Origin of the sequence: Motilimonas pumila (assembly GCF_003596335.1) — a bacterium.
GTDB classification, from domain to species: domain Bacteria; phylum Pseudomonadota; class Gammaproteobacteria; order Enterobacterales; family CBDFNC01; genus Motilimonas; species Motilimonas pumila.
Map to the genome: position 1 here is coordinate 1 of NZ_QZCH01000004.1, position 115,343 is coordinate 115,343.

Annotated in this window: 91 protein-coding genes, 6 tRNA genes and 1 riboswitch (1 of these 98 running past the window's edge); of the genes, 42 read left to right on the forward strand and 55 right to left on the reverse strand. The window is 45.5% G+C overall.

Going from position 1 to position 115,343, the window contains the following annotated elements; genetic code table 11:
• From D1Z90_RS05315 to murB, 7 genes are all read right to left on the reverse strand, one after another.
• A partial coding sequence (locus D1Z90_RS05315; RefSeq protein ID WP_232525202.1) for a GTP-binding protein occupies positions 1-224 on the reverse strand: 224 nt, incomplete at its 3' end.
• Positions 225-304: 80 nt separating this feature from the next.
• Positions 305-380 (reverse strand) — tRNA-Thr (locus tag D1Z90_RS05320).
• Between the two features lie 8 nt (positions 381-388).
• Positions 389-463: transfer RNA gene (locus tag D1Z90_RS05325), tRNA-Gly, on the reverse strand.
• A 46-nt stretch (positions 464-509) separates the two neighbouring features.
• A tRNA-Tyr gene (locus D1Z90_RS05330) sits at positions 510-593 on the reverse strand.
• An 8-nt stretch (positions 594-601) separates the two neighbouring features.
• A tRNA-Thr gene (locus D1Z90_RS05335) sits at positions 602-677 on the reverse strand.
• A gap of 102 nt (positions 678-779) precedes the next feature.
• Complete coding sequence (birA, locus tag D1Z90_RS05340; RefSeq protein ID WP_119909719.1) at positions 780-1,745, reverse strand: bifunctional biotin--[acetyl-CoA-carboxylase] ligase/biotin operon repressor BirA; 966 nt, start codon at positions 1,743-1,745, stop codon at positions 780-782.
• Positions 1,738-2,775: a UDP-N-acetylmuramate dehydrogenase gene (murB, locus tag D1Z90_RS05345; RefSeq protein ID WP_119909720.1), complete on the reverse strand. Its 1,038-nt coding sequence runs from the start codon at positions 2,773-2,775 to the stop codon at positions 1,738-1,740. The genes birA and murB overlap by 8 nt, the downstream gene beginning before the upstream one ends.
• 88 nt (positions 2,776-2,863) lie before the next feature.
• Between murB and D1Z90_RS05350 the strand changes: the two genes are divergently transcribed.
• The 3 genes from D1Z90_RS05350 (at position 2,864) to D1Z90_RS21255 (ending at position 5,203) form a co-directional block, all read left to right on the forward strand.
• Positions 2,864-3,340 carry a GNAT family N-acetyltransferase gene (locus tag D1Z90_RS05350; RefSeq protein WP_119909721.1) on the forward strand — a complete coding sequence of 159 codons (477 nt, stop codon included), beginning with the start codon at positions 2,864-2,866 and terminating at the stop codon, positions 3,338-3,340.
• Between the two features lie 268 nt (positions 3,341-3,608).
• On the forward strand, positions 3,609-4,820 hold the full coding sequence (locus D1Z90_RS05355) for an ammonium transporter (RefSeq protein WP_119909722.1): 1,212 nt from the start codon (positions 3,609-3,611) through the stop codon (positions 4,818-4,820).
• A 230-nt stretch (positions 4,821-5,050) separates the two neighbouring features.
• On the forward strand, positions 5,051-5,203 hold the full coding sequence (locus D1Z90_RS21255) for a hypothetical protein (protein ID WP_158587058.1): 153 nt from the start codon (positions 5,051-5,053) through the stop codon (positions 5,201-5,203).
• A 37-nt stretch (positions 5,204-5,240) separates the two neighbouring features.
• Here the strand turns inward: D1Z90_RS21255 and D1Z90_RS05360 are convergent, their stop codons facing one another.
• Positions 5,241-7,241 (reverse strand): hypothetical protein, encoded by a 2,001-nt coding sequence (locus D1Z90_RS05360; protein ID WP_119909723.1) that lies wholly within the window; start codon positions 7,239-7,241, stop codon positions 5,241-5,243.
• 214 nt (positions 7,242-7,455) lie between these two features.
• Between D1Z90_RS05360 and D1Z90_RS05365 the strand changes: the two genes are divergently transcribed.
• Positions 7,456-8,736: a nucleotide sugar dehydrogenase gene (locus D1Z90_RS05365; RefSeq protein WP_119909724.1), complete on the forward strand. Its 1,281-nt coding sequence runs from the start codon at positions 7,456-7,458 to the stop codon at positions 8,734-8,736.
• Between the two features lie 13 nt (positions 8,737-8,749).
• On the opposite strand, the gene D1Z90_RS05370 is transcribed toward D1Z90_RS05365, so the two are convergent.
• Positions 8,750-10,087, reverse strand: coding sequence for a GH1 family beta-glucosidase (locus D1Z90_RS05370; protein WP_119909725.1), 1,338 nt, complete (start codon positions 10,085-10,087; stop codon positions 8,750-8,752).
• A 104-nt stretch (positions 10,088-10,191) separates the two neighbouring features.
• Between D1Z90_RS05370 and D1Z90_RS05375 the strand changes: the two genes are divergently transcribed.
• Together D1Z90_RS05375 and D1Z90_RS05380 are read left to right on the forward strand one after the other, a co-directional pair.
• Positions 10,192-10,791: an acyl carrier protein phosphodiesterase gene (locus D1Z90_RS05375; protein ID WP_119909726.1), complete on the forward strand. Its 600-nt coding sequence runs from the start codon at positions 10,192-10,194 to the stop codon at positions 10,789-10,791.
• Between the two features lie 97 nt (positions 10,792-10,888).
• Positions 10,889-11,281 carry a hypothetical protein gene (locus tag D1Z90_RS05380; protein WP_119909727.1) on the forward strand — a complete coding sequence of 131 codons (393 nt, stop codon included), beginning with the start codon at positions 10,889-10,891 and terminating at the stop codon, positions 11,279-11,281.
• 64 nt (positions 11,282-11,345) lie between these two features.
• On the opposite strand, the gene D1Z90_RS05385 is transcribed toward D1Z90_RS05380, so the two are convergent.
• Positions 11,346-13,448: a hypothetical protein gene (locus D1Z90_RS05385; protein ID WP_119909728.1), complete on the reverse strand. Its 2,103-nt coding sequence runs from the start codon at positions 13,446-13,448 to the stop codon at positions 11,346-11,348.
• A gap of 239 nt (positions 13,449-13,687) precedes the next feature.
• On the opposite strand from D1Z90_RS05385, the gene gmk reads away from it, so the two are divergent.
• The 4 genes from gmk (at position 13,688) to trmH (ending at position 17,828) form a co-directional block, all read left to right on the forward strand.
• Positions 13,688-14,311 carry a guanylate kinase gene (gene gmk, locus D1Z90_RS05390; protein WP_119909729.1) on the forward strand — a complete coding sequence of 208 codons (624 nt, stop codon included), beginning with the start codon at positions 13,688-13,690 and terminating at the stop codon, positions 14,309-14,311.
• Between the two features lie 244 nt (positions 14,312-14,555).
• Complete coding sequence (rpoZ, locus tag D1Z90_RS05395; protein ID WP_119909730.1) at positions 14,556-14,831, forward strand: DNA-directed RNA polymerase subunit omega; 276 nt, start codon at positions 14,556-14,558, stop codon at positions 14,829-14,831.
• Between the two features lie 115 nt (positions 14,832-14,946).
• Positions 14,947-17,076, forward strand: a complete 2,130-nt coding sequence (spoT, locus tag D1Z90_RS05400) for a bifunctional GTP diphosphokinase/guanosine-3',5'-bis pyrophosphate 3'-pyrophosphohydrolase (RefSeq protein ID WP_119909731.1) — start codon at positions 14,947-14,949, stop codon at positions 17,074-17,076.
• Positions 17,077-17,111: 35 nt separating this feature from the next.
• A complete protein-coding gene (trmH, locus tag D1Z90_RS05405) occupies positions 17,112-17,828 on the forward strand; it encodes a tRNA (guanosine(18)-2'-O)-methyltransferase TrmH (protein ID WP_119909732.1) in 717 nt (238 codons plus the stop codon).
• Between the two features lie 61 nt (positions 17,829-17,889).
• On the opposite strand, the gene D1Z90_RS05410 is transcribed toward trmH, so the two are convergent.
• The 6 genes from D1Z90_RS05410 to D1Z90_RS05435 all read right to left on the reverse strand — a co-directional run bounded on the left by D1Z90_RS05410 (position 17,890) and on the right by D1Z90_RS05435 (position 23,798).
• A complete protein-coding gene (locus D1Z90_RS05410) occupies positions 17,890-18,405 on the reverse strand; it encodes an aminoacyl-tRNA deacylase (RefSeq protein ID WP_119909733.1) in 516 nt (171 codons plus the stop codon).
• 55 nt (positions 18,406-18,460) lie between these two features.
• Positions 18,461-19,306 (reverse strand): RNA polymerase sigma factor RpoH, encoded by an 846-nt coding sequence (gene rpoH / locus D1Z90_RS05415; protein ID WP_119909734.1) that lies wholly within the window; start codon positions 19,304-19,306, stop codon positions 18,461-18,463.
• 44 nt (positions 19,307-19,350) lie between these two features.
• On the reverse strand, positions 19,351-19,758 hold the full coding sequence (locus D1Z90_RS05420) for a MarR family winged helix-turn-helix transcriptional regulator (RefSeq protein WP_119909735.1): 408 nt from the start codon (positions 19,756-19,758) through the stop codon (positions 19,351-19,353).
• Between the two features lie 209 nt (positions 19,759-19,967).
• Complete coding sequence (locus tag D1Z90_RS05425) at positions 19,968-20,903, reverse strand: phospholipase A (protein WP_232525203.1); 936 nt, start codon at positions 20,901-20,903, stop codon at positions 19,968-19,970.
• Between the two features lie 93 nt (positions 20,904-20,996).
• On the reverse strand, positions 20,997-23,033 hold the full coding sequence (locus D1Z90_RS21260; RefSeq protein WP_158587059.1) for a methyl-accepting chemotaxis protein: 2,037 nt from the start codon (positions 23,031-23,033) through the stop codon (positions 20,997-20,999).
• Between the two features lie 45 nt (positions 23,034-23,078).
• Positions 23,079-23,798 carry a DUF4272 domain-containing protein gene (locus D1Z90_RS05435; RefSeq protein WP_158587060.1) on the reverse strand — a complete coding sequence of 240 codons (720 nt, stop codon included), beginning with the start codon at positions 23,796-23,798 and terminating at the stop codon, positions 23,079-23,081.
• 155 nt (positions 23,799-23,953) lie between these two features.
• On the opposite strand from D1Z90_RS05435, the gene D1Z90_RS05440 reads away from it, so the two are divergent.
• The 3 genes from D1Z90_RS05440 (at position 23,954) to D1Z90_RS05450 (ending at position 28,932) form a co-directional block, all read left to right on the forward strand.
• Positions 23,954-24,307 (forward strand): energy transducer TonB family protein, encoded by a 354-nt coding sequence (locus tag D1Z90_RS05440; RefSeq protein ID WP_119909738.1) that lies wholly within the window; start codon positions 23,954-23,956, stop codon positions 24,305-24,307.
• Positions 24,308-24,850: 543 nt separating this feature from the next.
• Positions 24,851-26,923: an ATP-dependent DNA helicase RecG gene (gene recG, locus D1Z90_RS05445; protein WP_119909739.1), complete on the forward strand. Its 2,073-nt coding sequence runs from the start codon at positions 24,851-24,853 to the stop codon at positions 26,921-26,923.
• 242 nt (positions 26,924-27,165) lie between these two features.
• On the forward strand, positions 27,166-28,932 hold the full coding sequence (locus tag D1Z90_RS05450) for an AsmA family protein (RefSeq protein ID WP_119909740.1): 1,767 nt from the start codon (positions 27,166-27,168) through the stop codon (positions 28,930-28,932).
• 89 nt (positions 28,933-29,021) lie between these two features.
• Here D1Z90_RS05450 and D1Z90_RS05455 read toward each other — a convergent pair whose 3' ends face one another.
• Entirely contained in the window at positions 29,022-29,918 is an 897-nt protein-coding gene (locus tag D1Z90_RS05455; RefSeq protein ID WP_119909741.1) for a bifunctional GNAT family N-acetyltransferase/hotdog fold thioesterase, read from the reverse strand.
• A gap of 246 nt (positions 29,919-30,164) precedes the next feature.
• Here D1Z90_RS05455 and D1Z90_RS05460 point away from each other — a divergent pair, with 246 nt between their 5' ends.
• Both D1Z90_RS05460 and D1Z90_RS05465 read left to right on the forward strand, forming a co-directional pair.
• The gene (locus tag D1Z90_RS05460) at positions 30,165-30,815 is read left to right on the forward strand and encodes a spermidine synthase (protein WP_119909742.1); all 651 of its coding nucleotides are present in this window, start codon (positions 30,165-30,167) and stop codon (positions 30,813-30,815) included.
• Positions 30,812-31,450 (forward strand): hypothetical protein, encoded by a 639-nt coding sequence (locus D1Z90_RS05465; RefSeq protein ID WP_119909743.1) that lies wholly within the window; start codon positions 30,812-30,814, stop codon positions 31,448-31,450. The genes D1Z90_RS05460 and D1Z90_RS05465 overlap by 4 nt, the downstream gene beginning before the upstream one ends.
• Positions 31,451-31,539: 89 nt before the next feature.
• On the opposite strand, the gene aqpZ is transcribed toward D1Z90_RS05465, so the two are convergent.
• Positions 31,540-32,238: an aquaporin Z gene (gene aqpZ, locus D1Z90_RS05470; RefSeq protein WP_119909744.1), complete on the reverse strand. Its 699-nt coding sequence runs from the start codon at positions 32,236-32,238 to the stop codon at positions 31,540-31,542.
• Positions 32,239-32,683: 445 nt separating this feature from the next.
• Between aqpZ and pgi the strand changes: the two genes are divergently transcribed.
• On the forward strand, positions 32,684-34,336 hold the full coding sequence (pgi, locus tag D1Z90_RS05475; protein ID WP_119909745.1) for a glucose-6-phosphate isomerase: 1,653 nt from the start codon (positions 32,684-32,686) through the stop codon (positions 34,334-34,336).
• 113 nt (positions 34,337-34,449) lie between these two features.
• Here pgi and D1Z90_RS05480 read toward each other — a convergent pair whose 3' ends face one another.
• Positions 34,450-35,067 (reverse strand): single-stranded DNA-binding protein, encoded by a 618-nt coding sequence (locus tag D1Z90_RS05480; protein ID WP_119909746.1) that lies wholly within the window; start codon positions 35,065-35,067, stop codon positions 34,450-34,452.
• A 22-nt stretch (positions 35,068-35,089) separates the two neighbouring features.
• Positions 35,090-36,451 carry an MFS transporter gene (locus tag D1Z90_RS05485; RefSeq protein WP_119909747.1) on the reverse strand — a complete coding sequence of 454 codons (1,362 nt, stop codon included), beginning with the start codon at positions 36,449-36,451 and terminating at the stop codon, positions 35,090-35,092.
• Positions 36,452-36,752: 301 nt separating this feature from the next.
• On the opposite strand from D1Z90_RS05485, the gene D1Z90_RS05490 reads away from it, so the two are divergent.
• The 4 genes from D1Z90_RS05490 to dapD all read left to right on the forward strand — a co-directional run bounded on the left by D1Z90_RS05490 (position 36,753) and on the right by dapD (position 42,355).
• The gene (locus tag D1Z90_RS05490; RefSeq protein WP_119909748.1) at positions 36,753-37,391 is read left to right on the forward strand and encodes a LuxR C-terminal-related transcriptional regulator; all 639 of its coding nucleotides are present in this window, start codon (positions 36,753-36,755) and stop codon (positions 37,389-37,391) included.
• A gap of 118 nt (positions 37,392-37,509) precedes the next feature.
• Complete coding sequence (gene uvrA / locus D1Z90_RS05495) at positions 37,510-40,350, forward strand: excinuclease ABC subunit UvrA (protein ID WP_119909749.1); 2,841 nt, start codon at positions 37,510-37,512, stop codon at positions 40,348-40,350.
• 215 nt (positions 40,351-40,565) lie between these two features.
• A complete protein-coding gene (locus D1Z90_RS05500) occupies positions 40,566-41,204 on the forward strand; it encodes a transglycosylase SLT domain-containing protein (RefSeq protein ID WP_119909750.1) in 639 nt (212 codons plus the stop codon).
• Between the two features lie 119 nt (positions 41,205-41,323).
• Positions 41,324-42,355: a 2,3,4,5-tetrahydropyridine-2,6-dicarboxylate N-succinyltransferase gene (gene dapD / locus D1Z90_RS05505; RefSeq protein ID WP_119909751.1), complete on the forward strand. Its 1,032-nt coding sequence runs from the start codon at positions 41,324-41,326 to the stop codon at positions 42,353-42,355.
• A 124-nt stretch (positions 42,356-42,479) separates the two neighbouring features.
• Here the strand turns inward: dapD and D1Z90_RS05510 are convergent, their stop codons facing one another.
• The 9 genes from D1Z90_RS05510 to thiC all read right to left on the reverse strand — a co-directional run bounded on the left by D1Z90_RS05510 (position 42,480) and on the right by thiC (position 55,125).
• A complete protein-coding gene (locus D1Z90_RS05510) occupies positions 42,480-43,397 on the reverse strand; it encodes a DUF4434 domain-containing protein (RefSeq protein WP_119909752.1) in 918 nt (305 codons plus the stop codon).
• On the reverse strand, positions 43,391-46,411 hold the full coding sequence (locus D1Z90_RS05515; protein WP_119909753.1) for an NfrA family protein: 3,021 nt from the start codon (positions 46,409-46,411) through the stop codon (positions 43,391-43,393). Before D1Z90_RS05515 ends, D1Z90_RS05510 begins: the two co-directional genes overlap by 7 nt.
• Positions 46,404-48,590, reverse strand: a complete 2,187-nt coding sequence (locus D1Z90_RS05520; RefSeq protein ID WP_119909754.1) for a glycosyl transferase family protein — start codon at positions 48,588-48,590, stop codon at positions 46,404-46,406. Before D1Z90_RS05520 ends, D1Z90_RS05515 begins: the two co-directional genes overlap by 8 nt.
• Positions 48,591-48,780: 190 nt before the next feature.
• Positions 48,781-49,896, reverse strand: coding sequence for a 2-iminoacetate synthase ThiH (gene thiH, locus D1Z90_RS05525; protein WP_119909755.1), 1,116 nt, complete (start codon positions 49,894-49,896; stop codon positions 48,781-48,783).
• Positions 49,893-50,660 carry a thiazole synthase gene (locus D1Z90_RS05530; RefSeq protein WP_119909756.1) on the reverse strand — a complete coding sequence of 256 codons (768 nt, stop codon included), beginning with the start codon at positions 50,658-50,660 and terminating at the stop codon, positions 49,893-49,895. Before D1Z90_RS05530 ends, thiH begins: the two co-directional genes overlap by 4 nt.
• Before the next feature lie 3 nt (positions 50,661-50,663).
• Positions 50,664-50,873, reverse strand: coding sequence for a sulfur carrier protein ThiS (gene thiS, locus D1Z90_RS05535; RefSeq protein WP_119909757.1), 210 nt, complete (start codon positions 50,871-50,873; stop codon positions 50,664-50,666).
• Positions 50,860-51,618, reverse strand: coding sequence for a HesA/MoeB/ThiF family protein (locus D1Z90_RS05540; RefSeq protein ID WP_119909758.1), 759 nt, complete (start codon positions 51,616-51,618; stop codon positions 50,860-50,862). Before D1Z90_RS05540 ends, thiS begins: the two co-directional genes overlap by 14 nt.
• Before the next feature lie 2 nt (positions 51,619-51,620).
• Positions 51,621-53,135 (reverse strand): thiamine phosphate synthase, encoded by a 1,515-nt coding sequence (gene thiE / locus D1Z90_RS05545; RefSeq protein WP_119909759.1) that lies wholly within the window; start codon positions 53,133-53,135, stop codon positions 51,621-51,623.
• Between the two features lie 61 nt (positions 53,136-53,196).
• Positions 53,197-55,125: a phosphomethylpyrimidine synthase ThiC gene (thiC, locus tag D1Z90_RS05550; RefSeq protein WP_119909760.1), complete on the reverse strand. Its 1,929-nt coding sequence runs from the start codon at positions 55,123-55,125 to the stop codon at positions 53,197-53,199.
• An 86-nt stretch (positions 55,126-55,211) separates the two neighbouring features.
• A riboswitch (TPP riboswitch) is annotated at positions 55,212-55,328 on the reverse strand.
• 259 nt (positions 55,329-55,587) lie between these two features.
• Between thiC and D1Z90_RS05555 the strand changes: the two genes are divergently transcribed.
• Positions 55,588-55,737 carry a DUF1289 domain-containing protein gene (locus D1Z90_RS05555; protein ID WP_438941737.1) on the forward strand — a complete coding sequence of 50 codons (150 nt, stop codon included), beginning with the start codon at positions 55,588-55,590 and terminating at the stop codon, positions 55,735-55,737.
• Here the strand turns inward: D1Z90_RS05555 and menA are convergent.
• The gene (gene menA, locus D1Z90_RS05560) at positions 55,695-56,609 is read right to left on the reverse strand and encodes a 1,4-dihydroxy-2-naphthoate octaprenyltransferase (RefSeq protein ID WP_119909902.1); all 915 of its coding nucleotides are present in this window, start codon (positions 56,607-56,609) and stop codon (positions 55,695-55,697) included. The genes D1Z90_RS05555 and menA overlap by 43 nt on opposite strands.
• 164 nt (positions 56,610-56,773) lie before the next feature.
• On the opposite strand from menA, the gene D1Z90_RS05565 reads away from it, so the two are divergent.
• From D1Z90_RS05565 to D1Z90_RS05595, 7 genes are all read left to right on the forward strand, one after another.
• On the forward strand, positions 56,774-58,060 hold the full coding sequence (locus D1Z90_RS05565) for an isochorismate synthase (protein ID WP_119909762.1): 1,287 nt from the start codon (positions 56,774-56,776) through the stop codon (positions 58,058-58,060).
• Positions 58,051-59,832 (forward strand): 2-succinyl-5-enolpyruvyl-6-hydroxy-3-cyclohexene-1-carboxylic-acid synthase, encoded by a 1,782-nt coding sequence (gene menD, locus D1Z90_RS05570; RefSeq protein ID WP_119909763.1) that lies wholly within the window; start codon positions 58,051-58,053, stop codon positions 59,830-59,832. Before D1Z90_RS05565 ends, menD begins: the two co-directional genes overlap by 10 nt.
• Positions 59,813-60,670 carry a 2-succinyl-6-hydroxy-2,4-cyclohexadiene-1-carboxylate synthase gene (gene menH, locus D1Z90_RS05575; RefSeq protein WP_198419057.1) on the forward strand — a complete coding sequence of 286 codons (858 nt, stop codon included), beginning with the start codon at positions 59,813-59,815 and terminating at the stop codon, positions 60,668-60,670. The genes menD and menH overlap by 20 nt, the downstream gene beginning before the upstream one ends.
• 96 nt (positions 60,671-60,766) lie before the next feature.
• Complete coding sequence (menB, locus tag D1Z90_RS05580; RefSeq protein WP_119909903.1) at positions 60,767-61,606, forward strand: 1,4-dihydroxy-2-naphthoyl-CoA synthase; 840 nt, start codon at positions 60,767-60,769, stop codon at positions 61,604-61,606.
• A 229-nt stretch (positions 61,607-61,835) separates the two neighbouring features.
• Positions 61,836-62,807 carry an o-succinylbenzoate synthase gene (gene menC / locus D1Z90_RS05585; RefSeq protein WP_269777030.1) on the forward strand — a complete coding sequence of 324 codons (972 nt, stop codon included), beginning with the start codon at positions 61,836-61,838 and terminating at the stop codon, positions 62,805-62,807.
• A gap of 137 nt (positions 62,808-62,944) precedes the next feature.
• Positions 62,945-64,438, forward strand: a complete 1,494-nt coding sequence (menE, locus tag D1Z90_RS05590) for an o-succinylbenzoate--CoA ligase (RefSeq protein WP_119909766.1) — start codon at positions 62,945-62,947, stop codon at positions 64,436-64,438.
• A gap of 290 nt (positions 64,439-64,728) precedes the next feature.
• Positions 64,729-65,088 (forward strand): hypothetical protein, encoded by a 360-nt coding sequence (locus D1Z90_RS05595; RefSeq protein WP_119909767.1) that lies wholly within the window; start codon positions 64,729-64,731, stop codon positions 65,086-65,088.
• Positions 65,089-66,465: 1,377 nt separating this feature from the next.
• Here the strand turns inward: D1Z90_RS05595 and D1Z90_RS05600 are convergent.
• Positions 66,466-67,389 carry a metallophosphoesterase gene (locus tag D1Z90_RS05600; protein WP_158587061.1) on the reverse strand — a complete coding sequence of 308 codons (924 nt, stop codon included), beginning with the start codon at positions 67,387-67,389 and terminating at the stop codon, positions 66,466-66,468.
• Between the two features lie 276 nt (positions 67,390-67,665).
• Here D1Z90_RS05600 and D1Z90_RS05605 point away from each other — a divergent pair, with 276 nt between their 5' ends.
• The gene (locus D1Z90_RS05605; RefSeq protein ID WP_119909769.1) at positions 67,666-68,490 is read left to right on the forward strand and encodes an HDOD domain-containing protein; all 825 of its coding nucleotides are present in this window, start codon (positions 67,666-67,668) and stop codon (positions 68,488-68,490) included.
• A 27-nt stretch (positions 68,491-68,517) separates the two neighbouring features.
• Positions 68,518-69,342 carry an HDOD domain-containing protein gene (locus D1Z90_RS05610; protein WP_119909770.1) on the forward strand — a complete coding sequence of 275 codons (825 nt, stop codon included), beginning with the start codon at positions 68,518-68,520 and terminating at the stop codon, positions 69,340-69,342.
• A 95-nt stretch (positions 69,343-69,437) separates the two neighbouring features.
• Here D1Z90_RS05610 and D1Z90_RS05615 read toward each other — a convergent pair whose 3' ends face one another.
• Positions 69,438-71,813 carry a sensor domain-containing protein gene (locus D1Z90_RS05615; RefSeq protein ID WP_119909771.1) on the reverse strand — a complete coding sequence of 792 codons (2,376 nt, stop codon included), beginning with the start codon at positions 71,811-71,813 and terminating at the stop codon, positions 69,438-69,440.
• Positions 71,814-72,099: 286 nt separating this feature from the next.
• Between D1Z90_RS05615 and D1Z90_RS05620 the strand changes: the two genes are divergently transcribed.
• Positions 72,100-73,560: an ATP-binding protein gene (locus tag D1Z90_RS05620; RefSeq protein WP_119909772.1), complete on the forward strand. Its 1,461-nt coding sequence runs from the start codon at positions 72,100-72,102 to the stop codon at positions 73,558-73,560.
• 6 nt (positions 73,561-73,566) lie between these two features.
• Here the strand turns inward: D1Z90_RS05620 and D1Z90_RS05625 are convergent, their stop codons facing one another.
• The 6 genes from D1Z90_RS05625 to D1Z90_RS05650 all read right to left on the reverse strand — a co-directional run bounded on the left by D1Z90_RS05625 (position 73,567) and on the right by D1Z90_RS05650 (position 80,584).
• Entirely contained in the window at positions 73,567-76,707 is a 3,141-nt protein-coding gene (locus D1Z90_RS05625; RefSeq protein ID WP_119909773.1) for an efflux RND transporter permease subunit, read from the reverse strand.
• The gene (locus D1Z90_RS05630) at positions 76,707-77,903 is read right to left on the reverse strand and encodes an efflux RND transporter periplasmic adaptor subunit (protein WP_119909774.1); all 1,197 of its coding nucleotides are present in this window, start codon (positions 77,901-77,903) and stop codon (positions 76,707-76,709) included. The genes D1Z90_RS05625 and D1Z90_RS05630 overlap by 1 nt, the downstream gene beginning before the upstream one ends.
• On the reverse strand, positions 77,900-79,234 hold the full coding sequence (locus tag D1Z90_RS05635) for an efflux transporter outer membrane subunit (RefSeq protein WP_158587062.1): 1,335 nt from the start codon (positions 79,232-79,234) through the stop codon (positions 77,900-77,902). Before D1Z90_RS05635 ends, D1Z90_RS05630 begins: the two co-directional genes overlap by 4 nt.
• 243 nt (positions 79,235-79,477) lie before the next feature.
• Positions 79,478-79,553: transfer RNA gene (locus D1Z90_RS05640), tRNA-His, on the reverse strand.
• A 26-nt stretch (positions 79,554-79,579) separates the two neighbouring features.
• A tRNA-Arg gene (locus D1Z90_RS05645) sits at positions 79,580-79,656 on the reverse strand.
• A 91-nt stretch (positions 79,657-79,747) separates the two neighbouring features.
• Positions 79,748-80,584, reverse strand: a complete 837-nt coding sequence (locus tag D1Z90_RS05650) for a DNA ligase (RefSeq protein WP_119909776.1) — start codon at positions 80,582-80,584, stop codon at positions 79,748-79,750.
• A 191-nt stretch (positions 80,585-80,775) separates the two neighbouring features.
• Between D1Z90_RS05650 and D1Z90_RS05655 the strand changes: the two genes are divergently transcribed.
• Positions 80,776-83,187, forward strand: a complete 2,412-nt coding sequence (locus tag D1Z90_RS05655) for a putative bifunctional diguanylate cyclase/phosphodiesterase (RefSeq protein WP_119909777.1) — start codon at positions 80,776-80,778, stop codon at positions 83,185-83,187.
• Positions 83,188-83,193: 6 nt separating this feature from the next.
• Here D1Z90_RS05655 and lexA read toward each other — a convergent pair whose 3' ends face one another.
• The 3 genes from lexA to D1Z90_RS05670 form a co-directional block, all read right to left on the reverse strand.
• Positions 83,194-83,817 (reverse strand): transcriptional repressor LexA, encoded by a 624-nt coding sequence (lexA, locus tag D1Z90_RS05660; RefSeq protein WP_119909778.1) that lies wholly within the window; start codon positions 83,815-83,817, stop codon positions 83,194-83,196.
• 85 nt (positions 83,818-83,902) lie between these two features.
• Positions 83,903-84,346, reverse strand: a complete 444-nt coding sequence (locus tag D1Z90_RS05665) for a c-type cytochrome (RefSeq protein WP_438941736.1) — start codon at positions 84,344-84,346, stop codon at positions 83,903-83,905.
• 141 nt (positions 84,347-84,487) lie between these two features.
• On the reverse strand, positions 84,488-85,492 hold the full coding sequence (locus D1Z90_RS05670) for a D-alanine--D-alanine ligase (RefSeq protein WP_119909779.1): 1,005 nt from the start codon (positions 85,490-85,492) through the stop codon (positions 84,488-84,490).
• Positions 85,493-85,703: 211 nt separating this feature from the next.
• Between D1Z90_RS05670 and D1Z90_RS05675 the strand changes: the two genes are divergently transcribed.
• The 6 genes from D1Z90_RS05675 to D1Z90_RS05700 all read left to right on the forward strand — a co-directional run bounded on the left by D1Z90_RS05675 (position 85,704) and on the right by D1Z90_RS05700 (position 90,184).
• Positions 85,704-86,060 carry a hypothetical protein gene (locus D1Z90_RS05675; RefSeq protein ID WP_119909780.1) on the forward strand — a complete coding sequence of 119 codons (357 nt, stop codon included), beginning with the start codon at positions 85,704-85,706 and terminating at the stop codon, positions 86,058-86,060.
• Between the two features lie 178 nt (positions 86,061-86,238).
• Positions 86,239-86,502, forward strand: a complete 264-nt coding sequence (locus tag D1Z90_RS05680) for a YihD family protein (protein WP_119909781.1) — start codon at positions 86,239-86,241, stop codon at positions 86,500-86,502.
• A gap of 85 nt (positions 86,503-86,587) precedes the next feature.
• Complete coding sequence (gene ccoG, locus D1Z90_RS05685; protein ID WP_198419059.1) at positions 86,588-87,994, forward strand: cytochrome c oxidase accessory protein CcoG; 1,407 nt, start codon at positions 86,588-86,590, stop codon at positions 87,992-87,994.
• Complete coding sequence (locus D1Z90_RS05690) at positions 87,994-88,980, forward strand: serine/threonine protein kinase (RefSeq protein ID WP_119909783.1); 987 nt, start codon at positions 87,994-87,996, stop codon at positions 88,978-88,980. The genes ccoG and D1Z90_RS05690 overlap by 1 nt, the downstream gene beginning before the upstream one ends.
• A 46-nt stretch (positions 88,981-89,026) precedes the next feature.
• Positions 89,027-89,635, forward strand: coding sequence for a thiol:disulfide interchange protein DsbA/DsbL (locus D1Z90_RS05695; RefSeq protein ID WP_119909784.1), 609 nt, complete (start codon positions 89,027-89,029; stop codon positions 89,633-89,635).
• A gap of 84 nt (positions 89,636-89,719) precedes the next feature.
• Entirely contained in the window at positions 89,720-90,184 is a 465-nt protein-coding gene (locus D1Z90_RS05700; protein ID WP_119909785.1) for a 2-thiouracil desulfurase family protein, read from the forward strand.
• A 75-nt stretch (positions 90,185-90,259) separates the two neighbouring features.
• On the opposite strand, the gene D1Z90_RS05705 is transcribed toward D1Z90_RS05700, so the two are convergent.
• The 3 genes from D1Z90_RS05705 to D1Z90_RS05715 form a co-directional block, all read right to left on the reverse strand.
• Positions 90,260-91,630 carry a glycoside hydrolase family 18 protein gene (locus D1Z90_RS05705; RefSeq protein ID WP_119909905.1) on the reverse strand — a complete coding sequence of 457 codons (1,371 nt, stop codon included), beginning with the start codon at positions 91,628-91,630 and terminating at the stop codon, positions 90,260-90,262.
• Between the two features lie 496 nt (positions 91,631-92,126).
• Positions 92,127-93,515 (reverse strand): glycosyl hydrolase family 18 protein, encoded by a 1,389-nt coding sequence (locus D1Z90_RS05710; RefSeq protein ID WP_119909786.1) that lies wholly within the window; start codon positions 93,513-93,515, stop codon positions 92,127-92,129.
• Between the two features lie 168 nt (positions 93,516-93,683).
• Positions 93,684-96,479: a glycosyl hydrolase family 18 protein gene (locus D1Z90_RS05715; protein ID WP_119909787.1), complete on the reverse strand. Its 2,796-nt coding sequence runs from the start codon at positions 96,477-96,479 to the stop codon at positions 93,684-93,686.
• Positions 96,480-96,853: 374 nt separating this feature from the next.
• Here D1Z90_RS05715 and D1Z90_RS05720 point away from each other — a divergent pair, with 374 nt between their 5' ends.
• Positions 96,854-98,500, forward strand: a complete 1,647-nt coding sequence (locus tag D1Z90_RS05720; RefSeq protein ID WP_232525204.1) for an AMP-binding protein — start codon at positions 96,854-96,856, stop codon at positions 98,498-98,500.
• A 188-nt stretch (positions 98,501-98,688) separates the two neighbouring features.
• Entirely contained in the window at positions 98,689-99,657 is a 969-nt protein-coding gene (gene cysK / locus D1Z90_RS05725; RefSeq protein WP_119909789.1) for a cysteine synthase A, read from the forward strand.
• Positions 99,658-99,785: 128 nt separating this feature from the next.
• Here the strand turns inward: cysK and D1Z90_RS05730 are convergent, their stop codons facing one another.
• The 11 genes from D1Z90_RS05730 to D1Z90_RS05780 all read right to left on the reverse strand — a co-directional run bounded on the left by D1Z90_RS05730 (position 99,786) and on the right by D1Z90_RS05780 (position 113,292).
• Entirely contained in the window at positions 99,786-100,526 is a 741-nt protein-coding gene (locus D1Z90_RS05730) for a LysM peptidoglycan-binding domain-containing protein (RefSeq protein ID WP_119909790.1), read from the reverse strand.
• Positions 100,527-100,829: 303 nt separating this feature from the next.
• Positions 100,830-101,633 (reverse strand): sulfotransferase family protein, encoded by an 804-nt coding sequence (locus tag D1Z90_RS05735; protein WP_119909791.1) that lies wholly within the window; start codon positions 101,631-101,633, stop codon positions 100,830-100,832.
• Entirely contained in the window at positions 101,621-102,847 is a 1,227-nt protein-coding gene (locus D1Z90_RS05740; RefSeq protein WP_119909792.1) for a glycosyltransferase, read from the reverse strand. Before D1Z90_RS05740 ends, D1Z90_RS05735 begins: the two co-directional genes overlap by 13 nt.
• A complete protein-coding gene (locus D1Z90_RS05745) occupies positions 102,834-104,063 on the reverse strand; it encodes a TIGR04063 family PEP-CTERM/XrtA system glycosyltransferase (protein WP_119909793.1) in 1,230 nt (409 codons plus the stop codon). Before D1Z90_RS05745 ends, D1Z90_RS05740 begins: the two co-directional genes overlap by 14 nt.
• A gap of 9 nt (positions 104,064-104,072) precedes the next feature.
• Positions 104,073-105,989, reverse strand: coding sequence for an XrtA/PEP-CTERM system amidotransferase (locus D1Z90_RS05750; protein ID WP_119909794.1), 1,917 nt, complete (start codon positions 105,987-105,989; stop codon positions 104,073-104,075).
• An 11-nt stretch (positions 105,990-106,000) separates the two neighbouring features.
• The gene (locus D1Z90_RS05755) at positions 106,001-107,215 is read right to left on the reverse strand and encodes a TIGR03088 family PEP-CTERM/XrtA system glycosyltransferase (protein ID WP_119909795.1); all 1,215 of its coding nucleotides are present in this window, start codon (positions 107,213-107,215) and stop codon (positions 106,001-106,003) included.
• Entirely contained in the window at positions 107,215-108,771 is a 1,557-nt protein-coding gene (xrtA, locus tag D1Z90_RS05760) for an exosortase A (protein ID WP_119909796.1), read from the reverse strand. The genes D1Z90_RS05755 and xrtA overlap by 1 nt, the downstream gene beginning before the upstream one ends.
• A gap of 4 nt (positions 108,772-108,775) precedes the next feature.
• Positions 108,776-109,969 (reverse strand): TIGR03087 family PEP-CTERM/XrtA system glycosyltransferase, encoded by a 1,194-nt coding sequence (locus tag D1Z90_RS05765; RefSeq protein WP_119909797.1) that lies wholly within the window; start codon positions 109,967-109,969, stop codon positions 108,776-108,778.
• Positions 109,969-110,991 carry a FemAB family XrtA/PEP-CTERM system-associated protein gene (locus D1Z90_RS05770; protein WP_119909798.1) on the reverse strand — a complete coding sequence of 341 codons (1,023 nt, stop codon included), beginning with the start codon at positions 110,989-110,991 and terminating at the stop codon, positions 109,969-109,971. Before D1Z90_RS05770 ends, D1Z90_RS05765 begins: the two co-directional genes overlap by 1 nt.
• A gap of 19 nt (positions 110,992-111,010) precedes the next feature.
• Positions 111,011-111,895, reverse strand: coding sequence for an XrtA system polysaccharide deacetylase (locus D1Z90_RS05775; protein WP_119909799.1), 885 nt, complete (start codon positions 111,893-111,895; stop codon positions 111,011-111,013).
• Between the two features lie 5 nt (positions 111,896-111,900).
• Positions 111,901-113,292 carry a TIGR03013 family XrtA/PEP-CTERM system glycosyltransferase gene (locus D1Z90_RS05780; RefSeq protein WP_119909800.1) on the reverse strand — a complete coding sequence of 464 codons (1,392 nt, stop codon included), beginning with the start codon at positions 113,290-113,292 and terminating at the stop codon, positions 111,901-111,903.
• A 307-nt stretch (positions 113,293-113,599) separates the two neighbouring features.
• Here D1Z90_RS05780 and D1Z90_RS05785 point away from each other — a divergent pair, with 307 nt between their 5' ends.
• The gene (locus D1Z90_RS05785) at positions 113,600-114,238 is read left to right on the forward strand and encodes an XrtA/PEP-CTERM system exopolysaccharide export protein (RefSeq protein WP_119909801.1); all 639 of its coding nucleotides are present in this window, start codon (positions 113,600-113,602) and stop codon (positions 114,236-114,238) included.
• 35 nt (positions 114,239-114,273) lie between these two features.
• Positions 114,274-115,343, forward strand: the 5' portion of a protein-coding gene (locus D1Z90_RS05790; protein ID WP_119909802.1) for an XrtA system polysaccharide chain length determinant. The gene runs 541 nt beyond the window's last position; only the first 1,070 of its 1,611 coding nucleotides appear in the window; its start codon is at positions 114,274-114,276; the stop codon falls past the right edge of the window.

A 115,343-nucleotide genomic window follows, 5' to 3' on the forward strand; every position in this document is an offset into this window, starting at 1 on the left:
CGAGTAGGCGTATCGTATTCAACGTGAGAAGTGTTGATTGTGATACCGCGCTCGCGCTCTTCTGGAGCGTTATCGATAGCTGCGAAATCGCGTGCTTCACCGCCGTAAGCTTTAGCAAGTACGTTAGTGATTGCTGCAGTCAGAGTAGTTTTACCGTGGTCAACGTGGCCGATAGTACCTACGTTAAGATGCGGTTTTGAACGTTCAAATTTTTCTTTAGACATGATCGTCCCTCAGAGACAATTAACGGTGAATAATTTCACGCAGTTTAGTTTAAACAAGGTAAGAAGTATAGATAAGAGACTGGTGCTGATAGGCAGATTTGAACTGCCGACCTCACCCTTACCAAGGGTGCGCTCTACCAACTGAGCTATATCAGCAATTAGATTGGAGCGGGCAGCGGGAATCGAACCCGCATCATCAGCTTGGAAGGCTGAGGTAATAGCCATTATACGATGCCCGCTTCATGTTTCTAGTTGCCTCTCAAGGCTACTTCAAACCATAGAAAGTGGTGGGGGGGGACGGATTCGAACCATCGAAGCTTTCGCGGCAGATTTACAATCTGCTCCCTTTGGCCACTCGGGAACCCCCCCGAATTAAATGGTGCCGACTACCGGAATCGAACTGGTGACCTACTGATTACAAGTCAGTTGCTCTACCTACTGAGCTAAGTCGGCTTCATTTAAGTGAGGCGCATTCTAAGTAATAGTTTTGCTGGTTGCAACACTCTTTCGCAAAAAAAAGCCTAACTTTCGCTATTTGCTGAAAGTTCCAGCAATTTATACCCCTCTTAAGGAAATTTCACCACCAATGAAGGGTTTTACGACACCGTTTGCTTCTAGCAGCAAAGCGCCATTTTTATCAATGCCACGAGCGATGCCTCGAACCTCTTTTTCGGCAATCAAAAGCTTTACCGGTTTATTCGCAAAGGCGTCCATTTTTTGCCAACTTGCCAAAAATGGCGATAATCCTTCACGTTCATAAAGCCGTAATGTTTCGCGCAACGCCAAAATGACGTTGTGGGCAAGTTCATTGCGATCAATCTCCTTGCCTGCGACCTGCTTTATATCGGTCCATGGTTGGTCAATGGCCGCGCTTGCTTGTATCGGCATGTTCACATTTAAACCTAACCCTATCACTAACTGACACGGCCCAGACGCTTGCGCCGACATTTCAACCAAAATACCGGCCAGCTTTTTGCCTTCAACATAAATATCATTCGGCCACTTGAGTTTAACGCCCGAAATATTCATTGCCGTTAACGCATTTACCACTGCGATGCCCGTGACTAAACTCAAACCCATTGCCGCGGCCATGCCTTCATCTAGCTGCCAATACATCGACAAATATAGGTGTGAAGCAAAGGGGGACACCCAGGTGCGACCACGTCGCCCCCGACCCGCTTGTTGGCACTCTGCGATACAAGTATGGCCTTTTTCAAGCTGACCAATACGATTAAGTAAATGCTGGTTGGTGGAGTCTATCAGGGTAAAGATTTCAACCTCAGGTGCATCTATTTGCGCGTTAATGGCTTGCGCGTTTAATAATGAAATGGGTTGAGCCAGCCTGTAACCCTTCCCTTTTACAGAGTAAATGTCTAAACCCAACTGCTCCAACTGTTTGATATATTTAGCTATGGCGGCGCGCGAGACGCTTAGCTGCTCTCCTAGCGCCTCACCAGAAGCAAACTGACCACTGGCGAGCGTATTTAATAGGCTAATAATATTTGGGTTTAGATCACTCACGCGCTTTTATCCTCAATAAATCCGTTTCACCTTGCGCGCCAATGAAACGCACTTCATGCTCTAACGCAATGCCAAACTTCTGCCACACTGTTTGCCTGACTAACCAAGCCAAATCAACAATGTCACTGGCCACTGCTTGCCTCTTGTTGACCAATACTAAAGCTTGGTTTTGGTGTACCGCGGCGCCACCCACTTGCTTGCCTTTTAAACCGGCTTGATCAATTAACCAACCTGCGGCAACTTTTCGTAATTTCGGATCAGCTACTGGATATTGTGGCATAGCGGGATATTGCAATAAGAGTTGCTCGACCTGCTTGGCACAAATGGTGGGGTTCTTAAAAAAGCTGCCGGCATTACCCAGTGCATTAGGATCAGGCAGTTTCGCGCTGCGTACCTGGCACACTAGATCGTAGATTTGCTTGGCGCTAGCATCTGCTGGTAACGATTTTAAATCGCCGTAGTTGAGCTTGCCTTGCCACGCTTTCGGCAGTCGAAACGTCACGTTGACAATAATATGAGTGGCCTTGTACTGGTGTTTAAAAATACTGTCACGGTAGGCAAATTGGCATTCACTGCCAGAAAGGATGGCAAACTCGCCTTGCTGGCGGTCAAACACGGTCACGCTGTGGCAAACATCTTTTATCTCTACCCCATATGCACCAATGTTTTGCACTGGAGTGGCCCCGACACAGCCTGGGATTAATGCTAAATTCTCTAAGCCGTCATAACCTTGCTCAACGCAATAGGTAACAAAGTCATGCCAGTTTTCACCCGCTGCCGCAGTGATCAACCATGCATCATCTTGTTCTGCTACTTGAATGCCTTTAAAGTCTGGCTTGATAAGCGTGCCTTCAAAATCCTCACAAAACAGTAAGTTACTACCCCCTCCCAAAATCAATGTCGGAGTAGGTAAACCCTCTGGCAGAGCAGTCAGCTCATCCGGCTGTTCCAAAATAAGTAGACGACGACTCAAAGCAGAAATAGCGAAGCTGTTAAGGCTGGTTAAATCAGCCAAAGATTTATCTAACATACATTAATCTCATCACAAAACGCGACTCAGCGAAATTGGCAGGTATAATGGCCTGAGTATACCTAAAACCTTGGTTAAAATCAGAGTCATGTCTTGTGGGCTTTCGCAAAGTTTCTTTTTTAGTTCTCAGCAAGTGCAACTTCTGCCGCCACTGGAATACCCGCTGGTAAACCGCTTATATAAAAGTCATTACAAGCCAGGTAAGCTCAGTGGCAGCAATAGTGCCTACGTGCTGCGACACCCCGAAAAAGGCAATATAGTCGCCTGCGTCAAGCTCAATCTTTACCCTGAGTACTGGTTTTTGTCGTCTTTACTGGTGCTGCCACCTTACCGTCGTTTAGGTTTAGCAGGTTTGCTGCTAAAGGGGGCATTGTCTCAGCTGCCTTCTCATCATCCTGTTTATTGCTTTGCGCAGCCACAGCTGGCCCCGATATACCTGGCTCAAGGGTTTACACTTGTCGCAGATGATTTTTTACCTGCTGACCTGCGCGCGCGCATTGGTAAGTACCGCCGTAAACAATCACTGCATGCTTTTGTAAGGCCAGTTGACAATAAAAGTCATTAATAACTCTCCTTCGCGCATTATAAGTGAGCATTTCTTTATTTTATTGCACCACACCACAACAGCAACGCACCACTAAAGTGCAAAACACCTAACCAGAATGATGCAAGGGTAACGTTCTTGTTATGCACCCGCACCAATCAAAGCCGCCAAATCAGTGCTTTCGCACCAAGCTGCAACATTTTTTTAATACTTGGTTCGATCTTTGCTTAATGGTATCTAACAAAATTGAATTTGTATTAAACAGCTTGGATGTTGAGGAGACAAAGCAGTGGAAAACATAACGAGCGCAGTTGAGACGTTAACACAAAGCGCAAACACCCTATTTATTCTTTTAGGTGCCATTATGGTACTGGCGATGCATGCCGGCTTTGCTTTTCTTGAAGTTGGTACAGTACGCCAGAAGAACCAAGTAAATGCTTTAGTAAAAATCATCGCGGATTTCGGTTTCTCTGCCTTGGCCTATTTCTTCATCGGCTACTGGGTTGCTTATGATGTGACTTTCTTTGGCAGCGCTGAAGAGCTTAGCGCAAATAGTGGCTACGACTTGGTGAAGTTCTTTTTCTTGTTAACTTTTGCCGCGGCTATCCCCGCCATTATCTCTGGTGGTATTGCTGAGCGCGCGAAGTTTTACCCTATGCTTATCGCCTCAGCCATTATTGTTGCTACGGTTTACCCTTTCTTTGAAGGCGTTATTTGGAATGGCAACTACGGCTTCCAAACATGGTTAGAGACGACTTATGGTGCAGGATTCCATGACTTCGCTGGCTCTGTAGTTGTGCACGGTGTAGGTGGTTGGCTAGCATTTGCGGCGATCATCTTCCTCGGTATTCGTAATGGCCGTTACCGTAACGGTAAACTGGTCGCATTTGCACCTTCAAATATTCCTTTCCTAGCACTGGGGGCTTGGATCCTTACTGTTGGTTGGTTTGGCTTTAACGTCATGTCAGCGCAAACCCTTGACGGCATCTCTGGCTTAGTTGCAGTGAACTCGCTAATGGCGATGGTTGGCGGCATTGTGGTTGCGCTAATTGTTGGCCGTAATGACCCTGGCTTTATTCACAACGGTCCGTTAGCTGGATTAGTGGCTGTGTGTGCAGGCTCTGATTTAATGCACCCAATTGGCGCATTAATCACAGGCGGTGTTGCTGGCGGTTTATTTGTCGTGCTATTTACCGTGCTACAAAACAAATTCAAATTTGATGACGTATTAGGTGTGTGGCCACTTCACGGTATCTGTGGTGCTTGGGGTGGTATCGCTGCCGGTATCTTTGGCCTTGAGTCTTTTGGTGGCCTAGGTGGCGTGAGCTTTATGTCACAGCTAGTTGGAACGCTAGCAGGTATTGCAGTAGCACTGATTGGTGGCTTCGTGGTATATGGGGTCATTCACAAGTTGGTTGGCCTGCGTTTAGACCAAGAAGATGAGTACCAAGGCGCTGACCTTGCTATCCACAAAATTGGCTCTGTGAGCGAAGATAAATAGAGTTGTCCCATTTTGATGTGACACAAGGCAGCTTAGGCTGCCTTTTTTGATGCCCAAAAGTAATTGCTTAGACCTTAGCAAGAAACCTAACTAGTTGGCATTATAAGCATTTTCTTGTTTACCGTTTAAAGCCCATAACAATAGTCTGGTTTTACTAGCCTAAAGTCGTATATACCCCTAACGGACCGCAGTCTAAAGTTTGCTCATCAACACAAGTAACCGGAGGACGTATGCAAGCATATTTAGCTGCCATAGATGTATTAATGTGCCATTGCGGTGTAACGTTTGAACAAGCTTGCGATCAGTTAGGCATAAATTTAAATGAAGTGACTGAAACCGATGACCGTGAAAAGCTGTTATCTGTGAGCCTAGATCAAAAATAAATGCAACGTAGGAGCCCGCAAAGGCTCCTAGCTACTGTTACAGTTTTATCTCACCAACAACAAATCCGTAATTAGCTTCAATATCACTGATGCTTCCTTCAATCGTATACTTTTTACCTTGTTCTAAGTTTCGAAGTAAATCAAAAGGCATGTCTACAGGTAATTCATTCGTTGATATCTTTAAGGCCTGATTGAGTTCGCCACTAAAAGTGTCCACCACCGCATTGTTCACATCTAACACTTCAAAGTAGTAGGAAATCGGATAGTTTTGCTCGATATCTGAAAAGCTCATATTTAGCGTTCCATTATCGAGTACAATCAAGCCCATCGGACCTTGATTCTCTACTTTAGCTGGCGCTAAGACGACCTGACGAGCATCATCACTAAGCTCATCATCCCCAACCACACCGTCAACATTAAATGTTGTAGCCTGATAAGTTGCAGCCGAGTCTTGATCAGTCAAGTTTACCAATACGTTGTAGTATGTATTACATGCAACGGGCGAGTTAAAAGAGCCATCCTCTTTAATGCTTTGATGAAGTGTAAGTTCGGTCATTCCTGCAGCAACCAAACTAACTGAAGACCAAAGTGGAGGAAAGTTATCACTTCTAGGCTGTTCTATTACGCCTGAAACAGAACAAGACAAACCAGGTTCCAACTCCACGATTTGTACATCGCCGCACCCGCTATTACTGTCAAATAGTTCAACTTCTTGTTGCAAACCAGAATAAGCTCCCCAGTAATTTAGTTGACCAAAAAAAGGGGGAGACACTAAAGCTGATTGAGGTAAGGATAACTGAACCACACCCGAAGAATCTGTAAGGCCGTAATCCAATTTAGGCGTGTAGTCAAATGACCGCAAGAAAACATTTCGGCCTGACTGTGGCACACCACTCGAATCGACCACTTCTATATTCGCACAAACTTGAAGTGGCGCTTCAGCTTCAGGGCCTAAACCTAGGCTCCACCAGTTGTTTGCGAAATGTGCCAAGTCAGCACTGATTTTTACAACCAGATCGTCGTGACAACCTAATTGATAACTGGTATCAGAAACCATTGCGCCATCACTTCTTTGGTGAAGATCACCAGTCGCACTCTGCTCCCAAAAGCCTTGCTTATCATTGTAAGTGTATACTGGAACTTGTAAGCCTTCTTTTTCCGGAGCTACGTCTTCTAAGATCGTATCGTAAGAACAATCGTTCGGCACATGTTGAGTAATGTGGGCCAATGTAGACAGGCCCACACTGTCCAACGCTTCATTTTCAGCTGTAACAATACTCATATAGGAAAAAAATAGTGGTGAGAATGCCTGTCCACTTCGAGTTACGTTTTGACTAGGAACAGAGGTATTTTGTTTTCCTTCAGAATGTAAATTCAGCGTTTTCAAACCAACATTGAGAGGCGATGTCGCAGCAAGCGCATCTGCGGCAAGAAAATCCACTCGAATAAACTCAAATTCTAAACCTGACGTTAAACTAGCATGATTATCCGTTATTTCTTTGCCTAAGGGGTTAACCGAATTACTTTCTGTCAGAGAAAAACTAAATGTCTCGCTTTCGTCTGCATCAAAAAGTCCTTTATGGACTGTTGCTGTAAGAGCTTTATCAAGATGAGAGGTTACGTTCATCTCAAAATTTTCAGGATCAGTGTAAGAATATGCTTTACTGTCTTTTAAGACACCAAGAGCACTAATATTGATGATGACTTTACCACCAGACAGAGCAAGCTTAGTTGGCACTTCAAACATGATAAGAGCAGTATTGTCTTGCGCGACATTTTTTTCATTTCGCTTTACGTGCTCAACGATATTGCCCATGTGATCTAAGGATATCACTTCGATATCAATTGCACTCGCTACCCCATCCGGGATTACAACTTGACCTGTTAAATTACGAGTGATGCGTTTTTCGCCGTTATCGGTTTCGATGACTTCCTGATCTAGATCAGCTTGATTTGACGAGTTTTCTCCTCCACAACCGGCCAAAACTAGTGGTAAGGCAGCTAAAACTGCCAGCTTCAAAGTACTTTTTCTAAACATTTCAATCCCTAACCTGATATGAATAACGAGCCATATTTTAAGAGAAAAAGCTGAAACAGCAATAAGTCAATCGTTTGTAATTAATAAAATTAATACTAATTGTACTTTTTGTCTCCCTCACCAAGCACACACTTTTCGTATAACTATTTATCTTAAAGGGATTTTTTAGCTGTTTGTACTAAGCTGATGATAGGCTGACAAAGAAGGAAAACACATGCAAGAAGCAATACTATCAAGGAAAGTAGCAATTATTGGTTTAGGCTATGTTGGCTTACCTCTCGCGGTTGAGTTTGCAAAACATTATGATGTCGTAGGCTTTGATGTCAGCCAAAAAAGGGTTGAAGAGTTAACACAAGGTATCGACCGCACTTTAGAGGTTGACTCAACAGAGCTACTTGCTTCTACTGCTCTTTTTTCTTCAGACATGGATGATATTGCGCAATGCGACTTTTACATTGTTTCAGTGCCCACGCCAATAAATAATCACCATCAGCCAGATTTACTTCCCCTCACCTCAGCATCAGAAACCGTCGCAGCCGTTTTACAGCAAGGCAATATTGTTGTATTTGAAAGCACCGTGTATCCGGGTGCCACTGAAGAAGTTTGTGTTCCATTACTGGAAACAGGTTCGGAACTTGTGTTCAATCGTGATTTTTTCGTCGGTTATAGCCCAGAAAGAATCAATCCAGGTGATAAAGAGCATACCTTGACCAGTATCACCAAGGTCACATCTGGCAGCACGACAGAAGCGGCTGTTATTGTGGATAGAACATACGCTAAAGTCATTACCGCCGGAACCTTTCTTGCCAGCTCAATTAAAGTCGCTGAAGCGGCAAAGGTAATCGAAAACACACAAAGAGACGTCAATATTGCATTAATCAATGAGTTGGCCTTAATCTTTGAAAGAATTGGCATTGATACACTAGAGGTATTAACTGCTGCTGCTACTAAATGGAACTTTCTCCCTTTCAGACCGGGCCTTGTTGGCGGTCATTGTATTGGTGTGGACCCATATTATTTAACTTACAAAGCCGAAGAGCTTGGATATCACCCCGAAATGATTTTAGCAGGTCGTCGCTTAAACGATGACATGGGGATATACCTTGCGGACAGGGTCATTAAGTTGATGTTAAAGAAAAAAATTCAAGTCTGTAATTCAGATGTACTCATTATGGGCTTAACATTCAAAGAAAATTGCCCTGATTTACGTAATACCAAAGTCATTGATGTGATAAAAGAGTTTGAATCTATGGACGTAAACGTCGACGTTTACGAACCTTGGGCCGATGCAGCAGAAGCAAAGCAATTTTATAACCTCAACATTTACCAACAACTACCGGAAAAACAATACGATGCTATCGTATTAACCGTTGCTCACCAGCAATTTTCGAAATTGACTGATGAGCAAATATTAAAGCTCTGCAAAACAGAAAAACACGTAATTTTCGATATAAAAGGTGTATTATCAGACCAAATCACCTCAGGGCGCTTGTAATTAAAACGCTCATCTAGCGCTCGCGAGTCGCCAAAAAATGTTTGAAAGCTAATGCACTATTCTTTAGCGTACGCTTTTGTGTTTGGTAGTCAACGTACACTAGGCCAAAGCGTTTATCGTAGCCTTCTGCCCACTCAAAATTGTCCATTAAACTCCAAGCAAAATAACCGGCAACGTTAACCCCTTGGCGAATCGCCTTATCCACTGCCAATAAATGACGCTGGTAATAGGCCATACGCTGCTGGTCATCGACCACGCCATCCACTAATTCATCTGCGGTAGCAGCGCCGTTCTCGGTGATATAAATGGGTGGCAATATATAACGCTGCTGAAAGCCTACCAGTAAGTCTGTCAGTGCTTGTGGGTAGACTTCCCAGCCCATATCAGTGAGCTCGACATGTTCAGCATTGGCGGCAACCACTTGATAGCCATGTTCAGCATCCGCTTTCACTCGATTACAGGTATAAAAATTGATACCTAAAAAATCGATAGGAGCATGAATGATGGCCATATCGCCTGCTAATACCAACGGCATATCTTGGGGAAATAAAGCTTGAATGCTTTGTGGGTAACTGCCTTCAAAAATAGGCTGCATAAACCAATGGCTGTTATCATCTTCCGCAAACTGTTGCGCGCCATTGTCAGCCTCCGAAATGGCGTAGTTAGGGGTGAAATTCAGTACAATACCGTGCTGAGATTGCGGCGCATTACGACGTAAAATAGGCATGGCCAAGCCATGCGCTAACAGTAAGTGATGGGCGGCTTGGTACCCTGATTTTTGATTTTTAATTCCCGGCGCGTGTATGCCAAAGCGATAACCTAAATAAGCGCTGCACCAAGGTTCATTAAACGTGGCATAGCTGTCAATCCGGTTGCCAAAATGCTGGCTGACCACATCAGCGTAATGAGCAAATTGATAAGCCGTTTCACGGTTAAGCCAGCCGCCTTTGTCTTCAAGGTACTGAGGTAGATCCCAGTGATATAAAGTGACAGACACTTTAATACCCTTATCTGATAGCGCTTGAATGATTTGGTCATAAAAGGCCAAGCCGGCCTGATTAGTTGAGCCATCGGCGCGAATAATGCGCGGCCAAGCAATAGATAAACGGTAAGCGTCGACGCCCAGTGATGCAATCAAGTCCACGTCTTGCTGCCACAAATGATAATGGTCGCATGCTATAGCACCGTTATCTTGGCCCTTTACCGCCCCTGGTTGCTGACAAAAGGTGTCCCATATTGAAGGCTCACGCTGGTCCTTATCGATGCCACCTTCGATTTGATAAGAAGATGTAGCGACGCCAAAGGTAAAGTGTTTTGTAAGCAGTTTAGAGTCTGCGGGTAGTTGGTACATTGGGTTCTCCCCCAATAAAGTAAATGCCTCATTGCCATCAATAAACCGTCCTTGTGCTTCTATTCACTGTATACTAAAGATGAATAAAATGAAGCCGTTATATTATGAACTTTGTCGCTCACGCACACTTAGCCGGCACCGAACCTGAAATCATTGCAGGCTCCGTGGTTGGTGAATACATTAAAGGTAGCCAGCTTGATCATTTACCCAACACTTTTGTCGCGGGAGTAAGGCTGCATCGAGCCACGGATGTGCATACCGACCAACACCCCTGGGTAAAGCAATGCATTACCAGTGTACCCGCTCAACATCGGCGCTTTGCTGGCATCGTATTGGATATTTGGTTTGATCATTTGCTCATTAAGCATTGGTCCGTTTTTTCTAACCAAGACTTTATTACCTTCACCGAGCAAACCTATCGTCACATTACGCCGTACATCCATCTAACAAAAGACAAACACCAAGTCATATTGCAGCGTATGAAACAATACAACTGGTTTAATGCTTACCGCCGCCCCCAAGGGGTGCAAGGCGCCTGCGAACGACTTCAACAAAGGCTTAAGGGGCGCGCGGATTTGGTGGGTATTTTTCAATTAGTGGCCAATGATGACAATATACGCCAAGGTTTTGAGGCCTTTTACCGTGATCAATTGGCATTTTGTCACCAATGGCGTGAGCAAAACATCACACCAGGCGAAGCTTAGGTTATGTATGAATCAAACTTAATCGCTTGATGACTTGCCAAGTGGCACTGAAACAGTAAAGTAATAAGCAAATTTTAAATTGATTAATGGACTAACAATGAACAAATTCAAAGCCCTTACCGCTAGCCTTTCTCTGTTGTGCTGCGCGGCCTTACCTTTGCAAGCAATGGCAAATGAGCAAGCGTCTACTTCAGAAGCAAAGACAACAGCGGCCAATGCCAGCCAACCGTGGAAGGGTCACTTTTTTCCCGACTTAAGTGGCCAGCCAAACGCTGAGCAGTTAAAAAAGATGATGCCTACCATCATCTTTACCGAGCAAGAAGTGATTGTAATGGCCAATGAAAAAGAAGCCGCGCGCGGCATCATCAGCGTGGAACAAGATAAAGCCTTAATTACCATTGGCGGTGCGACTAAACACGGTCAATTCAGTGATAACTTTGGCCGCTTTAAGTTTGATGACTCTGAAAGCGAATATGTAAGGATCAAATAAGGCTAACCAAAGGCTAGCCTTAAATTCTAATGTCCACTTGGCGCTCAGCGCCAAGTACATAGCTCTACTCGGTTACACCGATAATGCCACTGGCAGAGCCTTGATTACCCGTCGCATCTGTCAAGATTCCCGATACAGAGTAGCTGCCAAGGGGCAAATCAGTTGGCAGTGTAAATGGCGCAGCTCCCATATCTTCCGAATCATAATCAATCTCATTTGCTGCTGTGCCTTCGACACTGGCAACCACTGCACCATTCATATCTGTAAACTCTAACCGGTAGCTAACAGGGTAATCGAAGTCAAAGTCCATCAACAAAAAGCTCATACTTTGCCCCTGCGGCATAATATGACCCGTTAATATCGCCAATGGCGCCAAGTTCTGAATTTCTGCATCCTGCAAAATGGCCTTGTCGCCATCATCACTGGTTTCAAAGCCGGAAACGGTACCATTCACGTTAAAGGTTTTAGCCTGCGCTTCTTGCTCTGCGTTTATGCCTTGGTAGAAGTCCGAGAAAGTGTAAAATTGATAATCGATGTCACACTCAACATCCATGCTGTATTGACCATTTGCTTGGGCTTGGGTGAAGCCAAAGTTCATGTACCCTTCTGTGTTGGTAGGGAAAGCATAGAGCCAGCCCGAGTTCTCATCGGTACTACCGCCTGCAGCACGCGTCACCGTACCTGACACGCTACACATATCCGGTTTTTGCACCGTTATCACTTGCACTTCACCACAACTTTCTTGTTCAGAAAGTTGAATATCACTGGCTAGATAAGTGCCTGATTGATAACCCCAATGACGTAACGATGCGGTACGCTGAGTATTGTCTGGGTTGAGTAAGGTAGTGCTCAAAGCAACACTACCTTGACCATCTGTCACGGCATAAGTATCAGAAAAGCTGCGATTGCCACTAGGATCAGATAAGAAAACATAGCTGCCAGCAACCGGGTTACCACTTGGATTCAGTAACTTAACATTTGCACATAACTCTACTGGCGTATCAAAGAGTAAGGGGTAATCTAAATTCCACCAATCTCGTAAGAAATCGTCATTACTTACCACAACTTCTAAGTAATAATTATCCGCTGGACAGTCAAATACCTGTTGATTATCAGGCACAATAGAGTCATCCGCGGCATTAAACACATCACCATAACCAAGCAGGTCCCAGTCACCGGCATTAGGGTTATAAGTGTAAACGGGAATTTGAAAGCCCGCTTTATCGCTATTGGCATCTTGCAACTGCTCCAAAGATGCACAACTGCCAGCAGGGATTGTACGTGTAATCATGGTTGGCGCGGCATTGCGAGCAACTAACTCACCTTGCTCTGCAGCTCTTGCGATGGCCCCGCTTAGGGTTTGACCGTCTTGATCTCGGATCTCTGCAAAAGAAAAAGCAACCGATACTAAGGTATTGCCATCGCTGTCGCGGTAAGCGCCTGGGAAAGCTTCAGATTCTTCCGCGTCTGTCGGATCATAGTTAGCAATGCGACCAGATAATGCTGAAGTAGAGGCCGGTAAACTGTCCGCTGGAATATCAATTCTGATTTCTTCCATTAGGGAGTTACGTGGTACTGGACCATTACCATCTACCACAATGCTTCGGCCACTTGGCATTTTATGCACAGCAAAGCTAAACGTATCTTGACGTAAACCAGAGCGAGCAATGGTATTGCCTTTTTGCACTACAACTTGGTTCACCTGCTGTAAATTGACTTGCAGCTCAGAGTTAAAGTCACTTGCAGCATCAAAGTCAAAGGTTTTACTGTAACTGGCGTAGCCATCACTCGAAGCAGTCACCACTAAACTGCCGCCATCTGATGCCAGCTGAATAGCACTATCAAACAGAACTTGCCCCATGGTTTGTTGTAATTGTTCTTCAAATTGCTGCACAAGTTCACCTGCCGCATTTAAAGACACAAGACTTATCTTAAAGACACTACTGTCAGTCAGGCCAGGAGCATTTATCACCCCTTTAACACTGCGTGGTTCCGTTGCCGTTGTCACTGGCGCCGGTGAAGGAGTAACAACAGGCGCTAGCGTTGGCTCAACTGAAGTGGAACCTCCATCAGAATCATCACTTGAGCTACCTGAGCCACCACAACCTACTAAAGCGATGGCAGCTGACAACGCGAGGTATAGAGGTGCTTTTTTGAACATCAACATGCAAGTATCGTCCTTGTTATATATGAATAAGAATAAATATCAGTAATAAAAACGATAAAATCATAAACAAAAAGTCAATTAAGACCAATAATCAAACAACTCTCGCATGCGTTTTTGTTACCCTAGTCATTAAATAGCAGCATCTATTACCACCGTATTCCTTCGCTTAGTGCTTTTTAGTTGCGTCCTTTTTTGCTACATTAAGCCGCTTTTATTACCCCCGCATTCGAGAATAAAGCATGTCAGTTACAGGTACCTTATACATAGTGTCAGCCCCAAGTGGTGCTGGTAAGTCTAGCCTTATCAAAGCACTGCTTGAGCAAACCCAAGGAAATGCTCTGCAAGTATCTGTTTCTCACACCACTCGCGACCCTCGCCCCGGTGAGGTTAACGGTCAACATTATCACTTTGTAGGCAAAGCTGAATTTCAGCAAATGATCGCGCAAGATGATTTTTTTGAATGGGCAGAAGTGTTTGGTAATTTCTATGGCACGTCCAAAAAAGCGATAGAAGCCAGCTTAGCCCAAGGCATAGACGTATTTCTTGATATTGACTGGCAAGGCGCGCGCCAAGTGAAGCAGCTCATGCCAGCTTCAAAAGGAATTTTCATTTTACCGCCAAGCCGCGAAGCCTTAGAGCAGCGCCTCCAAAATCGTGGCCAAGACAGTGATGACGTAATAGCCAAGCGAATGGCAGAAGCGCAATCAGAAATGTCTCACTATAATGAATACGACTTTTTAATCATTAATGATGACTTTGAACAAGCCGTGGCCGAATTTGGCGCAATTATTCAGGGTCAACGCTTAAATACTGAGCGCCAAAGCGCTTTACACCATGTAAGCTTGGCTCAGTTACTGGCATAAAGCAGTATCTGGTGGTACTGTCTATACTCTTCATACTTGAAGCTGCAGCTTTGTTAACTGCGCCAATTTACCCTAATCACATAGAACACCTATGCTCATAGGGCTAAATTGGTATGTTGCCGCACTGCAACTCCAATTATCTTGAGTATAACTTAGGAAGTACAAATTAAGTCGAAATGGATCTAGATCTCCCCTGACTTAGCTTGTATAATTTTGCGTCGTTTTTTAATTTCGGAGTCCTTAGATGGCACGCGTAACTGTAGAAGATGCTGTAGAGAAGGTTGGCAACCGTTTTGATTTGATCCTAGTAGCGGCACGTCGCGCCCGTCAAATTGCGGTACAAGGTAAAGAGCCTTTAGTAGATGAAGAAAATGATAAGCCTACAGTCATTGCTTTACGTGAAATCGAAGAAGGTTTAGTGACTTCACAAACAATGGATGTACAAGATCGCCAAGAGCAGCAAGAACAAGACGCTGCCGAGCTAGCTGCAGTAGCAGCGATTGCTGAAGGTCGCGGTTAATCCCATCTTTCTTAAAAAAGCACCCTTTATGGGTGCTTTTTTGATCAAAAAACTCACCATTCGGTGCAGAGTTTAGTATCTTCAATGTAATAGCCTAGAAGAGTCGGGGACGAGTTTGTACATCTTTGAAAGCCTACAAACACTGGCAGCCAGTTATTTGCCTGTGGAACAACAACAGCAGCTGAAACAAGTTTATATCGTGGCACGTGATGCTCATGAGGGACAGTTTCGTTCTAGTGGTGAACCGTATATTACTCACCCTGTTGCCGTTTCTTATATCCTGGCAGAAATGCGGTTGGATTATGAAACCCTCGCCGCAGCACTCTTGCATGACGTTATCGAAGATACCGACACCACCCAAGAAGACTTGGCCGAAATGTTTGGCGAAACCATTGCTGAACTCGTAGAGGGCGTCAGCAAGCTCGACAAACTTAAGTTTCGCGATCGCAAAGAAGCACAAGCAGAAAACTTTCGTAAAATGGTCATGGCCATGGTGCAAGACATTCGTGTGGTATTGATCAAGTTAGCTGACCGTACCCACAATATGCGTACCCTTGGCGCTCTTCGCCCTGATAAACGTCGCCGTATTGCCAACGAAACCTTGGAAGTGTTCTCGCCCATCGCCAATCGTTTGGGTATTCACAACATTAAAAACGAATTGGAAGAACTCGGCTTTCAAGCCTTGTATCCAATGCGTTACCGAGTCCTCAAAGAGTCGGTTCGCCGCGCGCGCGGTAACCGTCGTGAAGTGATGGATAATATCCACGCAGAGGTCGCAGGCCGGTTAGAAGACGTTGGCATTGATGCGCAAGTATTAGGCCGCGAGAAAAACTTATTTAGCATTTACAATAAAATGCGTAGCAAAGAGCTGCAGTTCCATGAAGTCATGGACATTTATGCATTTCGTATTTTGGTTAACAATCTTGATACTTGCTACCGAGTATTAGGGCAAATGCACAGCTTGTTTAAGCCTCGTCCCGGTCGCTTTAAAGATTATATCGCCATTCCTAAAGCCAACGGTTATCAGTCACTGCATACCTCTTTAGTTGGCCCGCATGGGGTACCGGTCGAGATCCAGATCCGTACTGAAGACATGGATCAAATGGCAGACAAAGGTGTCGCGGCGCATTGGTCTTATAAACAAAATGGTGACGGCTCTGGCACAACGGCTCAAGTAAGGGCGCGCCGTTGGATGCAAAGCTTGTTTGAGCTGCAGCAAAGCGCGGGCAGTTCGTTTGAATTTGTTGAAAGCGTAAAAACTGAGCTCTTCCCTGATGAAATCTACGTATTTACCCCTGAAGGTCGTATCATTGAGTTACCTTTAGGCGCGACAGCGGTAGATTTTGCTTACGCGGTGCATACCGATGTAGGGAATGCCTGCGTAGGGGCCCGTGTTGACCGCCAACCGTACCCGCTGAGCCGTAAACTCAAAAATGGCCAAGCCGTTGAGATTATTACCGCACCAGGTGCACGGCCTAACGCAGCTTGGCTCAACTATGTGGTGACGGGTAAAGCCCGTAATACCATTCGCCAAATGTTGAAAAACCTGCAACTGGAAGAGTCCATTAATTTAGGCCGCCGCTTATTAAATCATGCCCTAGGCAGTAAAACGTTAGCCGATATTGCACCAGAGAACATCCAAAAGGTACTGTCAGATACTAAGCAAGAATGCTTGGAAGACTTACTGGCAGACATTGGCTTGGGAAATGCGATGAGCATCGTTATAGCCCGTCGCTTCTTGGGCAATGCCGATGAGTTGACGCCTACCGATAATGAGCAAGGCAAAATGCCCATTAAAGGTGCCGAAGGCATGTTGGTGACATACGCTAACTGTTGCCGCCCTATTCCTGGTGACCCGATTATTGCCCATATCAGCCCAGGTAAAGGCTTAGTCATCCACGTGGATACCTGTCGTAACATTCAACCTCACCTAGATGAAGCTGATAAGTACATGCAAGTAGAATGGGATATGTCGTTGGAAGCCGAGCACGAATATCGCACTGAAATCCGCGTCGAGCTCATTAACCATCAAGGTGTACTTGCCGATTTAACCAATGCGGTGTCGGCAACCGGCTCCAACATTCATAATATTGCCACCGAAGAAAAAGATGGTCGAGTGTACGTTGTCGATTTATTAATCACCACCAAAAACCGTATTCACTTGGCTAACATCATGAGAAAGATCCGTGTGCTGCAAGACGTGACCAAGGTGTCACGCAATCGCAACCGCTCTCTCAAGAAATAAAGCTAGTACTAAGAACCCGTATTTAGAGAAATAGTATGACTCCAGAGCGCTTCGCCAGAATTGACCAAATGCTTAAACGCCGCCAACCAGACCTAACGGTTTGCATGGAAAAAGTGCACAAGCCCCACAACCTCGCAGCCATTGTAAGAACGTGCGACGCCGTTGGCATCAGCGATATTCACGCCGTATGGGATGAGCCTAAAATGAAGCTATCGGGCCATACTGCGACGGGTAGCCAAAACTGGGTGAAAGTACATGCTCACGATGATGTGACAAATGCCATAGGCGCGCTCAAGCAACAAGGCATGCAAATTATCGCCACTAATTTGTCAGCCACTGCGGTAGACTTTAGACAAATCGATTACACTAAACCCACGGCCATTTTAATGGGCCAAGAAAAAGACGGCATCACCCCTGAGGCGCTAGCGTTAGCCGATCAAGACGTCATTATACCTATGGTAGGCATGGTGCAATCTTTAAATGTTTCTGTGGCAACAGCATTAATGCTATACGAAGCGCAGCGCCAACGTGAAGCTGCGGGCTTGTATCAACCCGCCGACAAAATTACCAAACAAGAGCGCGACCGCATCATGTTTGAGGGTGGTCACCCAATCTTTGCTAAAGTCTGTCGTCAAAAAGGATTACCCTACCCTGAAATTGATGATGAAGGCCAAATTCTTGCCCCGGACTCTTGGTGGAAGAAAGTGCAAATGAGTCAAAGTGCTTGGCAGCACATTGATGATGACGAGTAATCGTCGGCAATAAAAAGGCAGCGTTTAAGCTGCCTTTTTTAATTCCGTAATCAAGCTACTATCAATGGCTAAAATGGGCATGATGCACATGAATATGGCGCGCAGGGTTACGTCGCACATAACCTTGGCTAATGGTCGTTGGCATAACTAAATCATGATAATCCAAGTAGTCCATTTTCATGACTTGGTGGTGATTTCCAGCATTAAAATAGATGTGCTCTCTGAGGGTTAGTTCTCGGGCAATCATTACAGGCAAGCCATACAAAACCCCAAACGGTGGCGCAGCACCCACTTCACAATCGGGGAATTTTTCAGCCATTTTTTGTTCCAACCAAAAGCGCACTTTTTTTACACCTTGCGCTTTGCTCAAAGCCGCAATGTCAACTTCATAACAAGCAGGTAAGATAAGCATGACGTCGTCACCATCCAAGCTCAATAGCAGGGTTTTGGCAAAGTCGATACTGCTGACATGGGCATTCGCGGCAATTTCTTCGGCTTTGAACGCAGCGGCATGCTCCATCACTTGCACCGCAACGTGTGCGTGCTGTAAGTAGCTCTCTAGTCTTAATAGTGTCATCTCAGCCCCCAGTGATGTCGCTTACTATCATAGTGTTAGTCTGGTAATTAGCAGATTAGTTCGCCAACTGACGCTTTAATTTTTCTAACGCCTGTTTTTCTAACTGGCGCACCCTTTCATGAGAAATACTGAGTATTTCTGCTAACTCATGCAAAGTGGCTTTCTCTTCATCTAACCACCGGCGCTGAATAATAAGTTGGCTGCGATCGTCGAGTTGTGTGAACTTCTGCAACAGCTGCTGTTGAGCTTGAGCCTGCCAATCCAGCTCGATTAACGCCATTTCGGGAGAGGCTGTTTCGGCTTCAAGGCTGGACTCAAATACCCCCTGCCCAGAAGATTCATAGTCAGCGTCTTCCCCTTGCAGTAGGCTAACGTCTTGGCCAACCATGCGCGACTCCATTTCTCGCACATCTTGCTCGGATACTTGTAACTCAGTCGCCACCTCTTTGACTTCTTCACTGTTAAACCAGTGCAAGGATTTTTTGTATTTGCGCAGGTTAAAAAATAGCTTTCGTTGCGCCTTGGTGGTAACCGTTTTAAGCATGCGCCAATTGCGGAAAACGTATTCGTGAATTTCGGCTTTTATCCAATAGACAGCAAATGTCATCAAGCGCACACCTTGTTCAGGCTCAAACCGCTTCACCGCTTTCATTAACCCCACATTACCCTCTTGAATTAAATCGGCTTGAGGTAAGCCATAACCTTGGTAACCACGGGCAATCATAATGACAAAACGTAAGTTAGACATGATTAAGGTTTTGGCCGCTTCAAGGTCACCATGCTCTGCTAACTGGCAAGCCAGCTGATGTTCATGCTCTGCAGACAATATTGGAAACTGATTAGCCTGTTGAATATATGACTGTATATCAGCCATAGGGCTTAACGTTAATGCGGTTGTCATGTGTCCTCCATGTCAACTACAGTTGACATATTTACTAAAGTTTTTCACCACTGTTGCTGTAATATCTGTTTCAATATAGCAACTTGTTCCGGCCCTAAACGTTGTAATAACTGAGCTTCAATATCACGCCGAACCTGCTGATATTTCAGCCGCATTAATTGCCCCCTCGCGGTGACAATCAAAACCTTTGCAGCGCCGTTTTCAGGGCAGGTTCGCAACTGTATCAGCTCGAGTTCAACCAAACTGGCCACGGTTTTTTGCACTGCTTGGCGACTCACTCGCATTTGCTGAGCCAATTGCGACAAAGTGGTCACTTGCTCAAATGCCAAATTAAACACCGTTTGCTGAGCTGGAGTCAGGCTACAGCCTTGCTGCTGCAGCTTGCTATTTAACTGTTCATTTAGCCAATCAGACTTAGCTTGTAGCAATTGAGCTAAAATATCGTTATTCATATTCACCTAGCACAACGACAACCTAGGTTGTCATATATTTAGTTTGAATATAGTTGAATATATTGTGCTCAGCAAGGGGTTTTTCAAGCTTATAAGGGTAAATGAATATGTAACATTAACCGGGAAAGGCAGTAAAACAACAGAACAGGGGGCAATAAAAAGCCCCTCATTGAAGGGGGCTTGGGACAGATAAGCGCTAATCGGTAGGCTTATAATACGTCATTAATAGCAATACCTATGCCCACTGTATTAGTGTAGTGATTGTATTCGGCTAAGCTATTGCCGTAACCAGAAAATACTTGTACGTAACCCTTGATTCGCTGTCCCATAGGAAAGCTCCAAGTACCTTGTACTGCACCTTCAGAGAAGCCACTTTCAATATTATTACGGCTCATGGCTGTAAAAGTGTGTTGACCCCATTTGTAGGCGACGCCGAGCTCAGTATGGCCCATGTAATCGGTCAAATCAGGGTTGTTATCGTCTTCAAAGTCTTCTTTAATACGATACCAAGATGATAAGCCAAGGGCCCAATTGCCTTTTTCAAATGCAAAACGTCCTTCAATTCGGTTCCAGCTGCGAGAAAGTGGCTCACCACGCCCATTCGACTGGTGCACAAAAGATAAGTCGATTAGGCGCAAATGCCAATCTGAAATAAAGTTGTAATCGGTATACCAAGTGGCAAAAAGCTCAGGTTCATAGTTGGTTTCACGAAACGGTGAAGACTCATCCCCGTTATAGGCTTGCCATAATGACACTTGACTATATGCAAAAGAAACCGCCCAAGGTACATCACCTTTGGATACCCAAATTGGCATCTTCAAGCTGATTTGGAATTTCACTTCAATATCTTGTAAATCTGTATCACCATAGATATCTGGGTAACCATGACTGGTATAATTCACCGGTAGAATATAGGTCGGTTTAAATGGTGTGATCACAAAAGGGTTTGCATAACTGTTCACTTCATCAATTAAGCGCTTATCTAAGGCTGAAAGATCCTCCTCCGGAGTATTGCGCAATTTGTCCGCTAATTCTGATGATGACGCCTCTACCGCTGAGTCTGCAGTATGTGGTTCACCTGTATCGTGAGCACATACCATGGTCGGCAACAGCAAAGCGCTGACCGCTAAAAAGTGTTTAAACATAACATTCCCTGTGAAAATTCCGCTTGGTATAGCGGTTATATAGGTATTAAAGCAGGCGGCACTTCCGAATGCAAATGCCTGCATAATAAAAGATTATAACTTGAAACGGCTCACTAACTGGTCTTGCTGAGCCGCTAATGTTTCTAACTCAGTACTGCTGTTAGCCAGTTTTTCAATATCCTGGTAATTGCCGTCACTTAAATCTGAAATACGAATGATATTACTGGCGATTTCACTGCTGGTAGCTTGCTGCTGTGACGCAGCGCTGGCTATTTGACTACTCATATCAGAAATCTCAGTTACTAGGGTTTGGATTTCAGTAATGGCGTTATTGGCAGCTTGGCTGTGTTCACTTGAACTTTCCATTTCATGTTGGCATTCGTTGACGGCAGTCACCGCTTGACCTGTACTTTTTTGCAAACCTTCAATCATGCTATTTATCTCGCCAATTGAGTTGCTGGTTTTTTGTGCCAGCACCCTTACTTCATCAGCCACCACAGCAAAACCTCGGCCTTGCTCACCGGCACGGGCTGCTTCAATGGCCGCGTTTAAGGCTAATAAATTAGTTTGCTCGGCAATAGAGCGAATGACATCTAAAATTCCGCCAATGTTGCTGCTCATTTTCTCAACGTCGCCAATCACCCCGACTGTATCTTCAAGCTTCCCAGCAAGCTGCTGAACCGTGGTGATGTTCGTGGCCATCACGTCTTGGCCAGAGTTAGTGCAGGACTCTACCTCTAATACCTTCTCTAAGGTATTTTGCGCCGCAGAGGTCACTTCTCTCACCGACTGCTCCATCTGCGTCATGGCTGCCGCCACGCTTGACGTTTCATGGCGTTGCTCGGCAACGTCTTCTTTTGCTGCTTGTGCTGTTGTTTGGTTACTATTAGCCACGCTAGAAAGCTGTTTCGAAGCATCTGCCATTTCTTCAAGCATGTCATGCATTTGCGCAACGAGATCATTCACCTGAAGCGACAAGCGACCAAACTCATTACGGCTTTTGTAATCCACTTTCGTGGTCATATCACCATTAGTGACGGCAGTCAGTGCCTGCAACAAGGCGTTCAACGGTGTTTTAATTGCACGGCTAATGGCAAAGGAAACGCACAAGGCTAACCCCAAAGAAATGCCTAATAGTAGCCAGGTACGACGCTCTAGTTGCGCGATTAGATTATTAGTATCAGTGACCGAAGCTGCTACTAGCCCCTCAGATGCGAGGTTTATCTTCTCAATCAGAGCTAAACTGATATCCACATCTTTGGCTACATGCTCTGACGCTTTCTCAATGTTAATTCGTAACTTCATCAAATTGTAATGTTGGTCTAACAGGCCGCCTTTTTTCGAGGAGTCTTCGATAAATTGATTAAACATGAAATCAATGGCTGCTTTAGCATCAGGAAACACCGCATAAAATTGCTTCAAGTCTTTATTTAAACTTCGAACTTGAATGCCGTTACGGCGCATCAACTTTTTAATTTCGCTGGGGTTCTGCCGATTCATGCCGTCTAAGGTGTTGAGATCCATGCCACCCAAAGTGGTTAGCATACCAGCGACCATTTGCTTCACCGACGAACTGTAATGGTCGCCGCCGCGATCAGAGATATTAGTGCGTAATAAAGGAGCATTAACTTGAAATTTCCCTAATAATCCGCGTAAAACTTGTGACTCTTTAAGGTAGTCAGCATGCTGAGAAACCAGCTTGTCAGCTTGCAAAAAGTAGTCGTTTTGCACCTTTTCAAGCTCTCTCAGCAATGGTCCAAATTCGCCCAGCCCCGCAGCTTGCTGCTGCAAACTGCGAAACTCAGCCAAATATTGTTTTTTACTGTTTTGGTACTGGCTTAGCACTTCAGCCAATGCTTGCGGATCATTAGTGGTGACATAATCCTTTAACCATTTCCCCGTAATCAGTAAGGCAACCGAGGTTTTATTGGCTTGTAGTACAATAGGAGTGGCCGTTTCAGAAATCTCTGAAAGGTTATTGTTAAGCTCTTTACCCGCATTAATGCTTGATAGGCTCATGACCAAAAGCAAAAGTACGATAATACAAAACCCAATCGTGACGCGTAACACGATCGACAGGTTATTCCAAAATTGCAACATGGTGGTGCTCTCTACTCTGAGGTTTTCCATAACACGTCGGCACATACCATCCTAGTATGTACTTTCTCACTGTCGTTAAGGCGCAACTTGTAGCCGTTCCTGCTTGCTTAGCTGTTGTAGCGCTGATGGAAAGGCATCGTCCCATTCAATCAACCCCATCAACCACATAAAGCAGTGGAAGCGCTGTTGTACAACTTGCTCATTAATATCAGCCAAGTAAATACTGCCCGTTTTACTCGTCATCGATTGGCTGTAGCGGTAATAAAGATCGGCTTGATCCAAGCATTGAGCCGGCGTCCTGATCTTAGTCCGAGCAGTTAATTCCTCGGCGCTACTATTTAACACTAGACGAGAGATACCTAAAATGTCACAAACTTGGTTCGGCTTGCTTAACCGCACGTGCAACTTCAGCGTCCATAGCAAGGTATTAATGGCTTCATACCGCCACACGCAGCTTTCTTTATCGGCGAGGGTCCAATTATCTTGAGCCAGCAATTTTTGTTCGTTGTGGGTAAACTGTAATGGACTGAGGCAGCGCTTTTGCAACATGCTCAAAGCTGCGGGATCTTGGTCTTCTGCTTTTGCACTGAGGTAAAACAATGCATAGATTCGTTGCCATATAGCGTGTGCACTCTGCAGGGTACACTGATGTACGCCAGGCAGACATGGCAAGGTTTTATTCACAGTTACGCCAGCGTCATCAAGCCATTGCTCAGACTGCACCTTTCTGGTTACCGCGTCAGCCTTAGAATCTAAGCCGGGGCGCTTTCGCCAGCGTTTAATAGTGTTTAACATTAAGCCTCCTTGCAAATGGCACAACAGCATCTCTGAACACAACAAAATGATGCCAAATCAGCCATATCGTTCACTCAAAAAACAGTATTTGAAGCACTTTATTCGCAGTGAACATTAATTTGTGGCGATAATTTAAACTAAAAGCAGGCTTGATAATGTTAAAAATATATCTAATCACATCATTTTTATTGGTTAGCTTTGTGGGCCAAGCTCAAGATCTAACTCCTTGTTTTGACCTACAACAGTGTCGTCAACAGATGCAGCAATTGATTTACCAGCATTGGTCTGCCCGTCATAGTTACCCCGAGGCCAAGGTCACTGTTCGTCGATATAGTGATCTTCAAGGTAAAGATCGGATCGAAATAATCAATAGCAGTGGCTACAGGGTTTTCGATGACTCTGCCTTAACAGCCATTAATCAAGCATTGATGCAATTGGATACTTCCCAGCTACCTGCCAGTCAGCAAAGTAAACTGCAGCATTTCCAACTGACGTTAACCGCGCAGTAAGACTTAATGAAGCCATCAAGCAACGGGAAGTCTGAAATGAGGATGAAACACGTATTGAGGGTTATTAAAGGAGTGAATCGCTAAGCGCAGGTAAATTTCAGGCAATAAAAAAGGGAGCAAAGCTCCCTTTTTTATTTGTCAGCATGTTGCCGCTGACCTCTTTCTGTTGGACTCGGTAGAGTCCATCTACACTCGCAATAACGCTTAAAATTTCAGAGGAAACAAATTATTTCCTAAACTGTGTGACTAAGATTAACAGAGCTTAATCAAAACCGTCTATGGCTTTGTGCTGCAATTACGTTAAGCGCTAAGCTGCTCTCGTCAATTTCTTAAAAAAAACCAATAAAAAATTAAAAATCAATATCTTAACAACAACAAAAATGGCTACAGGTAACGCTATCAGTGCGGATTTAAAACTATTAGTAGAATACTGCAAAGACGATGATAGCGCTACCACAGCGATTAAAATTAACATTTTTTGTAAAGTTATGCCGTAAGGTTTACTATTATCTGTTTAAATTTACAGTAAAAATAGAGACTTAAGTGAACCTAGATAAATTGCCCTTAACTACCCTTAAAGGAGTAGGAAGTAAGCTCGCAGAAAAGCTCGGCAAGTTGCATTTACATACGGTGCAAGATTTACTATTTCACTTACCTCTCAGGTACGAAGACCGTACTCACATTTACCCAATCCAAGACGCATTACCGGGTCTGCACGGGGCAATTTTAGCGGAAATTAAGTCTAGCCAAATCATTTTTGGCCGCCGCCGAATGCTGAGTTGTAAAGTGTCAGACGGAACTGGCAGCATCACCTTACTTTTTTTCCATTTTAATGCCGGCCAAAAAAATGCCTTGGCAACTGGTAAGTGGATTAAGTGTTTTGGCGAGTTTCGCCGCGGTAAGTTTGGCTATGAAATGACTCACCCTGAGTACAAGATCTTAAACGATCCTGAAGATGACTGCTGTGATGAAGCATTAACACCTGTTTACCCTACGACCGAAGGGTTAAAGCAAAATAGTTTCCGTCAATTATTACAACAAGCAGTGGCATTGTTACAACAACATGGGATCAGTGAAGCATTACCAGCCAGCTTGACTCAGCAGCAAGGTTCATTACAGCAAGCTTTGACTTACTTGCATCAACCGCCGCCAGACGCCGATACAGAGAGCTTACAATTTGCGCAGCACCCCGCGCAGCAACGCTTGATCTTAGAAGAGCTGATAGCTCATAACTTAAGTATGTTGCTAGTAAGACAAAAAACTACCCAATATCAAGCCGTCAGTGTCAAGCACCAAGGGCAACTTAAACAGCAGTTACTGGCGCAGCTGCCTTTTACTCCAACAGATGCGCAGCAAAGAGTTAATCAAGATATTTTTAGTGACTTACAAAAAAACACGCCAATGATGCGTTTGGTACAAGGAGATGTCGGCTCAGGTAAAACATTGGTCGCCGCGTTAGCCGCTTTAGATATCATCGAAGCAGGCTATCAGGTCGCACTCATGGCGCCAACCGAATTACTGGCAGAACAACATGGGAAGAACTTTGCTGTTTGGTTTGAGCCTTTGGGCATTAAAGTGGGCTGGTTGGCAGGTAAAGTCAAAGGCAAGCAACGGGAAGAGCAGCTGCAAGCCTACGCCAATGGCAGTATAAAAATGATAGTGGGTACCCACGCCTTATTTCAACAAGAAGTGGCGTTTGATAACTTGGCGCTGATCATTGTGGATGAACAACACAGATTTGGGGTTCACCAACGCTTAGCACTGCGAGAAAAAGGCCAGCTCGCCAGTTTTGCTCCGCATCAGCTGATCATGACTGCTACGCCAATTCCTCGTACTTTAGCCATGACAGCTTATGCCGATCTCGACACTTCGATCATTGATGCATTACCGCCCGGACGTACTCCGGTCACGACTGTGGCGATTCCAGATACCCGAAGAGAACAAATACTGCAGCGTGTACAACAAGCTTGCGGACATGAGAAACGACAAGCCTATTGGGTTTGTACTCTCATCGAAGAGTCTGAAGTACTGGAATGCCAGGCAGCAGAGGATACTGCTACAGAGCTGCAAGACACCTTTCCACAATTACGAGTGGGTTTAGTACATGGCCGTATGAAACCGGCTGAAAAACAATACGTCATGGACAGCTTCAAAGCCGCAGAGCTTGATCTATTAGTGGCGACAACGGTTATTGAAGTGGGTGTTGACGTACCTAATGCCAGTTTAATGATCATTGAAAACCCTGAGCGCCTAGGCCTGGCTCAGTTACACCAATTACGTGGAAGGGTTGGCCGTGGTGCCACCGCAAGCCATTGTGTTTTATTATATAAAAACCCATTGTCGCAAACCGCTAATCAGCGCTTAGGCGTATTACGAGAATCCAATGACGGCTTTCATATCGCACAAAAAGATTTGGAGATCCGAGGTCCCGGCGAACTGCTCGGCAGTAAGCAAACAGGTCTTGCAGACCTTCGTATTGCTGACTTAAGTCGAGATCACAGCTTGATCCCACAAGTACAAAAAATGGCAAAGTTCGTTTTCACCGAACACCCTGAGTGCGTCAAGCCTTTAGTGACTCGCTGGCTCGGAGACAGAGAAGTCTATAGCCAGGCCTAAACCTTTAACCAGCTATCAGCACTTACTATGCTAGCCCTGTAATAAAGCGCCCTTAGCTGGCGCTCATCTCGGTTATTTTTTGGCGATTATCCTGGCGACAATTGTATTGAAATCAAATTAATCACAATTGAATCCCGTATCATATCCAAAATAGCTGAAATATCATCTAGCTAGCTTATACTTGTTTGGCTAAAGTATTGCCAAAGCACGCTCAACCCCCACTTGCGAATAGGAACGCATTCATGAACCCAGGTGTTAAACTAGCCACTCGCATTATTGCTGTGATATTCCTTTTAATTCTAGTCTGCGCGGTAGTGTTCGCGCTTTGGTTTGACGCGAATAATTATCGTCAACAGCTCAATAGCCTGCTTTCTGAAGCCACTGGTTATGACACGCAAGTAGGTAATATTGAGTGGCAGATGACTCGCCCAAATGTTATTACCTTTGAACAAGTCACCCTCAGTCAAGCAAAGCAGGTTGTGGCCAGTATTCCTCTAGTGTCTGCACATGTTGAACTGAAAGCGCTTTTAGACCGCGATATTTACATCAATAACTTGGTTGTGAGTGACCCAAACATCAAGCTTGCGATTGCAGCCTCAGCTGAAAACGCCGAGCAACAAGCCGCCGAGACTCATGCTGATACCGCTTTACCTTTTAATAGTTTTTATATTAAAAGATTTAGCATCAATCACTTAGAACTAGATCTACAATACGCATCGCAACAGATACAGCTGCAAGATGTAACTTTTAAAGTACACGACTGGGCCATTGCGCAAAACCAACAGTGGATAACAACCCAAGCACAAGTCAGCCTAGAGCTAGCAGCTAAAAGCTTGCGCTGGCAGCACCTTCAAGCTAATAAGGTATTTATAGCGGCAGAGCTTGCCGATCAAAATTTACAGGTGTCGCAACTGGCTGCTGAAATGTTTCATGGTCATTTCGATAGCCGCTTTCAGCTCAATTTTGAAAAGCAGCTTAAACTGGTCGTGGAGCAAGCATCACTGCACCAAGTACAACTGGAATATGACGAGCAAATGGCGAGTTTATTTGCGCCTTATCCTGCACCCGAAGTGGCTTCGATAGAAACCAAGCCGACAGAGCAACCGCTGTTTAGCGATATTATGCTGCAACAAGTGTCTTTCAATGAAGTCAGCTTCACCAGCTATCAAGCCGAGCTGCCTCTTACCTTTAATCGCTTGTCGTTAGAATTACAAGGCTTGCCTATTCGCCAAGCGAATCAATGGCTTAATTTATCTCAAAGCCAGCAACTGGCCACCCAATTTGAGTTAAACGCCGCCGAGGTTTTTTACGGTGGTACAAGCTTGTCTGAGGTCCATAGTCAGGCGGCTATCAATCAGGGCGTGTTATTAATTGAGCCACTTAAAGCCAAAGGCTTTAAAGGCCATTTAGATGCCAGTTTAACCCTTAGCTTGACCGAGCGCCCAGACGTAGTCGTCAACTACTTTGTCGCTGAAGAGCTCGACATTGGCATTCAGCCGCAATGGTTACCACAAGATAAGCAAGACGTTATCGCCAATAATGGAGAAAACGAGGCAACGCCAAACGAAGATGCCAACAATGAGCAAACCACGGCTCAAACCTTACAAGACGCACCAGAGAAAAGTGCGCCACCTACTGCACCATTGCCGATTAACTCCCTTTTAGTTAAAGAGCTTAAATTGAAGCACTTAAATGTCTTATCGTTTGCAGATGCGCTGCCGCTGTCGGTGCGTGGCATTGATATGACATTGACCGACGCCTGGCTGGTAAAAGACGGTCGATTGATTGAAATGCCACCAAGCTGGTCACAAGATGCAACATTTGAGCTCAGCATTAAAGAGAGCATTTTTAATGGCTTTAAGTCAGTGAATACTTACCTAAAAGGTAAATTAAACTTGGAATACCTGAATCAACAAACGCTGCAACGAATATTTCCATCGGAGAGCGTGGTTGTGGAGGGCGTTGTGCCGGAAGAAATTCCCACAGATAACATTATTAGACTGGACTAAATCTCACCCGAGGTAAGTTCTCACTGAGAACCTAATGGTAAATACCACAAAGTGAGTTATTACTCACTTTGTGGTGAGAAACACGCTTATTACTTCGGAAATAAAATAAATAAACCTACAAAATCAGCCGCTTCTACGTCGCCACTGATGATAGTTACAGTGACTTTCACTTTTACCTTGTGGCCTTTTTTGAGGCCATCAAAGCTGCCGTCTATGTGTTGTTGCAGGATCACCGCGCGAGGCTGCTCAATAACTGGCTGGCGGTATGAAATCTTGCCTTTCGCAACCACAATTTCACCTTGCAAACCTTGCTCTCTCAGCTTTAACCAGCATAGCCCCCAAGCGGTTAGCGTCGCTTGACTGTATATGCTACCGGCAAACATGGCTTGTTTGGTATTGACGTTAGCGTGCAAACTGGCGCGCGTTTCAAACCTTTGTCCCGTGTATTGATAAACGTTAATGCCCATTTTTTCACTGATAGGGATTTGTTCAGCCCACACAGTTTCCAGCTCGCTACACAACTCAGGAACGCGTAACATGCTTTTTGCAGGAGAAAGATCTTTGATCATCTGCAGCAGCTGGATGCCTTCCATTCGCGAAGGCTCTTTTTCGACGGCTTGATAATCAAACTTTTTGAAAAATGGAATCGCCTTAATGCGCGACAACAATACAATGCGTTTCGCACCTTCCTGTTGAGCCGCCGTTTCTAACGCACTCAATAACATGGCGCCGATACCTTCACCACGTCGTCCTGTGGATACCGCCATGTAGCGAATTTGAGCCTCGTCCGCATCATTTACGTACACCCGACCTACCGCGAGTGGCTCACCGTTTTTATCTTTGATCATTCGGTGCATGGCATGAGGGTCGTAGCCATCTTGCTCTGAGCCTTTAGGAAGCTGTAACGGCTTGTTTAACATTTGCCAACGGAAATCGAAATAAGCTTCTAATTCAGCGTCTGTGCGAGGTTCGAATATGTGATACAAAGTGTGCCTCCAAGGCTTAGCTGAACTCACCGTACGTTCAACCAATCGAATACATAAAGATAAATCAAAATAAATAATTGTCCATGTTATTTATTTTATAAAAACAGCCGGTTAAGCCACATTCCGAGTAATTTCAAAAGGCTAATAAAGATAAATATATACAACACTCAAGGAATAAAGTGACGGTTTATCTTATCTCATACGGCATCACTAACTAAAGGGGTCACTGCTATTAGCCAAGACAAAATGTTGATTGAGCGCTTACCGCAAGCTCAGCTCAAAGCTTATCGTCAAACTCCTTTTGGACCCTTGGCGATTTATGAAGATAACGATTACCTATGGCTGTGCCAAGATCAGCAAGTGCAAAGCTTGATGGCCAAGTCGCGACCAGATAAATTGCTGTTTTCATACCAGCAAGCCATTGTTGAATGCCTGCCCAGAGAGTTTAACAGCTTGTTAGAGTTAGGCTTAGGGGGCGCCAACCTACTGCGTTACTTGCTTTCACGACACCCCCATCTTAATTATCGCTGCATTGAACAAAACCCGGTGCTGATTGATTGGTTTGAGCAATTTTTTAACCCGTTACAACAAAACGCAGAAATTGTATGCCAAGACGCCATGCTTGCGTTGTCGTTGCAAAAGCCCTGCGATATCTTATTAGCTGACCTTTATGACGACTATGGCTCTCCCCGCTTTTTATTTAGCCATGAATTTTATCAGGCATGCCAAACCATAGTGTGCAAGCAACTGATGATTAACTTACTGCCAGCGAATGCCCAACAGTTAACACAAGTAACTATGCTTATTGAAAATACCTTCAACTGCCCCGTCGAAACGATGGCCTTTGCAGGGCTGAGAAATCGCCTATTAATTGTCCACACGAGGAGAGCGCAATGAGTAACTTTTATCGAGGTTTAAACAATTTCTGGGTTGGGCTTTGGTTTGGCATTCTGTTACCCGTTATTTTACTGCTCGTGCTTATTTTGATGTTGAGCCAAGAACTGACATCAGTCTTTACACTCGATAAAGACAGCCCCTTAGGTCAGCAAGCACTCACCACTATCAGCAGTGCAGATCGACTACTCAACTTGTTGCATCAAAAGTTAGCCGATAGTAACAGCGATAAAGAGGCCAGCGAGCTTCATCAAATAGCAAATATCCAGGGCACACTTGATGACATAGAAGGAGCGCAGCAGCATATTACACAATTAACTGAGGATAAAAAGCAAGCGTATATTGATAAACTCACGGTACAACTTCAACAACAATTGGCTTTGTTAACGTCGCCATCTATGGCGCAACAAATCAGCCAGGCTTTGGCGGTTTCTTTAGCTAGGCAAGCAGGTTTGCTCATTCGGCAACCATGCTCTGCTGATAATGCGCCGCCTCAAACAAGTTCAACCAACCCCGAGCTTCGTTCAGATAAAAATGACGGCGGGTTAAACTGGGATAGCGTGCCAGACACCGACACTCATAACTCAACAACTAGCCCGGGCGGCCTCGCATTACCATCAAACAATCAAAATAACTAAGTGCTAAATAAGCAGTATTAGGCCAGTGCCAACAAAAGCGGCGCTACAATCAGCGCCGCTCAAGTATAAACGATTTACTACTGCGGCCATTAATCCTGCTGTGGGCACATCCAGCGATAGACGAAACCAGCCAAAATCGCACCAACAATAGGCGCCACCCAAAACAGCCACAACTGTGACGTTGCCCAATCGCCCACAAATAATGCCGGCCCTGTGCTTCGCGCTGGGTTGACCGAGGTGTTACTCACGGGAATACTGATTAAATGGATTAAGGTTAGACCTAAACCAATCGGGATACCGGCAAAGCCAGCAGGAGCGAGCTTATGCGTGGCTCCTAAGATGATAATCAAAAAGGCAAAAGTCATTACCACTTCAGTGACTAATACCGCCTGCATGGAGTAGCCATTTGGCGAATGCTCACCATAACCATTAGATGCAAATCCTCCCGCTAAGCTGAAATCACTGTTACCACTGGCGATCACATACAGCACCGCTGCTCCGGCAATCGCACCAACGACTTGCGCAATGATATAAGGCAGTAACTCTTTAGCGTCAAACCGACCACCCGCCCACAAACCAAAAGATACCGCTGGGTTAAAATGCCCCCCCGAAATATGCCCTACCGCAAAGGCCATGGTTAGCACAGTTAAACCAAACGCTAATGACACACCTAACCAGCCAATGCCAACGTCTGGATAGCCAGCTGCGAGCACTGCGCTACCACAGCCGCCTAATACCAACCAAAATGTGCCGATAAACTCAGCCATCAGTTTTTTTGATAAATCCATCTTTTCACCTTTAATTTGGAAGTTTCCATCATTGACGTGATATATATTTGATATTAAGGTTTAGTAACTTGGCTATCACTAGCTTTGCTTAACCACAACCTTATTATCAATTTTGATTATGTACCTCTATGAATTTAGGTTAAAAAATTGCAAAGGCAAGTGTTGATTTTGGATATACTAAAGCAAGGTAACGTGAGGGTAATGGTGTGATACATTTTGTAACAGACGAGAGTCAAAAAGTTCATTACCTTATACATACCCATAAATTGAGTGATTCAGATCATTAAATAGTACGACAAAATAGGCACAATCATATCTGGATACTAGGGTTAAAAGACTGCAATAAATAGCCGCGTAAGTGACGTTATTTATCTTTAATATTCATCCCCTACACTCAAAATAATTCATCACTCCACATTCATTAGGGTAACGATCAGGTAATAATATGCTTAATACAACCAATCCCACTGAAACCCAAGCATGGCAAAAGCTGCAAGCGCACTTCGACCAAAGCGACATTCAACTTAAAGATGTTTTTCAGCAAAACCCTGAGCGCTTTCAGCAATTCTCAACCTCACTAGGCGAAGAGCTGCTCTTGGATTACTCTAAAAACCTGATCACTGAAGAAACATTAGCGCTGCTGACTGAGCTTGCAAATGAAGTAGACCTGAGCAGCGCCATCAAAGCCATGTTTAACGGCGAAAAAATCAACCAGACTGAAAACCGCGCGGTACTGCACATTGCCTTGCGTAATCGCAGTAATACGCCCGTCACAGTAGACGGCGAAGATGTTATGCCCGCAGTAAATGCCGTATTAGCTAAAATGCAGGCATTTTGCGCCAAGATACACAGCGGTGAATGGCGAGGCTACACTGGCAAAACCATCACAGACATCGTCAATATCGGTATCGGCGGCTCAGATCTCGGCCCATACATGGTGACGGAAGCCCTTAATAGTTTCAAAGTGGAGGGTATTAACGCTCACTTTGTTTCCAACGTAGATGGCACTCACATAACTGAAACGCTTAAAAAGGTGAACCCTGAAACCACCTTATTCCTGATTGCTTCAAAAACCTTCACTACCCAAGAAACCATGACCAACGCGCACTCCGCGAGAGACTGGTTTTTATCGAGCGCTAAAGAAAATGCTCATGTGGCTAAACACTTTGCAGCCCTTTCAACCAATGCCGCGTCAGTGGCAGAGTTTGGTATCGACACCGACAACATGTTTGAGTTTTGGGATTGGGTAGGCGGGCGTTATTCGTTATGCTCTGCGATTGGTTTATCCATTGCCTTAACCATAGGTTATGACAATTTTGAACAGCTGTTGGCTGGTGCCCACAGTATGGACCAACACTTTGCCAATACCGAGTTTGAAAACAATATTCCGGTGTTATTAGCACTCATTGGCATTTGGTATAACAACTTCTATCAAGCTGAGTCTGAAGCTATTTTACCATACGATCAATACATGCACCGCTTTGCGGCTTACTTCCAGCAAGGCAATATGGAATCTAACGGCAAAAACTGTGACCGTAGCGGTAGCCCAGTCGATTACCAAACCGGGCCTATCATTTGGGGTGAACCAGGCACAAACGGTCAACACGCTTTTTACCAACTGATCCACCAAGGCACGAAATTAATTCCATGTGACTTCATTGCTCCAGCGCAAAGTCACAACCCAGCCGGTGATCATCACGTAAAATTGCTGTCTAACTTCTTTGCCCAAACCGAAGCGTTGGCCTTTGGCAAAACGCAGCAGCAAGTTGAAGCGGAATTTATCGCGGCAGGCAAAAGCTTAGACGAAGTCAAAGATCTAGTGCCTTTTAAAGTATTTACCGGCAATAAACCTACCAACTCAGTTTTGGTGAAGAAAATAACCCCGCACACTTTAGGTCAGCTTTTAGCCATGTACGAACACAAAATTTTTGTGCAAGGCATCATTTGGAACATCTTCAGCTTTGATCAATGGGGCGTGGAGCTAGGCAAACAACTGGCGAATAAGATACTGCCAGAGCTTAATAATGATGCAGCCATCACCAGTCATGACAGCTCAACCAATGGCCTGATCAACACTTGGAAAGCTTGGCGCGGATAAAGGTTCTACTGGATTAAAGGTTTATTATTCCACTTTCTTCTCGTCAAAGAAAATAAAAAGCCCACCGTTAGGTGGGCTTTTTGTTGAAAATCATAATACAAGCTTAACAGCGCTTAGAATGGAATATCGTCGTCAAAATCTGCTGGCGGCTCATTATAAGTCGGTTGTTGAGCTTGCGGTGCTGCTTGTTGTGGTGCTGCTTGTTGCTGAGGCGCAGGAGCCGGCTGATTTTGGTTAAAGCCTTGCTGTTGACCCTGTGGCGCCATCGTTTGTTGCTGAGGTGCACCCCAGCTTGGGTTTTGCGGATTACCTTGTGATTGGCCTTGGCCTTGACCTTGACCACCAAAACCACCACCAGGCTGAGGTTGACCACCGCCTTGACGACCGCCCAGCATTTGCATTACGCCATTGAAGCCTTGTACCACTACTTCTGTCGAGTAGCGATCTTGGCCGTTTTGGTCTTGCCATTTACGGGTTTGCAGCTGGCCTTCAATGTATACTTGTGAGCCTTTTCGCAGGTATTCACCCGCCACTTCAGCTAATTTGCCAAACAGCACAACTCGGTGCCATTCTGTTTTCTCTTTTTGCTCACCGGTTTGCTTATCACGCCAGCTTTCTGAAGTAGCAATAGTAATATTGGCAACGCCGCCACCATTGGGCATATAACGTACCTCGGGATCTTGCCCTAAGTTACCCACTAAAATCACTTTGTTAATGCCACGACTGGCCATATATAAACTCCCGTAGTTACCTTTATTTCAACAGGGCATGAGCCTGTTCAAGATTAAATTCTGTATGTTTTACTTTGATGTATGCGGTTTGTTCGCCGGGCACTATCACGGCTTCGATTACGCCACTGAGCTGTGATACTTGCTCAGCTAACTCGTCAATTTGATGGGCATCAAATGGCGCAATACTAACAACATGAGTACGGATTTGACTTGGGTTGCTCATGCCGAACGCTATCAAAAGCCAGCATATCACCAAACCGAATAGAACCATAAACAAACCTTGTTCCCCTGCATAATTATATGCGCCGCCGCCCAATACTCCACCTAAAAACGCACCTAAAAATTGGCTAGTAGAATACATTCCCATGGCTGAGCCTTTTGCTCCAGCAGGTGCCAGCATGGAGACAAAAGCCGGTAATGAGGCTTCTAAAAAATTAAATGCAACAAAAAACAAAAAGATAGAAAAAACCATTAGCCAAAGTGAATCACTCGCGAGAGAAAAGAGCACTAAGCTAACGGCCAACAGCGCAATGGACCCAAGGTAAATTTGTTTATTCTTTTGCTTACGAGCGCCAATAATCAGCAGCGGGATTATCGCCAAAAATGATACAACCAAAGTAGGCAGGTAAACCCACCAATGCTGCGCAGCAGGCAGACCATTCTCAATTAACTGCAAAGGGATATAAATAAACAGCGCAGTCAAACAAAGGTGTAAAATGAAAATGCCACTGTTAAGGCGCAACAGCTCTTTTTTATTGAGTAGCCCGAGCAGTAACCTTGGCACAGCCACGGTATCACCCAAGGGCGCTTTGTAAACCACATCAGGCACCCAGACTTTAACCAAGACCATACCCACTACTGCCATCACCGCGGTGAAAAAGAATAAGCCCGACAAGCCGATAACCGGTGCCAAAACAGGCCCTGCAACCATGGCTGCGGCAAAGGCGACACCTATACACACGCCGATACTGGCCATTACTTTGGGCCTTTGCTCTTCACGGCTACTGTCTGCAGCCAACGCTAAAATAGCACTGGCAATAGCGCCCAGCCCTTGAATTGCTCGGCCTAATACCACGCCATATACTGACTCCGAGATCGCGGCAATCAGACTACCGCAAGCAAATACCAGCAAGCCAATGTAAATTACAGGTTTACGCCCTATCTTGTCAGACAAGAGTCCCATGGGTATTTGCATCAGTGCTTGCGTTAAGCCATACGCCCCTATCGCCAGTCCAACCCAAAAAGGGGAAAAACCATCCAGCTGCTGGCCATAAATGGCAAACACAGGCATGATCATAAATAAGCCCAACATGCGAAGACCAAATACAATGGCCAATGATGAACACGCTGTTTTTTCCGTGGCGTTTAATTGACTGCGACTCATGATAGATAATAACGGTGTAAAAATTGCTCGCGATCATACCATGACAGAGCAGTAAACGTAAAAAGCACCTGTGGAAGGAGTAATCTCAGCTTTTTTGGTGACAATTAAATCGACAACCTAAAAGTTGATATATTAATTATAATTAACAAACCGTTAAAAAAGTCGATTTTAACTATAAAAAACAACAGCTTAAATCAAATATATTCCATCTAATACTATGCTAATGCTTTTTTAGTACTTCACATGTTTTTGATAGATGTATTAGTCTAGCTTCGCTGTAAAGCTATCAGGGAATGACTTTATGAACAAAAACTCGCATTTATACCTTATCTCGGAAGATTCTATTGAGTCTCTCGCGTTGGTTCACTTTTTAAAGTCCCATTTAGATGTTGGTGTTGAGCTGTTAAGCCAACCGCAACAACTTGAAATGAGTCAAGATCTAGAGACTAATTTTTATTTCTTAGTTAACCTAGAATACATCTCTGGCGACCTTGAGCAGGAATGGCACCATAGTATTAATCAATGGACGAATAATACTAGCTTGATCTTGTTCAACACAGACCCAGAAATGGAAAGCCACCTTTTACAAAACTGGCCATTGTGTGCTGGCGTTTTCCACAAAACGGCACAAAAAGATCAGTTAATCAAAGGCATTCAATGTGTTTTCAACGGTGAATACTGGTTTAGCCGCTCAACTATGACGGCACAACTGGCTAGTCTTCGCACTCGCTTGCATCGTCAATACCAACCTTACGCGAAACTCACCAATCGCGAAGTGGAAATTCTAAAGCAAGTGATGACTGGTGCATCAAATATGCAAATTGCAGACGCCTTGTTTCTCAGTGAGCACACGGTAAAATCGCATTTGTATAATGTATTTAAAAAGCTCAAGGTGAAAAACCGACTGCAAGCAGTGAGTTGGGCGAGAGAATACATTTAAGCCTTGATTAAAAAAGCCAGTATCACGCTGGCTTTTTTGTTTTTACAACTGTCTATTCATACAGTTTATACTGTGCGATACTTTGATCATTGCTGACCCAAAGATTAGAGTAGCCAACATGCAAAATATCGAAGTGCGCGGCGCCCGCACCCATAACCTAAAAGACATCAACCTCACCATTCCACGCGACAAACTCGTGGTGATCACAGGTTTGTCTGGCTCAGGTAAGTCTTCGCTGGCGTTTGATACCTTATATGCAGAAGGTCAGCGCCGTTATGTTGAATCTTTGTCTGCTTATGCAAGGCAGTTCTTATCTTTGATGGAAAAGCCGGATGTTGATCATATCGAAGGCTTATCCCCTGCGATTTCAATCGAGCAGAAATCCACGTCTCACAACCCTCGCTCAACCGTAGGCACAATTACCGAAATTTACGACTACTTACGTTTATTGTTTGCGCGTGTAGGTGAGCCACGCTGTCCCACTCACGATATTCCTTTGAATGCGCAAACTGTCAGCCAAATGGTAGACAAAGTATTAGAGCTACCTGAAAACAGCAAACTGATGTTATTAGCGCCTATCATCAAAGAGCGCAAAGGTGAGCACATCAAGACGCTGCAAAACCTTGCTGCGCAGGGTTTTATTCGCGCCCGAATTGACGGTGAAGTATGCGACTTATCCGATCCACCGACCTTAGAATTACACAAAAAACACACCATTGAAGTCGTTGTAGACCGCTTTAAAGTGCGCGACGATATCCAACTTCGTTTAGCTGAATCGTTTGAAACTACCTTAGAGCTTTCTGGCGGAACCGCTATCGTGGCGTGGATGGATGATGCCGACCAAGAAGCCCTTATTTTCTCGGCCAACTTTGCTTGCCCACAGTGTGGCTACAGCATGCAAGAATTAGAACCCAGGATCTTTTCATTCAATAACCCTGCGGGAGCTTGTGGAACCTGTGACGGACTTGGCGTTCAGCAATATTTTGACGCCGATAGAATCATTCAAGACGACAGTAAAAGCTTGGCCGATGGTGCAATTAAAGGCTGGGACAAAAAGAACTTTTATTACTTTCAAATGTTAACGTCTCTTGCTGAACATTATCAGTTTGATGTTAACACGCCATTTAATCAGCTCACCGACGTTGCACAACAAGCCATTCTTAACGGCAGCGGACGCAATGAAATCGAGTTTAACTACATGAATGACCGCGGCGACGTAGTAGTGCGCCGACACCCTTTCGAGGGCATTTTGCCCAATATGCAACGCCGCTATAAAGACACTGAGTCCAATGCGGTTAGAGAAGAGCTTGCCAAATACCTCAACAGTCAACCGTGTCCAAGCTGTGGGGGCAGTCGTCTAAGAGAAGAAGCAAGACACGTATTTATTGGCGCAACGAACTTACCGAAAGTGGCGCACATGTCGATTGGCGAAGCGTCTGCATTCTTCAGTGAACTAAACCTTAGTGGTCAACGCGCCAAGATTGCGGATAAAATTTTAAAAGAAATTATTGAACGGCTGAGTTTTTTGGTCAACGTAGGCTTAAATTATTTAAGCCTAGAGCGAAGCGCTGAAACGCTCTCTGGCGGCGAAGCCCAACGGATCCGATTAGCCAGTCAAATTGGCGCAGGTCTGGTCGGTGTGATGTACGTGTTAGATGAGCCTTCAATAGGTTTACACCAAAGAGATAACGAGCGCTTGCTCAAAACCCTCAATCACTTACGAGATTTAGGCAATACCGTGTTAGTGGTTGAGCATGATGAAGACGCCATTCGCACTGCCGATTACATCATAGATATCGGCCCTGGTGCCGGAGTGCACGGCGGCGAAATAGTTGCTCAAGGCAGTTACCAAGACATTCTCAAAGCAGAGGGCTCGTTAACTGCAGATTACCTCAGTGGCCGTAAAGAAATCGCGGTACCACAACAACGCACCCCACTGACCAAAAAATGGGTCAAGCTGAAAGGCGCGTCGGGCAACAACCTTAAAAACGTAAACCTGGATATTCCTGTTGGTGTAATGACGTGCATTACCGGCGTTTCTGGTTCAGGCAAGTCCACCTTAATTAATGATACTTTCTACCGCATTACGCAAAAAGAACTCAACGGCGCCACCACACATACGCCAGCGCCGTTTAAGAGTATCACCGGATTACAGCACCTCGACAAAGTCGTCGACATAGACCAAAGCCCGATTGGCCGCACGCCGCGCTCAAACCCGGCTACCTACACGGGCATTTTTACCGGCATTCGCGATCTATTTGCCGGCACCCAAGAGGCTCGCAGCCGAGGCTACAAACCCGGACGCTTTAGCTTTAACGTTAAGGGGGGCCGCTGTGAAGCTTGCCAAGGTGATGGCGTCATAAAAGTAGAAATGCATTTCTTACCCGACGTCTATGTACCGTGTGACGCTTGCCATGGTAAGCGATATAACCGTGAGACCTTAGAAGTTAAATACAAAGGCAAGAACATCAACGAAGTGTTAGAAATGACGGTGGAAGACGCGCTGCACTTTTTTGAGCCCGTCCCCGCGATTAAACGAAAATTGCAAACCTTGCTTGATGTTGGCCTGTCTTATATTTGTTTAGGTCAAGCAGCCACCACACTATCAGGCGGTGAAGCTCAGCGCGTTAAATTAGCCAAGGAATTGTCTAAACGCAGCACAGGCAAAACGCTTTATATCTTGGACGAGCCAACTACAGGGTTACACTTTCACGATATTCAGCATTTGCTTGAAGTACTAAATAAGCTTAGGGATCAAGGCAATACCATTGTCATCATCGAACATAACCTTGATGTGATTAAAACTGCTGATTGGATCGTAGATCTGGGGCCAGAGGGTGGTAACGGTGGCGGAGAAATATTAGTCTGCGGCAAACCTGAAGACATTTGTTCAGAAACCCGCAGTCACACTGCCCGTTTCTTAACACCATTGTTAATCCCGAATAAAGAAAAAGACTAATTTTAAAGAAGCAGAATATTTAGCGCTTATGTACCCGCACGACTGTTTTGTTTGATGCAAGGAGTAAGGTAACAACCCTGACTACAACTTTCTAGATGGCGTAGTTTATGACATATTTGTGCATAAGTACAAAAAACCATCAAGCATTTGACGGCAAAAGTCTACTTTTTCACCAAAATCAGGTAGACTGCCGCGGGTAATGGGTGACCTGATAAATGGATTTAGTTGTCGTGATTCGCAGTAGTATTGTTATCATTAGTTTAATCTTCTCTTGGCCTAGCTTCGCCGATGTCTATACCTGGACTGACGAGCGCGGTGTGACGCATTTTGCCCAAAAGAAACTCAACAAGAATTACAAACTGCTGATGCGCACCGACAACAAGGGAAACCGAGCCAGTTTTGGTAATTGGCAAGATAAACCCAGCAAACGTATCCGCATTTATAGAATTAACAAGCAGCTGCGTGATCACTATCACCCGACGATTGTTGATGTCGCGCAGCGCCACCGCTTAGAACCCGCATTCTTGCACGCAGTGATCAGCGCAGAGTCTGGTTACAACCCACAAGCTATTTCGCGTGCCGGCGCAGTAGGCATGATGCAACTTATGCCGGGCACCGCCAAAATGCTTGGCGTAACAGACAGCTATGACGTGTTACAAAACATGGAAGGCGGTGCTAAATACCTCAGCGGCTTGCTCAATAAGTTCAACAACAAACGCTTAGCGCTGGCCGCGTACAACGCTGGCCCTGGAGCCGTGCGTAAGTACAATAATCAAATCCCGCCCTATAAAGAAACCCAAAACTACGTTAAAAAAGTAATGGGTTACTATCAAAGCTACCGTTTACAGATGTAACCTGGCAGCGGATCCACGATAAACTGGCCTTTGCTACTTCATTTCCAGCGCCAGTGTCTTTATTATGGGCAGCTAATTACTCAATTTTCAGTTAAACCGTCAACGGAGATGTATTAAACATGGCAAGTTTTTCTTTGGCCTTCGGCACCGCAACCAAAAATAACAGCGGCAAGATTATCGAAGCTTATTTTCCAAACCCTGTGCTAGCGCCAAGTGATGAGTTAACTCAAGCGTTAGCGAGCCAAGTAGATTACCAAGGCGGCAATGAGTTTTTTGAAGTAGCAGCAAGCCAAACAGCGGCGATTGCAGCAGCGTTTGAGCAAGCTGGCGATGAAGTCAACGCTCAATTCGCAAAACTAGCCGCAGATTCAGAGCAACCGCTTGTATTAGTCCTACTGGCAAGCGATGAGAAGCCGGCTTCTGTTGCAGAAGGCTTCCTTAAATTGCAACTTATCTCGCACCGTAAAGTAAAACCTCACGGTCTAGTACTTGATGGCATCTTTGGCTTGTTGCATAACATCGCATGGACCAGTGAAGGACCAATCGACCTGCCAGAGCTTACTGAGCGTCAAATGAAAGCGCGCCTTGAAGGCCGTGTGATTTCAGTTAACTGTGTGGATAAATTCCCTAAGATGACTGATTACGTTGTGCCAAGTGGCACGCGTATTGCGCACACTGCACGTGTACGTTTAGGGGCTCACGTAGGTGAAGGCACAACCATTATGCATGAAGGTTTTGTGAACTTTAACGCCGGCACTGAAGGCGTAAGCATGGTCGAAGGTCGTATCTCTGCAGGCGTGATGGTCGGTAACGGCAGCGATATTGGTGGCGGCGCATCTATCATGGGCACCTTAAGTGGCGGCGGCAACGTAGTAGTATCGATTGGTGAAAACAGCCTGTTAGGTGCTAACGCAGGCCTTGGTTTCCCACTGGGCGACCGTTGTACTTTAGAATCTGGCTTGTACGTAACGGCTGGCACTAAAGTCACCATGTTAGACGCACAAGGTAACGACGTTGAAGTGGTTAAAGCCAGAGATTTAGCAGGCAAGAGCGATTTGTTATTCCGTCGCAACTCAGTTTCTGGCCGCATTGAGTGCTTAACAAATAAATCTGCGGTAGAGCTTAACTCAGAGCTGCACGCGAATAACTAAGCGCGCGGCGTCAAAGTGAGCAACGGCGCCCCATGTAGGCGCCGTTTTTGTATCCGCTATTACAAGAGCATCGTCTCACAGCTCCCAGCTGTGCCTCTGACCACTCCCCCCCGTTTGTACCAGGTTATTTCGGCGTAAAAGCCTGTTTCGCTAACGTTAAATAACGCAGTGAAAATACCGCGCTCTGCGAGGGGCACCATGCTTTAGACCACTCAATTTGCTGATACCAATGCGCATTTTCAGCGGGTTCAGCTGCAAAGCTATCCGCTTGCTTGTTCTGCCTAAAACGCTCTAACACTATGCCACTTGGCTGGCCTTGCTCACTGGCACAAGAAAATATCCCATTAAAATACATTTCTCGCTGGGAATGGCTCAACGCACCGGTACCAACACCGTCTTGTAGCCACACTTTTAGCTTGCCTTGTAAACTAATACGCTGCAACAGATGCCGAGCCTTAACCACAGGTAAATGCCCCCCTAGGTAAGCTGAAATATACACAGGTGCCTCAGGCGTCAACTGTTGAAGCTGCTCGTAAGATGCGCTTAAATGCTCAATAAGCAGCTGATTTTTTTGGTAGTCTTGCCAGTGATAATCGTCTATCTCTTCACTTATATACCAACCAGCAAAGGCCGGTGTTTGACTAAAACCTTGCCAGTGCTGAGCTTGCTTAAGGGACAAGGCTCGGTGCTTATTAAGGTAAAAAGGCAAACTCGAAGAAGCTTGTTTAATTTGCTCAAAATAGTTGCTGTCCAGGTACAAGCCTACCATCACCTGAAGACCTGCTTGAGCAGCAAACTCTGCTAGCGTGCTAAGTTGCAGTTCATGAGGCTGCCCGAAGGTGTTGTCACCGTATGCCGTCCATTGCAACACGAGCCCTTTAGCACCGGCTTGCTTCAACGCCTTCATCACACCTTGCCACTGCAGGCGCGTAATCTGCTTGTCTTGCTGCTGAGGCTGATAAAACACCCAGCTTTGCGTTGGCAGTTCATTTGCCAACGCAGTGCAAGCAAACAAATAGCAACTAAAAATCCACTTTACCATGCCAACCTCAAAATCAAACTGACGCCATTATTGCCGTTTAAGTAGGTATCGAATGAATGGTGATACTCTACTTCAACGCTGCTTTTTTGCTTATACGCCATGCGCTCAGTACCACCGCTCCAAAAATTATAAGAAAGGCCTGCTCCAGCTCGTACGTCTTCCCCTAAATTAGAACTAGAAGCTTGCGCCATAATATACGGCCTCAATGAACTTGCTCGTGCCAAAGAGGAAGATACTTTAAAGTGCGGGCCAACACTGTATTTAGCAAGCAAGGCGTAACTGTCATCATGAGTCAAGTAGGATGCGTCTAAATACATATCTTGCTCAAGCCAATAATTATCTTCGCCTGGATGCCAGTCCCCAGAGAACTCGGGATCCGAAATCAAAGATGCCGTGGTACGTAACATTAAGTCACCCACATCTTGATCAAACCGATACATAGGCTCAAAGTAAAAGTTCCAATTAACATCACGAAGCGGTTGATACCTAACACCAAGTGATAACGAATCGACCCCGCCCGGCTTAAAGACAGCGCTATTACTTTCAGCTTGACCAAACACACGGCCATACATGACCCACTCCCCCCATGGGCCGCTTTGCCTTTTATCTAACCAATCCAGCTCTATGTTCCAGTAGTTAGAGTACTTTTTTCTGGCCTCGTTGGCACTTATCACTAAATGACTCGGCACGGCGTTATCACCCGCCCAATAATCTATTCGCAGGGCGTACTGGCGTTGCAACTCAGTATTAAAGCGCTTTAAATGATACAGCTGTTGCTCTGGGTTCTCGCGATCCTGTAAGTAAAAATCTTTGGCATCAATAGCTTGCTCTAAACGTTGCCGCGCTTGCTCGGTTTGCCCTGCAAATTGATGATAATAGGCAAGCTGTTCATAGAGCGGGTAATTATCTGGCGTTTGTACCACTACTTGCTCGAGGTATTTTGCCGCGTTGACATAATCTTGCTGCTGCGCCGCAATTAAACTGAGTCGACTAAGCACTTCTATGTCATTCGGTAACCAAATAAGACTGCGTTCAAGTATTCCTTTTGCTTCATCAGCCTCAGATAAACGGGCAATCGCCAATACGTTTTGTCGTGTTGGATTAATCTGATATGACTTACGCCAAAGCACTAACGCATACGCCGACTGTTGATTTAACTCATACACTTGCGCTTGGAGCGTGAGGTATTGCGCTGTTTCCTCACCGTTCAACGCCTGATATTGCTCTAACCAACGCTGCCCCTGCACTCCTTGCTGCAATACAATCGCGGTATAAGTTGCAGCGAGATAATCTGCTGCTGGCATGGCTTGCTTACTGAGTAGCAACCAACGTTCATAGGCCTTAGAAAAATCGCCATACTTTGCGTCATAGTAAGCTAATTGCGCCGTGCTGGCCCGATCGCTTTGCAAGGCTTCTGCAGCCAAAAAGTAATCGTATGCAAACGGAGAACGTTGTTTTTGATAACAATAAGCTAAGCTCATCAATTGCGAGCGGCGAGGAGACTGTGACATTAAATCTGCGGCAGCTTGGCAACGCCCTTGTTCAGCTAATAGCCCAGCGACTTGAGCTTTAGCTGAAGCCGGCAGATGAGAGCTGGCGGTTTCTATTTTTTGCCAATCTTGCTTGCTCAATTCAGACTCTATCGACCATAGCCGAGCCAACAATTGACTTTTCAGCTTATGCCCCGCTGATATATATGGAAAGTGAGCCATTAACACATGTTTAGCGTCTCGACGCTTACCTTGCTGCAGTAATACATAGCTGTAAGTATTGAGCCTTGTTAACTTGGCCTGACCTTGAGCTTGCTGATATTGCCGCTGTGAAATGACGTACGCTTGAGGCCAATTTTGCTGGGCTAAATAAATATTGAGCAGCTTTTGTTGCTGTTCTGGGCTTGTCGTTTGCTGCAACAGCGCTTGGCGAGCAATGTCGTAGTCATGATGATGCAAAGCGATATTAATGACTTTATTTCGCCATAAGGTTTCGTTTTCCGCAAAGCTTACCTGGTAGTCGTATGCTCGTCGCGCTAAACGCGCACTTTTTTGCGCTAACTCACTGGCCATCCGGATCAGAATTCTTTCTTGTTCGGCATTGGTCATCAACTGTACAACCTGACGCAATGCTCTCGCAGCACCAAGGTCTTCCTGCAGCGCCAAGTCAATAAATGCGAGCTGAATTTGCGCTTCAATATTTTGCTTATAAGGCACTAAACGGCCCGCAGCAGCATTGAGGTCCCCTTGCTCAACTAATATGTTGGACCATAGTAAGTTATCATGCACCGTTAACTCACCGAGGGACTCTAGGCGTTGCAGACTGCGAATCGCATTTTGCTGATCGTCTCGCGCTACATATGCCTCAAGTAGCGCCCGCTCAATTTCTATCCCGGCATCTGATTGTGAAAACGCAGGCTCTGTTAGTAGCTGAGCTACCGCGCTTAAACGTCCAGTACTGAGCAACGCATAAGCATAACTTAAGTGCCATGTATAATTATCTGTGTCTATGTGTAAGTATCGACGTCGCAATTCAAACGCCTTGCTTATCTCACCTTTTGCCAGGTGGTAATTGAGCACAGCACTCAATAATCCAGATAGCTCATCCTCATTAAATTTACGGCTATTCAACAATTCAAAACTGCGAGATAGCAAAGCACCTTGGTTGGCATTTAGCGCTGCGATAACCACTGTCAACTGCAGTCGATTCCAAGCAGGATCGTCAAAGTAGGCCTGCCGCTCTTCTACTAGGCTATATGCTTGTTGATATTGCCCTAATTTCAAATACGTCCGCACCAACTCTTTGCTAACAACGGCATTATGAGGCGATACTTTGAGTGCATAATGCCAGTTTTCCATCGCGGCCTTGTAGTCTTCTTGTTCCATTTGTTTATATGCTTTGTCGACATACGGGAACAATAAAAACTGGCGATACTCCGACAACCCTTCACCCGCAGGGAAGCTAGCTTTAGCTAACACCACAACAGGAAAAATAATCGTCAACCAACTTAAAGCTCTAAACACGAAAGCTCCCCCATTGTGCGATGACTTGCGACCATGGCAACTGCCTCTGTTGCTGCAGTGCAATAGCTTGTGATAGAGACTCAGGTGCTATCACCCCTTTGTCTAGTAAGTAATCGGGAAATCTTAGTTCACTTTTCTCAAACCCAATTAACAGCTGATTCATCACCTGCGGCGCAATTTCGCAGGTTTCTGCAAGCACTTCGGCTAACGGCCATTGCCGAGATAAATACACTTGCCACGCTTGCTCTGTTTGCACTGGCGTTAGGTCCATATTAGCTGGCGGTGCCATCTCTCCATCGAATTGGCTGTAGTGGCGCTTTAACAGGTAGCTAACGGCTCCCGGGTTCACCACAATGTAGCGCACCCGTTGTTGCATTTTCCTTGCGATTGCCGCGAGGCTCACCGGTGATAAATACTGCTCACTGGCCAGCACTATGGTGGCGTCTTTATCTTTCAGTAAAGGGAATACACCATATCGCCAGGCTAAGCCTTTGGACAATGTTGGGAATAATGACTCATCAAGTTTCGTTATTGCCACGGCTTGATAACTCACCCCAGCTTGCTCAGCAACAGCGCGTCCTATAGCCTCTGGCGTTAATATATTTTGCTGTAATAAATAACGTCCTAATCGTTGACCTATCGGTTTCATTTTTAACGCCTGCGCTAAATCTTGTTCCGATAAGGCACCTTGATCCAACAAAATTTCCCCTAGAGGCCGACGGGTTGAGCGCTCTTCGCCTATATGCGGAAAATCATGGCTGGTTTTGTCCCAAGCCACCCTTCTGGCATCGCCCATTTCAAGCACTTGTCGCAGCGCCCTGACATTGGCAAAGAAATTAATCACGTTACCCCATATCATTCGCGGCAATGATAAAAATCCTTGGGCAAAGCCATAATAAGCACTGACAAAAATAAACCGCTGGCACATTCGATTAAGCAGCAAAGCACCATTTATGATTAGCAGCAAAGCAAGCCACTTTTCATCGCCGTAGATGGATAAAAAGTAATAGGGATCATCAACAAGGTGTTGGATCAACCAAAGTAAACCAAGCTGGGTGAAAATCAACACAGCGACAAAGCCAACCAAGTTGGTTAAACCGCCTTTGCGATCGCGCCACAAAAAGTAGTTTAATTTTTTGTTACTGCTCCAAGAGTGGTTTTTAAAACCCTGAAATACAATGCCAATGATCCAGCGAGATTTTTGCCTCACCGCGGTATGAAAGGTATCGGGAAAGTACTCTCGAATACATATTACACTGCTCTGTTTTAAGCTTTTGCCCGACAGGCTGACGTGCTGGCGTTGATGATCTTGGGTGACCACAGGAAAGCGGACAAATATCTCTTCCATGCCATGTTGCTGCAAGCGAATACCTATGTCGTAATCTTCCGTCAAACTCTGCACGTCAAACGCAATACCGTCCCCTTCTTTGATCAATAACTCAACCGCGCGGCGACTAAAGCACGTGCCTACGCCTGCGCTCGGTACTTGTCCCACCAAAGCCTCACGGATCGGCACGTCTTTACCATGTAACTCAGCAAATTCATCTAAGTAATGGCCACTGGTAAAATCTGTCCAGCGTCGCGCAAATGGATACACAGGCAACTGGATCAAGTCTTTGCGCGCGACTAAGTGATTAAAAAGCCTAAGCTCCATCGCGCTTAAAACGTCCTCTGCGTCGTGCAGAATAAAACCCGCGAAAGCAAAGTTGGCTTGTTGTTCAAACTGAAAAATGGCGGCGATAACGTTATTTAAACAGTCCGCTTTGCTGGTTGGCCCAGGTTTAGCGCACACCACTTTATGCACATTCGGAAAACGCGCACAGACTTCGTCAACCTCGGCTTGGGTCTCAGGATCATTGGGGTAGGTACCCACAAAAATATGATAATTCTCATAATCGAGGGTGGTTGCAGCCAATTCGGCCATTGGCCCAACCACGCCGTGCTCTTGCCACGCAGGTACCATGATGGCAAACGCTTGTTCGTCTGCTTGCTGCAAGTCTTGATAATGGGTTTCAGGGTGCTTGCGATAAACAAACAGCTTACGATAAACAAAACGGAGCCAATAACAAATATCGATGAATAAATCATCGATACCGCTGATCAATAAGATAATCGCAAGTATGTAAACCGTGTATTTTAAAGCAAAGAGGTAACTGGATAAGACGTCTATCCAAAACATCAGGCCACCTGTCAGTAAACAAGAGAGTTATGAATAGGTTAGCACAGCAAAGTAGAGAAAACAGAGAAGGCTTACATACGAATACAGTGAAAATTAACCACGCGCGAGCCGTCAAAAAAACAATTAACACAAAGGTGTTACCTTGCTGCAGCGATGGTGCGCGCCGTCAGCAAGGTGGAGCTGGGTGAGACTAATGGCTTAAACTCGGATCCCAGTCTTTCCATACCACTTCATAGCCCAAATCTTTGACCATATTGGCCACCGAAGCAGGGCTGCGATCATCTGATATTTCAAACTGCTCTAGCGCTTTTTCAGCCTGCTCAGCATAACCGCCCGGCTGCGTGCTCGAGCCTGCACTCATCGTCGTGATACCCAGAGGCAAGACGTGGTTACGAAAATGCTCTGATTCGCGCGTCGACAGTGATAGCTCAACCTCAGGGTTAAATAAGCGATAGGCACAAATAAGCTGCACTAGCTGTTTATCTGTCATCACGGATTTAGGTTGAAAGCCGCCTTCACAAGGTCGTAGCCTCGGAAAAGAAATGGTGTATTTAGTTTGCCAATATTGCTTTTCGAGGTACGCCAAGTGCGAAGCCACAAAAAAACAATCAGTGCGCCATTCTTCCAACCCGATTAAGCTGCCGATGCCGATTTTATGCACGCCAGCACGCCCAAGACGATCGGCAGTATCAAGGCGATACCAAAAGTCAGACTTTTTGCCTTTTAAGTGATGCTCTGCGTACGTCACAGGATTGTAGGTTTCTTGATACACCAACACTGCATCTAAACCGAGCTCAATCAGCTCTTGGTATTCATCCTGTTCAAGTGGCTGCACTTCAATCGTAATATGAGAGAAATACTGCCTGATAAGCGGGAACGCTTGGCGAAAATATGCCATGCCCACTTTGCGCTCAGACTCGCCGGTGACCAATAAAATATGGTCAAAGCCCATCTTTTTGATCGCTTTAAGCTCTGCTTCAAGCTGTTCCATGTCTAAAGTGGTACGGCGAATTTTGTTGCCCATTGAAAAGCCACAATAGGTGCAAATATTGCTGCACATATTGGACAAATACAACGGAATATAAAACTGCATGGTTTTACCAAAACGTTGCTGGGTTAAACGCATCGACTTTTGCGCCATTTGTTCTAAGTAAGGTTCAGCAGCAGGCGAAATCAATGCTTTAAAATCTTCTGTCGTCAACCGTGATTTACTCAGTGCTCGCTCAACATCGGTGGCCGTTTTGCTGTAAATGGACATGCGTACATCGTCCCAGTTTAACGCCTTTAACTGCTCGGCGAAGCTCATGCGCCCTCCAAAAATGCCGTCAGTGGGCTTGACGCCACCGCTTGTTGCTCTTGCCCTGCTAAACCCGCCTCATACGCCTGACGTCCTGCCGCGACTGCTTGAGCAAACGCTTGACTCATTGCCACCGGATTACCCGCAACCGCAATGGCGGTATTGACTAATACCGCGTCCGCGCCCATTTCCATCGCCAGCGCCGCGTGTGAAGGGCTGCCTATTCCAGCGTCAACTACCACAGGTACATTAGCCTGCTCAATGATGATTTCCAAAAAGTCTAACGTGCGAATGCCCTTGTTCGAGCCTATGGGGGCGCCTAATGGCATCACCGCAGCGCAACCTACTTGCTCTAAACGCTTACACAAAACGGGGTCAGCATGAACATAAGGCAACACGATAAACCCTTCGCGAGCAAGCTCTTCTGCTGCCGCTAAGGTTTCGATAGGGTCCGGTAGTAAGTACTTAGGATCTGGGTGTATTTCAAGCTTAACCCAGTTTGTTTGCAACGCTTCTCGGGCCAATTGCGCCGCAAAGACGGCTTCTTTTGCGGTGCGCGCACCAGAAGTGTTCGGCAATAAGTTCATGCCATTGGCAATCAATGGCGCCAAAATATCATCGTCGCGATTTTGCATATCTACGCGCTTAAGGGCCATGGTCACAAGTTCTGAGCCAGAGGCGGCCAAAGCGTCCACCATACTTTGCTGGTTCGGAAACTTACCCGTGCCGGTGAACAAGCGAGATTTAAATGTTTTATCACCTATGGTCAGCATAGCTTAGCCCCCTGCAATGGCTTGAAATAACGAAATTTCGTCGCCGTGATTGATGATATGAGCTGGCCACTCGCTGCGAGCAATAATGGCTTGATTCACCGCCAGAGCAACACCTTGCTCTGCGTTACCGATTTCAACTAACAATTGCGCAATATTGGTATTGGCGGCAATATGGCGCACTTCGCCGTTGATGCTGATTTTAATTTGTTCCATGACCACTGCATACCGGACACGCCGGATCTTTTGATATGTTAAAGGTTTGCCAGTTTAAGCTGACGCCATCAAACAGTTTTAACTGGTTCTTGATACCACTGGGCAAACCCACTAAATATTTAATGGCTTCCAACGCTTGTAAGCTGCCTATGGTACCAACTATAGGCCCAAGTACGCCTGAGTTAGCGCAATTTAATGCCTGTTCTTCGGTAGAAGGAAATAAGCAATGGTAACAAGCGCTGTCGGGTTGAGAGAAATCAAACATCATCAGTTGACCTTCTAATCGGATCCCGGCCCCCACAATTAAAGGTGTACTTTGACGGTGGCAGACTTGGCTTACAAGGTGGCGTGATTCGAGGTTATCGGTGCAATCTAACACCACATCCGCTAGCCCCACTTCCATTCCCAACTGCATCGCTGACATTTTCTTTTTTATTCCCCGAATACGAACTTCCGGGTTAAGCTCGCTCAACCTAGCTTTCGCGGCGTCCACTTTATGTAAGCCAACTTGACTAGTGTCATAACAAACCTGTCGCTGTAAGTTGCTCACGTCCAGCTCATCAAAGTCTGCTAATACTAGGTTGCCAACACCGGCGGCGGCCAAATATAAGGCCACAGGCGATCCTAAACCGCCCATGCCAATCACTAGCACAGTGGCAGCTTTCAGTTTTAACTGGCCGGTTTCACTGACTTTATCCAGCAATAAATGGCGACTGTAGCGCAACGTTTCCGCGTCGGTCAGCATAGTTAACTCGCCATTATCTCATTAAACGCAGTAACCACTGCTTGCGGATCATCCGCTAAGGTAATGGCCGTGACCACGGCAATACTGCCAACGCCTGCTTGCCATACAGCTGGCGCACGCTCAAGGTTAATACCACCAATCGCCACGGTCGGCATTTCGGGAACAAGAGCCGCGTATTTAGCGAGCCGTTCTAAGCCTTGTGGGCGTGAAGGCATGTCTTTTGTTTGAGTCGGGAAAATATGGCCTAGCGCAATGTAACTGGGGCGGATTTTCTTCGCTCTTAGCATTTCATAGTAACCGTGGGTACTGATGCCTAAACGTAGGCCAGCGCGGCTAATTTGCGGCAATACGGCATCGTTAATGTCTTCTTGGCCTAAATGCACCCCATAAGCACCATGCTTTACAGCCAACTGCCAGTAATCATTAATAAACAATCGCGCTTGGTATTTTTTACCCAAGGCAATGGCGTCAATAATATCTTGCTCCACCTCGGCTTCAGGCTGATCTTTAATGCGCAATTGCAAAGTGGTAATGCCCATATCCAGCAGCTTTTGACACCATTGCACACTATCCACCACGGGATACAAACCTAATTGCAGCGTGTCACAGCTTGCAAAGCCTTCGCCTTCTTCGAGCTCACCTTGAAGGTTGAGCAAACGGCCAAGCTCTGAGCCCGGCAAAATCACTTCAGGGAAATCTTGCGGATTCTCAGGCCAACCTAAGTGAGCCACGGGGCCAGGCCCTTGCCCTTTACCTGTTGCCGCTTTTAAGCCTTGATTCAAATACGCTTTTGCGAGTACTAGCGCATCTTCTATTGGAAAGTCTTGAGCCAGTGCAGTGGCAATAGCCGAAGACAAACTGCAACCTGTGCCGTGTTTATGGTCGCTATCAATACGCGGCGAACCTAGAACGATCTCGCGTTCACCATCGGTCCAAAAGTCCATGCATAAGTCGTCCACCAGCTCCAGGTGCCCGCCTTTGATCAATACGCTGCGACAGCCTTTATCAAGCAACACTTTGGCGCTGCGACGAATATCATGACTGGAAGTGATCACTACTTGTGTGAACTCTTCTAGTTCATCCGCATTCGGCGTCAGCAAGTCTATGTAAGGTAAGAGTTGATTAATGACCGCGTCTTGCAAGCCATTATCGGCCATGCTCTGACCACTCGAAGCCACCGCGATAGGGTCATAAATCACGTAAGGCTTGTTACCCGACTCACTCATACCTTGTAAAAATTCAGTCAAGATATTTACGTGACTTACCGTAGACAATAAGCCCACTTTGATAATTTTCGCCGGCATGTCTTGGGCTAAGACTTGTAACTGGCTCAAAAACATTTCATCCGACACTGCTTCCACCAGCTTCACAGCCACCGAATTTTGCGCCGTTACTGCGCTTATCACGCTACAGCCATAGCCGCCTAACGCGGCAATGGTATGTAAATCAGCCTGAATGCCCGCACCGCCGCCCGAGTCACTGCCTGCGATGGTCCACACGATCGGAGTATCTTTCATTGCTTATCGTCCTAGTCTTGCTCACCTTAATGCCGCAGGCGCAAGCCTGCGGCTGGCTTTTTTATACTTGCGGCTGATAAATTTCAGCGCCTTTTTCTTTAAACTCTTCTGACTTTTGTTTCATACCCTCTTCCGGCGACACTGTCACTACTTCATCCAGCAATTTCACCTGAATTTCACCGGCTTCTAATTTAGCGGCATAGTTACGCACGTCTTGGGTAATCTTCATCGAGCAGAATTTTGGACCACACATCGAACAGAAGTGAGCCACTTTGCCAGATTCTTGCGGTAGGGTCTCGTCATGGAACTCTCGAGCCGTATCTGGATCTAGACCCAGATTAAATTGATCTTCCCAGCGGAATTCAAAACGGGCTTTAGATAAAGCATTGTCGCGAATTTGCGCACCAGGGTGACCTTTCGCCAGATCGGCAGCATGAGCAGCCAGTTTATACGTCACCAAACCTGTCTTCACGTCGTCTTTATTTGGTAAGCCTAAGTGCTCTTTGGGCGTCACGTAACACAGCATGGCACAGCCATACCAACCAATTTGCGCCGCGCCAATACCAGAAGTGATATGGTCATAACCTGGCGCGATGTCAGTTGTTAGAGGGCCTAAAGTGTAGAAAGGTGCTTCATGACACTTCTCTAGTTGCTCTTCCATGTTCTCTTTGATCATTTGCATTGGCACGTGACCAGGGCCTTCAATCATCACCTGAACATCGTATTCCCAAGCAATCTTCGTTAGCTCACCTAAGGTTTTAAGTTCAGAGAACTGCGCTTCATCATTGGCATCAGCTACCGAGCCAGGGCGCAAGCCATCACCAAGTGATAAGGCAACGTCATACTGGGCACAAATTTCACAAATTTCACGGAAGTTTTCGTAAGCGAAGTTTTCTTTGTGGTATGTCAAACACCATTTGGCCATGATTGAACCACCTCGAGAAACGATACCCGTGAGACGTTTCGCCGTCATAGGTACGTAACGCAATAATACACCGGCGTGAATAGTGAAGTAGTCCACCCCTTGCTCGGCTTGTTCAATCAAGGTATCGCGGAAAATTTCCCAATTTAAGTCTTCCGCCACCCCATTCACTTTTTCCAGCGCTTGGTAAATAGGCACGGTACCAATTGGCACCGGTGAGTTACGCAAAATCCACTCGCGGGTTTCATGAATGTAACGGCCGGTAGATAAATCCATGACCGTATCGCCGCCCCAGCGGGTAGACCAAACTAATTTTTCTACTTCTTCTTCAATTGAAGAAGAAACCGATGAGTTACCAATATTTGAGTTAACCTTTACCAAGAAGTTACGGCCAATCACCATAGGCTCTGATTCTGGGTGGTTGATATTCGAAGGGATAATCGCGCGGCCTTCAGCCACTTCTTTTCGAACAAACTCAGGCGTAATGTTTTCTGGCAGGTTGGCGCCAAAGTTTTCACCTGGGTGTTGGAATTTCAGTAAATCACTGCGCACACGCTCACGGCCCATGTTTTCACGAATCGCGATGTACTCCATCTCTGGCGTGATAATGCCTTGGCGAGCGTAGTGCATTTGTGTCACGTTTTGACCTGGCTTAGCGCGTAGCGGTTTTGGCAAATGCTCAAAACGAATATGATCTAAACCTTCATCGGCCATGCGTTGCTGGCTGAACTGCGAGGTTAAACCTTCAAGTTCTTCGGTATCCGAGCGGTCTAAGATCCATTGCTGACGCAACTTAGGTAAGCCTTTGTGCACGTCGATAGACACATTAGGGTCGGTGTATGGGCCAGAAGCGTCATACACTGGAATGGGCTCATTGGGTTCAAATTGTGGGTTTTCTTCAGTACCACCGATAAAGGTATCAGCTTGATGAATTTGGCGCATTGCCACTTTCACACCCGGCAATTCACCTTCAATAAAAATCTTTTCTGAGTTAGGGAACGACTCGTTACCTAAATTTTGAATGTATTCTTGCGCGGCTTTGCGCGCTTCTCTTCTGCTGATAGCCATAAGCAATCTTCACCTTGATTCCAATGTAAGTGTGACGAATGCTTGTCGAGAGGTGGAGGAGTAAACCTTTGATTATTTTTAACCTTTTAAGATTTAGCCTTGTTCCCTTCGTAGGTCTTAACCCAATCAGGTTCCACGGATCCTGCAACTGCAGTCTCAGCCTAGGTAAAACTTAATTCACCCTAGCGCTCCGACAAGATGCAGCCAGTATAATCAAGCAAGCAAATAAACAAAAGCAATGAATCAATTTTGCACGATTCTGCTAAAAGTACGCCCAAAAAACGCATTCACCACCATCACGTCACTGTCAGCAGCGATTATAATGAGTAATACGCAAGGCACTAAAAGGTGATGAACTGTGGTCAGGATGAAGCAAGAGTGTGATAAACCGTGACTAAAGCGCTCTCACGTATCGAGTCTCCCTGTATTCGACATTGCTGTTTAAACCAGCAAGATGTCTGCATGGGCTGTTTTCGTACGTTAGCAGAAATTTTGGCGTGGCATCAGTCCAGCAATGATGAGCGCCTAACGATACTCAGCAACGCCAAACTAAGAGCAGAGCAAAAAGCTCAAGCAAGGTTCGCCACGACTAACGCAAACAAACAAGAATAAACGAAACTGGCCAACGCGGTTTGCTTTAGCGCTGCGTTCAAACGCTCACCGTCCTTAGTAATCGTCAAGGAGTGGGCTGCTTGGAGCAAAGGAATTAACGCCACTAAAAAGCTGTAGTGCCACCACTGAAAAGGCCACTGCTGTAAATACAAGGTGCTACTGCCTACTGCGGCAAACAATAATGCATACTGATATTTGCAAGCGTTATTGCGACCAAGCTTTAGCGCCAGCGTCATTTTTCCGGCTTGTTTATCGGTTACCATGTCACGGGTATTATTAATATTGAGCACCGCGGTGGCTAAGCAACCACAGCCTATCGCAGGCAACAGCAAAAGCCACTGTAAGAACTGGCCATACAAATAAAAGCTTCCCAATACCGCTACGAGCCCAAAAAAGATAAAGACTGAGATATCACCGTAACCGCGATACCCATAAGGCGTTTTGCCCATGGTATAAGTAACGGCCGCTAGCATGGCCACTGCCCCTAGTAATACAAACCCGAGCAAACTCCACCAATTGCTGGCAAAGGCCACATACAACAATAGCAAACCTGAAATAATGGTTAATACTGAGGTAAACCCAATGGCTTGTTGCATTTGTTTAGCGGTGACTAATCCCGCTTGCATCACGCGCTGCGGACCTATGCGCGCTTCATTGTCTGCGCCAGTCACCGCGTCACCATAATCATTCGCCAGATTAGAAATCACTTGCAGTAAAATAGCGGTAGTGAGACACAAGGTTAAAATTAAACCGTCAAACACGCCATGTTGAAAAGCCAACCCCGCCGCTAATAAAATTGCACCGCAAGCTAAGGGCAGCGTGCGGGGGCGGATAGCAGGAAGCCAAACGGCAACAAAACGTGAGCGACTCATGACAATATTTGACCTAAAATTCTTGGTAGGCTGCATTTTCGCTAACTTTCAGTTAAATTAGCAAGCCTTAAAATCAACAACTTGAAATGGCATTAAGTGTAGGTGAGCGATTGTTACAAACAGCTAAATTTTTTCTTTTCGCCTTTAGCAGCGCAAGATAATCCATGGAAATACTGGACGATTTAAAGGCGATACTGCGCCAACTGCCTGCAAGCGATGAAACTCTCATGAGCTGGCACTTTCCTATAAAGGAAAATAACCTACTGGCTTGGTTACACGCACAAACCGAGTTTCCACAGCTTTATTTCAGTGATAAAGACGACCAAGCCGAAACCGCGATTTTGGGCTGCGCTTGGCAAACTAACAGCGCAGAGATCCCGCCGGAGCTCAAAGACGTCACTTTATACGGTGGCCAAGGGTTTGACTTGCGCAGCCAGTGGCCTGAATTTGGTCATTGCCGTTTTATTTTGCCTCGGCTTAAGCTCACCCGCCAAGGCAAACACGTCGTATTAACGTGTTACCTATGTACCCTGTCTCAAGACCTGGCCACGGAAATTTCAGATTGCTTAACCTTACTGGAAAAGCTACAACAAAAAACACCGCTACACTGGCAACCACCTGGCATTGCATCGCGTACCGACAGTCCCAGTTTTGAACAATGGCAACAACAGGTAAACACGGTTTGCAGCCCAGCATTTCAGCAACATACTGCTAAAGTGGTGCTATCACGTAGTACCGAGCTGGTGTGTCATCATCAAGTCGACCCGTTTTTATTACTTGCACGATGGCAAACCTTAAACGCTAACTGTTTTCAATTTCTATTTCGGTGGCACGACGGCCCGGCTTTTATTGGTTGTACGCCAGAACGATTATATTTACGCAGCGGCGCGCGCCTAACCACCGAGGCGCTTGCCGGAACAATGGCCCGAGGCCAGTCATCTCAAGAAGACGAAACCATTAGCCAAGATTTACTTCATGATCCCAAAATACACCGTGAAAACCAGTTGGTGCTTGATGATATCTTGCATCACCTAAAAAGCGTCAGCTTAGACGTGGGGATCGACAAAATTGGGGTCTTAAAGCTCAATCATATTTTGCATCTCAAGCAACGCATTCACGCTTACTTAAAGCCGGAAGTAGAAGACCAACATTTACTCAATGCTCTACACCCAACTCCCGCAGTCGGTGGCACACCACGTCAAGCCGCGCTGGACTTTATTGCGGAACAAGAACCCTATTCAAGAGGCTGGTATGCTGGCGCTATTGGTATGTTAAGCCGTAAGCAAAGCCACTTTGCTGTCGCCATTCGTAGCGCGTTAGTGGCAGGTAATACAGTACAACTGTTTGCTGGAGCAGGCATAGTGAAAGGCTCACAGCCGGCTGAAGAATGGCAAGAGTTAAATAACAAAATTGCCACTGTGTATTCACTATTGGAGCCAACATGGCGTTAATGCAAAGTAATAATATCAATTTAGTCTGGGCACAGTTGATCATTGAAAGTGTGGTACGCGCAGGCGTAAACCATATATTTGTCGCTCCGGGTTCACGCTCAACGCCACTCGCCTTAGCCGCTCATCACCATCCTGCGGTTAGCTTACTGCGCCATTTTGACGAACGCGGTTTAGGTTTTATGGCGCTTGGCTGCGCCAAAGCATCGCAACAAGCCGTCGCGATTATCACTACCTCTGGTACCGCCGTCGCAAACCTGCATCCGGCGGTGATAGAAGCCGAATTAACCCAAGTGCCACTCATCATTTTAACGGCTGACAGGCCCGTCGAGCTGCTGCAATGCGGAGCGAATCAAGCCATTGAGCAAGTGGGCATATTTAGCCCCGCGGTGAAGTTAGATCTCGCGTTGCCGACAGCAGACAAAGCGATAGACGCACACTTTGTATTAAGCCGCTGTGCCCACCTTCTTGCCAAGCAACAAGCTCAGCCACAACCAGTGCATATTAACTGCCCATTTCGAGAGCCGTTTTACCCAGCCAACTTCGAGGCAGAGCCCACGCTCGACTTTAACCTTGAACATGCACTGAGCAATTGGCTTGAGCAAGATAATGTTCATCAAAGCTTTGGCAAAAGGTCAACCCATAGCGAAGCCATGTTGGGCTGGGATAAGCTGCAACAAGGCAAAGGGCTGATCATTGTAGGCCAACTTGACGCGGGCAATGAACAAGTCAACGCCATCGCCGATTGGGCACAACAGCTTAATTGGCCTTTATTATTGGATATTCAATCCAGCGGTAAAGGCCATATCCATAGCTTGCATTATTACGATGCCTGCTTACAGCAAACGGCCTTTGCTGAGCAACTGAACCAAGCAGAAGTGGTGATTCAATTTGGAGCTCGACTAGTATCTAAACGCCTTAGTCAGTGGCTTAACCATTATCAAGGCCAATATCACCAAGTACATATACTGGCCCCTCACGCCACTGATGTCAGTCAACGCGCGCTTGACCCTTGGCATCGCAGCGCAGTGCACCACATAGCTTATTTGTCAGAGTGGCTCAACGCTCACGCCGTCAGCGTGATCCATCCGCATTCAGATTGGTTAGCACGATTGCGCCATGCAGATAACCAAATGTTGCAAATGGTCACTGATTTTGTCGACCAAAGCAGCCACGCCTGCGCGATTTCAGAACTCTCGGTTTGCCATAGCTTGAGCCGCTTAGTCCCCGCCATGAGTAAACTATTTATTGGCAACAGCCTGCCAGTGCGGCTAATGGACATGTTTGGCACGGCCAACAGTCGCCAACCGCAAGTCTTTACCAATCGCGGTGCCAGTGGCATTGATGGCCTGCTAGCCACCAGCGTTGGCATACACCAAGGCAGCCACATGCCATTGACGTTATTGATTGGGGATACGTCATTATTGCACGACCTAAATTCATTGGCCCTGCTCAAAGACTTAACGCAAGCCTTGGTGGTTATCATACTGAACAATGATGGCGGGGCTATTTTTAATTTATTGCCAGTACCTGAAACGGACAATATTCAACAAGACTTATACCAGTTGCCCCATGGTTTAGATTTTGCGAGCGTGGCGAAAATGTTCGCCATTAACTATATGCGACCTCAAAACCAACAAGAGTTTGAACTCGATTATCAGGCGGCTTTAATGAGTCATCAAGCCTGTATCATTGAAATAAATGTGCCTCCAACACAAAGTAGCGAGCATATTCAACAGCTGGCACAACGCGCCCGTGACCTTACTTTATTCTAATTACCGTAAGGCTACGCCGGCCCCTAACACCTCCTCATCGGCTATCCCTCTGGTATTGCTGCACGGCTTGCTCGGCAGGGGCGATGACTGGCAACCTCTGATTCAATCGCTACCTGGACAAGCTTGCCTGACCATAGACCTACCCGGTCACGGCAACAGCCCGTTTCGCTTACACACTGTGCCTATCAAACCGGGTAAGCGAAAAACCATCAATGAGTTACTTGAGGACGACGACGGCTTTGTGCAAACCGCGCAACTGATAGAGCAAGTATTGGATCAACACGGCATTTCTCAGTGTCACTTGCTGGGGTATTCATTAGGCGGACGTCTTGCGCAATACTTTGCTTGTCATTACCCACACAAGGTCAAGCAGCTCATTATTGAATCGGCTCACCCAGGCCTCACTGAGCACTCTGCCCGCCAGCAGCGGTGGCAACATGATTACCAGTGGGCGCAGAGGTTTGACCAAGAGCCGATCCGCGATGTCTTGGCAAAATGGTACCAACAGCCAGTGTTCAGCGATCTCAGCCAGCCGCAAATGCAAGACTTGATTGCCCGACGCTGTGATAACCGCACCTATGATATTGCAGCGATGCTGTTAGCCACCTCATTAAGTCGGCAAGCAGACCTGAGCCAAGCATTGCGCAAGGCCGCTTTTCCTGTGCATTACCTGTGTGGCGGCCAAGACAAAAAATTTAGCGCGTTGGCAGATTCACTTAGCAAAAGTTCTAACTCGATCACAAAGCACATTTTTCCTGCTTCAGGTCATAACATTCATCGCTTTGAGCCCCTAAAATACAACCAAACCTTGATGCAATTGCTCGCTGCGTATCAATAACTTAACGACTGTTCTTAGTTGTCATTTAAAGCAAGTCAGCTTGATCTGCAGCCGTCTTTAGCATTGTATTTTTATCTTCATCAAGACGAGTTACTAATGACTACAAGCATTAAACCAGGCCAACAATGGCAATCAGCAGAATTGAAATTTGACGATATCCTTTATCACAAAGCCAATGGCATCGCCAAAATCACCATCAATCGTCCTCAAGTGCGCAACGCTTTTCGCCCCAACACGGTGAAAGAGATGATGCAAGCCTTGTCAGATGCCCGTTATGACGATCAAATAGGCGTCATTATTTTAACCGGTCAAGGCGACCTTGCTTTCTGCTCAGGCGGCGACCAAAAGGTACGCGGTGATTCAGGCTACCAAGACGACTCTGGCGTACATCACTTAAATGTTCTGGATTTCCAACGCCAGATCCGCACCTGCCCGAAACCGGTAGTGGCGATGGTCGCAGGTTATGCTGTCGGCGGAGGTCACGTATTGCATATGATGTGTGACCTGACCATTGCGGCTGAAAATGCGCAGTTTGGTCAAACCGGTCCTAAAGTGGGCTCATTTGACGGTGGCTGGGGAGCCAGCTACATGGCACGCATTGTTGGCCAGAAAAAAGCCCGTGAAATCTGGTTTTTATGCCGTATGTATGACGCTCAGGAAGCCTTAGACATGGGCTTAGTCAATACTGTTGTGCCACTGCCCGAGTTAGAAGTAGAAACGGTGCAATGGTGCCAAGAAATGCTGCAAAATAGTCCAATGGCGCTACGCTGCTTGAAAGCGGCACTAAACGCCGACTGTGATGGTCAAGCGGGTCTGCAAGAGCTTGCGGGAAATGCCACCATGCTATTTTACATGACCGAAGAAGGCCAAGAGGGTCGTAATGCTTTTAATGAAAAGCGTCCACCGGACTTTGAAAAATTTGGCCGCAACCCTTAACGTCGATAAAACGCTAGCAATCTAAGGTCTTGTGACGGAAACCGAAATCATAGAGGCTGGAAAATGGCGATACTACGAATAGCTATCGCCGTTGTTACCAAAGTAAGGCACCGGCTGGACAAATAGTTATAGACCCTGGCGCGAAACGTCAGCCTGTATAAAAGGATACAAGATCGCCAACTCACCTTATACCTCCACATCACTCAGTCCTCACTGTCCTTGGCAGCAAATTTGGCTATTCCAATGCCATTGGCCATTACGTCAAAGCATGGCATTTAATGGCCATTCACTCACGAGTAGAGAAGTGGCATATGCGCTGGTAAAAACCGAGCGGCAATATCATCTAGCCGAAATTGCGCCATTACCCGGTTTTAGCCAAGAGACATTAGCACAAAGCGTACGGGCATTTTATCAAGCCTGTACTGGCCTAGTTCCGTCTCTTCCACCGAGTGCGGCATGGGCTTGGGATACATTATCACAACCACCATCACTGACAACGCCAGCTGTTGACGCCGCGTTATTGCATTTGCCTGCAGGGTTATCTCCCGCCGCAATGCATCAATACATTCAACAGCAAGCGGCCCAGATACATCAGAGCCGCTCGATTAAACTCAAAGTAGCTCGCCATCAACCTCACTATGAAGCTTTTGCTTTGGCAGAAATACTTACGATGAATCCGCAACTTTCGATTCGCTGCGACGCCAACCAAGGCTGGCAAGAGCAGCAGTTTATCGAGTTTGCCCAAAGACTCGACCCTGCGCATAAGGCGCAAATAGAATATATTGAAGAGCCTTGCAGCAATCTTCCGGAAGCATTAGCCATCGCCAAACAACAAGGCCTAGTGCTCGCCCTTGATGAACATTTACAAGCCCCCAGTTTCAAGCCATTTTATCACCCCCAACTGGGCGCATTTGTCATCAAACCCAGCCTAGTAGGTAGCCATCAACGCTGTAAGGAGCTGATTGACTTTGCCCATCAACAAGGTTGGCAAGCCAGTTTAAGCTCAAGCTTTGAATCCCCCCTTGGCCTTGCCATGATTGCCGCCATGGCGCAGCGCCTTACGCCAGACCATTCACCGGGCTTAGATACCGCTAAGTATTTCGAGCCAAACACAAAAAGCGATTTACCGCGAAACAATGACTATCAAGCCTGGGTAAAGTGGATCAAACATCTACCTTTGATATGGCATGCGACACAATAAAACGGTGCAAAAAAGAGGCAGCCTTATCTTACGACGCCACTTCATACTCTGGCTTCTCGCGGTGACTCTGTACTATGATTGTCTTGCCAGCGTCATTTTTAAATACCGATTCACACCTTGATTGAAGTAGCTTGATTATGTCAACCCACGCATTGCCATCGGCTGTAAAACCCTCATATCCCTCAACCATGAATGTTTGCCCTGTCGCGTATTTCGCGCAACATCAGCCCTTGCACCGCGCTTTGCAAATGGATGCGCAGGGCGTCACATATCAAGCATTAGACCAAGAGGTAACGGCGTTATCTGAAAGCTTATACCATCAAATCTCACAGCCTGGCTCGCCACTGGTTGTTGCGATCATCAGCCAAGATGCAACCGAAATTGTTCCTCTGCTGTTTGCCTGTTTACGATTAGGTTATGTCTTGTGCCCTATTGCGCCGCAATTACCGGCCAAAGAGATTTTACAACGTTGCTTATATAGCGGCATTCGTTATGTGATTGACGACCAAGCTACCTTAACCTCACAGCAGCTCCAACAAGCCGCACTAAGCAAAATAACGCAACAGCGGAACGCAATAAAACCCGCCCCTGCCATTGCTCCCCCTCAACCATCGACTAAAATTGTCCCAGCGCGAGCTTGCACCGCAGTGTTTACCTCAGGCAGTAGTGGTCAAGCCAAAGCGGTAATACACAGTTTTAGTAATCATTATTTTAGTGCCGCCGGCTCACAGCAAATACTGCCTTTTCACAATAAGCATGCATGGTTACTGAGCTTGCCGCTTTACCACATTGCTGGCATCGCCTTGGTGATGCGAGCCATGTTAGCCGGTGGCACCTTGGTGATTTCAAAGCAAAATTTTATTGCTGCTTTACAAAACCACTATGTTACCCATGCCTCTCTTGTGCCGACGCAGGTTTACCGTTTATTGCAAAGCCGTAAACTGGCAGGTAAAGCCTCGGACAGTCACTTACAGCATGTATTGGTTGGCGGCGCGGCGTTGCCTCAGTCCTTATTACAAGAATTAGCCACGCAACCCTTCGAAAGCTACATCAGTTATGGCTTAACGGAAATGAGCTCACAAGTCGCGACCGTCTCCGTCGCCAGTCTGTTGGCCAGTGATGCCAAGTCTTACCAGCTTTTACCTTTTCGCCAAGTTAAAGTATCACAGCAAGAACTGCTGCTTAAAGGCGAGACATTATGCTTGGGTTACCTCAGTGCCGATGGCCTACAAACATGTACCGATGAAGCGGGTTGGTTTCACAGTAAGGATCTCGGTACTATGCATGGCGATGCATTAACACTGAAAGGTCGTAAAGATAATATGTTCATTTGCGGCGGGGAAAATGTTCAGCCCGAAGACATTGAACAGTGCTTGGTGAACTATCCGGGTGTAATGCAAGCTGTCGTCGTCGCGGTAGTTGATCCTGAGTTTGGTCAGGTTCCCTGCGCCTTGATTCAATGGCAACATCACAAGCAATGGCAAAGCCTTAAGCTTCATTGCCAAGAGCACCTTGCTCCTTGGCAAAAACCTAAATATTTCTTAGTATTACCTAAACAAGCTGGACTAAAACCTCAACGAGCTCAGTTACAAAAATACGCTGAACAACAACTCGCGGCTCCTCTTTTATAAGCAACAATTTTGACGGTTCCTATCTCTTAAAAATGCCATTCATCTTATCTATCTGCTAATCATCATTAAGCAGTTGCGAGGAAAAAATATTCAGCTATAACTATACTAGTCAATGTATCTCTGTGGCTTTTAAACAAAATAAATAATCTAGCCAGATGTCGTCATACTGACATATTTCTTTTATAGCCTTTGCGGCTACCATGTGGGTCATATCTAACATCAAATTTCTGCGAAATTGCCGGTTTGGCATTTTTGCTACTTTTTATCGACACAATTTTTGGAGAGAAAAAATGAACGACATACACAAGTTAGAAATCATTCCCGATAACCAAGCACTTATCTCTGTGGCTGCTTTCCACAACAAAATGAGCTCTGACTTACATGACTACCAACTGCAACTAGCAAAACTGCGCAAAACCATGCAAGACTCTGGCTTCAAAGTTGACGTTGACGCAGCCGCTTGGGTGAAAGACAGTGGCCGCGATTACCTGTCTAACCCTAAGTTGCTTGAGAACGCCCCGCTGACTTACGTATGTACCCTACTGTGTGAGTTATTCAAGCACAAAACGATTGAAGAAGTGAGCGTGGTAGTAACGCCAACGACCATTACAAAATTACTTACTCGATTAAACAGTTTCAAATTACACTAAAAACGACACTCTACACCGCGAACGTAACGTTCTTCTTGGCCGGATTTTCCGGCCTTTTTTATGCCATTTATCCTTTTATATTGCCTCTTAGGCGCAATTTTGATGACTTTGTCACCAGCGCTATTTTTTTATAGGTTTCATAGTGTAAGAGATCTGCCATTGCTGCTGTAATCTTGCTTCGAAAAATCTCGCAGAGAAGCCCGCAACCGTCACGTTAGCATCTCCCAAGAAAAGAAAGAATAACAATTAAAAACAACAACTTGAAAAATCTAAACAATAGTTAATATTGGAAAACCCCTATTTTTTTTGATGCAGTGTCTTTTTCTAAACGCTAAATAGCCTATATTTAATCACGCAAGGAAGCACAGAGGCACTAACAGGATGTTGGGTCTCATGTCAGATAGGATGTCTGGCAGTCAGGATGACAAATGGAACCGCTACAGGATGTAGCAAAAGGACACCTCCAGGATGGAGAAAGAAGCAAATCAGGATGGTTTGTTTAGATCAGGATGATCAATAAGGACTCCCCAAAGGATTGGGAAGCGGAAAAACCTAGGGATTAGGTGTTAGTCAAAATTTTGCATGGAGCAATATAGCGTCAAGGAATGATGTAACGACTACATAAGGCAATACTCTTTGAGTATTGCCTTTTTTCCTTCTAAAGCCAGTTTATTTATTCTTCCCTTTTTCCTCCTCTTCTACAGATTGATTTTTTATTGATTTTGATTAAATGAAATAATCAGCGCCAAACGGTCAATAATGCCGACAAGCGGCATAGCTCACATTTTAAAATCACCTCCTCTGTGAGATATTAACCATAAACCTTGTAAGCAATCACCTTCAAATCAATAGGAAAACGCTGTTTAATACTTATTGATATCACTGAACAAAATACCATCAACTCATACAAAACAATCACTTACAGAGGGCAATAAAAAGCACATACAGGAAAACCTATATTTTTTTCTACTTTGACGCTTTTTCGGCCACTAAAAATCCTTATATTACTGCCTCGCAAGGAAGTGAAAGACACGAACAGGATGTTTGGTCTTATGTCAGACAGGACGTTTGGCAATCAGGAATGATGCAAGGACACACAGCAAGAAGCTGTAAAAGGACACCTCCAGGACGGAGACAGAAAACAAACCAGGACGGTTTGTTAGACTAGGATGGTCAAAAATGGACACCCTACAGGACGTAGGAAGTGGAATAGCCTAAGGATTAGGTATAGTCAGGGAGCGCAGGGAGCACCAATACATCACGGATCCGATGTTTACGACTATAAGGGGCAATACCTTCGGGTATTGCCCCGTTTTTTTATCTGCAGATTTTCTCACCATCAAAGCCATATCTTGTATTAACTTTGCTTTTCGCTCGCTAGGGCGCCATCACGAGCAAGTTATCTGAGGTTAAGCTTTCCTCTCCAGACCAGCGATAAGCCGCTAATTGCTTATTACCACTAAAATCTACGCACGCGACGTGTCTATTATCCAAGCTTAGATTGGTCTGATGCATCGAATAATGACCAATGAATACCCTTTGTCGAGTCTGATGTAACACCACTTTTTGTTGTAATGGTATATCTGGAATTTTCATGATTTGGCTATAAGGCACGGCGGCTAAATCTCGATAACTCGAGCCTTGTCGCGCCCACCACTTCAAGCGAATATCATTACGCTTCACACCGTGCTTATCATTAAAATGATAACCCGCCGGTAAGGTCAACTCAGGACCTTTAAGCAGTAACGCCATTGTCTCGTAATGAACACTGTCAGGACGATTAGCGCTTAATAATAACTCTGGGGTCATACTATTATCGAGGCTGAGATAAGGTTGGAGCCCAGTAATAAGGTCCGGCCGCCAGCAAGCATGAATAAATGCCACCCCTTGCTTTTCAAGGTACAAAGGCAAGCCGGATAGCCAGTCAATAGCGTCTTGGTAAGCTTTGCCGTGGGGAGGAAATTCATCCAAAAAAGCCCGATGATGACGGCAGTTTTTCACATTGTGGACGCGTAAATATCGCGACGGATCCGCCGGATCTAACGTTGCAAAACTAATGGCATTAAATTCATGATTTCCCAAAATCGCCAAAGCAGAGCCCGCGTTAACCATGTCTCGGATAATGCGCAATGTTTGCCGCTGCTGATTGCCTCCATCTATCATGTCGCCGATAAACACCGCTTGGCGATTATCAGCATGTTGATAAGCCCCCTGCCTCATCTTGTAGCCTAACGCTTGCAGTAATTGCAGTAATAAATCAGCGCGACCATGGACATCTCCAATGACATCAAAACCCGTCAAAGACACTTCCTTAAATCAATACCTTACCTAATAAGTTTAGTTAAACTTGCCAACTTCGCCGAAACAAGGCATTTTTCTGTTTTTCTACTTCATTAGTCTGTTAACATCACTTTTTACTAAATCAGCTATTACCATCACACAATTCAACTGAATGACATAAAATATCCAGAATTAGTGAAACAGATCAAGTCCAGCAGCATAGGCTTTTCACCGCCTCAGCTGTTATTATTTACATTCATTTTTTATCGCGCTGAAAAACGTCTAGGAAGCCCCACAATGGATTTAAACGCTGTCTTTTCTAACCTTAAACAATTGCCAGTAATTCCGACTTTACTCGCCGAATTAATGGAAAGTTTTGGAGATGAAGATGCCCGCATTGATGTGCTTGCTAAAAAGATTGCCATGGATCAGTCCCTAAGCGCTAAAGTTATCAAAATGGCAAACTCCGCCGCTTATCGCCGCGGCAAAGAAGTATCTTCTATCGAGCAAGCTGTGATCCGCTTAGGCTTTAACACCATGCGCAGCATCGTCATTGCTTCAGGAATTGGCTCTGCTTTTCCTAATACGCCGGGTTTTGATAAAAACCAATTTTGGGCGGACACATTTAAAGTAGCCACTATTTCTAAGGCGCTCGCAAAGCACACTAAAATTGAGCCAGAAACTGCGTTCACGTGCGCCATGATGCACAATATTGGCGAAGTATTGTTACAATCGAGCCTGCCAGAAGAAATGGCCTTAGTCGCGATGGCGATGGAGAATGGCTCTAGTCGAGTTGAAGCACAACGCGAAACCTTAGGCTTTGACTACAGTCAAGTGGGGGTTGAGCTCGCGCGACGTTGGAATTTCTCTGAAACCTTCATCAACGCAATAGAACAACAATTAGACCCCTTGTCGTTTGAGGACGTCTCTGGTGCAGCCATTTTGATACGTCTATCTGTATTTGTGAATTTTGCTTGGAACGCAGGTGTTCCTGCACAAGCCATAATTGGACGCTTCCCGAAAGCACTCGCACAGCACCTAGACATTAATCCAGAATCACTTGCCGGTCAGTTAGACGATCTGCAAACCCAAGGCAATGAACTTGCGATGTCACTCGTGTAATCTTTTTACTCTGTTGGTAAGGTTATAATGGATAGTCAGTCCTTATTTGATAATCTTGAGCAACTGCCCAGTATTCCCAGTGTACTGCAAGGCCTGATAAAGGCCTTTGAACATAATGAAGTGGACATGATGGCCGTCGCCAAGATGATTTCCTTAGATCAAATCTTTAGCGCAAAAGTCCTTAACATGGCGAACTCCGCCTATTTTGGTCGTGGCCGTGCAGTGGCAAGTACCGAAGATGCCGTCATTCGCCTTGGTGCGAATACCATACGTAACCTGGTTATGGCATCTGGCGTCAGCCAAGCTTTTAGTCAATACAAGCAAGTAGAGCAGCAAACGTTTTGGTTTCATACCTTATACGTGGCAACCATAGCCAAAGCCTTAGCAAAACAGGCTAAAAGCTCTCCTTCAACCGCCTTCAGCTGCGCCATGTTACACAACCTTGGAGACTTGCTGATCCGCGTAGCGATGCCTGAGCAAAGTCAGCAAATGGCAGCTAAAATCAGCAATGAGTCTGACCGCGCTTACCAGCAGCAACAAATTCTCGGCTTTAGCTATGTCGATGTTGGCGCAGAGCTGGCTAAACGGTGGAATTTCTCCAAGCTATTCCAAACGGCCATCCATCGTCAGCTAGATCCTATCAGTAGCAGGCCTTTCAACCATCAAGCCGGTTACATACACCTTGCGGTATTGTTAGCATCGGGTTGGCAAAATAACCTGAGTAATGAAGCCATCAACGCTGAGCTAGACGAGGTGTTACTGCAATGGTTAAAGCTTAATCCAGTAGAAATATTGACGGTTCAAGCTCAATCTAAAGAAGAAGCTGACTCACTGATGCAAATACTGCAGTAATACTCTGGTGAGAGCACCCAGCTCATGCCCAAATAGCATAATCAGTAACCTTAAATTGCAGCAAAGCCGTGTAGCTTTGCTGCAATTTTTCAACCTTACTCAGCAACGCTTAGCTTGACGCAAGCCTGTTGCTGACACCAAGCCACAAAATCATCATGGCTCATAGGTTTGGCGACCAGGTAACCTTGCATGTGGTGACAACCAAGCGAAGCTAAATAATCAAAATGCGCTTGTCGCTCCACGCCTTCTGCAACCACTTGCAGGCCCATTTTCTGGGCTAACTGTATGGTCGTTTCCACCAGTAAATGATCAACCTCAGAAGTTTCAATATCTTGAATAAAGCTGTCATCCAACTTGAGCAAGTTAACAGGAAACTTCTTCAAATAAGAGAGCGACGAGTAACCACAACCAAAATCGTCCAGCGCTACCTGTAGCCCTTGTTGCTGCAAATGTTCAAATTGCAGCATGACCTCATGCTTAGCGTCCAAGATAAAGTGCTCGGTGATCTCCAAAATCAACTCACTTGGCGCTACTTGATAGGTTTGCATCATGGCTTTTAGATGGCGGAAAAAGCCCAAACTCTTTAGCTGTACGTTAGAAATGTTCAGGGCAAGGCGGCGATAATCACAGCCAAGCGCTCGCCATGCCACCATTTGCGCGAGTGCATGCTCACATACCCACTCACCCATAGGGTTAATCATGCCAGCAGCTTCTATCGCGTCGATAAAGTCTTCTGGCTTTAATAAGCCTCGCGCAGGGTGACGCCAGCGCAATAAAGCTTCTACCGCCACCAACTCCCCCGAGCCTAGGTTTACAATTGGTTGGTAACAAAGCTCAAACTCATTGTGCTTAAGCGCTCGGCGCAGCTCATACTCCATGTTGATCTTAAGTCGATTGGTTTGCGCCAACTCATTGTTATAGCGCAAAAAGCGCGATTCGTTTTGTTGCTTGGCTTGGGTCATCGCCAAGTAAGCTTTACTCAGTAAGTCGCCGCTCTGTGTTGCATCTTGCGGCCCACTCGCTATGCCGATATGACAACTGAGATAAATACTCTTATTATCAATTTCAAACGGCTGCGCCATGCGCTCTAACAAAGCTAAACACACCTGTGTTTGCGCAGTAATGCTAGTGCCATCGGTCAGTAAAATGGCAAATTCCGCGCCACCAAAACGCGCAGATAAATCTTGTTGGGCGGTCACCGCTAGCATCCGCAGGGCAATTTCTTGCAGGATTTGGTCCCCCACCGAGTGACCCAAACGATCGTTGGTTTCTTTGAAGTTCTCAAACTCCAAGAACAATAACACTCCGGGTAAAGACTGTGCCATGCGCTCTTCTAAAAACGACTCAAAACGCTGGCGGTTAGCTATCCCCGTTAGCGCGTCATAATTGGCTTGTCGCCAAATACGTGCTTCGTGGCGCTTTTTATCGGTTAAATCAGAGAATAACGAAACGTATTTATTCACCCTTTTGCGTTCGTCGTCTTGCACTGCGGTAATGCAAAGCCAGCCGGGAAATTCACTGCCATCTTTGCGCACCCCCCACATCTCTCCACGCCAAAAGCCGTGTTTATGAATGTCTCGCCACATTTTGCGTAAGTTGTTTTGATTGTTGCGACTCGCCCCCAGCAGTACATTGCTGCGCCCAACCACATCACTTTTACTAAAACCTGTTATATCGCAAAAAGCTTGGTTGACCGATACGGTGCGCTGCTTCGCATCCTCAATTAAAATGGCGTCGGCCACGTTATCAAATACCGTACTTGCTAATACTTTGGCTTGATCCGCCATCACGCGCTCAGTGATGTCCCGCGCACTGACAATGACGCCTTGCCATTGTGCCGCGTTCGTATAGGGACTATAACTGACTTCTAAACAACGGCGTTGGCTGCCTTGGTCAAGCCAAAACTGGTGAGTACACACTGACCCCTTGGCCACTAGCTTTAAGCGCGGTGCAATATGTAACTGAAATAAATTCGATTCAAACAACGCACTAAATGGCACATTGAGTTGGCTTAATTCAAAGAAGCGACGGAAGCTGTTGTTAGCAAGGACTAACTGATGCGTAGGGTCTACGTAGGCCATCAAGTCGCTGGCACCGGCAAAAATACGTTGATACAAAGGGCTATCTAGCAACTCGCCAGCGCTAAGGCGTACGTATATCAAGATAGCGCCGTCATGCTCTAAAGATTGTAAGTTCGCTGAGAATACCTGGGCTTTGCCCGCTATCACCAATTCGATGTCTTGCTGCACTTGTTGTTTGGATTTCACCAAATTCCATAAACTGACCCAAGCGATACTAGACGATAGTGCCATGCAGCATTGTTGAATATTAGCCACATCAACTAACGTCGCGGCGGCGATATCATTGTGTGCTGATATACAGCCTTTTTGATCAAGACAAAAGCGCATATCTGCGCAGGTTTGGTGGCTGAGACTGACGAGTAAATCAGCGTTAGGAGCAAGGCTAGCCATGAAGGGTTTTCTTCCTTGAGCGGTTTAGCAAAATATTCAATCGGCTATTTTACTCGGCGCAGTAAAAAAGTCTGAAAATTGACCAGTAAATACCAAAGAGATCACACTATCAGCTGAGAAATCATCAAGTTTTTGAACTGGGCAACGTCATCAAAACGCTAAATTTTATCGCACAAAAACATAAAAACTGACAATTCTGTCTTGCAGTTAACGATTGCAAGCTAAGCTGTATATTAGACTAAGCGATTCGCTTCCATGGCTAACTACTTATACGGTAAAGCGTTTTATGGCTAAATTAATCACTTACTCAAACGATGCATCAGCCCAGCTTACCACCCAAAGTGATAACCCTGAGTTTTACCAGCAACTGTTTAAACTTAATGAAATTGCCATTGAGTTAGGTAAGGCGCCGACCTTAGATGACTTGTTCCGTCTCGCGGTAGAAAACTGCCTCAATCACCTTGCCATCGACCGCATGGGTATCTTGATGATAGAGCAAAAGACGGACGGCCAGCAGTGGATGCGAGGAACCTGGGGGACAGACGAAGTAGGTAATGTTCGCAGTGAAAGTCACGATACCGCCCCAATCTTGGATAAAGTAAAACAGGTTATTCATGAAGTATCGACCCAAGGCAAGGTCTGCGTCTGGCACGATCAAAGCTTATACGAATTTACCGAAAAGCAAGGAGAAATCATTGAAGTCGGCCACGGTTGGAATGCCGCCATCGCCATATGGGATAAAGATGTAGTCATTGGCTGGGTCGCGTGTGACAACTTATTACAACACAGGCCTTTTGAAATTTACCAAAGTCATATTTTACGCCTGTTTGGCTCATTACTCGGCGAGTTAATAAAACAAAAGCTGGCAGAGCAAACCCAGCAACATTTAAATCAGCAACTTAGATCAACCTTAGCGCAATTACAACATACTCAAAAAGAGCTTATTGCGGCAGAAAAACATGCAGCACTCAACGACTTAGTCATTGGCATGGCGCATGAAATGAATACCCCTTTGGGAGTGATAAAAACCGCAGCCAGTTTACAACCAGAAGTTTTTAAAGAGTTACAACAAGATTTATCTTCAGGCACTATTTCAAAAAATAAGCTAGTGCACGCTATCAACGTAGGACTAGAAAGTCAGAGCCTCATCGATGTTAACATCGACAAAATTGCCCAATTAGTGTCACAATTTAAGCGCCTCTCTGCGCTACAACACAGTCAAAACCGCAACGATAACATAGTGCTGAATGACTGGTTAACGGCCAACGTAAAGCTGTACCTCACCCCTTATCAACAACAATTAGCGCTACTGAACATTAGCGTAGAAGCGCCAGAGCAAAGCGTAATCATAGACAGCCAAATGCTGGGGCAAGTGTTAGAAAGCTTACTGCAAAATGCGATGGAACACGGTTTATGCGATGCGACTCAAGGCCAGCTCAAGGTCAGCGCAAAGATACTCAATAAAAACTCAGCAGCGACACAAGGTGAAGCTCACCAGCAACCTACATCGCAAGCCGTGCTGGTGCTCTTAATAGAGGACAACGGCCCCGGCATTGCACCGCACTTAGTCGACAAAGTGTTCGACGCTTTTTACACCAGTAGCCGGGGAAAAGGCAATAAAGGCCTTGGCTTACACATGGTCTATAACCTTGTGAAGCAAGGCCTGAAAGGGGAAATTAACCACTTTCAGCCAGCTGCGGGCGGCTGTGGATTTAGCCTAACCCTGCCCATTGCGCCAAATCAATAAGACGATTTATACCTTAGTGACCGCGGTGCCAAACTGGTAAGCTTTAAATCGACTCAACGCAACTTTTAAGTCATGCAATAACAGGTAGTTCACTGGCACCAATAGCAAGGTAATCATGGTGGCAAATAAAATGCCAAAGCCAAGTGACACCGCCATCGGGATCAAGAACTGCGCTTGGGTACTCTTTTCAAAAATCAAAGGCATCAAGCCCGCAAACGTGGTGATTGAAGTTAACAATACGGCTCTAAACCTGGCAACCCCAGCACTGCGCACCGCCGTTCTCACATGAATACCTTTCGCTCGTTGGCGGTTAATGTAATCCACCAGCACCAAGGAGTCGTTGACCACGACCCCCGTCAGCGCCAACATGCCCATCATCGACATAATGGTAAGCGGCATATCCATGATCCAATGACCCACAATAGCGCCTATGCCGCCAAAAGGAATCACCGACATCACCACAAAAGGTTGAGTGTAAGACTTAAATGGGATCGCCAATAAAGCATAAATAGCAAACAACACAAAAAACAAGCCAAATGCCAAGCTGGTAAACGACTCGCTTTGCTCTTTTGCCTCGCCTTCAAGAGAATACGTTAAGCCTGGATATTGTAATGAGAGATCTGACATCACCTGCTGTAAGTCACGCTTTATCGCTTCAATATCAGCGGTTTCTTTTTCTGCATCGGCGGTTACATTCAAAATACGTTTACGATCTTTACGCGTAATACTGGCCGGGCTTTGGCCTATGCTAACGCTAGCCACTTCCACAAATGGCACTTGCGCGCCATCACGGGTGCGGATCATCATGTTGTTTAGATTGAACAAAGACTGTCGCTCCGCTTCCGGGTAACGAATAAATACTTTAACGTCTTCCCTGCCTCGCTGGATCCTCTGTACTTGATAACCATAAAAACCTTGGCGTACCTGCTGCGCTAAATCTGCCAATGTCAGGCCAAGGGCTTGGGCTTGCGGTTTAATATTGAGCTGCAGTTCAGTTTTACCTTTAGCCAGACTATCACCGATATCAAATACCCCAGGATAAAGCGCTAATTGCGCTTTTAAGTCATCTGCTGCTTGGCGTAAAACGGAAAAATCTGCTGCACTCAATTGCACATTGATAGGATCGCCGCCGCGGCCAATTTCAGCCCGGAAGGTTAAGCTTTCTACTCCAGGAATAGGGCCAATCAGTGAGCGCCACTCTTTTACTAACTGGTTAGTTGAGACCGTAATCGTTCGTTCTTCAGGGGGTTGAATTTCAAACATGACTCGGCCTTTGGCTGCATTACCGCTGCCTTGGCCACCACTTGATCCCGTGGTTGAAAAAATGTCGAGAATCACGCTGTCGCCGGTTTCAGGATCGCGGTATTTATCTTGTAGTTCAATCGCAGCATCCAGCATTTTTTGCACGTAAAAATCCGTACTGGCAAACGCGGTGCCCGCAGGCATGGTCACGACTGCTCGGGCAGTCTCTGCCGGTACCCGAGGGAAGAAAATAAAGCGCGTCCAACCACTGAAAACCATGGTAAAAACAATAATCGCAATGCCTATCGCCACTGACAACGACAAGTATCTGCGGCGAATCACTTTGGCTAAAAATGGTCGATAAAACCGTAAGATAAAGCGTTCAAACCCGTTAGCAAAGGCTTCTTGCCAACGACTAAAACGGCTAGGCTTAGCTTGGCGTAGTTGAATGTTTTTTAAATGCGCCGGCAATACCAGCTTCGACTCAATCAAAGAAAACAGCAAAACAGGGATGACGATAAGGGGAATTTGCGCAAAAATTTTGCCTCGCGTGCCTTCTATCATCAACAATGGCGCAAATGCAGCAATAGTGGTCAAGATGCCGAATGTGACCGGCACAGAAACTTCTTGCGTGCCTTCTATGGCGGCTTTTAACGGTGAACTGCCACGCTGCTGGTGGGCATAAACGTTTTCTCCGGTAACAATGGCGTCATCCACCAAGATGCCCAGTACTAATATAAACGCAAATAAGGAAATCACGTTTAAGGTGATATCTAAGGTGGGCATCATTAACAAGCCCCCCATAAAACTCACAGGAATGCCCAAGGTCACCCAGATGGCGATAGAAGGGCGCAAAAAAATCGCCAGTAAAATGATGACCAAGATACAACCTTGGATTGCGCTATCGGTCAAGGTTTTGATCCGCGCTTTCACCACCTTAGAGCGATCTTTCCAATAATCAATACTCACGCCATTGGGTAAATGAGGGCGCTTTTCAGCGATGTAACTTTTGACTTTTTCAGCTACCTCAATCGCACTTTGCTGCCCTACCCGATAAACTTCAATCATGACGGCAGACTCGCCATTAAAGCGAGATTTAATGGGGTTTTCTTCGAAGCCATCCTTGATGGTTGCAATATCCGAAAGCAGCAAGCGTGAGCCGTCCGCAGCTGTACGAACCACTATGTTGCCGTATTCATCGCCGCGATACGCTTGGCCCTTACTGCGCAGCAAAATTTCACCACCCAAGGTTTTAATGCTACCTCCCGATAAATCCAGCGACGCCGCTTTCACCGCATCGCTGACTTGCGCCATGGTGAGGTTATATTCCCGTAATGTAAGCTCCGACACTTCTATTGAGATTTCATAAGGCCTCACCGACTCAAGCGCCACGTGAGAAATACCAGCAATAGACTGTAAATCGTCGCGAACCTGCTCACCCAACTGCCGTAATTCTAGCTCAGACAATGCCCCAGACAGTGACACGCTAATCACTTCTTTCTGGTGAATGGTTTGGCTGATCATCGGTCGCTCAGCATCACTGGGCAATGTATTCAGTGCATCAACACGGTTTTTAATTTCGTCTTTTACCCGAAAGGTATCGTAATTAGGATCGACTTCTATGGTAACGCGACTCGCGCCTTCGTTAGATGTAGAAGTAACCTCTTTAATGCCCTCAACATCGAGAATGGCCTCTTCAATGGGAATTGCTAAGCTTTCTTCGGCGTCTTCCGGCGTTGCACCAGGCAGCGCAACGTTGACAGAAACCAAATCCATCTCAAATGAAGGGAAAACTTCAAGAGGGATCTTGGTTTTGAGGGAATAAAGCCCGGAAGCTAAAATCAGCACCATCAATAAATTTGCGGCGACATGATTGTGTGTAAACCAACGAATTAAACCATGCATTAAGGTGACTCCGTCGCGAGTTTCGCTTGGGTGCCCGAAATCACGTTGCCCAATGGCGTGGTGACCAGCATTTGCCCAGCCGTTAAGCCGGAGTCGATAACAAAGTGTTCATCGTCGGCCCAGCGAACAGAGACGTCTTTACGCTGCAAGGTGCCATTTTCAAAAACAATCACTTGGCGGCTTTGATACACCGCATGGCGCGGTAATACGAACACATTTTGCAACGTTTTACCGGTAATTTTTGCGTCGACAAACTGGCCGATTTTTAGCGGTGGTTTGTCTTGATTAACCACACCGTAAGGGTCATCGATACGCGCAATGGCATACAGCTGACGAGAGTTGGTATCTAGGGCCCCCTCGGTGCGCACAATTTGTCCTTGCCAGTGAAAACTGTCACGGCCAAATTGCGCGGCGATGGTCACCTGCGGTTGTGCTGGTTCGGCTTGGCCTTGACGGTATAGCTCAGGCAAATCAATCACCGCCTGCTGACTGCTATTAAGCGGTAAGCGCACTTCCACATAGTCAACGGCATAGATATTAGCTAGCTGAGTGCCGCTATTAATAAACTGGCCTAAATCAACATGCTTTTGTAGTACTCTGCCCGCGTATGGCGCACGTATCACGGTACGCTCTAAATCCAACTTGGCTTGTTCAAGTTTAGCTTTGGCAGAACTCACCGCGGCCTGAGCAGCAGCTAATTGCGGCTTACGCAGCACCAATTCATTGGCTTTGCTTCCTTTGCCTAACCGTTGCCAGTCTCGCTTAGCTTGGGCAGCTCGCGCTTGTTCTTCAGCAAGGGCCAGTTTCGCTTCTACTAAACTGGCATCAGCAATGCTTTTAGCAGCTTTAAAATCGCGCTGGTCAAGAGTGAGTAAGACGTCCCCTTGTTCAAAAAAGCCGCCTACGGCAAAACTGTCTGACAAGCTATTTACCGTACTCGCTACTTGGCTAACTAATGCTCCCTGACTACGAGGGGAAATGGTACCAAAACTTGCAACCTTTACTTGGTAAGGCTGAGGAGAAAGCGTGACTACTTCCACTTGTACCTTGGCCGACTTCGCCTGTGGACGTTTCTTAGCCTCCGGTTTGTTAGCCATTAAATACTGCGCCACAAACACACTGATGGCAACAATAATAAGAGGCAATATAAAACGGCCACTGCGCGCTAACCACGGCGAGATAGCAGAGTTTTTCATGGTGTTACTTCCTTGGATTCAGCCCATCGTGGGGCTTGCGGTAACCCGCCCCCTAAAGCTAGTAGTAGATTGATGCGGTTTTGCAGCCGTAGGTTACGAATATCAATACGGGTGCTTTGACTATCAAATGAGCGACGTTGCGACTCCAATACCGTCACGTATTCCACCAAACCCGCTTGATACTGCTCAAACGCTAATTGTTCGGCCTGAATAGAATTGTCGGCGGCCACAATGACCCTATCGAGTTGCTCAACCAAAGACGTTTCAGCATTTAAAGCAGACTCCACTTCTGCAAACGCGCTCAATACTTTGTTGCGAAGCTGAGCGGATGCCGCTTCCGCTAAAGCTTGTTTTTGTTGTTGCTGAGCTTGTAAACGACCCGCATCAAGTAACGGCGAAGTCAGGTTGGCAAAGACATTCCAAACTAGGCTTTCAGGCTGCAGCAAATCATTCAGTTCGTTAGAACTGCCTCCTACGCGGGAAGTTAAGCGCAAACTGGGAAACTTCTGTTTGTAAGCGACCGCAATTCGCGCATTCGCTGCGCTCAAATTGGTGTACTCCGCTTGAATATCAGGTCGGCGCTGCAGCATTTCAGAAGGTAAGCCGGCAGGCAATTTAGCAATATTGAGCGCCAACTCTCCGGTTGCCCGTAATCGTCCGCTAGGATAACGGCCGAGGCTTAGCTCTAACGCCTGACTGGATTGGTTAAGCTGATCTTGCTTACCTGCCACATTAGCTTGCGCGCCAGCGACATCAGCCCGTGACAGAAACACGTCGAGAGATTGACGAATACCCGATTGATAACCGTCTTCAATAATGGCCAAGTTTTGCTGTAAGTTATCTCTGCGTTGTTCGATTAACGCCAGCTGTTGCTGCGCGGTGAGCAGATTAAACCAATCTTGGCTTATTGTTGCCACCAAGTTTTGCTGTGCGGCTTGATATTGATGCAGCTGTGTTTTGGCGTCTAATAATGCTGCCTGAGCTTGGTCATCCAACTTTCCCCATAGGTCAATTTCCCAGTTGAAATCGATTCCCAGCTGAGCGGAGTTAGCGATATTATTACCATTATCTTGCCGGCCTGCCGTTAAATAAGCCGAAATTTCAGGCCACATTTCAGCCTGCGCCAGCTCTAACAGCGCCACGCTGGCTGCCAGTTGGCTTTTACTTTGTTGTAACTGCGGGTTATTACTTAAGCCCTCATCTACCAAGGCTTTTAACTGGGGGATGTTTTCTAACTGACTAAAGAGATCCGAGCCTGATTCAGCCAAATGCTCACTCACCCATTGTTCAGGGTTCAACAACACAGGGGTCGGTTCCGAAGGGGACTGCACAGAGCAAGCCAATAATAAAAAACTGCTACAGCCAAGCAAAAGAGCGCGCATTGATCCATCAACTTCTAAAAAGGTTACCTACATGATACTGGCTAATGGCGACAATGGTTCAGTATTTACACTGATTTACTGCTAAATATCAATGAAATGATAAACAGCAACAGGGCTATTTCTTAGTTTGATAATAGAGTTAAAAGAAGTTTAAAAATTGATATTTGGAACAGGAAAGGTCACAAGTAAGAATGGGGCGAATGACGAGGATTGAACTCGCGACAACCGGAATCACAATCCGGGGCTCTACCAACTGAGCTACATCCGCCACTAGTTTGATGTTTTGCGAAGACATGGCGCACCCGACAGGAGTCGAACCTGTGGCCTTTGCCTCCGGAGGGCAACGCTCTATCCAGCTGAGCTACGGGTGCCAAACATCAGAGCTGGGAATAGTACGGATTTGTATTATTCGAGTCCAGTACTTTTGACGAAAAAATCAAAAAATCCATTGCTTACTTCAGCTTATAATTTTGGTCTTAACCTTAAGTAGGAAGCGAATCTGGGCACACCTTGTGGAGTCAGGCCATAATGTTTGTATTGAATACGGCTGCCAATCGGCGGTGGATACTTTCGCTCTTGTTCGCTAAAGCCTGAGCCGATCTTAAATTGTAGGCCTTGTGGTGTTGTCACGAGCAAGGCGCCTAATAAACCTTGAAACTTGCCCTTGCCAGACAAGTGGCCTACCACGGTTGCTTCTGCATCTTGGTAGCGCTTCACTTTGAGTAAACTGTTGCTGCGGCCAAACTGATAAAGACTGTCTTTTTTCTTGAGCATTAAACCTTCACCGCCCTTGGCAAGTACATCATCGAGGTGTTGCGTCAATGCCTTAGGCGTTGCAATAGCGCGTTGCTTAACAAGGCGAATATAGGAGTTATCTGAAGCCTCTAGCAACTTAGCCATTAACTGATAACGCTCACCGAATGTCATCTCGTATTGGTGAACATCAAATACCAAAAAGATGACCTCACGCCAACGTTCAGTCTTTGCATTATGACTGCGAACCAATCCGGATACTTGATCAAACCGGCCATAGCCAGCCCAAAGTTCACCATCTAAAGGTTGAGTAGGAAAGCCATCAGTAAACCAAGACGGCGTAATAATAGGGTGGCCACCTCGAGTAATCAGACGACGGCCGTCCCAAAAGGCTCTGACACCGTCAAACTTCTCACTGACAAAATAATCTGATAGAACTTCATCCCCTTGATAAGTTTTAGCCAGAGTAATGGTTGGCGGCTTGGCAGCATGAGCAGACAGCGTAAAAAGAAATAGCATGCTCCAAAGCAAGGTATATGGCCGCATCAATATGGCCCTGTTTGAGATAAGGGGTATGGTTAACCATAGCTTGGGATAATAAAAATGAAAGGGGCTCAAACCCAACCGTCAAAGCGCAGCTATCGTTAAGAAAGAAGCACCAATTATTGCTGTTTTATTGCTCACTGAATTTTGGCTGCTAATCTTAAAGGATACATCAATAATGTGAGGCTCTCTCGGTGAAGGAAAACCCGCAATGGCACACGGACAGGCAGCCTCAATCGCCTCTGCAATTTGATTTGCATACCAATAAACACATGAGTGAAGCCCTGAGTGAGCTATTTCAAGTTCCCTTACCGCCTCAGTACGCTTCTAATATCGACAAAACAGACGATAATGCCCAAGCGGTGAATACCCTGCTGGAATTTTGTTTCGATTTTTTGAGTTTGGTTGCCAACGTACAACATTGTTTTCTGATGGATTTTAGCTCAGAAAGGCCAAAGCAATACGTCTATCAATTAGCTCTGGGCAATCATGAAGACAGCTTAGCGATACAAGCCATTACCCATAGTCAAAGCAACGCAGCAGACTGTCTGTCGATGCTTCGCCAATACAGTGCGGAGTCTCAAGGTCATCAATGGCAACAAATTAAGCTGCCTTTGAATAACTTGAAACACCCTGAGTTATACCTTTTTATCGAGGCGGAATTTCACTTTCCGCAGTGGTACGCACTGATTATTCAAATTATGCATGCCCGGATCCGCGAAATCTCACAGTGGTCGAACGAACGCCATACTCGCTACAACATCTACCGCCAGCTAGCCATGACAGCCGCTGAAAACTTGGCTACAGACCAGTTGTGCCAACAATTGAACGCTTATCTTATTAATTACCTGAGTGACGTACAATTGCATGTGATGCTGCAGCACGACGGGCATTTAAGTATGCAATATTCAAGTGGCAAAGTTTGTGCGACGGCACTGCACAAACAACTGGCAGAAGCCATTATCAAGCACGGCACAAACCGCTTATTCACCCCATTAATGTTGAACAAATTAGATCCGAATACGCAACAGAATATCGCTTGGTATGGCACGCCGCTGACGCATCAAGGCAATATAATTGGCGTGTTTGCTTTATCAAGCCAAGACAACAAACATAAAATAAATACAATTATTCAAGAGCTTATCAATTACACCGCCGCGCTTTGCAGCCTGGTCATGCAGCAGCAAATGCTGCAGTTTTCGATTGAAAGTGAAGTAAACCTTGAACAACAGGTACAAGAAAAACTTGAACGCCTGCACCAAACAAATCAGCGCTTAGAGCACGAGCTCAAACAGTATCAAAGTGCAACAGAACAACTAAGCTATGGCTCTTTGTACGATTCGTTAACTCAATTGCCGAACCGTGCCTTATTCGCGGAGAAATTAGACCAAGCGCTGAAACGCGTAAAACGCCACCCAAGTGAAACGTTTGCCGTCGTCTTTATAGATTTGGATCAGTTCAAAACCGTTAATCAAAGCCATGGCCATCACATTGGCGACCAACTGCTCATTGCTATCGCAAGGCTACTTAGTCAATGCATCAGGCAAAATGATATTGTCGCCAGGTTAGGCGGAGACGAGTTTATTGTATTACTTGATCGAATTAGCCAGCAGCAAGACATTTTGGATATAACTGAAAGAATCATTCAAAGCTTCAGTCAACCATTAACCGTAAAAGGCTTGCAAATTCAGTCCAGCTGCCACTTGGGAATTTGTCAGGTAAATGCCAGCTTTCATTCTGTTGAGCAAATATTGCAGCAAGCGGACATGGCCATGTATCAGGCTAAATCCCAAGACAGCGAGTTTTGCTTTTATCAAGAAATGCAATATCAGCAACAAGAGCAAATCCAGCAGCACAAGCTATCAAACGCGCTTGCGAAAGGCTTAATTATTCCACACTACCAACCTATGATCCGCCTAAGGGACAACGCGTTAATGGGTTTTGAAGTAGTTGCAAGGTGGCAAGATAAAACCAGTACATTACGAAGGGCGTTAGATTTTATCCCTTTTGCTGAACGCAGCGGGTTAATTATCGAATTAGACCGGCACATACTGCAGCAAGCCTGCATTCAATTAAAGAAATGGCAACACTTAAACCCCAGCAACAAACATATCCGCGTAGCGGTTAACCTCTCGCCGAAACATTTGCTGAGTGAACCGGCAGTGAATGAGCTCATTAAAACCATTAAGCGCTGTCGCATTGCACCTAATAGCTTAGTATTTGAATTCAGCGAAAAAGAGTTTGTGAGGCAAAATCAAACCGCGTTTGATTCATTAGAAAAGCTCAGGCAAGCAGGCGTCAAAGTAGGCATGGATGACTTCGGTACAGGGTTTAGTTCATTGAATGCATTATTTGAGTACCCCATAGACTTTATAAAAGTGGACCATTCATTTACACAAAGAATGCTAAGTTCAAAGAAAGACCTATCACTGATGCGCGCGGTGAGGGATATCAGTAATGACTTGGGATTCCAAGTCATTATCGAAGGCATTGAAACCATGCAGCAGCATGAAAAGCTCGTAGAGATTGGCTGCGAATACGGCCAAGGTTACTACATCTCCAAGCCTATGAGACCAGGAGAAATACAACACTTATTTGAGGTGTGACCTCATCTACATCCATGAAGTGTTTCGAATAATGCCAACAGCTACGCCTTCTATGTCAAATGATTCATATTGTAAATCGACGACGATAGTTTCAAAGTCAGCATTTTCAGGATGCAGCAAAACATCTTTCGCTGAGCCCTCTCTCTCATACCGCTTTACTGTTACCTCATCTTCAATTCTAGCAACAACGACTTGTCCATTTTTTACATCTTGAGTTTTGTGAACAGCTAAAAGGTCACCATCTAAAATCCCTATATCTTTCATGCTCATACCAGTGACACGCAGTAAGAAATGGGCTTCGGGGTGAAACATTGTAGGATCGATTTTATAATCGCACTCAACATGCTCTTGAGCCAAGATCGGCTCACCTGCGGCTACTCGGCCGACAAGAGGAATAGTGTCATCATTTGCAGTTGGGTTATCAACTAACTTGATACCTCGAGAAGTCCCTGGCAAAATTTCTATCGCCCCTTTTTTGGCAAGGGCTTTTAAATGCTCTTCAGCAGCATTGGCACTTTTAAAGCCTAGAGTGCGTGCTAACTCAGCACGTGTTGGGGGCATACCTGTAGAGTTAATTTGATCTCGAATTAGCTCTAGAATCTGTGCTTGTCGCTTCGTTAAAGGCTTCATAATAATACCTGTATATACTAACAGTTAACTGTGAGTATATACAGGTTTTCTCTGCCTAACAAGCAGTTAGACTAAACGTTAAGCGTTATAGGCCTTCAATCATGTAGTCAACGGCCACTTTAATTTCGTCATCACTACAGTCCATACATGTTCCTTTGGCAGGCATAGCGTTGAAGCCATTAATGGCATGAGAATAAAGGGTTTCTTTACCTTGACTGATTCTCGCAGCCCACTGTCCCGCATCGCCTTTAATCGGGGCTCCGGCCGCACCTGTCGCATGACACGCCATACACTTTGTATTATAAACAGTCGCACCGTCTCTAGGCTCAGAGCTTGCTTCCGAAGAGCTTGTAGCCGCAGCAACATCGGGCAACTCACCATCTAAATAAACATTACCAACCGGTTTAACCCTTTCTGCTATTGCGTCTTCAGACATATCAGCAGAGCTTGCTAAGCTTTGAATAGAAAAGGCTGCAACGAATAAAATCATTACTCCACGAATTAAGTTTATGGTTTTAGCTTTAATCACATTGAACTCCAAATTTTTGCCATCCTATGGCTATTAGTTTTAATTTTATAACAATTATATCCATTTAACCCTAAGTGTTAAACAACATTAGTTAAAGCTTGCTCTCACCTTTATAACGCAACATTTGTCAGCTCACCGTGACTAATTACTTTTGGTGCACCTCAGGATAATTTGCTGTAAATATTGACTGAAATCGTGGCCGTGGTTAGCCAACATCTTAGGAAACATAGAGGTTGCAGTCATTCCCGGGAAGGTATTTATCTCGTTCAGTAAGATGCGATTATCGTCGGTAAGGAAAAAGTCGATGCGTGATAAGTGACGTAATTTCATGCCCCTGAAAACGGTTTTTGCATACTGCTGCATTTGGGCAACTTGCTCTGCCGATAAATTTTTCGCGGTGACTTGTGTTAACGAATGACTGTCGGCGGCGTATTTCTCTTCGTATGTATAAAATGTGTCGTCTGGGCAAATAATTTCACTTGGCACTGTGGCAATGATTTCACCTTGGTATTCATAGGCCGCAATTTCTAATTCTCTGGCTTTCACCGTTTGCTCTACCAAGACATAATCTGAATATCCGAAAGCCAGTTCAAGCTTGTGTCTCAGTTCAGCTTTGTCATTCACCAGGTAACAACCCACCGAAGAACCTTGAGAGGCGGCTTTGATAAATACGCTGCCCCATTGCTCAAATGCTTGCGTTATTTCTGCTAAGGCTGCTTCATCGCAACGGGTTAAAAAGAGAGATGGCGTGTTGGGAACTTGTAACGCGTCAAACCACATTTTTGAACTGATCTTATTAAAGCAAAGGTTGCTCGCTTCGGGGCCACAACCTAAATAAGGCAGTTTTATCATCTCAAAGTAAGATTGGATTGTGCCGGTTTCACCTGGGTAGCCATGAATACAAGGTATGGCAAAGTCGACTTCCACAGAGTCGCCGTTTGATAAGGTTAAACGACGGTCCATGCTTAACTCACAAAACTGGCCCTGACTATCGGTAAACTGCCCTTGTTGGTTAATGACCACTTCGGTTACAGCAATCTGGGGCAAACTGGATAATGCGGATGCAATGAATTGCGCGGAGCGCAAAGAAACTTCGTGTTCGGCACTTTCTCCGCCGCTTAACAGCAGTACGTTAATAGCGTTCATAAGGTATTTTTTTGGTGACTCTGACAATGGCTCAGATATTACCTGTCAGGCAGACATAGGGCTAGGCTGAAAGCGTGATTTCAGTCTTACACTCAAGACATTTGCCTGATTTTGAGCGCTTATGGCAAGAATGCTTAGCGAAAAAATCAAATTTAGGTTAAATTAAAAACTGCTCAAATATGAGGCTGTGATGATCTTCCGACGTTCCCTAATGCAACAAGCACCTGCATACCTCTTATCAGTCTCTGTGTTACTGATGACTTTGGCTGCCTCGTCCTCGGTTGATAGCAATGGTAAACACGTCTTCATTTGTGGCCAAGCGGGCTTTTTCCCGGTTGTGCTCGCTGACACTGACGGCGCTCAAGCCATCAGCAGCTCTTATTGCCCTATGTGTTTGGGCTTTGCTTCCGTTTTCATCTCTCCTGCTAAGCTCTCTCAATTAGCGGCGCAATCACAAATTGATACCCTGTCTTTACCTTATATGGCAGTGCCTTTGTGGCATAACCAAATTGAGGTAAAGCCGCCTTCACGCGCACCGCCAACGCAGCCAGAGTTAATTTTTGGCTAAGGCAAGGGGTGGCTCCTCTTGCCATCCTGATAACTTCTTCCTGCTAGCTTATTCCCTACAATTATTACTGTTATTCACCGACCCCAATCCCGTATACTTGTTTGATTAAGTGCTGTGTTATGCCCTCGTAACGGTAAATAATATGGCCTGTTGTTTTGATAACTAAGAGGATCTGTCGATGCAGTGTCACCGCGTAAATGAAGTGATTGAATTACTCCAACCTTATTGGCTGAAGCACGCTGACTTAAGTCTGGCTCAAGTATTGGCAAAGCTGGCGCAAGAAGCCGGATATGAAGGCGATTTACTCGAAGTGCCAGATGATTTGATTATTTATCATCTGAAAATGCTTGAAACCCCTGAAGGAGACATGATCCCAGGCATTAAAAAAGACTGCGAAAACGACTTTAAAGCTGCGCTGTTAAAAGCTCGCGGTATAGAATAAAACTAATACTGCATAAGTCGCTCAAAGAAGCAACGCAGCGCAATGTGAGGATCCGGTTTTGTCAGAAAAGAACTCCGTCAACAAAATTGACGTCAAAGAGCTTCCCTCAAAAGGGACGAAAGCAAATAAAAAAGCCAGCGTGGATCGTTATGATCCTGGTAGTACCATTTATGTTCGCAGTGTAAAGGGCGTGTTTCAACGGCTGCGAAAGGTAATTGGCTGGTTTCTACTGGGGTTATTTATCGCTTTGCCTATGCTGCGTTGGGACGGTCGCCAAGCGGTGTTATTTGACATCGACCAAGACAGATACCACATTTTCTGGCTGACTATTTTCCCACAAGATCTGACCCTGCTCGCCGGGGTGTTCATTATTGCCGCGTTTGCTTTATTCTTTTTCACCACCTACCTTGGCCGTGTCTGGTGTGGCTACACTTGTCCGCAAACGGTATGGACCTTTATATTTATTTGGTTTGAAGAGTTGTTTGAAGGCAAAGCAAATAAACGAAAAAAACTCGACCAAAGTCCCTGGAGTGGCAACAAGATTTGGCGTAAAACGGCAAAACATACTGCGTGGTGGGCAGTGTCTATTCTCACCGGGCTAGCATTTGCCAGTTATTTTGTGCCTGTAGAGCAACTTTATAGCCGCTTTTTCACTTTTAACGCCAGTTTTGCGGTGACCTTTTGGGTGCTATTTTTTGCGACTTGTACCTATCTTAATGCGGGTTGGATGCGCTCTATCGTTTGTACACACATGTGTCCTTATGCGCGTTTTCAATCATCGATGTTTGATAAAGACACCTTTATCGTTGGCTATGATGAATCGCGCGGTGAAACCCGTGGCCCTCGCTCTCGAAAAGCCGACCCTAAAGCATTAGGTTTGGGTGATTGCATTGATTGTGACCTTTGTGTGCAAGTGTGCCCGACCGGTATCGACATTCGCGATGGCTTGCAATACGAGTGCATCAACTGTGGTGCGTGTATTGATGCTTGTGATAATACAATGACGAGAATGGGCTATGACAAAGGGCTAATTGCTTATACCACTGAACATAAATTACAAGGACAGAAGACCGACGTTGTTCGACCGAAAATCATTGGCTACGGTTTAGTATTATTGGCGATGTGTGGTTTATTCGTTTGGAATTTAATGAGTATTTCCAGCATCGGCTTCGATATCTTGCGGGACAGAAACGCGCTTTACCGTGAAACTATTGAAGGGTTAGTGGAGAATACTTATACCTTTAAAGTCATTAATAAAACGCCGCAAACGCAAACCTATCGGCTTTCGGTGACCGGATTGACGGACCCACACTGGGTTGGCCCGACAGAACTGACGATTGCTTCTGGTGAAGTATTTAGTCAGCCTATCTCTGTGTCTGTTGACCCGTATGACCTTAATAAATCAGTTTCCAAGGTACAATTTACCATTGAACAAGTGGGTGCTGATGAGCGAGTGAGTAAAGAAACCAGCTTTTTCAGTGGTGGCCGCTAATGACAGAGCAAAAGGATTTTGCCTACGCCTCTCTTACGCCTGACCTGATCTTAGACGCGATTGAATCTCGCGGGATTTACCCTGAATCAGGCTTATTAGCACTGAACTCCTATGAAAACCGGGTGTACCAGTTCAAAGCAGACGATCAACGTCGGTATGTGGTGAAGTTTTATCGCCCTGCACGTTGGAGTGAAGCGCAAATATTGGAAGAACATCAATTGGCATTCGAACTAGCAAAGAGTGAGGTGCCTATTGTGGCGCCGATGCAGTTCGATGGGAAAAGCTTGTTTAATTACCAAAGCTTTTGGTTTTGTTTGTTTCCCAGTGCTGGAGGTCGCGAGTTTGAAGTCGACAACCTTGAGCAATTAGAGTGGGTCGGCCGCTTTATGGGACGTGCGCATGCGGCGGTACAGCAAAGTCAATTTCAGCATCGCCCAACAATTGATATCGAAAGTTATATGCTAGAGCCAAGAGAGTATTTACGTGCCTCTGGCTTTATTCCAAGCCATATCGATTTGGCATTTTTTACTGCCTTGGATTTACTTATCGATAAAGCGCAGCAACAGTTGACCCCTCATCAACAAATACGTCTGCATGGTGATTGCCACCCTGGCAATATCTTATGGCGCGATGAACCCATCTTTGTTGATCTTGATGACGCAAGAATGGGCCCTGCAGTACAAGACTTATGGATGATGTTATCGGGTGATAGACAAGAAAAACTATTGCAACTGGATACTCTGTTAATGGGCTATGAGGAGTTTTGCGAGTTTGACGTTAGCCAATTATCATTAATCGAACCGTTGCGGGCTATGCGAATGGTACATTATATGGCATGGTTGGCAAAGCGCTGGCAAGACCCTGCATTTCCCCATAACTTTCCGTGGTTTAATACGCCGCGATATTGGGAAGATCAGGTGCTAGCAATAAAAGAACAGCTTGCTGTGATGGATGAGCCGGTGCTCTCTTTGCGCCCGGGTTATTAATTATTAAACCGAAGCATTACTGTAACAAGGGATAAAGGAATTTAAAATGAAATACTTGTTAACACTGTTTATAACTGTTTTTAGCTTTCTGCCGTTGGCTCAAGCTGCAAAATATGAAGAAAACACACACTACGAAGTGATCAAAGAAGTGGCGACACAAGAGCCTGAAGTAATGGAGTACTTCTCTTACTTTTGTCCTCATTGTTATAAATTTTACCCGTTTGTGGCACAAATTAAAGAGCGCGTAGATCCTGGTGTTACCTTCAAAAAGAACCACGTTGAGTTCTTAGGTGGCGACATGGGGCCGGAGCTCACTCGTGCATTCGCAGTGGCAGAAGTGCTTAAAGTGGAACCTGAGCTGTCGCAAGCTATGTTCTCTGCAATCCATGACAAAAAACAACGTATGGCGAATGTAGATGACGTCAAAGCCGTATTTGAAACCATAGGTATTAACGGTGAAAAATATGACTCAGTAGCAAAGAGCTTTTCGGTAAACGGCAAGCTTAAGCAAATGGCTCGTAATACAGAGCAAGCCGAGATCCGTGGCACACCTGCGATTGTGGTTAATGGTAAGTACAAAGTAATTGCCCGCTCAGTGCCTAGTCTTGAAGAGTACTCTGCGCTGGTTAATTACCTGGTTAAAAAGACCGACTAGTCGCTAGGCTAACCGGCTCAAAAAATGCACCTTTCATAAGCCGCTCAATAGAGCGGCTTATTTGTTTATACTCTGAGGTCGATAATGGAGAAAGTACTCGTCAGCGCTTGTTTGTTAGGTGCCCCCGTGCGCTATGATGGCACCAGTAAAGCGGTGCAGCACCCTCTTTTGTCTCGGTGGCAACAGGAAGGACGATTAATCGCCCTTTGTCCTGAACAAGCGGGAGGTTTATCGACACCTAGAGCGCCAGCTGAAAGGCAAGGTGAGCGTGTTATCACGGTGCAAGGACAAGATGTAACAGCGGCATTTTTACGAGGTGCTCAGCATGCACTAAGCACCTGTTTACGCCATAATATTAGCTTTGCCATCTTAAAAGAAAATAGCCCTTCTTGCGGAGTAACTCAGGCTTATGATGGCAGTTTTCAGGGACAGTTAGTCACTGGTGAGGGAGTCACAACTGCATTACTACGTCAGCATGGTATTGCGGTATTTAGTGAACAACAGCTTGAGCGATTAGAGCAGAGGTTAAAAAAAATCCTTTCCCGGTGAATGGGCCTACACCGGGAAAGGGCTCCTGGGATCAGTGGAGCAAATATAGCTGAGCGAGGAAAACCTCCCTTGCAACTATTTGGTTTTGTGGCCAAGTCCTTTGTTCATCGCTTTTAACAAAGAGCCGTCATCCGAGGTGATTTCCCACGAATATATGCCACCGTAGCCTTTATCGATTACAAATTTTGCTTTTGCTTTTATCGATCTAGGGTCGTCAAATGTAATGAAGCCACCGTTATTTTTGTTGTAAACATATGCTGCTTCAGCGTCTTCATCATAACCGTATTCATAACCACCTTGGTCCATGTAACGGCGCATGATTTCCTTGTAAGTAAACAGTCCCGCTTCACCCCCATTGGGGTTCGCTAAGGCTTTACCTTCGGTACCGCTTTCTGGGAATTGTTCCGGTTTTTCCCATTTAGCGCCTTCCCAACCTCGGCCATAAAATGCTGCGCCGATGACAAGTTTTTCTTTCGGAACACCTGCGGTTTCTAACGTAGTCAGCATGCTTTCTACGCTGATACCCCATACGGTGTCTTTCGTTGCGTGTAAGTTGGTTAAGTGGCCCACCTTAGGCCCCCAACCGCCGAAGAAATCGTATGTCATGGCAAAAACGTAATCTAAGTATTGTTGTGTTTCTTGCCAGTCAATTGCTTCGACCTTGCTACCCGCGCCGCTAACGGCAGCCGATAGCTCGTATTTTCTACCCGTTTTTTTAGCCAGTGCATCCAATTCTTCACGTAGCTCTTTCATTAGCAAGGTATATGCTTTGCGCTCATTGGCTTTTTCTTCATCGGTTAGCGATGTACCACGCCAAGCAACATGAGAATTACCTTCACCGCCAGGGTACTCCCAGTCAATGTCGATACCGCCAAAGAAGTCATATTTTGCGATGAGTGCCACGGCACTTTTTACAAAATTCTTTCTGCCTTCTTCTGATTTAGCCATTTGGTGGAAAGGTTCAGACAAAGTCCAGCCACCAAACGAAGGTAAGATAACCAAGTCTGGGTTCTGCTGGTATATCTTTTTCAGCTCACCAAAATGTCCGTAGTACTCTTGCTCAGCTGGCTTTTTATCAAACTTAACTTCGAGCGCGGCTTCTGTGTCTGCGATAACCGCACTGAAAGGCGGCTTATCTTTGCAAGTTTCCGCAAGAGACTTTTTAAGGCCTTCAGCAACGTAGTTATGTTCACCACAGAGAGTCAGGAAAGCATAAATTACATGGGTCATGTTTTTAACCGGCATATTGCGAACGGTATAAACTTCACCTTGTAAACGCCAATCTGGGAAGTAGGTAGCGACTACTTTACCAGAGGTATTGTTGTATTCTTTATAAGGACGGGTTTTGGGTGCCTCTACATAACGAGAGTCTGCGTAGGCAAATGAAATAGAAGAAGCTAATAGTGCACCTGAGAGCGCTGATAGCTTAAAAATATTGGATGTCATTTGCATCACCTTCCTTGTTTGACGTGGTTGAAATATTGTCAGATTTTTATGGTTAATCATAGTCGGCCTAATTTAGGACATCATGGTATGTACAATAAACGCATGAATAACAGTATGTTACCGCTATCTTTCCTGCAAGTCGTCTTCATTGATGGATCTCAGAAAAGTGATATAGATATGCTATTTAGCTGTTAGATATGGCTACAAACCGTGTTACTTACAGACATACTAAGCCAAGGGTTCATAGGTATAGAATAGAGTTAAAGTGAAACCAAATACCAAATTAAAACAATCACTTGAAAGCTTACAAGGATAATTGATAAATGTTGAAATGATCCGTTAACCGTATCTTTTTAACGGTTTAACTGGGTACTATTGGTCTATTTCTTTGACTAAAAATGTAATATCGTTGCATAAAGATTGAATGTGACGTCGCCCGCACAAATAAAACATAGTACATAAGCCTGTTTTATGACAGCTTGTCACGGCATTAGTTTTATAAATGCAGCGGCTTCCAAGGGCCCCATTGTGATTGGCTAGGAGGTTCGCCTTGAGTCCACCATTTTGCTTGCCATTGCTGATCTTGGTAGTTAACTATCTCCCCAGATAGATAAATACGATTATCGCGCCAATCTTCCGCTATGGCTGGTGTAGGCAAAACGATAGGCTCGTTTAATAACTCTGAGGTTGCAGTATGGACTTGGGGTGGAATTGCTACAGGGATGAGCGTGGGAGGCAAGGTCGCTGGATAATCAAACACTTCGCGCCACGGTCCCCACACAGTGGTGCCCGGTTCGGTACCTTGAGTCCACCACTTTGCTTGATAAGTGATATGGTTGTGGCGGACACGATCTCCGCCTATGTAAACCTCATTGCTTTGCCAACGTGCCTCTTGGGGAGGAATACTCGGCGCTGTAGTTGGGGCAAAGAGTATTAGGCTGTCATTACTTTCACACAAACTATTGGGCTGCTGATTTAACTCTGCGTGAATTGCGCTTAACAGTGACCACTCTGTTTGTGCATCTTGACTGAGTTCCCACAACATAATGCCGCCACCTTTAGCTTGGGCCAGCGCAGTTTTTTTCCGTATGGTGGTTAATCCATTATAGAAATTACCGTTAATTTCGTCGTGACACGCAGCCGCAGGATTAGCGGCAATAATATCGTTATAACTCTGCCAACTTGGCCGTGCATAAAGGGGGACTCCAAGTACCAGTTTACTCGGCTCAACACCTCGTTGTGACCAGTAATTAAGGCTAGCCTGAGCTATCTCCATACTTGAATGGTGATGATCGTTTGCATCGTATGCCATCAGATTAAAAAAATCGATGTGAGGTAACGCTTCTTTAGCTATCCCCGCAGCTGTTGGACCATATGCGATTACCGCGGCACTTAAGTATTTATTGTGTGGCTTTAATGCTTGGTTTAAGGCGTGTACTAATAGCGTATAATTAGCGCTGCTAACGCCCGGATCCGGGTATTCCCAATCTAAGTCGATACCGTCTAAGTCATACCTGTGCACCAAGGCTAATACTTGGTCAACAAACACTTGCCGGCTTGATGCAGATGCGGCTAAGGTCTCGAATGCGCTATCATTACCTTGATTCCAGCCGCCGATAGCCACGCCAGCTAGCTTACCAGCACTGTGAGCGCGACTGACCATTTCTATCAGTCGTTGTGGTTGCGATATTGGCTGTAACGTACCATCCGAGTTGGGTAATACAAACGCATAATTCAAGTGAGTAAGTTTGTCGTATTGTACCGCGTCTAAGCTGCCCTGCCAGGATGGCAGGTAACCGACCACTTTAAATTGCTCATTTGCTGCCGCGACATGAATACTACTCAGTAACCATGCGCTCGCTAAAAAAATCAGTCGCTGTAACATTCCTGTCGACCCAGTACGTCATCCTTGAAGGTGGGTAAATACCCAATTTGGAGAGAATAATGACAACTTCTCATTGAAAAGTGAATGACTTATCACAATTTTCATTGAAATTTATTAATTCGAATGAGAAGAAAAACGCTTTGCTGCGCTCAAAGGCGCAGCAATGGCCTAATAAAACCAGTGTGGGAAATGTTGCTTCAGCACGGGAATGTAAGGTCGCGCGATAGGGATTTTCTGATTATCCACTTCAACCTCATATTTCAGTTTGCTAATTTGTTGTATGCGAATCACCTTTTTCGGGTTGACCAACCATGAGCGGTGAACTTGTAATAAGGCGTCGTCATCAAAATACATTTTGATGGTTTTCAGCCTTAAGGATAAATAAGTGGGATCAGCTTGGTTTGGCATGTAGATGCCGCTGTAACCATTTTCAGCTTTAATATAAGACAGCTTATCTTTGCGAGATGCAATTTCATATAGCTCGGACAATAATTGCGGCTCTTTGGTGATTTCGTGTAGCTGACGACGAACCATCTGTATTTGCGCAACTAAGCTGTGGTAGTAATAGATATCTTCTTCACCCAATGGCTCGCGACTGTAAAGCTGGAATTTATAGTCATCAAGGTCCGGGTGAGATATAGACACTCCATCATCTACTTTATCATCCTCTTCAGTATTACTGTGTACCAGGTTATCACCGCGCATCACTTCTACTTTCGGATGTTTAGGGTCATTGACAAAAACATCAAATGCCTCTTTTACTAACTCATTGATATCTTTTATTTTTGTTGCTTGGGATGAAAAGTGCTGCAAGGTCTTCAAGCGTTCTGCAGTTGGCTCTAATGAGGTTGAATCAGACGGTTTTTCGGCTGTTTGAACATCACGGGAAGAAGCTTGGGCAGTCGGTGCTTGTGTGCTTGGAGTCACTTGAATCTCAGGAAGTTTTTCAGGCTCTTGCTTAGAGCTTAGCAAGGTTAATACGCAGCTCTGTTGCTTATCACTCGAGTGATAATGAATCTCTGCTCCTAACAGGTTTACACACTGTTTAATAGCCGTCATGTTGGGTAACTGCGCTATGCTGATGCTTGGTGCGGGGCCATTCACCGCAATCGTTAAGCTAACGTGGCGCGTATCTAGCTCAGTGGTGAGAGTGATTTTTTCGTGCTTATTAGCGCTGTCTGCTGCCCATGAGAGTAATGTGATCAACAGCTTTTGTAAGTAACTCGGGTCGGCAATGACCATGGTTCGCTTAGCAATGCCTAAATTAGACAGCTGAACTTTTTTGCTTTCAAAGTATGGGGATAATATATTGCCACATACATACAAGCTGTCGTTAATATCCACGCTTTCTGGTTCAGGTTGCCGCGGGCTATGAGACAAGGTAGTGTCTTGCAGCAAATGGTGTACTAAATAATTCAGTTGCTGACCAGTTTGGCCAACCTGCAACATTTGCGTATAGCTAGGTTCGGTAATCGACTCAGAGTGCTGAGGTAATCGCTGGGCTAAGGCAGCAATGCCCTGTAAAGGATTATTCAGTTGTTGCAACTGCGACTTTAATTTTAGGTATTGATTACGATCTCGAAGGTCGAGCTCTTCTTCTTTTCGCTGTAAATATATCAAACGCAGCAAAATACTCGACATTACTACCAAAAACGCCACGGTTAACCAGATTCGAGCTTTATAAGTTTGATAAAACAGCTTGCCTTTGAAGGCAATGGCCTGCCAAGGGTACATTATGGTGTGCAACGTGCGCAGCAATGAATCTTTGCCTTTCACGTCGTTGTGTATTTGCCTTAACGCAATGCCAGCCAAATTATTGCTTTCAATATAGGCCACTTTCGCGGTAAGGGACTTTTCGTTTTCAAAAGTAATAAAATGGCCATTATTTTTGTTCGGGTTATAAAGCCAGTTCATTTTAGCTTCATCGTCCCAGAATAATTGGTACTCGGGATCGTCCATAAAGCCGATTAAATGACCTCGACTATATAAACCTTGGCGTCCGGTACCAGATGAATCCCAGCTACCCCAACTTACCGCGCCAGCCTCTTCAAATAAGCCGTTATTAGTTTGCTCTACTTGGTCCCAACCGGTGGCAAACGCGGCGGCGTTCAAGACTACTTTATGGCTGGGTGCTCCGGCATCAAGTACACTTTGAATCGCTTGGTTAATTGAATTTTGTTCCGTGTCAAAACCTTGCAGCTTTTGTCGCGTGCTTGGGCCAAGGTAGAGCGGTCCAATGTGGTTGGTTACCTGCTCCCACCAACCATGCATGTAAGCAGTTGTTAAACTTATATAATCTAAGTATTTAGAAACGTCTCTTACCAGCCATTTATCGGTGTACTCAGGTGCCGCGGATACTGAAGCGATTAATAGGAACTTTTTATTTCGGTCATTACCGAGCAGATGAAGAGCGCGATTTAGCTCTATCATCAGCTTGAGGTAATTCGCTTTGTCTGCCTCAAGACCTTGTTGCTCAACACGTTTTGAAGCAATAGGATAAATCCAATCAATTTCGATGCCGTCAAACTGGTACTGAAGCATGAATTCAAGAGCGCTCTCTACAAAGTTAGCTCTAAGCTCGTCATCGGCAGCAATGTTGGAAAAATGGTCGGAGCGACCCCAGCCGCCGATAGAAATAAGGGTTTTTAACTGTGGGTTAGCTTCTTTGGCAAGCACCATTTGGCCAAAGGTGCCAGCAAAGTCGGCTTCTTCTTCAGAGCCCGGGTAGGCTTGTGAAATGTCAGCGAATTCATCGCCCACGTCGACATAGCCGTCTTCATCTACTTTGGCAGATTTATAGACTAGATGAGTCACCTGAGCTAAGGGGATATCATTAATATGATAGCTAGGGCTGTAAGTTGCCCATTGATTGTAATAAGCAAAGATGACTTTCTCTTCTGAAGCGTAAGAGGCACTTGAAAAAAAACAGCTAAAGGCGCTCAGAAATAGCAACAAAAAACGCATGGGGTGTATCAAATCCTTTATATCTAGGCCATTCTTTCGGCACTATCGCTCTAGTCATGACGAAGCGTTCAATTAGAAACCAGCCGTGTTCCAGACGCAAACAGCATCTCACTTGGCTGTGATCTCCATATCGAAAACTAATCCTTTAGTTTAACTCCCCACGACCACGCGCTATTCGAAAAATAATTAATTAGTCAAAAAACAATACCGAAATTTAAATAATAGCCACTAAGTTAAAGAAGCCGGCTTCGGTAGAATGCATTGGCTCATTGTATTATATAGCGTATTGTAACTAAACTTTTGTTAATTCGATCCTTATTGTTATATTTTTTATTCAAATTAAGATCGCACCTCACTTTTACTAAGGGGTTATGATGATGTTTGAACATCCTTTACTCGCACTAAAGCATTGGTCTGAAACGAATCCTAACGGCGTTTATCTACGCCAACCAGTGGCAGGACAGTTTCAGGATTACACGTGGGCAGAAGTTGCAGAGCAAGCGCAAAAGATGGCATCTGCCCTACAGGCCATGGGCTTTGAGGCGGGTGATCGCGTTGCTATCTTATCGAAAAACTGTGTTCAATGGTTTATTGCCGACTACGCCATCATGCTCGCCAACTTGGTCAGCGTGCCTATTTATGCTTCGGCCAACAGCGATACCATTCATTATGTGCTCAAGCACAGTGAAGCAAAAGCCATTTTTGTGGGTAACTTGGATAATTGGTCTGAACAAGCAAAGGGGATCGAAGCTGACGTGTTACGTATCGCATTCCCTTTCGACACCATGCCCGCTGCCATGCATTGGCAGAAATTATTGAAAAATAACCAGCCGCTGGCGTTTGCTGAAGAATATGATCCTGCCGATAAAATGAGCATTATTTATACCTCCGGCAGTACGGGTGAGCCGAAGGGCGTTGTCATGACGTGCGGTGCCTATGCTCAAGCCGCCAACAATATTTGCAAGGTATTAGCAGTAGAAGCGGGTGACAGAGCAATGTCTTATCTGCCTTTGGCGCACATTACCGAACGCGTGTACATTCAAGGTACCTCCTTGATGTCAGGCTCGATTCAAGTCGCATTTGTCGAGTCGTTAGCCACTTTTAACGACAACCTTAAGTTTATTAAGCCTACTTTATTCTTGTCTGTGCCAAGGCTATGGCTTAAGTTCCAACAGAGCATTCTTGAGAAAATGTCCCAACAAAAGCTCAATATTTTGCTCAAAATACCTTTCATTAACGGCATGGTGAAAAACAAGATAAAACAAGCGCTCGGCCTTGAAAAAGCCCGTCTGCTAGGTTGTGGCTCTGCTGCGGTTTCCAGTGAATTATTACTCTGGTATCAGCGTTTGGATATTAATATTTGCCAGGCATGGGGCATGTCTGAAACGTTGGCCTACGGCACCTTAAACGTTCCATTTAATAAGGCGCGGATTGGCTCAGTGGGACGCGTCGGCCCCGGTGCAGAAATCAAGCTGTCTGAGGCAGGAGAGTTGCTGTTTAAAAGTGACGCCATGACGTCAAAATACTATTTGCAGCCTGAGCTCAGCAAAGACTTGTTCACCGAAGATGGATTTATTCGCACCGGCGATAAAGCTGAGATTGATGACGAGGGCTTTATGACTATTACAGGCCGGGTGAAAGATATTTTTAAAACCGCCAAAGGTAAGTACGTGATGCCGGTGCCAATAGAAGCCAAGTTTGAAGACTCGGCTTTGATTGATCAAGTGTGTGTCACTGGGGCAGGTTTACCGCAACCCATCGCGTTTGTGGTGTTGGCTGATGAAGTTAAACAGCAAGAGAAAAGTACACTCGAATCGGCTTTGACTGAACTATTAAATATTATTAATGGTAAGTTAGAGTCTCATGAGCGCTTAGACCGAGTAATCGTAATGGCCGAGCCGTGGACTATCGAGAACAATTTATTGACCCCCACCTTGAAAGTGCGCCGCCATGTAGTTGAAGAGACCTACAAGCATTTGTTTGAAATGGAGCAAAAGCCTGTTTATTGGAGCGAACACTAATTTAATAAGCTAGGGGCTCACTCCCCCTAGCGAAAGCATGAAAATGACACCTGCCTGCACAAAATACTTCAGCACCCTTTTGTTATAAGTTATTAGAATATGAAATTAAAGATCTTATTCTTTTCTGTTATAAATGACAGCATAGTTTACGTTACCAAGTGTCGTGTTTGGATTTAGGAATTATTACTATGAGCAAGTTGTACGCAGACAATTCACTCGCTATCGGCAATACGCCGTTAGTTCGTCTCAATCGAGTCACTAAAGGCAATGTCTTTGCAAAAGTAGAGAGTAGAAACCCTAGCTTTACTGTGAAATGTCGCATTGGTGCGAACATGATTTGGGATGCTGAGCAAAAAGGTAAGTTAAATCAAGAACAAGAGCTCATAGAGCCTACTAGTGGCAACACTGGCATTGCATTGGCATTTGTAGCAGCTTCTAGAGGTTATAAACTTACTCTTACAATGCCTAGCTCTATGAGTTTAGAGCGCAGAAAACTATTGAAAGCATTGGGTGCCAACTTAGTTCTGACGGACGCTGCGAAAGGTATGAAAGGTGCAATTGACAAAGCAAATGAAATTGCCAGCTCTCAACCAGATAAATTTGTTCTGTTGCAGCAATTTGATAACCCAGCAAACCCCGCCATACATACTATGACGACAGGACCTGAAATCTGGGATGCGACTCAAGGCGATGTTGATGTTTTCGTGGCGGGTGTTGGAACCGGTGGTACGATCACTGGCGTCAGTCGTTATATCAAGCAACAACGTGGCAAAGACATCACATCTGTTGCAGTAGAGCCAGCTGAGTCCCCCGTAATTACTCAACACCTCGCGGGTCAATCGATAAAACCTGGTCCTCACAAAATCCAAGGTATTGGTGCAGGGTTTATTCCAAAGAACCTAGACTTACGTATTGTTGACCGAGTTGAGACTGTCACAAGCGAAGATGCTATTGCCATGGCTCGGAGGCTGATGAAAGAAGAAGGCATTCTAGCCGGTATTTCATCGGGCGCAGCAGTAGTCGCGGCATCTCGATTAGCTGAGCAAGACGAATTTAAAGATAAAAATATTGTAGTAATACTACCAAGTTCTGGCGAAAGATATTTGAGTAGCGCTTTATTTGATGGCATTTTTGAAGATAAAGAACTTGTTCAATAAGTAGTTTTTATGAACTTTGATGCATGTGCTGAGTGTCAGTTCATGCATCACACTGCCTCTTCTCCAGTTGATAAATACTGGTAGCTTCAAATTCAAAGCTTGAACAACCCAGCACAAACGACCTGAACCTAATCAGGCAATAAATGAACCGGGATCACAGTGTCATAGCGCTCCCCACGATCAAGGGCTTGATACCATCTGTAAGAAGAGTTTTGTTGTGCTATCCACTGAATTCGCGCTTCACTAGCACAATTTAAAGTTCTGGAGTTCAGAAAGTTGATATTTTTACCTTGGAATTTATCGACATTACTCGCATACAGAGCTAACAAACCATCGTAAATTCCGATTTCATGCTCCTTACTATACCTTTTTGCAACTTGCCAAAAGGTCTCAGAGCTGGCTCTTTCTATCGAGCAAACCTTCCCAACATTAGCTGCTGGAGGTGCTTTTTCACTTAATGGAGAAGGTGTGATCAGCTCCGGTGATAATTTCTTTAAAGCCAAGGGTTGTGGAGAAGGTGTCAAAGCTGCTACCAAGATAGGCTTAATCACTCGATAGGCCTGCAATTGGTGCTGTTCTTGATTAAAAACAAAACTATTTTTGCTAACCCTAACGATTCCATTCTCAGCACTAACATGATCTAACCAGATTACTTTGTCACTACCAATCATAGTGATAGCAAACATCAATTCAGAAGTTGATGGCTCTTTTGCAGAAACACGAATATCAGCTTCAAAAGGATCTGTAGATATAATTCTGATTAACTCTACATAAGGCAACACCGAGGTTTGTGTAGCGGCATTTACTATTTTAAAAGTAGTAAATGCATACGCAAAGATGAATATAGTTAATAGATGCTTAAGCTTCACGGTAATATCCTTTTCCGTACATCAACAACGACTTAACCATGGAGTAGCTTTCATGCATTCCGTTGCACTTTAGCTCTCATATCGCGGGCATTGTACCACCTTTTCGGAGAAACTTAAAAAAACCTAAAACTTATTTCAAAACAGATTGTTACGCAATTTTTTTATAACAATTACTTAACATAATTAAGTTTATGAACGAATGAGTAATGTGACGTTCAATATCATCCAACTCATTTCCTTCGAGCTTTCTATGGTGATGCATTATACAAGGATGAGGGAGAAGAGTAACAACCCGGCAACGGCTCAGCCTAACTGCTTTAATTGCTCAAACAAGCTATTATTTAAGTCTGCAATATCAGGACTAAACGCGGGAACACCTTGTTTACCTATGCTGTTTGCAAATATATTGGAACCAAATTTTTGGTCGTATGAAAGGTTACAAAAAGCGAATACTTTGGCGAGCACAGACTGCGGTTGAGTGACCAGTTGTTCATAATTTACTACAAGAACATCTGTTTGATTTGCCAGATTTAATTCAAATAATAAACTATTTCTTACATACCATTGCAAAGCAGCAGCATCGGTATCACTAATGTTATCTGTCACCACAGTCTGTAACAGTAATAAGTTTTTCGGGCTTAGTCCTTTCCCCCACCAAGAATCATCAACACCACTACTCAATCGTTTAATTTGTTTTGCTTGGTTGCGAAACGATTTCAACATTGAGTTAACTACGTCACGATAATCTCGATAAATCCAAATCACTTTGACAGGAGCTAACTGCTCTTGTAAGTGTGGTATGGTTTCAAGCTCACACAAGGTTTTAATCACAAATGTCGGCGCTTGGCTGTTTTCTTTTAAGGCTTGAATAACCGAAATATCTCGCATTTGATAATTGGCAAAGGCGCGCTCGTCACGTTCGTGAAATACGTCAGTTTGTAAACTAAGATCTAGCATTTCCATCAACATGTTAGTTCCCGAACGCTGACACCCCGCAATTAAGATCGTTTGCTCTGACTGACAGGCATGCAACTTTTGGTAGGCTTTTTTGCCGACGGCACTGCCAATAGCTTTGCCCTGTTTTAATAACCCGGTTATAGATGGCATGATGTCTGTTCCTGTGACATGTTGTGCTCCTGAGGGTCCGCTGTCATCTGTTGAAATTGTTCAACCAAGACCTCAACCCGGTAAGACCAGCTATTATCCTCGGCGTATTGAATAAGCGCTGATTTATCCCAATCTTGCTGACACGCTTGGGCGATACAAGGCAAAAGCTGCTCTGGCTGTGTAAAAGGATAGATGCTGCCCAATTTAGCATTCGCGACAACTTCAGCGTTACCGCCAACGTCGCTGGCAATTACTGGAATTCCGCAAGCCATGGCTTCGAGAATAACGTTGGCCCAGCCTTCATTCGCGCTAGCTAAAACAAATACGTCAGCCGCAGAAAGTACATGCTTAAGTTCAGCAGGAGCCTTTGCGCCCACAAAAAGTACTCGCTCAGAGACTTGGTGTTTGGCTGCAAGCTGCTCAAGGTGCTGGCGATAGTCTCCTTCGGCAGAAGCGCCGCCAACAATGACGTATTTCACTCGCTCCGGCAATTTAGCTAAGCACTCAATAACCAAGTGAAAACCTTTGCGAGGAACCAAGCCGCCAACGGTGACGAGAACTTTATCAGTCACCAACAAACCTAAATCATGGCGAGCCTGACGTTTATCGACAGGACGAAATATTTCAGTGTCCACACCATTGCCCACCACTTGGATCTTACTGGCATTTATACCCTGAGCAATCGCCACCTGTTTTAAAGAATCGGACACAGAAAAAATATGATTGGCGCGTGACCAAGCCTGCATGAGCTTTTTTGGCCATAAAGCTAAGTGAGGCACTTCTGTTCCTCTCAACGTGACAGAAAAGGGCTTGCCACACCACTGGCTTAAGTAGCTAGCTGCTAAGCCATCTGGAAAAGTAAAATGCGCATCGATGAGATCAAATTCAACCTGCGGGTGCCGTTTTAACCACTTGCGACACGCCAGAGCCATAAAAAAGCCATCGAAACGCCGGCCTATTCCAGGTAACGCAAGAAATCTCGGATAGTACACCTCAATGCCTTCCACTTTCTCCTGTCGCTGAGGTTGTGGCCGATAATGCGGTCGCCACCAGCGGATAACACTTTGTAATGGAAACCAAGGCACAGGGCTAACTACAGTGATAGGTAACTGTTTGGCGACGCTAAACATGCGCTGTTTAATAAACAACCCCGCCATTGGCCTCACGGAACTTGGGAATAAACTGGATAAGACTAGCAGCTTAGGCTTTTTCATTTTGCATCTCTGCCGTGTACCCTTCAGGCCATGGGTATACCTGCTGATAATTCGCTACGCTCACCGCCCAATTCCTTTGCTCTCGCACAAAGTCTAAACCGTGTTGCCAAATCTCAGGCCAGCGAGATTCGTCCTCGAAACAGGAGTGAATAGCTTTTGCCAGGGCCGGAACATCGCCCGCTTTAAACAAAAATCCGGTTTTCCCGTGATCGATGAGCTCTTGATGCCCGCCCACATCTGACGCCAATACCAACTTACTTTGCGCCATGGCTTCTAATGGTTTTAGGGGGGTCACCGTTTCCGTTAAACGCATGCTTAGTCGTGGAAACACCAAGAGATCAATCACACTGTAATAGCGGTTGACTTGATCGTGAGGAACTCGTCCCACAAAGGTCACTTTTCCCCCTAGACCTAATGATTTTACCTGAGCTTTTAAAGCTCGCTCTTGCGGCCCCCCCCCCACCAATAAAAGGTGGAAAGGCGAAGCAGATAATGCTTCATCGGCGAGAGCGCTGATCAATAAGCTCAAGCCTTCATAACCGTAATATGAGCCAATAAAGCCAAGAACCTTTTTACCTTGCAAAGATAAGCTCTGTTGTAATGGTTCATCGGCTTGGGTTAACGACTCAAACTTATCAATATCAACCGCATTAGGGATTAAAGTGATTTTGTCAGCTGCAATCCCTCTGTGGATCATGTCTTGTCGCAAACCATCACAAATAGTGGTGACCTTATCTGCGCGTTGTAAAACCCAAGTTTCAAGGGCTTTGGTGACTTTATATTTGACGCCATTTTCACTAGCTGTGCCGTGATCAACCGCGGCATCTTCCCAAAAGGCACGAACCTCATACACCAGCGGCAAGCCACTCAACTTAGCTTGCCATAACCCTGCTAAGCCATTTAAGGCAGAAGAATGAGCATGAATAACATCTGGCTCAACTTGCTTCACCGCTCGATGCAACGCCCACATTAAACTCACGACGGTAAAGAGTTGATTCAGCAATGGCACCTTCATCAGCCACTGAATGCAAGGTGAGCGCATAAAAATCGTTTCACTGGCCATTTCTTGCCAATCTAGCCTTGGGCCTTGCTTAGCAGAAGTGAGGTGAAACGTTTTCCAACCTCGGCGCTGTTGCTGGCGCAAAATTGCCAAGGTGCGAAAGCTGTAACCACTGTGCAAGGGCACCGAATGATCCAGTACGTGGAGAATACGCATTTATCCTCTCTAAGCTCTTGAGTCGAGTTGTTGTTGCGGCTGACCCGCTTGTTTTTTTAAAAAGGCTTCGAACATCAGCAAGGTCCAGAGCGCGGCGCTATGATCGCGCCGTCCGGATAAATGCTGCTCCACCAAAGTATTCAAATAATCTTGATTAAATAGCTGGGTTTGGCTCATTAAGCCACTTGATAAAGCTTGCTTAAGCTTGCCTTTCAGCGGACCTCTAAACCACTTTGCGAGTGGCACCGCAAACCCCATTTTTTTACGATACAGCACATCATTTGGCAAATAAGGCTCTAATGCCCGTTTAAAGATGGCTTTACCATTACTGCCTTGAAGTCTTTGCTCAGGTTTAACTTGGCAAGCCCATTCAACAAAGTGATGATCTAACAGCGGCACCCTCACTTCTAATGAATGCGCCATGCTGACTTTATCTACCTTAGTTAAAATATCGCCCGGTAAATACGTCTTGAGATCGAGGTACTGCACCAAAGACAAAGCATCGTCACCATCAAATGCCTCTGCATGGTGCTGAAACACTTCGATGCTGCGATATTGCGCTAACTGTTGCTTTAGCTTATCGCTAAAAAGCTGCGATTTTTGCTCTTCGGTAAAAATGGAAAAGTTATGAAAGTAACCCTCTAAAGTGTCTCTGGCGAGGGCTTGAAAGGTCGTTTTAGCTCGCAGCACCTTGGGCGCCCAATCCGCCTTTGGGTACCACTGGCCAAGCGCCGAAAATACCGGCTTGCGCGCGGATTCAGGCACTAAGCGACGCATTTTTTCTTCTTTCATATGCCATTGATAGCGCCGATAACCGGCAAAGACCTCATCGCCTCCGTCCCCAGATAACGCGACCGTGACTTGCTTCTTAGCCAATTCGCAAACTCGATAAGTGGGCATCGCAGAGCTATCGGCGAAAGGCTCGTCGTAAAAATAGGCCAACTCATCAAGCAGTTCAAAATCGTCAGCCGCTACCGTCTCTACTTGATGAGCTGTGTGGTAATGTTTGGCTACTTGCGCAGCAAAGTCAGTTTCATTGTAGTCTTTTACGTCAAAGCCTATGGCACAAGTGTTCACCGCCTCAGGTTGGGCATTCGCCATCATGGCCACCACCGCGCTAGAATCAACGCCACCGGATAAAAAAGCCCCCAGGGGCACTTCCGCCACCATGCGAATGTCGACAGCTTCTTTAAGCTTCTCTATTAGGGTATGCTCAGAGGTATCCACCGCTGCAGAAGGCTTGAACGAAACGTCCCAATACTGTCTCGGCATGGGCAGTGACTCCCCTTTTACAACTCTCAGACAGTGACCTGGACTCAGTTTAAAAACCTGTTCAAAAATGGTTTTGGGCTCCGGAATATAACCAAAAGAAAAGTAATCTGATATGGCGGCAGCAGAAAGCTCGCTCGGTAGCAAAGGGTGAACCTGCAACGACTTCAACTCAGACGCAAAAATAAATTCTCCCGAATGCAATAGAGCATAATGAAGTGGCTTAATGCCTAGACGGTCACGGGCGATAAACAGGCATTGCTGGTTCTTATCCCAAATAGCAAACGCAAACATGCCTCTAAGCTTATCAACAACTTGCTCACCCCAAGCTTGCCAACCTTTTAATATAACTTCGCTGTCACTTTGACTACTAAAAACATAATCAAGCTGTTCAAGTTCTTGCCGTAACGATTTAAAGTTATATATCTCACCGTTAAATACCAAGCCAACGTCTTGCTCAGGCGTCAGCATAGGCTGTTGCCCAGAAGAGATATCGATAATGGATAAACGCCGATGCGCCAAGCCAACCCCAGGGCTCAAAAAGTGTCCACCTTCATCCGGGCCACGGTGAAATTGCACCTGATTCATAGCTTGCAGAATGTCTAGGTTAACCTCTGCTTGCCCCTGTGAATCAAATATCCCTGCTATCCCGCACATGTAGCCTCCTGCTAACTAGACACTTTTTGCTGAGCTTCGCGATGGCTTAATTGCTGAGCCATGGCAATTTGGTGGTTTTGCTCAAGTAAATCACCGTATAGACGCTGATACTTACTCACCATGATAGGTAACGTGAAACGACTCTCTACCTCACACCGGCCCTGTAAACCATGGCGATTAATGCGTTCAGGTGACAATAAATAGCCTTGCATGGCTTGGCACAATTGCGTCACGTCATCTGAGGGCACTAAGACCCCAGTTTCACCGTCTTTGACAAGTTCATCGTTTCCCCCAACCCTTGTTGCTATCACAGGTTTAGCGCAAGCCATCGCTTCTAAAATAGTGTTACAAATACCCTCAGCTAACGAGGGCAGCACAAACACGCTAAATTGATTTATCCAATGGGCTACGTCAGTTTGCTCACCCACCAGCTCAACTTGCGGCCCAATTTTCAGTCGTTCTATTAAGGCTTGTAATTCGCTGCGACACTCGCCCTCTCCTACTAATACTAGTCGCAGATTCTGCGAAGCAGTAGCCAAGGGCAATAATTGTGCAAAAGCTTCAATTAATAGTCGTTGATTCTTAACTTGCGCCAGCCGCCCTACAGTGCCAAAGGTGACTCTATCTGTATCTGCGACGTGACTCGCAGTGTTAAAAGGAGAAAATTTGTGATGGTCTACACCGTTGCATATCTGATGTAACTTACGCTCAGGAATACCTACTAATCGCCGTAAATAGTCGTGAGTATGTGCCGAGAGCGCCACAATGGCTGCTAAATGAGTTGCCGTAAGCCGCCGTAAGTAACGGTACTTCTTGTTGCCACCGGTTAAATCCGCAATATCCCAGCCATGCTCACCGTGGCAGCGAATCGCCTTTGAAGTAAGCGCGGCTACCCACTGTAATTCAAGCGTCGCCAAGTTACGGCTGTGTACTATGTCTGGCTGTATTTGCCTTAATAACTTGGCAAAACGATAAAAAACAGAAGCATCTACACCCGGCTTTTTATGTAAATCAAAAACTTGAATCTCAGGCTCAATTCGGTCGATAAAATCATCGTGGTCGGTTAAACATACAATGACGTGCTCAACCTGCTCCGGCGCCATGTGATTAATGATGTTAACCATGCCATTTTCCAACCCCCCAGCATAAAAACGGTACACCAAATGCATAATGATAGGTTTAGTTCGAACCTCGGTAACGCAAGGTGATATTTCAGAATTCGACATCAGGGCTGCCTCGCAGTAAGCAATGGTGATGGTTCGCTCGGGTATTGCAGGTGATATAAGCTCTGTACCAAAGGCTGCCAATGAGCTGATAAAAAAGCGCTAATATCTTCTTCACTGAGAGAGAGCGGCGCCGCGACTACGATCGCAGCGCCAAAAGAGGGCCCCAAGGGCGCCGCTAATAATTGATTCAATTTTGTCTTCAGAGTACCTGTTGAACTCTTTTGTGCCACTTGATACCAACTAAATAGTTGCAACTCTTGAGTGTGCCGGGTGACCACTGAGCGCAGCACAGGAATCACTCCCACAGCCAGAGGCAGTTGTTGATGCTGGCTTTCTAATAAACGCCAGTGTTCAGGGTTATATAAGCGATTGTTAAACGTAATCAGTTCTTTCCCTGAAGCTTCCGATTGATACCAGGCAATGTAGAGCTCAAGACGTTGACCATGGTGTTCAAAACCTTGATGCCAAATAAGGTCGGCATTCACAAACTTAGCTTGCCAGTTAAAACTTGGAGCGAGCGGTCCTTGCCAACTTTGTTGTGGGGCGACAGAAAAGTGTATTTGCTGAGGAGTTGGCATGCGCTGCTGGTTCAACCAGGTGCTAACTGGTATCGCCAATAGCATTAGCGCAGAGATACACACTGGCCAGCAAGAGTAACCCTGTTGGTTAGTTGATGCCTGAGGAATGTCTTCTTTATCTAAATCAGCCGCTGTCAGCTCGAGAGGGTCGGCAAACCAGCGCCCTACCGCAAACAAGCTAAAAATGAGTACTCCAAAAAATACCCAACCATAGATAATATGATCCATTTCACCGGCAATACGCGTGTCCACATGATAATAAATCATGATGATCGACCACGCCCTTACACCATTTGCAATGATAGGAAAGACAATGGCGAACAAGCAAAACAACATGCGTTTTTTGAAGTGAGCAAAGTTTAAATAGGCAAACAAGTTACCTAAACAAAATGTGGCAATCAGGTAACGAATTCCCGAACAAGTCCAAGCAACTTCAAACGTGGCACCAGGAATCAAGATATAGTTACCTTCCTGATAAATAGGCATGCTGGTTAACTGCAACAAATACACGCACATTAACGCGGTAACGTACTGTAGGCTGGGAATTAAAAACTCACCGAAAGGCACCGCAAAGAGTAAAAACAGCAAAGGGAAACACACGGTATAAGACCATTGAGTCCCCATGACCAGCCACACCAAAACAGGTAGCATGGCCACGACACTAAATTGCATGCCTACTTGTAACCCTAAACGCTGACTCAGTGCCCACGTGAAAGTTAGCAGCAGCAACACAATTAACGCGCGCGGCTCGCTTACCAATGGCTGTAAAGACAGCTCCACTCGTTTCTGCCAAATAAGGAACAAAGCAATGGGCGCGATAAAAAAGCAATGCGCAAAGGTATCTACGGTTTGCCACACCGTCACCATTTCAGCTAACGTGCGGGAAAAAGCCCAACCCCAGAGTAATAAAAGCAGCGCCAAAGTGACGCTTGCGAGTGTGGCTAAGCTCAAACGCGTGTCGCGAGACAAACTAGCCATTCAGCTAGCCCCCTGCTTGGGCGATAAGTGCACCTAAGCGGTCAAAACTCGATTGCCAACTGAACCTTTCTTCGACCCAAGCTCTCGGCTGCCTACCTTGCTGTAGAGGCTGTGACAACTGGGCTAAACAATGCTCACTAAAACGTCCCGCATCTTCCGCCACCAAGGTCGACTGGCTTTGGCCTATGCCGACAAAAGCATCTGGGCTGCCCACGACGATTTGATTCATCGCCAAGGCTTCCAACACCTTGTTCTGAATGCCTCGACTGATGCGAAGGGGGGCCACGACACACTGCGCAAATTTAAGATAAGGTCGAATATCAGGAACCCTGCCCGTGACAACCACATTAGTGAGTTGTTGTAATCGCAGCACCTCTGCTCCAGGATTAGACCCAACGATATAAAATAAACAATCCGGCCTTGCAGCAAGTAGGCTTGGCCAAACTTGCTCAGTAAACCAAGTCACCCCTTCTACATTAGCCCAATAATCCATTGCCCCAGTAAAAACAATACAAGGCTTGGCCGCAGGATAAGGGCTCTCTAAACTGGGATCATCCGGGTTAAAATAGTGAATATCTACACCATTTTGCACCCAATCAATGCTGCTGTGAATATGCTTGCTTTGCTTACGCTGAAATTCATCGGCCTCTGCGGCAGAAACAAATAAGCTTAAGTCAAAACGCTGCGCGACTTGCTGCTCATAGCGTTGCAAGGTACGAAACTCACGTTGATATAACCATGCCATAAAGCCTTGTTTCTTTTCGGCGTACTGCAACCACTTATCGGAATCAATATCGACAAAATCCATCACCGCAAACTTGGCATGGTCCGGAACATATTGCGCCATAGAGGAAGAGAAAGTAAGCACTTTAATATCGGGGTGCTCAGCAAGAATAGCGTCTACCCAAGCCTGCATTTTATCACTTTGATAATACGCTAGGCTCAGCGGTTGATCGCCCAATAATGCGGTCAAACTTTTTGCCTTATGCAACCATGGGTGACGAGCCATCAACTGGCAATCTTGGGTACCCAGAGACACTTGCTCTTGGTGCTGCCAATCTTGTTTATCATCAACAAATGCGCCCAAAAAAACCTGATAATGCTGCTTTAAATACTGTAACCAATGATAAGAACGGATCTTGTCGCCTTTATTTGGTGGAAACGGAATGCGGTGACACAAAAACAATACTTTTTCCATTAGCCCAAATCCTTAGCCAAAATAGGGCCAACAACCTGACTCACAGCAAGGGGCAGTTTTTGCCACACCTTTATGAAAAACTTATATTTTGGGTTATTTGGATTGATATTGGCGAGTTCATCGCTGGCCACTAAATCATTTTCATAGAATAAAGGCTGCGGCTCAAAACCCCAGTGCTTTTTATAAGCATGAGCACCACTGGCCACTTTGCTGCGACCAAAATCAAACTCCAACATACCTCGACGTCGGGCGTGGCACATCAACTGATAATACATAAAGTCATTACTTTTCAGCCCTCTCGCCTGCCGCTTTCCCCCTCCATAAAAGGGCAATACTTGCTGTTTAAAGTAAAAGCTCATAACACTGGATACCGCCTCTCCCTGATGATAAACCGTTAGCACATCGACTTGATTAGGAAACACCTGCAGCAAAGTTTGAAAGTACTTTTTTGGAAATACCGGCGTTCCTAGATTGCGCACACTTTCCGAATAAATAGTAAAAAATGGCTCCACCTTATCTTCAATTGAGAAGGTCAGATCATTTTTAAGAGACTGTCTCACCACCGCTCTTTGCTTCTTTTTTATCGCGGCAAGGATGGCATCGGAGTCATCGGCTAATGACTTACAAAAATTGTCATGGCTATGACGAGACTGCCAATGTGGCAACTTGAGCTCTCGGTGACGCAATTCAAGCGAATCAACTTTAAGGTCTCGCGCCAATTTTTGCGCATGGGTTAGCAGCAGCTGACTCGCTTGTTCATTTTCACTCAACAGCCCTGCACTCACAGCAAAAGGCAACGAAATAAGTTTATTTCCGAACAACCAGCTTTTGATTTGAGCCAAAGGCAAGACCGCTACAATTTGACCTTGTGACTCAACGTAGTAATACCAACATGTATGCTGATAAGCGTCTTGTATCACCTTACGCCAGCCTGATAAATGGAAAAAGCTGCCGGCTGAATGTTGGCTTACAAAAGCGTCCCAACGTGCGCTGTCTTGTGGTTGTAATAACTTTAACTGCACAGACGTCTCCCTTGTCTGGTTAAGCTAATGCTTGCTCGCCTGAGACTTCGATAGCGGCAGAAATGCTCGTGGTGAATAACTGATCCATACGTTGCCATTGATACAACTGTAGCAGTCGCTCTAAACGTTGATAGGTTTTATCGAGATTGACGTAATGACGAAAGCGGGTTTTGATGCCTACGTCAAATAACCTGGGTTGATGAGGGTCCAACTCCCAAGGGTGGATATAAAAAATATAAGGCTGTTGCTCTTGTCGATGAAATTGTTTTAAAAACCAGAGGCTCAGCCACTGCGGGTAAAACCGAAAGTAGCCGCCACCACCAATGGGCACGTTTTTATTGAATACACTACCCCATTGCATCTTAAGGGTAGATATTGGAATTTCGAGGCACTGTGAATGGGAGTGAAATGCAAAACGAGGTAATAGCGGCGAACCATAGTGATCATGCTGTACAGGGTAAACACTCGAGCTGTACTGGTAGCCCGCCGCGACCAAACAATCATAAACCCAGGGAGTCTCATTGTTAAAGGAAAAGCTGGGCGCTCGATAACCAATAACACGGCTACCGGTAATGTTTTCTAATAAGGCTTTACTGCGACTAATATCCTCTAAAAACGCCTCTTGTGACAAGCTCGTAACGCGTTGATGATGGTAACCATGACTGGCAATTTCATGTCCTTGCAAAGCAATCGTGCGAATCAAATCTGGGTAACGTTCCGCGATCCAACCGAGAATAAAAAAGGTCGCTTTAACGTCGTAACGTGCAAATAAATCCAGCAATGTGTGGGTGTTCTTCTCTACCCGGCAGTCAAATTCATCCCACTGTGATAATGGTGAATGCTGAGAGAATGCAGACACCTGAAAATAGTCTTCTAAGTCCACCGTCATGGCGCAGGCTGCCATATACTTTACCTTGAACCTTGGGCAAAAAAGACCACTTCCACGGTGCGAACAAAAATGCTCATATCAAACCAAATATTTCGGTGCTTAATGTAGTACAAATCGTATTTGAGCTTCTCAAGGGCGTCTTTATCACTGGCACCATAAGGATAGTTAAGCTGTGCCCAACCAGCCAAGCCTGGTTTAACGTTGTGACGTTCAGAGTAGTAGGGCAACTGTTGACACAAACGGTCGACAAACTCGGGTTGCTCAGGGCGAGGGCCAATAAAGGACATGTCACCTTTCAAGATGTTTATGATTTGGGGCAATTCATCGATGTGATAACGACGAATAAAGCGCCCTATGAAAGTCGTGCGCTCATCGTCTTTTTGGGCCCACTGCGCGCCATTGGCTTGGCTGTTCACCCGCATGCTGCGAAACTTTAATATTTCGAACGGTTTTCCGCCGTAGCCTACGCGCGTTTGGCGGTATAAAATGGGGCCCCTGTCTTCAAGGTAGATTGCTACCATGACAAATAAAATCAAAGGCCAGGTGACAAATAAAATGGCCGCAGCAATGGTGATATTGAGTAAATTAGAGCTGATTGCCCGAATGCTGTCTGGACGTGAAAAACCGTTAGAATAAACCAACCAACTTGGGTACATCTGGTTGACCGCAATTTGGCCAGTTTCTCGCTCAATAAAGTTGAGCACATCCATGACTTCGACGCCGTGAATTTTACAACTAAATAGAGACTTCACCGGGAGCTTTCCGCGTCGTTCATCACAAGCCACAACGATTTCATCAACCTGATTAGCTTTTACATAATTGAGTAAATCACGGTCTATGTCTAAATCTATTTTATTGCTGCCTAAGTCAGCCTCTTTATCACCCGAAATAGGCACAAAGCCAAGGATATCGACTCCTTTCTTGTCAGACTCACGGCGCATTCTTTGCCAAATAATTTGTGCCCTTTCACCGCCTCCTAGCACTAATACTTTGTGCCGAAATGATTCCGCAAATCGTCTTGAAATCACATACCTAAACGCCATTAATAGGCACAGTGAAAGTACCACCGAATATAACGTGATTTGAAAATCCAAGCTAAAGAAGTCGAGGTTTGACAAAGGAAAAGCCAGTAAAAGCACCAATGCAGAAATGATGAGTAAGCGGCGAAAGACACCTTGTTCGTCACATCTAAGCCTTGGATTATACAAACCCAATGACAGCATTAATAAAATAATCACGATCGGTAAAAAAGGAATATCTAACAATGAATAGACCTTTTGTTGTACTTCCTCGCTTGAAGTGAAGTAAAAGCTGGCTAGTACGCAAATAAAGCCAAGATATATAATGACAAGCTCAGAGATGGCAAGTAAGCGACAAGACTTACCAGTGCTAGCAAACGCGAATTTGGACATAAGGCGGATTCCTTCTAGCCTTCACAGATTACTCTATCTCTATTGAACATAGTTGATATGGAAGGTGCTGCAACTAGATTGTCATAAATTTCACCTTGATATTTCTGTGACCTTTTAAGCTTTGACAAACAGTACAACCACTTAGCTATCATTTCGTATTCTCCACAAGCAAAATTTATTACGGCAATAAATATTTCTTCGACTAAGCTGGATAATTGAGAGAGAAATAACTTACGTCATAACTTTTCATGACAATGTGCAGTCAAAGTTCAGCCGCGTCATCCATTCATTAAAGAGAGAGTTCGCTATGGAAAGCATATTGAAATCCCCCATTTGGCCTATTTTCTGCCTAATGTTGTTTGTTTCAGCTTGTTCTCAAAATGATGCTCCTGTTGCCAGCTCTGCCAGCTTTACAGCCTCGAGTACCGCTGATCCCGAAGAATACAAATACCTAATTGGGCCTGGAGACATACTCAATATTTTTGTATGGCGTAACCCTGAGATTTCTGGCAGTTTCACGGTACGACCCGATGGGATGATCACCACCTCTTTAGTGGAGGACATACCTGTCACAGGTAAAACGCCGACAGAGTTAGCTCGAGAAATTGAAGACGTATTGTCTACCTATTTAAGAGAGCCCATAGTTACCGTCACAGTGAGTGGTTTTACCGGTCCATACACAGAGCAAGTGCGCATCATTGGTGAAGCCTCTTCTCCACAAGCGTTAAATTACAGCCAGTACATGACGGTGCTTGATGTGATGATTCAGGTAGGGGGATTAACGGAATTTGCCGATGGTAATAACACTTCTTTAGTTCGAATTGAAAATGGACAACAAAAAAAATACCGCGTCAGGCTCGATGACCTCGTACGAAAAGGGGACATCACTGCCAACACCAATATGCTCCCCGGCGACATTTTGATCATTCCAGAAGCTTGGTTCTAAGCCAGAATATAGAACCCAAAGCCAAGGAGGCGGGAATGAAAGAACTGCTCGACAAGATTCTATTTTACGTCAAAGGCATATGGCTAAAGCGCCGTTACATCGTGATAGCAGCGTGGTTACTTTGTCCCATCGGCTGGTTTTACACCATGCAACTGCCCGATCAATACCGTGCTTCTGCACGTGTTTATGTGGATACCGATTCACTGCTTCGCCCTTTGCTGCGCGGTCTCACCGTAGAAACCTTTAAGGACAAGCAGTTAAATTTGATGGTTAAAACTCTTTTAAGCCGGCCTAACCTTGAAAAAATAGCGCGCATGTCAGACCTCGATATTCACACTAATAACAGCAAAGAGTTCGATGCCTTAATCGACTCCTTAGGCAAACGCATTAAAATCGCCTCCACTCGGCGAGAAAAAATCTTTACCATCAGTTACGAGAATCAGAGCAAAGACGCAGCCATACAAGTCGTAAAGTCTGTACTCACCATTTTTGTAGAAGATACGTTAGGCGAGAACCGCACCGACACCGATAATGCGCAACGATTTTTAAACCAGCAAATCAAAGATTTTGAACAACGCATGAAAGTCGATGATGCTGCGCTGACCGAGTTCAAACGTAACAATGCTGATTTACTGCCGGGAGAAGGCAGTTCGTATTACGGTTTACTCAAACAAGAACAATCAATCTTAGAGCAAACCGAATTGCAGCTTAAAGAAGCCGAAACTCGCTTAGCATCCGCCCGCTTACAACTGGAAGACGAGCAAACGATTCCGTATTTCTCAACTCCTGACGGCAACAGCTTTAATCCCTCAATTACCACTCAATATGACAGTCGTATTGAACTGATGCAGCAAAACTTGGACGAACTTTCATTACGATATACCGACCGCCATCCTGACATTATTGAGCTGAAAAAACAGCTAAGTAACTTACGTGAAAAACAAACCCAAGAACGCACAGAATTAATAACCCTATCGCAACAACAAAAGCAACCTGCTACAGAAGATGAGTCGCCATTCGTCCAGTCTCTCAGGGTAAATGTTAGCGAATTAGAGTCTGAAGTGGCTTCTCTCAAAGTCAGGCGGCAAAACTTTCAAGACAAAGT

Coding starts and splice junctions, on each gene's coding strand:
- murB (WP_119909720.1), bottom strand. CDS start 2,775: ATGTTAGATAAATCTTTGGCTGATTTAACCAGCCTTAACAGCTTCGCT.
- D1Z90_RS05350 (WP_119909721.1), top strand. CDS start 2,864: ATGTCTTGTGGGCTTTCGCAAAGTTTCTTTTTTAGTTCTCAGCAAGTG.
- D1Z90_RS21255 (WP_158587058.1), top strand. CDS start 5,051: ATGCAAGCATATTTAGCTGCCATAGATGTATTAATGTGCCATTGCGGT.
- D1Z90_RS05360 (WP_119909723.1), bottom strand. CDS start 7,241: ATGTTTAGAAAAAGTACTTTGAAGCTGGCAGTTTTAGCTGCCTTACCA.
- D1Z90_RS05365 (WP_119909724.1), top strand. CDS start 7,456: ATGCAAGAAGCAATACTATCAAGGAAAGTAGCAATTATTGGTTTAGGC.
- D1Z90_RS05370 (WP_119909725.1), bottom strand. CDS start 10,087: ATGTACCAACTACCCGCAGACTCTAAACTGCTTACAAAACACTTTACC.
- D1Z90_RS05375 (WP_119909726.1), top strand. CDS start 10,192: ATGAACTTTGTCGCTCACGCACACTTAGCCGGCACCGAACCTGAAATC.
- D1Z90_RS05380 (WP_119909727.1), top strand. CDS start 10,889: ATGAACAAATTCAAAGCCCTTACCGCTAGCCTTTCTCTGTTGTGCTGC.
- D1Z90_RS05385 (WP_119909728.1), bottom strand. CDS start 13,448: ATGTTGATGTTCAAAAAAGCACCTCTATACCTCGCGTTGTCAGCTGCC.
- gmk (WP_119909729.1), top strand. CDS start 13,688: ATGTCAGTTACAGGTACCTTATACATAGTGTCAGCCCCAAGTGGTGCT.
- rpoZ (WP_119909730.1), top strand. CDS start 14,556: ATGGCACGCGTAACTGTAGAAGATGCTGTAGAGAAGGTTGGCAACCGT.
- trmH (WP_119909732.1), top strand. CDS start 17,112: ATGACTCCAGAGCGCTTCGCCAGAATTGACCAAATGCTTAAACGCCGC.
- D1Z90_RS05410 (WP_119909733.1), bottom strand. CDS start 18,405: ATGACACTATTAAGACTAGAGAGCTACTTACAGCACGCACACGTTGCG.
- rpoH (WP_119909734.1), bottom strand. CDS start 19,306: ATGACAACCGCATTAACGTTAAGCCCTATGGCTGATATACAGTCATAT.
- D1Z90_RS05420 (WP_119909735.1), bottom strand. CDS start 19,758: ATGAATAACGATATTTTAGCTCAATTGCTACAAGCTAAGTCTGATTGG.
- D1Z90_RS05425 (WP_232525203.1), bottom strand. CDS start 20,903: ATGTTTAAACACTTTTTAGCGGTCAGCGCTTTGCTGTTGCCGACCATG.
- D1Z90_RS21260 (WP_158587059.1), bottom strand. CDS start 23,033: ATGGAAAACCTCAGAGTAGAGAGCACCACCATGTTGCAATTTTGGAAT.
- D1Z90_RS05435 (WP_158587060.1), bottom strand. CDS start 23,798: ATGTTAAACACTATTAAACGCTGGCGAAAGCGCCCCGGCTTAGATTCT.
- D1Z90_RS05440 (WP_119909738.1), top strand. CDS start 23,954: ATGTTAAAAATATATCTAATCACATCATTTTTATTGGTTAGCTTTGTG.
- D1Z90_RS05450 (WP_119909740.1), top strand. CDS start 27,166: ATGAACCCAGGTGTTAAACTAGCCACTCGCATTATTGCTGTGATATTC.
- D1Z90_RS05460 (WP_119909742.1), top strand. CDS start 30,165: ATGTTGATTGAGCGCTTACCGCAAGCTCAGCTCAAAGCTTATCGTCAA.
- D1Z90_RS05465 (WP_119909743.1), top strand. CDS start 30,812: ATGAGTAACTTTTATCGAGGTTTAAACAATTTCTGGGTTGGGCTTTGG.
- aqpZ (WP_119909744.1), bottom strand. CDS start 32,238: ATGGATTTATCAAAAAAACTGATGGCTGAGTTTATCGGCACATTTTGG.
- pgi (WP_119909745.1), top strand. CDS start 32,684: ATGCTTAATACAACCAATCCCACTGAAACCCAAGCATGGCAAAAGCTG.
- D1Z90_RS05480 (WP_119909746.1), bottom strand. CDS start 35,067: ATGGCCAGTCGTGGCATTAACAAAGTGATTTTAGTGGGTAACTTAGGG.
- D1Z90_RS05485 (WP_119909747.1), bottom strand. CDS start 36,451: ATGAGTCGCAGTCAATTAAACGCCACGGAAAAAACAGCGTGTTCATCA.
- D1Z90_RS05490 (WP_119909748.1), top strand. CDS start 36,753: ATGAACAAAAACTCGCATTTATACCTTATCTCGGAAGATTCTATTGAG.
- uvrA (WP_119909749.1), top strand. CDS start 37,510: ATGCAAAATATCGAAGTGCGCGGCGCCCGCACCCATAACCTAAAAGAC.
- D1Z90_RS05500 (WP_119909750.1), top strand. CDS start 40,566: ATGGATTTAGTTGTCGTGATTCGCAGTAGTATTGTTATCATTAGTTTA.
- dapD (WP_119909751.1), top strand. CDS start 41,324: ATGGCAAGTTTTTCTTTGGCCTTCGGCACCGCAACCAAAAATAACAGC.
- D1Z90_RS05510 (WP_119909752.1), bottom strand. CDS start 43,397: ATGGTAAAGTGGATTTTTAGTTGCTATTTGTTTGCTTGCACTGCGTTG.
- D1Z90_RS05520 (WP_119909754.1), bottom strand. CDS start 48,590: ATGTTTTGGATAGACGTCTTATCCAGTTACCTCTTTGCTTTAAAATAC.
- thiH (WP_119909755.1), bottom strand. CDS start 49,896: ATGAGCTTCGCCGAGCAGTTAAAGGCGTTAAACTGGGACGATGTACGC.
- D1Z90_RS05530 (WP_119909756.1), bottom strand. CDS start 50,660: ATGCTGACCATAGGTGATAAAACATTTAAATCTCGCTTGTTCACCGGC.
- thiS (WP_119909757.1), bottom strand. CDS start 50,873: ATGGAACAAATTAAAATCAGCATCAACGGCGAAGTGCGCCATATTGCC.
- D1Z90_RS05540 (WP_119909758.1), bottom strand. CDS start 51,618: ATGCTGACCGACGCGGAAACGTTGCGCTACAGTCGCCATTTATTGCTG.
- thiE (WP_119909759.1), bottom strand. CDS start 53,135: ATGAAAGATACTCCGATCGTGTGGACCATCGCAGGCAGTGACTCGGGC.
- thiC (WP_119909760.1), bottom strand. CDS start 55,125: ATGGCTATCAGCAGAAGAGAAGCGCGCAAAGCCGCGCAAGAATACATT.
- D1Z90_RS05555 (WP_438941737.1), top strand. CDS start 55,588: ATGGGCTGTTTTCGTACGTTAGCAGAAATTTTGGCGTGGCATCAGTCC.
- menA (WP_119909902.1), bottom strand. CDS start 56,609: ATGAGTCGCTCACGTTTTGTTGCCGTTTGGCTTCCTGCTATCCGCCCC.
- D1Z90_RS05565 (WP_119909762.1), top strand. CDS start 56,774: ATGGAAATACTGGACGATTTAAAGGCGATACTGCGCCAACTGCCTGCA.
- menD (WP_119909763.1), top strand. CDS start 58,051: ATGGCGTTAATGCAAAGTAATAATATCAATTTAGTCTGGGCACAGTTG.
- menB (WP_119909903.1), top strand. CDS start 60,767: ATGACTACAAGCATTAAACCAGGCCAACAATGGCAATCAGCAGAATTG.
- menE (WP_119909766.1), top strand. CDS start 62,945: ATGTCAACCCACGCATTGCCATCGGCTGTAAAACCCTCATATCCCTCA.
- D1Z90_RS05595 (WP_119909767.1), top strand. CDS start 64,729: ATGAACGACATACACAAGTTAGAAATCATTCCCGATAACCAAGCACTT.
- D1Z90_RS05605 (WP_119909769.1), top strand. CDS start 67,666: ATGGATTTAAACGCTGTCTTTTCTAACCTTAAACAATTGCCAGTAATT.
- D1Z90_RS05610 (WP_119909770.1), top strand. CDS start 68,518: ATGGATAGTCAGTCCTTATTTGATAATCTTGAGCAACTGCCCAGTATT.
- D1Z90_RS05615 (WP_119909771.1), bottom strand. CDS start 71,813: ATGGCTAGCCTTGCTCCTAACGCTGATTTACTCGTCAGTCTCAGCCAC.
- D1Z90_RS05620 (WP_119909772.1), top strand. CDS start 72,100: ATGGCTAAATTAATCACTTACTCAAACGATGCATCAGCCCAGCTTACC.
- D1Z90_RS05625 (WP_119909773.1), bottom strand. CDS start 76,707: ATGCATGGTTTAATTCGTTGGTTTACACACAATCATGTCGCCGCAAAT.
- D1Z90_RS05630 (WP_119909774.1), bottom strand. CDS start 77,903: ATGAAAAACTCTGCTATCTCGCCGTGGTTAGCGCGCAGTGGCCGTTTT.
- D1Z90_RS05650 (WP_119909776.1), bottom strand. CDS start 80,584: ATGCGGCCATATACCTTGCTTTGGAGCATGCTATTTCTTTTTACGCTG.
- lexA (WP_119909778.1), bottom strand. CDS start 83,817: ATGAAGCCTTTAACGAAGCGACAAGCACAGATTCTAGAGCTAATTCGA.
- D1Z90_RS05670 (WP_119909779.1), bottom strand. CDS start 85,492: ATGAACGCTATTAACGTACTGCTGTTAAGCGGCGGAGAAAGTGCCGAA.
- D1Z90_RS05675 (WP_119909780.1), top strand. CDS start 85,704: ATGCAACAAGCACCTGCATACCTCTTATCAGTCTCTGTGTTACTGATG.
- D1Z90_RS05680 (WP_119909781.1), top strand. CDS start 86,239: ATGCAGTGTCACCGCGTAAATGAAGTGATTGAATTACTCCAACCTTAT.
- D1Z90_RS05690 (WP_119909783.1), top strand. CDS start 87,994: ATGACAGAGCAAAAGGATTTTGCCTACGCCTCTCTTACGCCTGACCTG.
- D1Z90_RS05695 (WP_119909784.1), top strand. CDS start 89,027: ATGAAATACTTGTTAACACTGTTTATAACTGTTTTTAGCTTTCTGCCG.
- D1Z90_RS05700 (WP_119909785.1), top strand. CDS start 89,720: ATGGAGAAAGTACTCGTCAGCGCTTGTTTGTTAGGTGCCCCCGTGCGC.
- D1Z90_RS05705 (WP_119909905.1), bottom strand. CDS start 91,630: ATGACATCCAATATTTTTAAGCTATCAGCGCTCTCAGGTGCACTATTA.
- D1Z90_RS05710 (WP_119909786.1), bottom strand. CDS start 93,515: ATGTTACAGCGACTGATTTTTTTAGCGAGCGCATGGTTACTGAGTAGT.
- D1Z90_RS05715 (WP_119909787.1), bottom strand. CDS start 96,479: ATGCGTTTTTTGTTGCTATTTCTGAGCGCCTTTAGCTGTTTTTTTTCA.
- D1Z90_RS05720 (WP_232525204.1), top strand. CDS start 96,854: ATGATGTTTGAACATCCTTTACTCGCACTAAAGCATTGGTCTGAAACG.
- cysK (WP_119909789.1), top strand. CDS start 98,689: ATGAGCAAGTTGTACGCAGACAATTCACTCGCTATCGGCAATACGCCG.
- D1Z90_RS05735 (WP_119909791.1), bottom strand. CDS start 101,633: ATGCCATCTATAACCGGGTTATTAAAACAGGGCAAAGCTATTGGCAGT.
- D1Z90_RS05740 (WP_119909792.1), bottom strand. CDS start 102,847: ATGAAAAAGCCTAAGCTGCTAGTCTTATCCAGTTTATTCCCAAGTTCC.
- D1Z90_RS05745 (WP_119909793.1), bottom strand. CDS start 104,063: ATGCGTATTCTCCACGTACTGGATCATTCGGTGCCCTTGCACAGTGGT.
- D1Z90_RS05750 (WP_119909794.1), bottom strand. CDS start 105,989: ATGTGCGGGATAGCAGGGATATTTGATTCACAGGGGCAAGCAGAGGTT.
- D1Z90_RS05755 (WP_119909795.1), bottom strand. CDS start 107,215: ATGTCGAATTCTGAAATATCACCTTGCGTTACCGAGGTTCGAACTAAA.
- xrtA (WP_119909796.1), bottom strand. CDS start 108,771: ATGGCTAGTTTGTCTCGCGACACGCGTTTGAGCTTAGCCACACTCGCA.
- D1Z90_RS05765 (WP_119909797.1), bottom strand. CDS start 109,969: ATGGAAAAAGTATTGTTTTTGTGTCACCGCATTCCGTTTCCACCAAAT.
- D1Z90_RS05775 (WP_119909799.1), bottom strand. CDS start 111,895: ATGGCAGCCTGCGCCATGACGGTGGACTTAGAAGACTATTTTCAGGTG.
- D1Z90_RS05780 (WP_119909800.1), bottom strand. CDS start 113,292: ATGTCCAAATTCGCGTTTGCTAGCACTGGTAAGTCTTGTCGCTTACTT.
- D1Z90_RS05785 (WP_119909801.1), top strand. CDS start 113,600: ATGGAAAGCATATTGAAATCCCCCATTTGGCCTATTTTCTGCCTAATG.